The 108,793-nt window shown below is 69.3% G+C and carries 116 protein-coding genes and 4 pseudogenes (2 of these 120 cut by a window edge); 61 read left to right on the top strand and 59 right to left on the bottom strand.

Annotated elements, in window-relative coordinates:
• From BKE41_RS03070 to BKE41_RS30730, 4 genes are all read right to left on the bottom strand, one after another.
• Window positions 1–1,834: the 5' portion of a hypothetical protein gene (locus BKE41_RS03070; RefSeq protein WP_059407734.1), read on the bottom strand. It extends 206 nt beyond the left edge of the window; 1,834 of the gene's 2,040 nt are visible here — the first part of the coding sequence; the start codon lies at window positions 1,832–1,834; the stop codon falls past the left edge of the window.
• Between the two features lie 864 nt (window positions 1,835–2,698).
• Entirely contained in the window at window positions 2,699–4,138 is a 1,440-nt protein-coding gene (locus tag BKE41_RS30735; RefSeq protein ID WP_059407735.1) for a hypothetical protein, read from the bottom strand.
• Between the two features lie 152 nt (window positions 4,139–4,290).
• Window positions 4,291–5,337: a hypothetical protein gene (locus BKE41_RS03060; RefSeq protein ID WP_059407737.1), complete on the bottom strand. Its 1,047-nt coding sequence runs from the start codon at window positions 5,335–5,337 to the stop codon at window positions 4,291–4,293.
• A gap of 1 nt (window position 5,338) precedes the next feature.
• Entirely contained in the window at window positions 5,339–5,713 is a 375-nt protein-coding gene (locus BKE41_RS30730; RefSeq protein ID WP_059407742.1) for a MarR family winged helix-turn-helix transcriptional regulator, read from the bottom strand.
• 113 nt (window positions 5,714–5,826) lie between these two features.
• Here BKE41_RS30730 and BKE41_RS03050 point away from each other — a divergent pair, with 113 nt between their 5' ends.
• Complete coding sequence (locus tag BKE41_RS03050; RefSeq protein ID WP_059407745.1) at window positions 5,827–6,939, top strand: DUF4062 domain-containing protein; 1,113 nt, start codon at window positions 5,827–5,829, stop codon at window positions 6,937–6,939.
• Window positions 6,940–7,020: 81 nt separating this feature from the next.
• Here BKE41_RS03050 and BKE41_RS03045 read toward each other — a convergent pair whose 3' ends face one another.
• Window positions 7,021–7,629, bottom strand: a complete 609-nt coding sequence (locus BKE41_RS03045; protein WP_059407746.1) for a recombinase family protein — start codon at window positions 7,627–7,629, stop codon at window positions 7,021–7,023.
• A 529-nt stretch (window positions 7,630–8,158) separates the two neighbouring features.
• Between BKE41_RS03045 and BKE41_RS03040 the strand changes: the two genes are divergently transcribed.
• On the top strand, window positions 8,159–9,007 hold the full coding sequence (locus BKE41_RS03040) for a hypothetical protein (protein WP_059407748.1): 849 nt from the start codon (window positions 8,159–8,161) through the stop codon (window positions 9,005–9,007).
• Between the two features lie 113 nt (window positions 9,008–9,120).
• On the opposite strand, the gene BKE41_RS03035 is transcribed toward BKE41_RS03040, so the two are convergent.
• Genes BKE41_RS03035 through BKE41_RS03020 form a run of 4 tightly spaced genes read right to left on the bottom strand, consistent with a single transcriptional unit; the run spans window position 9,121 to window position 12,713 of the window.
• On the bottom strand, window positions 9,121–9,735 hold the full coding sequence (locus BKE41_RS03035) for an SAM-dependent methyltransferase (protein ID WP_059407750.1): 615 nt from the start codon (window positions 9,733–9,735) through the stop codon (window positions 9,121–9,123).
• Window positions 9,732–10,874: an acyl-CoA dehydrogenase family protein gene (locus tag BKE41_RS03030; RefSeq protein ID WP_059407752.1), complete on the bottom strand. Its 1,143-nt coding sequence runs from the start codon at window positions 10,872–10,874 to the stop codon at window positions 9,732–9,734. The genes BKE41_RS03035 and BKE41_RS03030 overlap by 4 nt, the downstream gene beginning before the upstream one ends.
• Before the next feature lie 14 nt (window positions 10,875–10,888).
• Window positions 10,889–11,380, bottom strand: a complete 492-nt coding sequence (locus BKE41_RS03025; RefSeq protein WP_070998505.1) for a DNA polymerase ligase N-terminal domain-containing protein — start codon at window positions 11,378–11,380, stop codon at window positions 10,889–10,891.
• A 10-nt stretch (window positions 11,381–11,390) separates the two neighbouring features.
• Window positions 11,391–12,713, bottom strand: coding sequence for a glycosyltransferase (locus BKE41_RS03020; protein ID WP_245295894.1), 1,323 nt, complete (start codon window positions 12,711–12,713; stop codon window positions 11,391–11,393).
• On the opposite strand from BKE41_RS03020, the gene BKE41_RS03015 reads away from it, so the two are divergent.
• The 6 genes from BKE41_RS03015 (at window position 12,708) to BKE41_RS02990 (ending at window position 18,546) form a co-directional block, all read left to right on the top strand.
• The gene (locus BKE41_RS03015; RefSeq protein WP_059407757.1) at window positions 12,708–13,916 is read left to right on the top strand and encodes an MFS transporter; all 1,209 of its coding nucleotides are present in this window, start codon (window positions 12,708–12,710) and stop codon (window positions 13,914–13,916) included. The two genes, BKE41_RS03020 and BKE41_RS03015, sit on opposite strands and share 6 nt — an antisense overlap.
• Window positions 13,917–13,976: 60 nt before the next feature.
• A complete protein-coding gene (locus BKE41_RS03010; protein ID WP_059407760.1) occupies window positions 13,977–15,137 on the top strand; it encodes an MFS transporter in 1,161 nt (386 codons plus the stop codon).
• Window positions 15,138–15,199: 62 nt separating this feature from the next.
• Window positions 15,200–16,114, top strand: coding sequence for a manganese catalase family protein (locus tag BKE41_RS03005; RefSeq protein WP_059407763.1), 915 nt, complete (start codon window positions 15,200–15,202; stop codon window positions 16,112–16,114).
• Window positions 16,115–16,296: 182 nt separating this feature from the next.
• Entirely contained in the window at window positions 16,297–17,301 is a 1,005-nt protein-coding gene (locus BKE41_RS03000) for an HWE histidine kinase domain-containing protein (RefSeq protein WP_059407765.1), read from the top strand.
• A gap of 117 nt (window positions 17,302–17,418) precedes the next feature.
• Complete coding sequence (locus BKE41_RS02995) at window positions 17,419–18,162, top strand: Crp/Fnr family transcriptional regulator (RefSeq protein ID WP_059407767.1); 744 nt, start codon at window positions 17,419–17,421, stop codon at window positions 18,160–18,162.
• A 114-nt stretch (window positions 18,163–18,276) separates the two neighbouring features.
• Window positions 18,277–18,546 (top strand): hypothetical protein, encoded by a 270-nt coding sequence (locus BKE41_RS02990; protein WP_202130604.1) that lies wholly within the window; start codon window positions 18,277–18,279, stop codon window positions 18,544–18,546.
• 66 nt (window positions 18,547–18,612) lie between these two features.
• On the opposite strand, the gene BKE41_RS02985 is transcribed toward BKE41_RS02990, so the two are convergent.
• The 4 genes from BKE41_RS02985 to BKE41_RS02970 form a co-directional block, all read right to left on the bottom strand.
• Window positions 18,613–20,145, bottom strand: coding sequence for a sensor domain-containing diguanylate cyclase (locus BKE41_RS02985; protein ID WP_059407769.1), 1,533 nt, complete (start codon window positions 20,143–20,145; stop codon window positions 18,613–18,615).
• 213 nt (window positions 20,146–20,358) lie between these two features.
• The gene (locus BKE41_RS02980) at window positions 20,359–22,581 is read right to left on the bottom strand and encodes a CHASE3 domain-containing protein (protein ID WP_059407770.1); all 2,223 of its coding nucleotides are present in this window, start codon (window positions 22,579–22,581) and stop codon (window positions 20,359–20,361) included.
• A 235-nt stretch (window positions 22,582–22,816) separates the two neighbouring features.
• Window positions 22,817–24,871, bottom strand: coding sequence for a PAS domain-containing hybrid sensor histidine kinase/response regulator (locus tag BKE41_RS02975; protein WP_059407772.1), 2,055 nt, complete (start codon window positions 24,869–24,871; stop codon window positions 22,817–22,819).
• The gene (locus BKE41_RS02970) at window positions 24,868–26,385 is read right to left on the bottom strand and encodes an ATPase domain-containing protein (RefSeq protein ID WP_059408269.1); all 1,518 of its coding nucleotides are present in this window, start codon (window positions 26,383–26,385) and stop codon (window positions 24,868–24,870) included. Before BKE41_RS02970 ends, BKE41_RS02975 begins: the two co-directional genes overlap by 4 nt.
• Before the next feature lie 218 nt (window positions 26,386–26,603).
• On the opposite strand from BKE41_RS02970, the gene BKE41_RS31530 reads away from it, so the two are divergent.
• The 7 genes from BKE41_RS31530 to BKE41_RS31935 all read left to right on the top strand — a co-directional run bounded on the left by BKE41_RS31530 (window position 26,604) and on the right by BKE41_RS31935 (window position 32,466).
• Window positions 26,604–26,741: a hypothetical protein gene (locus tag BKE41_RS31530; protein WP_185156782.1), complete on the top strand. Its 138-nt coding sequence runs from the start codon at window positions 26,604–26,606 to the stop codon at window positions 26,739–26,741.
• 103 nt (window positions 26,742–26,844) lie between these two features.
• The gene (locus tag BKE41_RS02965; RefSeq protein ID WP_059407774.1) at window positions 26,845–27,357 is read left to right on the top strand and encodes a DUF892 family protein; all 513 of its coding nucleotides are present in this window, start codon (window positions 26,845–26,847) and stop codon (window positions 27,355–27,357) included.
• Window positions 27,358–27,414: 57 nt separating this feature from the next.
• Window positions 27,415–27,765: a DUF3140 domain-containing protein gene (locus tag BKE41_RS02960; protein ID WP_059407776.1), complete on the top strand. Its 351-nt coding sequence runs from the start codon at window positions 27,415–27,417 to the stop codon at window positions 27,763–27,765.
• Between the two features lie 3 nt (window positions 27,766–27,768).
• Entirely contained in the window at window positions 27,769–27,960 is a 192-nt protein-coding gene (locus tag BKE41_RS02955; protein WP_059407778.1) for a hypothetical protein, read from the top strand.
• Between the two features lie 143 nt (window positions 27,961–28,103).
• Window positions 28,104–30,491 carry an EAL domain-containing protein gene (locus tag BKE41_RS02950; protein WP_059407779.1) on the top strand — a complete coding sequence of 796 codons (2,388 nt, stop codon included), beginning with the start codon at window positions 28,104–28,106 and terminating at the stop codon, window positions 30,489–30,491.
• A gap of 952 nt (window positions 30,492–31,443) precedes the next feature.
• Window positions 31,444–32,025, top strand: a complete 582-nt coding sequence (locus BKE41_RS31940) for a PAS domain-containing protein (protein ID WP_245295893.1) — start codon at window positions 31,444–31,446, stop codon at window positions 32,023–32,025.
• Between the two features lie 18 nt (window positions 32,026–32,043).
• Window positions 32,044–32,466, top strand: coding sequence for a sensor histidine kinase (locus BKE41_RS31935; protein WP_244612615.1), 423 nt, complete (start codon window positions 32,044–32,046; stop codon window positions 32,464–32,466).
• Here the strand turns inward: BKE41_RS31935 and BKE41_RS02935 are convergent.
• Window positions 32,463–33,929 (bottom strand): HWE histidine kinase domain-containing protein, encoded by a 1,467-nt coding sequence (locus BKE41_RS02935; protein WP_059407784.1) that lies wholly within the window; start codon window positions 33,927–33,929, stop codon window positions 32,463–32,465. The two genes, BKE41_RS31935 and BKE41_RS02935, sit on opposite strands and share 4 nt — an antisense overlap.
• A gap of 350 nt (window positions 33,930–34,279) precedes the next feature.
• Between BKE41_RS02935 and BKE41_RS31930 the strand changes: the two genes are divergently transcribed.
• The 4 genes from BKE41_RS31930 to BKE41_RS02915 all read left to right on the top strand — a co-directional run bounded on the left by BKE41_RS31930 (window position 34,280) and on the right by BKE41_RS02915 (window position 39,542).
• Window positions 34,280–34,468, top strand: coding sequence for a PAS domain-containing protein (locus BKE41_RS31930; RefSeq protein ID WP_245295892.1), 189 nt, complete (start codon window positions 34,280–34,282; stop codon window positions 34,466–34,468).
• A gap of 51 nt (window positions 34,469–34,519) precedes the next feature.
• Entirely contained in the window at window positions 34,520–35,293 is a 774-nt protein-coding gene (locus BKE41_RS02930) for an HWE histidine kinase domain-containing protein (protein WP_244612613.1), read from the top strand.
• A gap of 404 nt (window positions 35,294–35,697) precedes the next feature.
• A complete protein-coding gene (locus BKE41_RS02925) occupies window positions 35,698–38,556 on the top strand; it encodes a PAS domain-containing protein (protein ID WP_059407786.1) in 2,859 nt (952 codons plus the stop codon).
• Between the two features lie 662 nt (window positions 38,557–39,218).
• Entirely contained in the window at window positions 39,219–39,542 is a 324-nt protein-coding gene (locus BKE41_RS02915; protein ID WP_059407790.1) for a metalloregulator ArsR/SmtB family transcription factor, read from the top strand.
• A gap of 5 nt (window positions 39,543–39,547) precedes the next feature.
• Here BKE41_RS02915 and BKE41_RS02910 read toward each other — a convergent pair whose 3' ends face one another.
• Window positions 39,548–40,864: an ATP-binding protein gene (locus BKE41_RS02910; protein ID WP_059407792.1), complete on the bottom strand. Its 1,317-nt coding sequence runs from the start codon at window positions 40,862–40,864 to the stop codon at window positions 39,548–39,550.
• Window positions 40,861–41,523: a response regulator gene (locus BKE41_RS02905; RefSeq protein WP_059407793.1), complete on the bottom strand. Its 663-nt coding sequence runs from the start codon at window positions 41,521–41,523 to the stop codon at window positions 40,861–40,863. The genes BKE41_RS02910 and BKE41_RS02905 overlap by 4 nt, the downstream gene beginning before the upstream one ends.
• Before the next feature lie 97 nt (window positions 41,524–41,620).
• On the opposite strand from BKE41_RS02905, the gene dsbD reads away from it, so the two are divergent.
• From dsbD to BKE41_RS02860, 9 genes are all read left to right on the top strand, one after another.
• On the top strand, window positions 41,621–43,402 hold the full coding sequence (dsbD, locus tag BKE41_RS02900; protein WP_059407795.1) for a protein-disulfide reductase DsbD: 1,782 nt from the start codon (window positions 41,621–41,623) through the stop codon (window positions 43,400–43,402).
• Window positions 43,403–43,441: 39 nt separating this feature from the next.
• Window positions 43,442–44,071 (top strand): DsbA family protein, encoded by a 630-nt coding sequence (locus BKE41_RS02895; RefSeq protein ID WP_059407797.1) that lies wholly within the window; start codon window positions 43,442–43,444, stop codon window positions 44,069–44,071.
• Complete coding sequence (locus BKE41_RS02890; protein WP_059407799.1) at window positions 44,071–44,877, top strand: L,D-transpeptidase; 807 nt, start codon at window positions 44,071–44,073, stop codon at window positions 44,875–44,877. Before BKE41_RS02895 ends, BKE41_RS02890 begins: the two co-directional genes overlap by 1 nt.
• Window positions 44,861–45,328, top strand: coding sequence for a DsrE family protein (locus BKE41_RS02885; protein ID WP_059407801.1), 468 nt, complete (start codon window positions 44,861–44,863; stop codon window positions 45,326–45,328). The genes BKE41_RS02890 and BKE41_RS02885 overlap by 17 nt, the downstream gene beginning before the upstream one ends.
• A gap of 206 nt (window positions 45,329–45,534) precedes the next feature.
• Window positions 45,535–45,960 carry a YeeE/YedE family protein gene (locus BKE41_RS02880; protein ID WP_059407803.1) on the top strand — a complete coding sequence of 142 codons (426 nt, stop codon included), beginning with the start codon at window positions 45,535–45,537 and terminating at the stop codon, window positions 45,958–45,960.
• 3 nt (window positions 45,961–45,963) lie between these two features.
• Window positions 45,964–46,413, top strand: coding sequence for a DUF6691 family protein (locus tag BKE41_RS02875; RefSeq protein WP_059407805.1), 450 nt, complete (start codon window positions 45,964–45,966; stop codon window positions 46,411–46,413).
• Window positions 46,410–47,219, top strand: a complete 810-nt coding sequence (locus BKE41_RS02870) for a sulfite exporter TauE/SafE family protein (RefSeq protein ID WP_185156781.1) — start codon at window positions 46,410–46,412, stop codon at window positions 47,217–47,219. Before BKE41_RS02875 ends, BKE41_RS02870 begins: the two co-directional genes overlap by 4 nt.
• A 20-nt stretch (window positions 47,220–47,239) precedes the next feature.
• A complete protein-coding gene (locus BKE41_RS02865) occupies window positions 47,240–48,151 on the top strand; it encodes an MBL fold metallo-hydrolase (protein WP_059407807.1) in 912 nt (303 codons plus the stop codon).
• Window positions 48,152–48,162: 11 nt separating this feature from the next.
• Window positions 48,163–48,549 (top strand): rhodanese-like domain-containing protein, encoded by a 387-nt coding sequence (locus BKE41_RS02860; protein ID WP_059407809.1) that lies wholly within the window; start codon window positions 48,163–48,165, stop codon window positions 48,547–48,549.
• A gap of 29 nt (window positions 48,550–48,578) precedes the next feature.
• Here the strand turns inward: BKE41_RS02860 and BKE41_RS02855 are convergent, their stop codons facing one another.
• Entirely contained in the window at window positions 48,579–49,253 is a 675-nt protein-coding gene (locus BKE41_RS02855) for a Crp/Fnr family transcriptional regulator (protein ID WP_059407811.1), read from the bottom strand.
• Between the two features lie 185 nt (window positions 49,254–49,438).
• On the opposite strand from BKE41_RS02855, the gene BKE41_RS02850 reads away from it, so the two are divergent.
• The 4 genes from BKE41_RS02850 (at window position 49,439) to BKE41_RS02835 (ending at window position 51,995) form a co-directional block, all read left to right on the top strand.
• Window positions 49,439–50,239, top strand: a complete 801-nt coding sequence (locus BKE41_RS02850) for a pentapeptide repeat-containing protein (RefSeq protein WP_059407813.1) — start codon at window positions 49,439–49,441, stop codon at window positions 50,237–50,239.
• A 43-nt stretch (window positions 50,240–50,282) separates the two neighbouring features.
• Window positions 50,283–50,672, top strand: coding sequence for a thioredoxin family protein (locus tag BKE41_RS02845; protein WP_059407815.1), 390 nt, complete (start codon window positions 50,283–50,285; stop codon window positions 50,670–50,672).
• Between the two features lie 7 nt (window positions 50,673–50,679).
• Window positions 50,680–51,399, top strand: coding sequence for a cytochrome c biogenesis protein CcdA (locus BKE41_RS02840; protein WP_059407818.1), 720 nt, complete (start codon window positions 50,680–50,682; stop codon window positions 51,397–51,399).
• Between the two features lie 176 nt (window positions 51,400–51,575).
• A complete protein-coding gene (locus BKE41_RS02835; RefSeq protein WP_244507391.1) occupies window positions 51,576–51,995 on the top strand; it encodes a hypothetical protein in 420 nt (139 codons plus the stop codon).
• Window positions 51,996–52,023: 28 nt separating this feature from the next.
• Here BKE41_RS02835 and BKE41_RS02830 read toward each other — a convergent pair whose 3' ends face one another.
• The 10 genes from BKE41_RS02830 to BKE41_RS02785 form a co-directional block, all read right to left on the bottom strand.
• Window positions 52,024–52,485: a DsrE family protein gene (locus tag BKE41_RS02830; RefSeq protein ID WP_059407826.1), complete on the bottom strand. Its 462-nt coding sequence runs from the start codon at window positions 52,483–52,485 to the stop codon at window positions 52,024–52,026.
• A 63-nt stretch (window positions 52,486–52,548) separates the two neighbouring features.
• Window positions 52,549–53,448, bottom strand: coding sequence for an MBL fold metallo-hydrolase (locus BKE41_RS02825; protein WP_244612612.1), 900 nt, complete (start codon window positions 53,446–53,448; stop codon window positions 52,549–52,551).
• Between the two features lie 47 nt (window positions 53,449–53,495).
• Entirely contained in the window at window positions 53,496–54,173 is a 678-nt protein-coding gene (locus BKE41_RS02820; RefSeq protein ID WP_059407830.1) for a cytochrome c, read from the bottom strand.
• Window positions 54,157–55,464, bottom strand: coding sequence for a sulfite dehydrogenase (soxC, locus tag BKE41_RS02815; protein ID WP_059407832.1), 1,308 nt, complete (start codon window positions 55,462–55,464; stop codon window positions 54,157–54,159). The genes BKE41_RS02820 and soxC overlap by 17 nt, the downstream gene beginning before the upstream one ends.
• A gap of 53 nt (window positions 55,465–55,517) precedes the next feature.
• Entirely contained in the window at window positions 55,518–57,197 is a 1,680-nt protein-coding gene (gene soxB, locus BKE41_RS02810) for a thiosulfohydrolase SoxB (RefSeq protein WP_059407833.1), read from the bottom strand.
• A 15-nt stretch (window positions 57,198–57,212) separates the two neighbouring features.
• Entirely contained in the window at window positions 57,213–58,076 is an 864-nt protein-coding gene (gene soxA / locus BKE41_RS02805) for a sulfur oxidation c-type cytochrome SoxA (protein WP_059407835.1), read from the bottom strand.
• Between the two features lie 59 nt (window positions 58,077–58,135).
• Window positions 58,136–58,465, bottom strand: a complete 330-nt coding sequence (gene soxZ / locus BKE41_RS02800; protein ID WP_010682137.1) for a thiosulfate oxidation carrier complex protein SoxZ — start codon at window positions 58,463–58,465, stop codon at window positions 58,136–58,138.
• Window positions 58,466–58,504: 39 nt separating this feature from the next.
• A complete protein-coding gene (gene soxY / locus BKE41_RS02795) occupies window positions 58,505–58,975 on the bottom strand; it encodes a thiosulfate oxidation carrier protein SoxY (protein ID WP_059407837.1) in 471 nt (156 codons plus the stop codon).
• Window positions 58,976–59,002: 27 nt separating this feature from the next.
• The gene (gene soxX, locus BKE41_RS02790) at window positions 59,003–59,479 is read right to left on the bottom strand and encodes a sulfur oxidation c-type cytochrome SoxX (RefSeq protein ID WP_059407839.1); all 477 of its coding nucleotides are present in this window, start codon (window positions 59,477–59,479) and stop codon (window positions 59,003–59,005) included.
• Window positions 59,480–59,646: 167 nt separating this feature from the next.
• On the bottom strand, window positions 59,647–60,222 hold the full coding sequence (locus BKE41_RS02785) for a thioredoxin family protein (RefSeq protein WP_059407841.1): 576 nt from the start codon (window positions 60,220–60,222) through the stop codon (window positions 59,647–59,649).
• Window positions 60,223–60,463: 241 nt separating this feature from the next.
• On the opposite strand from BKE41_RS02785, the gene BKE41_RS02780 reads away from it, so the two are divergent.
• Together BKE41_RS02780 and BKE41_RS02775 are read left to right on the top strand one after the other, a co-directional pair.
• Window positions 60,464–60,805, top strand: a complete 342-nt coding sequence (locus tag BKE41_RS02780; RefSeq protein WP_185156780.1) for a thioredoxin family protein — start codon at window positions 60,464–60,466, stop codon at window positions 60,803–60,805.
• A gap of 33 nt (window positions 60,806–60,838) precedes the next feature.
• The gene (locus BKE41_RS02775) at window positions 60,839–61,195 is read left to right on the top strand and encodes a metalloregulator ArsR/SmtB family transcription factor (protein WP_043379005.1); all 357 of its coding nucleotides are present in this window, start codon (window positions 60,839–60,841) and stop codon (window positions 61,193–61,195) included.
• 12 nt (window positions 61,196–61,207) lie between these two features.
• Here BKE41_RS02775 and BKE41_RS02770 read toward each other — a convergent pair whose 3' ends face one another.
• The 4 genes from BKE41_RS02770 to BKE41_RS02755 all read right to left on the bottom strand — a co-directional run bounded on the left by BKE41_RS02770 (window position 61,208) and on the right by BKE41_RS02755 (window position 64,294).
• Window positions 61,208–62,251, bottom strand: a complete 1,044-nt coding sequence (locus BKE41_RS02770) for a YeeE/YedE family protein (RefSeq protein WP_059407843.1) — start codon at window positions 62,249–62,251, stop codon at window positions 61,208–61,210.
• Between the two features lie 33 nt (window positions 62,252–62,284).
• The gene (locus BKE41_RS02765; protein WP_059407845.1) at window positions 62,285–63,184 is read right to left on the bottom strand and encodes an MBL fold metallo-hydrolase; all 900 of its coding nucleotides are present in this window, start codon (window positions 63,182–63,184) and stop codon (window positions 62,285–62,287) included.
• A 37-nt stretch (window positions 63,185–63,221) separates the two neighbouring features.
• Window positions 63,222–63,434 carry a DUF2892 domain-containing protein gene (locus BKE41_RS02760; RefSeq protein WP_059407847.1) on the bottom strand — a complete coding sequence of 71 codons (213 nt, stop codon included), beginning with the start codon at window positions 63,432–63,434 and terminating at the stop codon, window positions 63,222–63,224.
• 74 nt (window positions 63,435–63,508) lie between these two features.
• Entirely contained in the window at window positions 63,509–64,294 is a 786-nt protein-coding gene (locus BKE41_RS02755; RefSeq protein WP_059407852.1) for a sulfite exporter TauE/SafE family protein, read from the bottom strand.
• 215 nt (window positions 64,295–64,509) lie between these two features.
• Between BKE41_RS02755 and BKE41_RS02750 the strand changes: the two genes are divergently transcribed.
• Window positions 64,510–66,186: a bifunctional protein tyrosine phosphatase family protein/NAD(P)/FAD-dependent oxidoreductase gene (locus BKE41_RS02750; protein WP_059407854.1), complete on the top strand. Its 1,677-nt coding sequence runs from the start codon at window positions 64,510–64,512 to the stop codon at window positions 66,184–66,186.
• 283 nt (window positions 66,187–66,469) lie between these two features.
• On the opposite strand, the pseudogene BKE41_RS02745 reads toward BKE41_RS02750, so the two are convergent.
• Window positions 66,470–66,739 (bottom strand): annotated as a pseudogene (locus BKE41_RS02745) (metalloregulator ArsR/SmtB family transcription factor); the annotation flags it as partial.
• Entirely contained in the window at window positions 66,739–67,302 is a 564-nt protein-coding gene (locus BKE41_RS02740) for a peroxiredoxin (protein WP_244612617.1), read from the bottom strand. The gene BKE41_RS02740 and the pseudogene BKE41_RS02745, both read right to left, overlap by 1 nt.
• A gap of 325 nt (window positions 67,303–67,627) precedes the next feature.
• Here BKE41_RS02740 and BKE41_RS02735 point away from each other — a divergent pair, with 325 nt between their 5' ends.
• The 7 genes from BKE41_RS02735 to BKE41_RS31025 all read left to right on the top strand — a co-directional run bounded on the left by BKE41_RS02735 (window position 67,628) and on the right by BKE41_RS31025 (window position 73,215).
• On the top strand, window positions 67,628–69,052 hold the full coding sequence (locus tag BKE41_RS02735; protein WP_059407860.1) for a cytochrome ubiquinol oxidase subunit I: 1,425 nt from the start codon (window positions 67,628–67,630) through the stop codon (window positions 69,050–69,052).
• Between the two features lie 12 nt (window positions 69,053–69,064).
• Entirely contained in the window at window positions 69,065–70,075 is a 1,011-nt protein-coding gene (gene cydB, locus BKE41_RS02730) for a cytochrome d ubiquinol oxidase subunit II (protein ID WP_059407862.1), read from the top strand.
• A complete protein-coding gene (locus tag BKE41_RS32575) occupies window positions 70,075–70,173 on the top strand; it encodes a DUF2474 family protein (RefSeq protein ID WP_083374277.1) in 99 nt (32 codons plus the stop codon). Before cydB ends, BKE41_RS32575 begins: the two co-directional genes overlap by 1 nt.
• Before the next feature lie 348 nt (window positions 70,174–70,521).
• Complete coding sequence (locus tag BKE41_RS02725; protein ID WP_083374276.1) at window positions 70,522–71,268, top strand: c-type cytochrome; 747 nt, start codon at window positions 70,522–70,524, stop codon at window positions 71,266–71,268.
• Window positions 71,265–72,197, top strand: coding sequence for a c-type cytochrome (locus BKE41_RS02720; RefSeq protein WP_244612611.1), 933 nt, complete (start codon window positions 71,265–71,267; stop codon window positions 72,195–72,197). The genes BKE41_RS02725 and BKE41_RS02720 overlap by 4 nt, the downstream gene beginning before the upstream one ends.
• Window positions 72,198–72,226: 29 nt before the next feature.
• Window positions 72,227–72,994: a transcriptional initiation protein Tat gene (locus BKE41_RS02715; protein WP_059407866.1), complete on the top strand. Its 768-nt coding sequence runs from the start codon at window positions 72,227–72,229 to the stop codon at window positions 72,992–72,994.
• 59 nt (window positions 72,995–73,053) lie between these two features.
• Complete coding sequence (locus BKE41_RS31025) at window positions 73,054–73,215, top strand: hypothetical protein (protein ID WP_159392711.1); 162 nt, start codon at window positions 73,054–73,056, stop codon at window positions 73,213–73,215.
• 39 nt (window positions 73,216–73,254) lie between these two features.
• Here the strand turns inward: BKE41_RS31025 and BKE41_RS02710 are convergent, their stop codons facing one another.
• Window positions 73,255–74,223, bottom strand: coding sequence for a substrate-binding domain-containing protein (locus tag BKE41_RS02710; RefSeq protein ID WP_059407868.1), 969 nt, complete (start codon window positions 74,221–74,223; stop codon window positions 73,255–73,257).
• 1,470 nt (window positions 74,224–75,693) lie between these two features.
• Here BKE41_RS02710 and BKE41_RS02700 point away from each other — a divergent pair.
• Window positions 75,694–76,026: a hypothetical protein gene (locus BKE41_RS02700; protein ID WP_059407872.1), complete on the top strand. Its 333-nt coding sequence runs from the start codon at window positions 75,694–75,696 to the stop codon at window positions 76,024–76,026.
• 67 nt (window positions 76,027–76,093) lie between these two features.
• Here BKE41_RS02700 and BKE41_RS02695 read toward each other — a convergent pair whose 3' ends face one another.
• The 3 genes from BKE41_RS02695 to BKE41_RS02685 form a co-directional block, all read right to left on the bottom strand.
• Entirely contained in the window at window positions 76,094–76,879 is a 786-nt protein-coding gene (locus tag BKE41_RS02695; RefSeq protein ID WP_142582429.1) for a hypothetical protein, read from the bottom strand.
• A gap of 76 nt (window positions 76,880–76,955) precedes the next feature.
• Window positions 76,956–77,450, bottom strand: coding sequence for a hypothetical protein (locus tag BKE41_RS02690; RefSeq protein WP_059407876.1), 495 nt, complete (start codon window positions 77,448–77,450; stop codon window positions 76,956–76,958).
• Between the two features lie 2 nt (window positions 77,451–77,452).
• Window positions 77,453–78,181: a hypothetical protein gene (locus tag BKE41_RS02685; RefSeq protein ID WP_142582428.1), complete on the bottom strand. Its 729-nt coding sequence runs from the start codon at window positions 78,179–78,181 to the stop codon at window positions 77,453–77,455.
• A 220-nt stretch (window positions 78,182–78,401) separates the two neighbouring features.
• On the opposite strand from BKE41_RS02685, the gene BKE41_RS02680 reads away from it, so the two are divergent.
• From BKE41_RS02680 to BKE41_RS02655, 7 genes are all read left to right on the top strand, one after another.
• Window positions 78,402–78,710 carry a helix-turn-helix domain-containing protein gene (locus BKE41_RS02680; protein ID WP_142582427.1) on the top strand — a complete coding sequence of 103 codons (309 nt, stop codon included), beginning with the start codon at window positions 78,402–78,404 and terminating at the stop codon, window positions 78,708–78,710.
• Entirely contained in the window at window positions 78,701–79,021 is a 321-nt protein-coding gene (locus tag BKE41_RS30725; RefSeq protein WP_059407882.1) for a hypothetical protein, read from the top strand. Before BKE41_RS02680 ends, BKE41_RS30725 begins: the two co-directional genes overlap by 10 nt.
• A gap of 77 nt (window positions 79,022–79,098) precedes the next feature.
• Complete coding sequence (locus tag BKE41_RS02670; RefSeq protein ID WP_059407884.1) at window positions 79,099–80,946, top strand: ParB N-terminal domain-containing protein; 1,848 nt, start codon at window positions 79,099–79,101, stop codon at window positions 80,944–80,946.
• 58 nt (window positions 80,947–81,004) lie between these two features.
• On the top strand, window positions 81,005–81,385 hold the full coding sequence (locus BKE41_RS02665) for a hypothetical protein (protein ID WP_059407886.1): 381 nt from the start codon (window positions 81,005–81,007) through the stop codon (window positions 81,383–81,385).
• Window positions 81,385–81,555 (top strand): hypothetical protein, encoded by a 171-nt coding sequence (locus tag BKE41_RS31020; protein ID WP_159392710.1) that lies wholly within the window; start codon window positions 81,385–81,387, stop codon window positions 81,553–81,555. Before BKE41_RS02665 ends, BKE41_RS31020 begins: the two co-directional genes overlap by 1 nt.
• A 315-nt stretch (window positions 81,556–81,870) precedes the next feature.
• Complete coding sequence (locus BKE41_RS02660; protein ID WP_159392709.1) at window positions 81,871–82,179, top strand: hypothetical protein; 309 nt, start codon at window positions 81,871–81,873, stop codon at window positions 82,177–82,179.
• Between the two features lie 41 nt (window positions 82,180–82,220).
• Window positions 82,221–82,463: a hypothetical protein gene (locus BKE41_RS02655; protein ID WP_059407890.1), complete on the top strand. Its 243-nt coding sequence runs from the start codon at window positions 82,221–82,223 to the stop codon at window positions 82,461–82,463.
• A gap of 16 nt (window positions 82,464–82,479) precedes the next feature.
• On the opposite strand, the gene BKE41_RS02650 is transcribed toward BKE41_RS02655, so the two are convergent.
• From BKE41_RS02650 to BKE41_RS02640, 3 genes are all read right to left on the bottom strand, one after another.
• Window positions 82,480–82,974: a hypothetical protein gene (locus BKE41_RS02650; protein WP_059407891.1), complete on the bottom strand. Its 495-nt coding sequence runs from the start codon at window positions 82,972–82,974 to the stop codon at window positions 82,480–82,482.
• Window positions 82,975–83,008: 34 nt separating this feature from the next.
• On the bottom strand, window positions 83,009–83,569 hold the full coding sequence (locus BKE41_RS02645; protein WP_059407893.1) for a metallophosphoesterase family protein: 561 nt from the start codon (window positions 83,567–83,569) through the stop codon (window positions 83,009–83,011).
• Window positions 83,570–83,745: 176 nt separating this feature from the next.
• The gene (locus BKE41_RS02640) at window positions 83,746–85,272 is read right to left on the bottom strand and encodes an integrase family protein (protein ID WP_059407896.1); all 1,527 of its coding nucleotides are present in this window, start codon (window positions 85,270–85,272) and stop codon (window positions 83,746–83,748) included.
• A 570-nt stretch (window positions 85,273–85,842) separates the two neighbouring features.
• Here BKE41_RS02640 and BKE41_RS29980 point away from each other — a divergent pair.
• Window positions 85,843–86,087, top strand: a pseudogene (locus tag BKE41_RS29980) (transposase); the annotation flags it as partial.
• Between the two features lie 110 nt (window positions 86,088–86,197).
• Window positions 86,198–87,340: pseudogene (locus BKE41_RS02630) on the top strand (IS3 family transposase).
• A gap of 215 nt (window positions 87,341–87,555) precedes the next feature.
• Here the strand turns inward: BKE41_RS02630 and BKE41_RS02625 are convergent.
• From BKE41_RS02625 to BKE41_RS02605, 5 genes are all read right to left on the bottom strand, one after another.
• Window positions 87,556–88,374, bottom strand: a complete 819-nt coding sequence (locus BKE41_RS02625) for a universal stress protein (protein ID WP_070998499.1) — start codon at window positions 88,372–88,374, stop codon at window positions 87,556–87,558.
• A 70-nt stretch (window positions 88,375–88,444) separates the two neighbouring features.
• Window positions 88,445–89,326 carry a glucokinase gene (locus BKE41_RS02620; RefSeq protein WP_245295891.1) on the bottom strand — a complete coding sequence of 294 codons (882 nt, stop codon included), beginning with the start codon at window positions 89,324–89,326 and terminating at the stop codon, window positions 88,445–88,447.
• Between the two features lie 104 nt (window positions 89,327–89,430).
• Window positions 89,431–89,805: a cytochrome C552 gene (locus BKE41_RS02615; protein WP_070998497.1), complete on the bottom strand. Its 375-nt coding sequence runs from the start codon at window positions 89,803–89,805 to the stop codon at window positions 89,431–89,433.
• Window positions 89,802–90,173, bottom strand: a complete 372-nt coding sequence (locus BKE41_RS02610; protein WP_070998495.1) for an SPW repeat protein — start codon at window positions 90,171–90,173, stop codon at window positions 89,802–89,804. Before BKE41_RS02610 ends, BKE41_RS02615 begins: the two co-directional genes overlap by 4 nt.
• Before the next feature lie 17 nt (window positions 90,174–90,190).
• Window positions 90,191–90,430 (bottom strand): biotin/lipoyl-containing protein, encoded by a 240-nt coding sequence (locus BKE41_RS02605; protein ID WP_071000624.1) that lies wholly within the window; start codon window positions 90,428–90,430, stop codon window positions 90,191–90,193.
• Window positions 90,431–90,608: 178 nt separating this feature from the next.
• On the opposite strand from BKE41_RS02605, the gene BKE41_RS02600 reads away from it, so the two are divergent.
• The 7 genes from BKE41_RS02600 (at window position 90,609) to BKE41_RS31925 (ending at window position 94,101) form a co-directional block, all read left to right on the top strand.
• Window positions 90,609–91,127, top strand: coding sequence for a potassium channel family protein (locus tag BKE41_RS02600; RefSeq protein ID WP_012317444.1), 519 nt, complete (start codon window positions 90,609–90,611; stop codon window positions 91,125–91,127).
• Window positions 91,128–91,212: 85 nt separating this feature from the next.
• Window positions 91,213–91,428, top strand: coding sequence for a hypothetical protein (locus BKE41_RS02595; RefSeq protein ID WP_012317443.1), 216 nt, complete (start codon window positions 91,213–91,215; stop codon window positions 91,426–91,428).
• Window positions 91,429–91,438: 10 nt separating this feature from the next.
• The gene (locus BKE41_RS02590; RefSeq protein ID WP_012317442.1) at window positions 91,439–91,684 is read left to right on the top strand and encodes a hypothetical protein; all 246 of its coding nucleotides are present in this window, start codon (window positions 91,439–91,441) and stop codon (window positions 91,682–91,684) included.
• Window positions 91,685–91,792: 108 nt separating this feature from the next.
• Window positions 91,793–92,248, top strand: coding sequence for a histidine kinase (locus tag BKE41_RS02585; protein WP_070998494.1), 456 nt, complete (start codon window positions 91,793–91,795; stop codon window positions 92,246–92,248).
• A 48-nt stretch (window positions 92,249–92,296) separates the two neighbouring features.
• Window positions 92,297–92,944 carry a BON domain-containing protein gene (locus BKE41_RS02580; RefSeq protein ID WP_012317440.1) on the top strand — a complete coding sequence of 216 codons (648 nt, stop codon included), beginning with the start codon at window positions 92,297–92,299 and terminating at the stop codon, window positions 92,942–92,944.
• A gap of 72 nt (window positions 92,945–93,016) precedes the next feature.
• Entirely contained in the window at window positions 93,017–93,826 is an 810-nt protein-coding gene (locus BKE41_RS02575; protein WP_012317439.1) for a universal stress protein, read from the top strand.
• A gap of 11 nt (window positions 93,827–93,837) precedes the next feature.
• Window positions 93,838–94,101: a hypothetical protein gene (locus tag BKE41_RS31925; protein ID WP_107645329.1), complete on the top strand. Its 264-nt coding sequence runs from the start codon at window positions 93,838–93,840 to the stop codon at window positions 94,099–94,101.
• Between the two features lie 65 nt (window positions 94,102–94,166).
• On the opposite strand, the gene BKE41_RS02570 is transcribed toward BKE41_RS31925, so the two are convergent.
• From BKE41_RS02570 to BKE41_RS02545, 6 genes and pseudogenes are all read right to left on the bottom strand, one after another.
• Window positions 94,167–95,054 carry a universal stress protein gene (locus tag BKE41_RS02570; protein WP_070998492.1) on the bottom strand — a complete coding sequence of 296 codons (888 nt, stop codon included), beginning with the start codon at window positions 95,052–95,054 and terminating at the stop codon, window positions 94,167–94,169.
• Window positions 95,055–95,066: 12 nt separating this feature from the next.
• Entirely contained in the window at window positions 95,067–95,402 is a 336-nt protein-coding gene (locus tag BKE41_RS02565; RefSeq protein WP_070998490.1) for a cytochrome c, read from the bottom strand.
• Window positions 95,402–96,217: a universal stress protein gene (locus tag BKE41_RS02560; RefSeq protein ID WP_012317436.1), complete on the bottom strand. Its 816-nt coding sequence runs from the start codon at window positions 96,215–96,217 to the stop codon at window positions 95,402–95,404. Before BKE41_RS02560 ends, BKE41_RS02565 begins: the two co-directional genes overlap by 1 nt.
• A gap of 123 nt (window positions 96,218–96,340) precedes the next feature.
• Window positions 96,341–97,323 (bottom strand): annotated as a pseudogene (locus tag BKE41_RS02555) (zinc-dependent alcohol dehydrogenase family protein).
• Window positions 97,324–97,335: 12 nt separating this feature from the next.
• A complete protein-coding gene (locus BKE41_RS02550) occupies window positions 97,336–97,980 on the bottom strand; it encodes a BON domain-containing protein (RefSeq protein WP_070998488.1) in 645 nt (214 codons plus the stop codon).
• A 32-nt stretch (window positions 97,981–98,012) separates the two neighbouring features.
• Window positions 98,013–98,213, bottom strand: coding sequence for a hypothetical protein (locus BKE41_RS02545; RefSeq protein WP_012317433.1), 201 nt, complete (start codon window positions 98,211–98,213; stop codon window positions 98,013–98,015).
• A 127-nt stretch (window positions 98,214–98,340) separates the two neighbouring features.
• Here BKE41_RS02545 and BKE41_RS02540 point away from each other — a divergent pair, with 127 nt between their 5' ends.
• Entirely contained in the window at window positions 98,341–100,896 is a 2,556-nt protein-coding gene (locus tag BKE41_RS02540; protein ID WP_070998486.1) for a phosphoketolase family protein, read from the top strand.
• A 9-nt stretch (window positions 100,897–100,905) separates the two neighbouring features.
• Window positions 100,906–102,021, top strand: a complete 1,116-nt coding sequence (locus tag BKE41_RS02535) for an acetate/propionate family kinase (protein WP_070998484.1) — start codon at window positions 100,906–100,908, stop codon at window positions 102,019–102,021.
• A gap of 73 nt (window positions 102,022–102,094) precedes the next feature.
• On the opposite strand, the gene BKE41_RS02530 is transcribed toward BKE41_RS02535, so the two are convergent.
• The 8 genes from BKE41_RS02530 to BKE41_RS02495 form a co-directional block, all read right to left on the bottom strand.
• The gene (locus tag BKE41_RS02530; RefSeq protein WP_159392708.1) at window positions 102,095–102,778 is read right to left on the bottom strand and encodes a Crp/Fnr family transcriptional regulator; all 684 of its coding nucleotides are present in this window, start codon (window positions 102,776–102,778) and stop codon (window positions 102,095–102,097) included.
• A gap of 445 nt (window positions 102,779–103,223) precedes the next feature.
• Entirely contained in the window at window positions 103,224–103,466 is a 243-nt protein-coding gene (locus BKE41_RS02525) for a hypothetical protein (protein WP_063110801.1), read from the bottom strand.
• Window positions 103,463–103,939 carry a hypothetical protein gene (locus tag BKE41_RS02520; RefSeq protein WP_199825826.1) on the bottom strand — a complete coding sequence of 159 codons (477 nt, stop codon included), beginning with the start codon at window positions 103,937–103,939 and terminating at the stop codon, window positions 103,463–103,465. The genes BKE41_RS02525 and BKE41_RS02520 overlap by 4 nt, the downstream gene beginning before the upstream one ends.
• Window positions 103,940–104,053: 114 nt before the next feature.
• Window positions 104,054–104,368 carry a hypothetical protein gene (locus BKE41_RS02515; RefSeq protein ID WP_063110802.1) on the bottom strand — a complete coding sequence of 105 codons (315 nt, stop codon included), beginning with the start codon at window positions 104,366–104,368 and terminating at the stop codon, window positions 104,054–104,056.
• Window positions 104,369–104,379: 11 nt separating this feature from the next.
• Window positions 104,380–105,030, bottom strand: a complete 651-nt coding sequence (locus BKE41_RS02510) for a BON domain-containing protein (RefSeq protein ID WP_063110803.1) — start codon at window positions 105,028–105,030, stop codon at window positions 104,380–104,382.
• Window positions 105,031–105,094: 64 nt separating this feature from the next.
• Complete coding sequence (locus tag BKE41_RS02505; RefSeq protein ID WP_070998483.1) at window positions 105,095–105,442, bottom strand: DUF1476 domain-containing protein; 348 nt, start codon at window positions 105,440–105,442, stop codon at window positions 105,095–105,097.
• A gap of 95 nt (window positions 105,443–105,537) precedes the next feature.
• On the bottom strand, window positions 105,538–108,135 hold the full coding sequence (mgtA, locus tag BKE41_RS02500) for a magnesium-translocating P-type ATPase (protein ID WP_199825825.1): 2,598 nt from the start codon (window positions 108,133–108,135) through the stop codon (window positions 105,538–105,540).
• Between the two features lie 39 nt (window positions 108,136–108,174).
• On the bottom strand, window positions 108,175–108,793 hold the 3' portion of the coding sequence (locus BKE41_RS02495; protein ID WP_245295889.1) for a S41 family peptidase. Its footprint extends 641 nt past the window's final position; 619 of the gene's 1,260 nt are visible here — the last part of the coding sequence; its start codon lies off the right edge, out of view — the gene reads right to left on this strand; its stop codon occupies window positions 108,175–108,177.

The following is a 108,793-nucleotide window of genomic DNA, read 5'->3' as shown; positions in this document are numbered from 1 at the left end:
CCGCCTGGGCAAGCACCGCATCGGCGGGGTCGACGCAGCCGGGATCCCCGACGAGGTCCCATGCCGCATCCCTGTGCCACTCCCACGTCCCGCTGGCCGTGGTCACGGTGGCGAACCAGTCCGACCAGCGCTGGACCACGACCTCTCCGGGAGCCGGCAGGGGCGCCAGTGAGGCGGGGCGGGCCTCACGCGAGGCAGAGCCCACAATATAGCGTGACGCGAACCCGACAGGCTCGACAGCCTCATCGATCCCGGTGGCGTTAGCCAGGACCTCGGACTGCGTCTCGGCCACGATGGAGGACCGCTCCAGAGCCTCGGCATCCCGGGCGGCCCTCAAGGTCTCGGCATCGATCGCGCCGTCGAGCCCGTAATCGGCGGAGGCGAGGCGCATGGCGAAGAGGACCGCCTCCTTGCCCAGGTCGTGGCAGGCGCAGATCTCGGCGAGGCTCATGCCGGCCGCTCGCTGCCCCATCGCGTACATGCCGATCGCGAGCCGTTGATCGGCCGAATCCGAGGCGCTCTCGATCCCGAGGCGACGTCGGCGTGCCGCTTGCCGCTCAGCCGGCGTCATGGCCTTGCCGCCGCCGGGGAACAGGGCGCGCAGACCGAAACGCTCCGCCTGCTCCACCTGGATGTCAAGAAGGTCGACGATCGTCGCGGCCTTGTGGTTGTACAGGATGGACTGCTCGACACCCTCGAACTCGTCGGTCTCGCCAGCCTCGTGGCGGCGCTGGCGCCGGTCGAGCGTCCCGAGGGCGCTGAGCGCCTCCTTCTCGGTCAGGCCCGCGAGAGGCGCGAGCTCGGCGGCCCAATCCTCACGCCGTCCGCCCCGGACGTGCGCGGTGGCGTTCGCGGTCAGGAACAGCCACAGCTCGCGCCTGCCCTGGGGCGGGCCGCCCATGCCGTCCCGCCACGCGTACAGGTCGCGCAGGATCCCGACCCACCGACCGGCCGGACCGGCATGGCGACGGGGACGCGCAGGAGCCGGATTGTCGTTGGCGGCCGCGGCGGTTTGGGCCTCGGCACGGGCCCTTCGGCGCTCCTCGATCTCGCGCCGGGACACGGGCAGGATGGCGTCGGCCAGGGCGTGGAACGAGTAGCGCGTCGCGTCCGCAAATGCGGCGGGCGCGATGAGCCGGGCCATAGTCCTGCTCTTCACGTTCATGCTCCCGACGAGCCGCACGACGCGGGCGCTGTCGCGGCAGACGCGGTCGAGACCGGCGTCGCGGAACAGGCGCCACATGGGCAGGCGCTTGGCCTCGATCGCATCGAGCTCGGGGTCGGCGTGCCTGCGCCGAACCTTGGGCATGCCGTTCGTGGCGAGGTCCGGCCCATGCAGGGCATCGTAGACTGCGCGCACACGCGCCCACGCGGCAGCCTTCACGCCGTCGCATGCCCACGTCCCCTGCAGGCCGCATCCCGAGGCGACCCAGATCGAGGGCAGCGGGATCCCGGCGGCGACCATCGCCTCGATCAGGAGGTCGCGCACGGCCTCGGGCGCCCATCCATAGAAGGGTTGGCTCTCGTTCTTCTGGTAGTCCCAGTCGAGAACGAGCGAGCCGACCGCCTTGAGGCACTCACCCGTGCGCCGGCGACCCCAGAAGCGGTTGAGGCTGCTGTACCGGTCCTCGGCGCCATGCTGCCTCAGGACGGCATCGGCCGGGTCGAGCGTCTCGCCCTCGAAGCGCTCGCCGTCGTCGTCGGCAACCTTCGTCCCGACCCAGGCGCGCCCGATCGACCCCTTGGGGTGCAGCCATGCGACATGGGCTGCCCGCAGGTGGGCTCGGGTGGCCTGGCAGGGTGTGGTGGAGGTCTGCGCGTCGGGCGTCATCATCTGGGGTCGGATCGAGTTGACGATGGGGCAGCACACCCATCGACGAAGCTACGGTACGCGCGTCGCTGGCCAACTCCAAACCGGGCATCCTGCGGCCGACTACCGAGCCTGCCCGCTCCTAAGAGGCGCACCGTGGCGGGGGGCCGCCCATCCCACGCATGGGCCATCGCGCGCGCGAATCGGACGCCTCGCATGACGGGCGCGCCGTGGCTTGGATCGGGACACGCCTCGCCCGGCACGGTCGCCCCCGTTGTCAGGGGAGACAGGGTCGAGGGCATGCGCGCGTGGAGTAGACGGCCGCCGTCGGCGGAGGGTGCCCCTGCCTCCGCGAGGGTAGCCTGCCCCCGGGGCACCCCCTCCCCCCGGGGGGGGCAGTCGGGTCACAACGTTTCCTGCCGATATGTAAGGAAGATGTCCCGTCAGGTTGTTGCCGAGTTCAAAAACGAACTGGTCTTCACCGCTCACTATTCCTCGGAATAGGATGGTTTCGGACCACTTGGCCGACGGCTACACCGTCAAGTGGGTCAGATCGACGTACGGGCGGAAAATGCTTGCGCGTAGTGATCGTCCGCGGTGACGATCTTGGAATGTCGTCGGCTCGCCCTGGTACACAATCGCTGCGTCGGCCAAATTCGGAGCGTCGATGACTGAGTTCGTCAGCGATCGGATGCGTATGCTTGCAAGGATCCGCCTCTGGTCTCCGAAATTAACGTCCATTTAAGCCCTAGCCTTGGCCTACCAAGAGCTACCACGGCCGATGCCGGTCTGGCAGCTTCGGACGTCGCTCGGTCCCCAGTGGGCTGCGTCGCCACCAAGATCCACCGGCGCCGCCGCCAGCGGGTCGCTGCTGTGCTCGGTCGCGGATCACGATCCCGGTCTGGTCCAGCCTGGCGTGCTCCACGAGATGACCCGAGGCTTCGTTGGCAGAGGCTCGGGGCGAGGAGGCACGGGGTTCGGCTTGCGGGGGCTCAGTGGCGCGATACCCATCAGCGTCTCCACCTTCTCCAAGGTGAACGACACCTCCGTAAAGCCAAGGCGCTCGACGGCCTTTTGTGCCTCAAGGAGGAGCTTCGGGGCATCCGGGTCGCCGGCTAGGTGCGCCTCCCGAGCCAGGAAGACGCGAGCATGGGCGCTCGGCATGGGCATGTGTGCTTTTCGGAAACCTTCCGCGGCCTCCAGGTAGAGCTGACGGCCCTTGGCCAGGTCCCCGGACCGGAAAGCCACCATTCCGTTGTTCGCCCCGGTCAGGTGCCTGAAGGCAGGGGACGCTTTTTTGGCGTCGATCTGGCGCAGGAGCTTGCTGGCCTCGGCCAGACGGTTCTGGGACGCCATGACGAAGGCACGGACGTTCAGCAGGATTGGCGAATCCGAGTTGCGTTGAAGGCCTCGGGCCGACAGCTCCTCCGCCTTCGGGAAATCCTCCGTGAAAGCGGCCGTGCTCGCGCCGAACTCGTAGGGCCGGAGCGAGAAGGGATCGACACGGGACCAAGCCTCGCAGGCGCACGGGACGTCGTCGAAGCGGGCCCTTCGATAGAGATGGAAGGCCTGGGCCTCGTGAGCCTCCGACACCGTGTCCAGTCGCTCGTGCGGGACGAGATCGACGCCGAGGTGCCGGGTCGCCCACTCACCCTGCGCCAGCGAGCTGCCGGTCGGGTCGACCATGCTCGTGCGGAACATGCGCCTGGATCGCTTCACTCCACCGCCGAGGAGGTCGGCCGTACCGATCGCGCCCGCGAGCTCGGTGATCTGGTGGGGGAACATTCCCCCGTCATCGACGAAGCGGACGCCTTGCTTGAAGAAGGTCGGATCCCGGTCGGCAAGCTCGGCCAAGGCGATCTCCGCGGCGAGCAGCCACGGGTCCCCCCGGGTCGCGGCACTCCTTCGCACGATGTCGTGCGCGCGCTCTGGGTCCCCCATGTGCAGGAACAGCCGCGACGCCGAACGCAGCACGTGCCGGTTGTCGGGTGAGAGCTGAAGGGCGACACGCATCGATCGCTCCGCCCGCTTGTCCCGCCCGGCAACCGTCTGGTGAAGTGCCAGCTCGACCCATGCCAGCGCGTCGTGCGGGTGCAGCCTCGTCAGGTCCCGCCACGCGGTGGCGTCGGTCGGCCGCGCATGCACCAGCTTGTCGGGCACCTCCTCGCCGTTGCGGCGGAGGAGTTCCGCCGCCTGGGCCCTGACGAGCGGCGCGGCGGTGCTGGCGGGGGCAATCAGCCGGCGCGCTGCGTTGAGGGCCTCTCCCTCCCGGCATTCGACGATCGCTATCTCGACGAGCTCGGATGCGGAGACGATGCTGGGAAACATTCGCCAACGTTCGAGACGTTGCACCATTTCGGGCGAGAGGTGGGGCGCCGGCTTCGGGGTCCCCCTTAGCCCGAGCTCGCGCGCGCGCAAGGTGAGCGCAAGGCTCCTCCACCGTGGGACGAGACGACGTTGCGTCGCGAGGGATTCCGGCGTCATGCGGCCCTCCCGGTACGCATGAGGATGCTGAGCCGCTTCGCAGCCAAGTCCATCCTCGAAACGTACCGTTCGAGCGAGAACTGGGTGGACTGGCCGAGGTGGTCGGGATGCCCCCGGCGCTGGAGGTCCGGGTCGCAGAACTCGCGCACCAGGCCGAGCACGTCGGCGCGGACGCGCTCGTCGATGAGCGGGCTCACATCCGCCAGGACTGCGGAAAAGGCGTTCCGCACGTATGGCAGGACCTGCTCGTAGGTCCCGCCCCAGGCGCGGGGATGATGCTGCGGATCCAGCTTCGAAAGGAGGAGGGGCGTGATGTTGACCCCGGAGAACAGGAAGGCGGCGAGGTTTCCCAGCATGTAGAGATCGCAACCGATCCGGCGGTTGGTGAACTCGGGGTGCACGAAGCCGAACAGCTGCTCGGGCGGGGCATACCCGCGGTCGCCGGCGATCTTGAAGTCGTCGTGGGCGGCCGGCTGGCCCTTCCGCGAGGACCGCCCGAAATCGGCGACCTTGAAGGAGGGGCCCGGATAGGCGAGCACGTTCGACGGCTTGCCGTCCTGATGGGCGATCATCTCCTTGTGGACCTGCCAGAGGCCGAGCGTGATGTCCTTGAGCGCATGCATGCACCACAGGGCGTCGCACGCGGTGCTGGTGTCCATCTGCACCCGGACGTCGCCCTCGGCCATCTCGAAGATGAGGTAGAAGACGCGTCCCTCCATGGGGCCCATGCCGGGCACCTGGACGTCGCCGTGGTCGAGGGCGATCACGACCTTCGAAAGCCTGCGCCCGCGGCAATGATCGAGGATGGCGCGCTCGTGGTTGTAGCAGGCGATGAGCTTCTGGATCTCGTTCGCCATGTCGACGTCCGGCTGAAGGGCCGGCGAGAAGTCGAACGCCTTCAGGAATCCGACGGCGGCGCCCTTCTCCGCGATGTAGCTCTGCGAGAACATCCCGCCGGTCGCGGCGGGACCGCGCTGGAGGTGCCTCGTCACCTTCCACCCGTTCTTCAGTTCGAGGCCGAGGAGCTTGTCGGCTGCCGACATGTCAGTGTCCCTTCGAGTGGCGGGTTGAAGGCCCGGGGCCCGTCATCCTGGTGACGAGATCCCGGCCGGCGGGTGTCAGCGTGAGCGCTCTCTTGCGCGGATCGGTCAGGGAGACGCCCTGGTCGATCAGCGGCTCCTTGGGGCCGGCGCCGGATGCAGACTGGTAGCGCCCAAGCAGCACGGCGACGAAGCGGCTGGCCGATTGCTGCGGAACGCCCATCCGCTCCGCCAGGTCGTTCACCGACAGGTTCGGCTCCGCCGCGATCGTCAGTAGCGCCAGGAGCTGCGGCAGCGACAGCTCGTCACCCGCGGCGGCGATGGCATCGCGCAGGTCCCTCAGTCGCTGCGTATCGTCGGCTTCAAACGGCGTGCCCACACCAACCTCTTGTTCTTACCCATTTTTGGGTGCATATCACCAAAACGAGTACGAACACAAGCGCGATGTCCATGATCCCGTGGCGTCGGGCGTCACGCAGAGGCGGTCACCCTATGAAGATCTTTGTCAGCTCACTCATCTCCGGCCTGGAGCCGATCCGCGACGCGGCCCGCTCCGCGATCGGCGATCTCGGCCACGGGGTCATTATGGCAGAGGATTTCGGCGCACGTCCGGCATCGCCGCAGGTCGCCTGCCTCGAAGGAATCCGCCACGCCGGCCTCGTCGTGCTGATCCTCGGCAAGTCCTACGGGGCGAAGCAGGAGTCCGGCCTCTCGGCCACGCATGAGGAATACAGGGAGGCGCGCCAGACCAGACCCGTGATCGCCTTTGTCCAAGAAGGCGTCGATCGGGACGATGACGAGGCCGCCTTCGTGGCAGAGGTTCAGGGTTGGAGCGGCGGTTTGTTCCGCGGCGGGTTCAGCGGGCCCGACGACCTGCGGGGCAAAATCGTCCGGGCCGTGCACCAGTACGAGATGTCCAAAGCCGCCGGGCCGGTCGACGAAGGAGCAATGCTCGATCGCGCGATTGGCATGTTGCCTAAGGATAGCCGAAGCCACTCGACCGGCCAGAAACGCCTGTCCATCTCGGTCGTCATGGGCCCGGAGCAGTCGATCCTGCGGCCGAGCCAGATCGAGGATCGCGACCTGGCGGAGCAGCTGCTGCAGTGGAGCCTCTTCGGCAGGACCCAGATCCTCGACCGAGGCAAGGGCATCGGGGATGTCGTCGAGGGCGGTGCGCTCGTGATCCGTCAGGAGCGCGATGCCGCCGTGACGATGATGCCGCAGGGGCACATGCTGTTGACGCTGCCGCTCCCGCGCTCGGACGATATGATGGGGGCGGTCATCGAGGAGGATGTCACCGACCTGGTGACGCGGATCCTCCGTTACGCGGTGGCGGTCCTGGACCGGATCGATCCGACCCAGCGTCTCACGCACGTCGTCCTGGCGGCCTCGATCGCCGACGCCCAGTACATGATCTGGCGCACCCGCAGCGAGGCGAACGCGAACAGAGGCTCCGTCAGCCACGGTTTCGGCCACAAGGAGCCGGGTCCGGTGACCCTGTCGCCGGCCCTGCGTACCCGGGCCGCCATCAAGCATGACGAGCGCGACCTAGTTGAGGATCTCGTGACGTTGCTCCGCCGGGAATACCGGACGAACACCAACTGACGTCGGCGTGTGGGGCCGCAGGGTCCCTTCCCTGGGCCCGCAGTGACATCCGGTGCGCGCTATGAGCGGAGCCGCCGGAGGCTACGGGGCCGTCGATCGGATCCCGGATCGCGGGATCCCATCCGATTGCCGTGCGAGGGTTCGGTAGACGGTGGGCCGCGAGACGGAGAACAGCTCGGCGAGGTCGGCGATCGCGTATTCTCCCGTGTCGTTCATCCGGCGCAGCTCTCGCTGCTGCTTCTCGGTGAGCTTGGGCTTCTTGCCCCTGAGTTTTCCCCGGGATCTGGCGATCGCCATCCCCTCGCGGGTGGGCAGGCGGATCAGGTCGCTCTCGAACTCGGCGAAGGTGGCCAGGATGTTGAAGAACATCTTCCCCAACGGATCGGCCGGATCGTAGACGCTCGCCCCCAAGGCCAGCTTGATCCCTCGCCCGGCGAGCGCGTCGGCGATGGCACGGGCGTCCGGAACCGAGCGGGCCAGCCGGTCGAGCTTGGGGACCACGAGGGTGTCGCCTGTCCGGGTGGCGGCCAGCGCCTGCGCCAGGCCCGGGCGATCCCTGTTCGTGCCGGTCAGCCCGTGGTCGGTGTAGACCCGTTCCGGTGCGACCCCGAGCCCTTCGAGGGCGGCGCGCTGGGCCGCCAGATCCTGCCGGTCGGTCGAGCATCGGGCATAGCCGATCAGAATCGTCATGGCGAGAAGTGTACGATTGGCCCCCCGCCACTGAAAGGATCAGCGTACGGGTCTTGTGAGACGGTCACCCGCTCGGGAGGCCCGTATCACCGGCGGCGGATCCCAGGCGTCTGTTGGACGATCCCGTTACGGACAGGCGTTCTGACCGGTAGTGGCCGTAAGCGGAATGGCTGCTTCAGAGGAGGTTTTCTGGGAAAGCAGACGGCCTCCTGAAACCCCGTCGCAGTCGTTCACGACCGACGCGGTAGCCCTTGAAAGCGGAGGTGACAGGGCTCTTGAGGCCACATGCTCGTGGTCGTTTGCGGAATTCCTGGCACAGGCAAGACGACCCCGGGGATGGCCCTCACGGTCTGGCGTCTCGCCGCCTCTGGAGGACAAGAGAGCGGCGCTCTTCAATCGCTGTGGCAGGTTTGAATGGTTAGGGTTCTCTGGGCGGGTGTCCGTTGGCCGATGCAGGCATAGGTCATCCATGGCCGGCGGGCGCGAGGCCAGCTACGTCGGCGTTCCGCCCGGACGCTAGGTGCCGATCATGTTCGACATGACGAAAGTGGTCGCTAACGCCCTGGGCGAACACCTCGCGCTCACGTACCAGCGCACCTTCGGCAGCCGAGAGCCGCGGTACGCCGAGATCATCGAGGCCTCCGCGCGGCTCATGATCGAGCGCATCGTCGGCAGCGACGCCCTCTACCACGACGGCGACCACACGACCCTCGTCACCCTCGTCGCCCAGGACATCCTGCGCGGCCGCTTCCTCCAGCGGGGCGTCACGCCCGAGGACTGGCTGCACATGATCGTGGCCGCCCTCTACCATGACATCGGATACGTGCGCGGCGTCTGCTCGGGCGACCGGGCGGACGCCTTCGTCATCGACGCCCAGGGCACGACCGTGAGCCTGCCGCGCGGCGCCTCGGACGCGGCGCTGGCGCCCCACCACATCGAGCGCTCGAAGCTGGTGGTGAAGGAACGCTTCGGCACGCACGACCTCGTCGATGCGGGACGGGTGATACGCGCCATCGAGCTGACCCGCTTCCCGGTCCCGCAGGACGACGAGCACCGAGAGACCGGCACGGAGGCAGGCCTGATGCGGGCCGCCGACCTGATCGGGCAGTTGGGCGACCCGCTCTACCCGCGCAAGCTGAACGCGCTCTTCCACGAGTTCGCCGAGGTCGGGCTCGACCGCCAACTGGGTTACGACAGCCCGGCCGACCTGGCTGAGCGCTACCCGGTCTTTTTCTGGGCGAAGGTCGAGCCGGTAATCGGCGATGCGACCCGCTTCCTGGACCTGACGGTCGAGGGGCGTGGATGGATGGCCAACCTCTACGCCCACGTGTTCGCGATGGAGCACGACCGCCGTCGAATGGGTCCGCATCCCGGCTGAAAGCAAGGAGGCCTGCCGTAGACTGCAATGCGCGCTTGTCTGGCAGCGGTCAGACCACACTCCGTCGCGGCGCGAACGTGTAACAAATACCGGGTAACGCTATGCGGCGCCCACTACCCCGACGGTCCATCTCCCTCAGGTTTCGTGCCGTGGACTAGCACGTCGAGCCGGTACTCGTCCGTCCTGTTCTGCCCGAAGACGCGCAGGAAGGCCCGTGTCTCTTCGATGAAGCGATCCGCCGCCTCGTCGCCAGTCAGCGGATAGTGGGTCTCCCCGGTCCAGTGAACCAGCACCACGTCCCCGCCCGGCCGGAGGCAGCCATGGACGCGCTTGGCCAAGCGCGCCACGTCGCCTGCGTCGAGGTAGTACACGACCTCCGAAAGCAGGATCAGGTCGAACGCGCCCTCCGGCCATTGGCCGGGCACCTGCGTGAGCTCGAATCGTACGTGCGACAGGTCCCTGCACCGTTCGCGGGCCCGCGCCAGAGCGCGTTCGGCCAGGTCAAGGCTGACGAGGGCATCGCAGCGTCGGGCGAGGGCCTCGGTCAGCACGCCGATGGAGCAGCCGACCTCCAGGGCAGAGGAGTAACGGTCCCGCGGCAGGGCATCGAGGGTCGCCGCGTACTTGGCTCGCTCGTAGTCGCTGGTCTCGAACTGCCAAGGATCCGGATCTGCGGCGTAGCGTTCGTCGAAGTAGCTCGACGGCAGGGAATGGGCGTGCCGGCTCATCGCGTTGACCTCAATTCGAACAGGTCGCCGGCGATGCCCCCGGCCCCGAGGATCTCGGCCGCCGCGGTGGCGAGCGCCCGGTCCGGTGCGGGCTGGCGCAGGTAGGTGGCGAGGTCGCGGGACAGCCGCTCCAGGGGATGCTCGCGCATGAAGCCCTGAAGGCCGACCGACCGCTGGGCGAGCTGCAGCACGTCGAGGCCGGCCTTCTCCACCGCCAGTCTCGCGAGGTTGACGAAGGCGACGATGCGGTCAGGCGCGAATTCGTCCTCGGCGACAAGACAGGCGGCACGCTCGACCCATCCCCGTGCGCCCTCCAGTGCGATGGCGCCTTCGCCGAGGCGGGCGAGCTGGTGCGGGTCGCCGCCGCGGCCGGTCGCGGCGAGATGCCCACGCCACGCGTCGAACACCGCCTCGATGCCGCCGAGCTGCACCGCCGCGAACCGCCACGCGCCGCCCGAGAAGACCGGCTGGCGATGGTAGTCGTCCCAACCGCCCAGGATCTCCTCCTCGGTGACGACTATATCCTCGAAGTCCACGGTGCCGGTCGCGGAGGCGCGCATGCCGTGCGCGCGCCAGCCAGTGAGGTCGGCGCGGCTGCCGGGCTCCAGCGGCACGACCAGCATCAAAGGCGAGGCGCCCGGCTCGTGCTTGACCGTCACCAGGGCGCGGGTGACGAAGCCGGCGCCCGACGCGAAGGTCTTCACGCCGCGGAGCCGGCGATCGTCCCCGAGCTTCAGGCAGTCGCCGGGCGGGTCGGTGTTCCAGACCCCGAACAGATGTCCGTCCCGCACATCCGCGAACAGGCGCGCGCGCTGCGTGGGCGTACCATACCGGGCGACGAGCTGGAGCGCGTTGACGTGCCCCTCGTAGATTCGGCCGAGCGCGAGGCTGCCGTACCCCACGAGCCGCAGCACCGTCGCGAACTCGGCCATGTCCGGTTCCTCGCCTAGGCCGAGGCCACCTTCATCGGAGGGAATGGGCGCGGTGAGCAGGCCGAGGCGAGCGAGGTCGGCGACGTCCTCAGCCGGGAAGCCGTCGTCGCGGTCCTGCCCGTCCGCGCGTGCCGCGGCCGCCGTCGCCACCTGCCTAGCGGCCGCGACCGCGTCGTAGGCCAGGTTAATCGGGATCCTCAGGTCCATCCGCCTTCCTCCCGTCAGGCCGCCGCGGCGGCGATCTCCTCGACCGTGCGTCCGGTCACGACCGAACGCGGTCGCTCCACCAGAATGTCCGGGTCGTCAGGTCCGCGGGCGGCCGCGTCGCGCGACTTGACCAGCAGCCAGGAAACATGCCGCTCGCGGGGCCGAGGTTTCATCCGCGTGAGACGCCAGCGGCCGGTCAACTTCTCGCCGTGCAGCGCGAAGGCGAGGGATCCGGACGCGAGTGCCGTCTCGGGATCGCCGTCCGGTGCCCAGGTGCCTTGGTCCCACAGCAGCACGACGCCGGCACCATAGTTGCCCGGCGCGATCACCCCCTCGTAATCGGCGTAGTCCAGGCCATGGTCCTCGACCTGGACGGCCAGGCGGCGCTCGCCCGCGACGAGGCTCGGGCCGCGCGTGACCGCCCAGCTCTTCAGGACGCCGCCGAGCTCCAGCCGGAAGTCGTAGTGCAGCCGGCGGGCGGCGTGCTTCTGCACGCGGTAGATCAAGGCACCGCCCTCAGGCATCGCCGGTCCGCTCGAAGGACGTCACGCCCAGGTCGCCCGCGGCGGTCCTTGCCCCCGTTGATCGGACCGAATGGCCGAGGCGTCGAGCGCCGCGCAGCAGGCAGGAGACCGCGTTCGCGAGGCGCGTGTGCCTCGCGAGTTCCCGCGGGCGAAGCGGGCGATAACCGAGCCGAGGGCTCGCGGCCTCGACCGCGGCGAGGATGGCGCCGAGCGTGGGCAAGCCGGCGATGATCCGCGCATCTTCGGCGCGGATGCCGAGCCACGGCGCCCAGAACGGGGTGCGGGCCAGCCGCCCGGTCGCTTGGAGCCGCCGGAGCCGTCGACGCCAGGCATACCGGAACACGGCCCGGGGCAGCGGCTCCAGGCGCGGGTCGCAGGGGCTCTCCGGCACCTCGCAGCGGAGCTTCATCGTGTCCGCCGCGCCGCCGGGCGCCCGGCCGTCGAGGCGGCCCGAGGTGACGACGAGGATGTCCGGGTCGTGACGCACCCGCGCGTCGCTCGACAGGAGCGAAGACACGAAGGCCTTGTCCTCGCCGACCGCCAGCGGCGGCATGCCCCCGACCTGTCGGTAGGTTTCGAGCCGGACCGCGAGCGTCGCCCCGGAGGTGGTCCAGTGCCGCGGCCAGGGATCGTGCGGCAGCGGGTCGATGAGGGCCTCGATCTCGATCAGCCGCGTCTCGTAGCCGCCTTCGAGGCGACCTCGCGCGTGCAGGGCGGCGGGCAGGCGCGCCGCGTCGGCCTCGTCGAGGGCGATCCGGCCGGCCACCGCATCGACCCCAGCCGCGACCGCGGCGAGGTTGCGGGCGACCCAGTCAGTCGGCACCCGGCTGTCCGCGTCCGTGGTGAGGATCAGGCCGTCGAAGGGCTCGCCCTCGTCCAACCAGTCGGCCGCTGCCTCCATCGCCTCACGCCGGGCCCATCCGGCGTTCGCTTCCGCATACTCGCGCTCGATCATACGGACGGGAATGCGCAGCGAAGGCAGCAGGCCTGCGACCACGTGTGCCGTCTCGTCGGTGCAGTTGTTGAGGAACAGCACCACGCCCAGCGCGCTTGCCCCGATGCCTCGCTGGGCGGCCAGCGCCTCCAGGCACGCGGCGATCCGCTCGGCCTCGTTCCGGACCGGGATGGCGACCACGCACCTGAGCGCGGGCGTCGGGTCCTGGCTCCCGAAAGCGTTCCCAGTCTCCATGTCACGACGGTCTCCGGCGGCCGCGTCAGGCTTGCTGGCGACCCGCAAAGCTAACCTGGGACAGGCGACTCCTTTCCTGGGGTTCAGTGCGACCAATACGACCGCGGTCCAGGGCAGCAGATGCAACCAGTCACGAGCCTTCTCGCCCTCAACTTCGCCCTGGCCGGTGCGCGCGAAGGCTTCGGGCCCTTCCTGGGCGTTTACCTGCAGCAGCGCGGCTTCGACCCGGCCGCGACCGGCTTCGCCATGGGCCTTGCCGGGCTCGCCGGCCTATTGGCGACGACGCCGGTCGGCGCGCTGATCGACCGTACGACGTACAAGCGTGCCGCCCTGGCCATGGCGGTGCTGGGCATCGCCGCGGGGGCGGTCGCCCTGGTCGCGACGGACAGCCTCTGGCTCATCGGTCTGTCGCAGTTGGTCATCGGTGTCGCCGACACCAGCATCGCGCCCTTGGTCGCGGCCGTGACGCTTGGCATCGTCGGGCAACAAGCCTACGGTCATCAGGTCTCCCGCAACGAGGCGTTCAACCACGCCGGCAACGCCGCCAACGCCGCCCTCTCCGGCGTGCTCGGCTACGCGCTCGGGCTCGGCTACGTGTCCATCGCCATCGTGGTCATGGCGGTCGCCTCGTGCGGCGTCCTGCTCGGCATCGACAAGGGCTGCATCGACCACGGCACGGCGCGCGGCGGCGAACAGGACGAGCGCTCGACGCTGCGCGTCCTGTTCGGGACTAAGCCGCTCCTGCTCCTGGCGGCCGCCGTGTTCGCCTACCAGACCGCGAACGGCGCCATGCTGCCGTTCCTCGCGCAGGCGCGCACAGCCTCGGGCGCCGACCCGAGCCTGACCACCGGCGTGATGACCGTCGTGTCCCAGGCCACGATGGTCGGCGCGGCGCTGCTGGCCGCGCGGGCTGCGCAGGGGCGTGGGCACGCCGGCGTGCTCTCCCTCGCCCTCGGGCTGGTCGTGGTCCGCGGCCTGCTAGCCGCGTTCGCGACATCCTGGTGGCTGGTCATCCCAGTCCAGGTCCTCGAAGGCCTGGCGATGGGGCTGGGCGGCGTCGCCATCCCGGCGCTCGTGGCCGAGATCATGGACGGCACCGGCCACGCCAATGCCGGGCTCGGCGGCGTCATGACCGCCTACGGCGCGGGCGCGACGGTAAGCCCGTTGCTGGCCGGCGTCGTCGCCCAATACCTCGGCTTCGCGGCATCGTTCGTCGTCCTGGCCGCCGTCGCCGCCGCCGGCTTGGCGGTGTGGATGGTCGGTCGCCGCGCGCTGGGCATGCACGGTCCGGCAGGTCAGACTGGCCGGGCGTCCGCCGAGCCGGCGTGACGGCTGGGATCTGGCGGCATGGATGCGCGGACCGGAGCGACGAGGTCGTGGGCGCGCGTTATGACGGGCTCCTTCCCGGCCTTCGTGCTGCTGCAGGGCTCGCTCTACGCTGCCTACGGCACCGAGTCCCCGTTCCTGCCGAGCTTCCTCGGCGAGCGCGGCCTGACCTCCGGTGAGATCGGCGTCGCGCTCGCGGCGGGTACGCTGATGCGCCTCGCCGCGGGCCCAGTGGCCGGGTACCTCGCCGACCGCTACGACGCCATGCGGGCCGTGCTCGGCGTCGCGGCCGCCGCCTCAGGGCTGATCGCCTTCGCCTACCTCGTCGGGTACGGCTTCTGGCCGCTGTTGGGAGTGAGCGTGCTGCACGCCAGCGCCATCGCCGCCCTGGCGCCGCTCGCCGACGCGCTCGCGCTCGGCGCCGCGGAGCGGGAGGGCACCTTCTCGTACGGCTGGGTCCGGGGCGCGGGCTCGGCGGCCTTCGTGCTCGGGACCCTGGTCTCGGGCCTGCTCGTCGCCCGGGCCGGCTTGGCGAGCATCATCGTGTCAAGCGGCCTCCTGTTCCTCGTCATGGCCGTCGCGACGGCTCGCGTCCCACCCGCCCCGGCGCGGGTCGGGCTGCCGAGCCTCGGCCTCGGCGGCCTCGGCGAGCTCTTGGCCCTCAAGCCGTTCCGGCGGATGCTCGTGGTGGCGGCGCTCGTGATCGGCAGCCACGCCCTGAACGACGGCTTCGCGGTGATCCGCTGGCGCGAGGCCGGGATCGGCCCGAGCGCGATCAGCCTGCTCTGGTCCGAGGCGGTCACGTCCGAGGTCCTCGTCTTCGTGCTTGCCGGCCCCTGGCTGCTGGCGCGCCTTGGGACGGCCCGGGTCGCGATGCTGGCCGCCGGCCTCGGCGTGGTGCGCTGGGCGGCCATGGCCTCGACGGCCGCGGTGCCGGTGCTCGCGGCCATCCAGCCGCTGCACGGGTTCACCTTCGCGCTTCTGCACCTCGCCGCCATGCAACTTATCGCCAGGGTCGTGCCGGAGCGCCTCTCGGCCAGCGCGCAGACGCTCTACGGCACGTTGGGCCTGGGCGTAGCCTCGGCGGTCCTAACCGCGGCGGGCGGCCTCCTCTACGGCGCGTTCGGCGCCGGAGCGTTCTGGGGCATGGCCGCGCTGTGCGCGCTGGCGCTGCCGCTCGCGGCGGGATTGGATGGCGCGATCCCTGGGCACCCGGAGGCCTGACGAACGCGATCCGGGCGCTAGCTGTCCGGGTGCGCATCCCTGCGCGGCCGGAGACCCGTGCCATGTTCATGAAGATCGACAAGCTCCTGACGGAGTTGCCGGAGCCCAAGAAGCCCGAGCCGAACGCCGCCGCCGCCCTGCAGGAGCTGCTCGGCGGCAAGTACGGCGAGATGTCGACGCTCGGAAACTACATGTTCCAGAGCTTCAACTTTCGCAACAAGGAGAAGCTGCGCCCCTTCTACAGCCTGGTGTCGAGCATCTTCGCCGAGGAGATCGGTCACGTCGAGCTCGTCTCGACCGGCATCGCGATGCTGAACAACGGTCCGGGCAACCCCAAGAAGGACGTCGACATCTCCAAGGCGCCGTTCGCCGAGATGCAGGACATCCGGCTCGCCGGCAGCTTCCTATCGAACGGCGGCGGCGCCATGCCGATGAACTCGAACGCCGCGTCCTGGAACATGGACATGGTCACGACCACCGGGAACCTGATCATCGACCTATTGCACAACTTCCACCTGGAATGCGGCGCGCGCATCCACAAGCTGCGGGTCTACGAAACCATGACCGAACCGACCGGTCGCGAGGTCTGCGGCTACCTGCTGGTGCGCGGCTCGCTGCACGCCCACGCCTACGCCCTGGCGCTGAAGAAGCTCACCGGCGTGGCCATCGAGCAGATGCTGCCGACCCCCAACATCGACCTTTCGCGCATCCCCGAGTGTCAGAAGTACCTCGATGAGGGCAAGCACCGGCGCCTCTACACCTTCAGTGAGTCGGACTACAAGGAAGCGGCCGGCGTCTGGTCGAACGACGAGGTGGCGCTACCCGGCGACCCGCCCGGCAACCTCGAAGTCGTTGACGGCGCGCCCGAGGGCGGCAAGATCCCGGAGCTCGACGGCAACTACGGGGCGTTCGCGCCGGACTACGCGCCGGAGGAGATCTTCGAGATCGCCAGCAAGCTCTACAAGAAGGGCCGCTGAGGTCATCCCGCTCGGTGCCGGCGTGAACCTGGTCGGCACCCGGCCGAAGTTTTCCCCGTGACACAAACGCCGCGAGGGCACCTTAGGGCGCCATCCACGGTTGTGCCTCCGTTGAGGTTCCCGGAGGCACAGCCGTCCTGGACGCAGGTTCGCCGTGCCAACACGGCGTCCAGGGGGGTCGGGTGTCGCGTCGAGATGAAAACGGACCGGACCAAGTCGACCTGCGGCTTCTCAAGGCTGCGGTCGAGGCGGCCGGCGAGGCCATCCTCATCACCTCTGCCGACCTCGACGAGCCTGGCCCGAGCATCCTCTATGCCAATCCCGCCTTCACCCGCCTCAGCGGATACGCCACGCACGAGGTTACCGGACGCAGTCCGCGCTTCCTGCAGGGGTCGGGGACCGACCGCGCCACGCTCGACCGGACGCGCGCCGCGCTGTCGGCCGGAGAAGCCTTCCAGGGCGAAACGCTCAATTACCGCAAGGATGGATCAGCATACTGGGTCGAGTGGCTGATCACGCCGGTCAAGAACGCCGACGGCCACATCACCCACTGGGTCTCGGCCCAGCGCGACGTCACCGAGCGCCGCGCCTACGAGGACCGGCAGGCGCTGATGGTGCGTGAGCTCCACCATCGGGTGAAGAACACGCTGGCCACGGTCCAGGCCGTCCTGAACGCGACCGTGCGCTCGTCACTCACGATGCCGGAGTTCACCCGCGCCTTCACCGGTCGGATTGTCTCGCTCGCAAGGACGCACGCGCTGATCACCGAGGACCAGGGGCAGGTTGCATCGTTCGAAGGGCTGCTCCGGGCCGAGCTCGACCCCTACAACGAGAACGGCCGCATAATGCTGCGTGGACCGCGGGTGCGGCTCCCCTCCGAACTAGCCGTGCCGGTCAGCATGGCCTTGCACGAGCTAACCACGAACGCGCTTCGCCACGGGGCGCTGGCGCACCCGGACGGCCGGGTCTCGGTGACGTGGACCGTCGAGGAAGGCGAGACGCGGCCGTGTCTGTCCTGGACCTGGGACGAGCACGACGGTCCTCCTCCCACGCTGCCAACCCGCGAGGGATTCGGCTCGCGCCTCCTCAACAAGATCTTGGTCGCGCAGACGGCGGCTCAGGTCGATGTGGCTTTCGATGCCGATGGCTTGCGGGTCAACGTCCGCGTCCCGCTCGAACACGTCTAGCGGTCCTGCGCGAACTCGACTGTGATGGGCGTTCGACGAAAAACGATTTGTTCTCCATCGCTGCTAATCCATGCTAATTTTCGACCACGACGGGTTTTCGTCGGTGGAGCGACTCCGATGTTTACCGCGTCCGAGCACCCGCTGTCGCCACTGCTGAAAAAGCTCGGAAGCCTCACCCGCCTCTCCGACCGAGACGAGCAAGCCATCCTGCACCTGCCGGCGTCGCCGCGGGTGTTCGCGGCAGGCCAGGACCTTGTGGGCGAGGGTGACCGACCCACCCGATGCTGGCTGATCGTCGAGGGCTGGGTGCAGCGCTACAAGGTACTTGACGAAGGCAAGCGCCAGATCTCCGCGTTCCACGTGGCCGGCGACATGCCGGACCTTCAGGGCCTGCACCTCTCGGTCATGGACCACAACTTGGGCGCGCTCACCAGGGTCACGGCCCTCTCCGTGCCGCACGAGGCGCTGCGCGAGCTCCTGCTGCGCATCCCCGAACTCAACGCCCCGTTCTGGCGCGACACCCTGGTGGACGCCGCCATCTTCCGCGAGTGGGTGGCCAACGTCGGGCGCCGACCGGCCTATCAGCGGCTCGCGCACCTGTTCTGCGAGCTGTACTTGAAACAGGTCGCGGTCGGCTTGGCCCGGGACGGCCGCTGCCCGATGCCGGTCACGCAAGTCGACCTCGCCGATGCGACCGGCCTGACCAGCGTCCACGTGAACCGCACGTTGCGCGAGCTTAGGCGCGATGGGTTGATCGAGCTCAGGGGCAAGCGGCTGGAGATCCCGGACTGGCCGCGGCTCGTGGCGGCGGCCAGCTTCAATCCCGCCTACCTGCATCTCGCCAGCCGCCCGACGGCCTGAATCACGGACGCAATCCAAGTTGTTGTGTCGTCTGGTGAGGCGGGGCAGCATTGGGCATCGCTCACCGGATGACCGGGCGTGGGCGGCTGAGAGACGCGCCGTGCTCCCGCCTGGATGAGCGCGGAGCGTTCGGTGCCTCGATACTATTTCGATACCTGCGACGGCGATGACGCGATTTCGGACGACGAAGGCATCGACTTGCCGGACGCGGAGTCCGCACGCCGCGCCGCGATAGGCGTCCTCCCCGACATGGCGCGCGACAAGCTCCCGGACGGTGACCGGCGCATCTTCGCGGTCAGCGTGCGCGACGCGGACGGATCGGTCGTCTACTCCGCCACGCTCGCCCTGACCGGCGAATGGCAGGTCCAGAGCGCGGGTTCGTAGGCCGGATCGGCCGGAACGCCGGATGGGCGCAACCATCCACCGCACGGATGCGAGCTTGGCGGACGCTCACGCCTCGACGACGCGGAGCGCTCGTCCGTTCGCCTGCTCACGAAGCCTGGCCGGCGCGCATCGCGTCCGGTTCCGCCCGTTCGCCTTGGCCTCGTACAGCGCCGCGTCGGCCCGGCCGTAGAGGTCGTGCACTTGGTGGATGCCCGAGGCCAAGCCGATGCTGACCGTCACGGTACCCGGCTCGATGCCGGCCGAGCCGACCGCCAGCCCGGACACCTGGGCGTGCACCTCATCGGCGACCCGCAGGGCGCCGGCCTCGTCGGTGCCGGGTAGGATCAGCGCGAACTCCTCGCCGCCGACCCGGCAGGCGAGATCACCGGGTCGGTGCACGCTCGCGGACAGGCAGGCGGCGAGACCCTTGAGCACCTCGTCGCCGACCGCGTGGCCGTAGCGGTCGTTGAAACGCTTGAAGTGGTCGGCATCGACGACGAGCAGCGACAACGGATTGCCGGTGCGACGTGCGTCCGCGCCGGCATCTGCCAGGGCAGCCTCGAACCGGCGCCGGTTCGCCAACCCGGTCAGGGGATCGGTCCGAGAGAGCCGGGCCATCTCGGCATGCATCTCCGCGCGTCGCCGGAGCTCCCGCCCGAACAACAGCGACAGGGCGACAGTCAGGCCGCATAGGACCAGCACGACCGTGGCGATGACGAGCGCCTTCGCCCGCCATTCCGCCTCGATCTCGCGCGTCGACCGGGCGACGTTGAGGACGAGCGGCAGGTCGCCGACCTCGGTGAAGGCGTAGTGCCGCTCGATGCCGTCGCGGACCGACGTGCCGACGAACGTGCCGCCGCGCTCCCGCACGAACCGCTCGAAGTTCGGGGTGCCGGCGAGGTTCGTGCCGATGTCCGCGTCGGCGTAGGGATGGCGCACGATGCGCGTGCCGTCGCGCAGGTAGAGATTGATCGCGCCGTCGCGCCCGAGGCCGATTTGGTCGAAGAGGCGTGCGAAGTAGGACAGCTTCAGGCTGCCCAGAACCACCCCGCCGAACGAGCCGTCCGGCTTGTCGATGCGGCGGCTCAGCACGACAATGGGCGCGCCGAGCAGGCGCGAAACGACCGGCTTGCTGATGAGGAGCCCGAGATGGGCATGGGCTTTGTGAGCCTGGAAGTAGTCGCGGTCGGCGTTGTTGACCTTCCGGGCCGGCAGCGAGGAGGCGTCGAGGATGCTATCGCCGTTCTCGTCGAGAACCAGCATGACGCCGAGGTCCTTGGCGCTGGCGGCGCGGTCGAACAGGATCATCTGGCGCGCCCGCGGGCTCGCCGCCGCGGTCTCAGGGGCGCGCAGGTTATCGACCACCGCTTGCAGGGACAGGTCGATGATCTCGACGTTGCGGGCGATGTCGCGCTCGATCACCTGGAGCAGGTTCTGGGATGTCTGCTCGGCATTCCGCCAAGCGTCACGGCGCAGATCGAGCAGCATCAGGCCGGACACGACCAGCATGCCAGCGGGCGCAAGCACGCCGAGCACCCCCAACACAACCCAGGTGCGGCCAGACCGGAGGACATGCGACAGGCTGCGCAGCAGGATCATCAGCCCGCTCCCTCCATTAGTTCTATCCTTGAGGGACTTCTACCGCTTTCAAACCTTAGGAATGGCTCCCGGACGCGTCGTCACTGGGCATTGAACATGGTCGTGGCTAACGCCCGGTTGAGAGCATGGCCTAAGATCCGATGGGCTGGGCGTAGGCGCACCCGAGGCGAGGCCGATGTCACCCGGGAACCCTGTCGGTCTCCGGGTGAGGTCTCAAGAGTCCCGCTTCGGTCGAAGGGCGACGATGTTTCCCGTCTCGACAGAGTGATTGGCCCCAATCACCTCGGCGACCTTGAGGGCGAGCTGCTCGCGCTTGAACGGCTTGCCGATCAGGTGAACGCCATCGTCGAGCCGGCCGTGATGGACGATGGAATTCTCGGTGTAGCCGGACATGAAGAGCACCCTCACCTCCGGCCGGACCGCCTGGACGCGTTCCGACAATTCACGGCCCCTGACCTTCCCGGGCAGCACCACGTCGGTCAGCAGCAGGTCGACGGCCGCGGCGTTCGCCCCGAAGACGCGCAGGGCCTCCTCGCCGTCGGCAGCGTCCAGCACGCGGTAGCCGAGGTCGGCGAGGATCGCACAGGCGATCTCGCGCACCGCCGCCTCGTCCTCGACCACCAGGATGGTGGCCGAGCCGCGAGGAAGCTCGACCGGCGCCGCAGTCCGTCCACCGACCGCGGCGAGCTGGCCGATTGCCCGGGGCAGGTAGATCTTCACCGTCGTGCCATGACCAGGCTCCGAGTAGATCTTCACATGGCCGCCGGACTGCTTGACGAAGCCGAACACCATCGCGAGGCCGAGCCCGGTGCCCTTGCCGTCGGGCTTGGTCGTGAAGAACGGCTCGAATACCCGGGCGGCGACCTCCGGCGTCATGCCGTGGCCGGTGTCGGACACCGCCACCATGGCGTAGTCGCCCGGAACCACCTCGGCGTGGTGGCGGGCGTATTCGCGGTCCAGAACCTTGTTGCCGAGCTCGATGGTGAGGCGTCCGCCGCCCGGCATGGCGTCGCGTGCGTTCAGCGCAAGGTTGAGCACCGCGCTCTCAAGCTGCGCCGGATCGGCCATGGCCGGCCACAGCCCGGCGCTCTCGACGTAACGCACCTCGATGTGCTCGCCGAGCGTCCGCCGGAGCAGCGGCACGAGGTCCGGCATCGTCGCGGCGAGATCGATGGCGGCCGGTGCCAGGGGCTGCTTGCGCGCGAAGGCGAGAAGCTGGCCCGTGAGCGTCGCGCCGCGCTGGGCGGCCCATGCGGCGCGCTCGATGCGGGTCTGCAGCTTGGCGTCGCCGTCGAGCTTCGCCCGGACGAACTCCAGGTTCCCGAGGATGACCTGCAGGAGGTTGTTGAAGTCGTGCGCGATGCCGCCGGTGAGTTGCCCGATGGCCTGCATCTTCTGCGCCTCGCGCAGCACCCCCTCGGCCTGGGCGCGTTTGGTCATGTCGGAGATGGTCAGGACGAACCCACCATCCGGCATCGGCGTGCGGCGCAGCTCCAGGTGATGGCCGTCGGCGCGGGAGCGCTCGTACACGACCGCCTCGCGCGGGCCGGTGCCGCCATGGCTGACCTGGTCCCAGGTCTCCAGCACCGGCCGCCCTGTCTCCGCCGTGTGCTCGGCGAGGGCGGCGTACGACGTGCCCGGCCGGATCATGGCCCTGCGCAGGTCGAGCAGCACCTGGAAGCATTCGTTCCAGTTCGTCAGTGCCCGGTCCGGACCGAACACCGCGACGCCCTGGCTGAGGCTGTCCAGTGTCGTGCTCAAGCGCAATGCCAGGGTGCGCTGCTCGGCCTCGGTCCGGTAGGACCGCGACCAGGCCTGGTTGAGGAGGCGGGCCGCCCAGAGCAGCGCCAGGACGGCGAGGAGCGAGCCACCCAGGGTCGTCCAGCGCACCCAGGCGGCGCGGGCGTCGTTCTCGCCCAGGCGTCGGGCGAGCAGCGCCTCCTCATCGGCCAGCATGGCCGCGAGCGAGGTCTCGGCCTCCTTCATGTAACCGCGGCCGACGTCCGTGTTGACTAGGCGCCCGGCGGCCTCGACGCCGACGTCGCGGCGCAGCTGCACCGTTTGCGCGAGCTCCTCCAGCTTGTGCTGGATCACCGGGGCAAGGGCGCGCAGGCGCTCCTGCTGGGCGGGGTTGTCGGCGGTGAGCTTCTGGAGCTCGCCCTGGAGCACCCCGAGGCGGTCACGGGCGGAGTCGTAAGGGGCGAGGTAGTCGTCCTTGCCGGTGATGACGTAGCCGCGCTGCCCGGTCTCGGCATCACGCAACGCGATTGCGAGATCCTTCATCGTTCCCAGAACGCGGTAGCTGTGCTGAGACCATTCCCGGGCCTCGCGCGAGGCGTTGAGGCGCTCCCAGGTCACAATCCCGACCAGGGCGAGGATGGCGAGCAGCACCCCGAAGACGAGGAGGTTCGCGCGCGCGACGATGCGCTTCGACATGGATCTGGGTCCGCCGCCCGCGCCGTAGCCCGGGGTGGGCCGCGCCGCCGCGGAGCTTGCTCGAACGCCAAGGACTTGGAGTCGCGTGCGCGCTTGCAGGTACTGTCTAGCACGATGGCCGACGATTGCGTGCGTTTTGCGGAAGCGTCGCCGTTGCGACCGGACTAGATCCTCGTCTCCCCCGTTCCCGCCGGGATGACGTTTCGCAACTATGGGACCAGGGAGTCCAGGGGCCTCAGGCGCTCTCGCCACCTAGCACGAGCCGCAACGACCGGGCGAGCTCGTCGCGGCGGTAGGGCTTGTTCAGCACCGGTAATACGCCGCGCCCGATCACCTGCCCCTCGTCGAGGTTCGCCACGTAGCCCGAAGTGAGCAGGACCTTGATGCCGGGCCGCAGGCTCTGCGCCTCGACGGCCAGTTGCGAGCCGTTCATGCCCCCCGGCATCACCACGTCGGAGAACAGGATGTCGATGCGCTCAACGCCCCGGAGATGCTCCAGGGCCTCGGCGGCGTTGCGGGCGACGATGACCCGGTAGCGCAGCTCCTCCAGGCTTTCCACAGCCATGCCGAGCACCTGCTCGTCGTCCTCAACAAGCAAAACCGTCTCGCCCTCGCCGGCGCGGCGCAGGGGGATCGAACTCGCCGCACCGACAGCGGCCTCCTCGTCAGCCGGGTCGGTCGAGCGCGGGAAGTACAGGCTGACCGTCGTGCCCTGGCCGACCTCCGACTCGATCTGCGCGAACCCCCCAGCGCTGCGGGTGAAGCCGTAGACCTGGCTCAAGCCGAGCCCGGTCCCCCTGCCGACCTCCTTCGTGGTGAAGAACGGCTCGAACACCCGCTGGAGCTTATCCGGCGGGATTCCGGTGCCGGTATCCGACACAGAGATGACGACGTAGGCCCCGGGCGCCACCCCCCTATCGGCGACTGCGGCGGTCCCGAGGTGGACGTTGCGGCTCGTCACGGCGATGCGCGCATGGCGATCCTGGCCTTCCATCGCGTCCCGTGCGTTCACGACGAGGTTCAGCACCGCTGCCTCGAACTGCGCCGGGTCGATCCGGATCGGGTCGAGCGCAGGGTCGAGATCGAAGGTGAGCTCCACCGTCCCCGTCGCCGCCCGCTCGGCCAAGGGCCGGAAGTCCAGGAGCAGGCGGTTCGGGTTGAGCGTCTGCGGCCGCAGCATCTGCCGGCGGGAGAAGGCGAGGAGCTGCTGGGTCAGTTGCTCGCCGCGCCGGGCCGCGCCCATCGCCGCCTCGGCCAGGCGCTTGACGCGGTCGAGCTGCTCGGGCCGGCGCAGGATCATGTCGAGGCCGCCGACGATGACGGTGAGCAGGTTGTTGAAGTCGTGCGCCACGCCGCCGGTCAACTGTCCGATGGCTTCCATCTTCTGGGCTTGGCGCAGAGCCTCCTCGGTGATGCGCTGGTCGGTGCGGTCCATCAGGATGCCGGCGATGCGCAGCGCCGCACCGGCTTCGTCGCGCTTGACCTGCCCGCGCATGGCAACCCAGCGGACGGTCCCATCCGCGCGCCGGACGCGGCATTCCAGGTCGAGCCTGCCCGTCTCGGCGACCGCGGCGAAGGCCGCCTCGACGGCATCGCGGTCCTCGTCGACGACGTGGGCGAGGAAGCTGTCCCGGTCCCAGCCGGGTGCGCCCGCTTCGTAGCCGAAGATGGCGTCGAAGCGGGGCGAGCGGCGGGACGTGCCCGTGACGTAGTCCACGTCCCAGGACGCCATGCCGGCGGCATCGAGGGCGAAGGCCAGCGTCTCTCGCGCGGTTTCCACTTCCTGCGTCCGCTCGACGACGCGCCGCTCCAAGTCCTCATTGGCGTCCCGGAGCTGCTCCTGCGCGCGCTCGCGCTCCAGCAGGTGCTCGCGAGCCTGGTACTGGCGACGCCGGGCCCTCAGGGCCGAGGCCGCCGCGCTGGCCAGCGTCTCGGCGTTCACCGGGCGCTCCAGCAGGATCACGTTGCCGAGCCTTCCGAGCAGGTTCGCCGCGCGCTCGGGCCGGCGACCCACCTGGCGGGTGGCGAGGACGATGAAGGGGAAGTCCGACCAGGGCGGCTGCGCGTCGAGCCAGGCGAACAGGTCGTCCGGCCGTCCGTCGGCGAGCGCCTCCTCCGTGACCAGCGCGGCACCCGCGCCGGCCTGGAGGCAGGCGAGCCAACCCACCATGTCCGGGCAGGCCTCGGCGCGCGTGCCCGCCCGGTCCAGCACCTGCCCCACGACCTGGGCGTCGCGCCCGCGGGGCGACAGGATCAGGACGCGTTCCTCGTCCGCGACGGGGACGCTCACGCCTTGCCGCCTTCGGACGCGCCTGACAGCATCGCGACCCGCCCGTGATAGGCCGGCAAGCCCGTGAGCACGCCCTCGAAGTCGTCGAGCGCCTCGCCGACCTGCAACCCACCCTGGGACAGTTTCAGCTCGCGGATGGTGCGCTCGTGCGCGTTCACCCGGCTCTTCACCACTGATAGGGCGGTGCGGACCTGGCCCTTCGCCTCGAAGAACCGGAACAGCAGGATGCAGTCGCTGAGATAGCTCAGGTCGACGTCGCTGCGCACGTCGCCGACGATGCCGTGCTGGCCCAGTACCAGGAGCGTGGTGACGCCTTGCTGGTTCAGGTAACTCAGGAGCTCGTGCATCTGCAGGATGAGGTACTCCTCGCCCGGCATGGCATGCAGGTAGGCGTTCAGGCTGTCGACTCCCACGAAGGTCGAGCCACGCTCCTCCACCGCAGCCCGGACCTTCGAGGCGAACTCCCCTGGAGAGAGCTCGGCGGGATCGACCTGCGTGACGGTCAGCCGCCCGGCCGCGATGTGCGGGGCCAGATCCATACCGAGCGTCGCGGCCCGGACCAGCATGGTCGCGAGCCCCTCGTCGAACAGGTAGTAGGTCGCCGTCTCGCCGCGCTCCAGGGCCGCCAGCATGCAACGGATCGCGGTCGTCGTCTTGCCGACGCCGGAGGGTCCGAGCAGCAGCGTGTTGGTGCCCGGCACGAGCCCTCCGCCCAGCAGCAGGTCGAGCTCGGCCGAACCGGTCGACGTGCCCCGGGGATCGAAGCTGGCGTGGTGCTCGGCCGCGATCAGGCGCGGGAACGCCTGGATGCCGCCGGTCTCCAGCACGAAGTCGTGGTAACCGCCGCGGAACTTGATGCCGCGCATCTTGACGATGCGGAGCCGCCGCCGCTCGGCGCCGTACTCGCGCGGTGCCTGGTCCAGCGACACCACCCCGTGAGCGATGCTGTGGAGTTGCACGTCCCCCGTCTCGGAGGTCTTGTCGTCGAGCATCAGCACGGTGCAGGCGCGCTTGGCGAAGAAGCGCTTGAGGGCCAGGATCTGGCGCCTGTACCGCAGCGGGTTCTGGGCCAGCAGGCGGAGTTCCGAGAGGCTGTCGAACACGACCCGGTCGGGCTTCGTCCGGTCGACCAGCGCGATGACCTCCTTCACCGTCTCCCCCAGTTCGATATCGGAGGGGTGCAGGATCGACTGCTCGCTGTCGGGGTCCAGGCCCATCTCGTCGACCAGCTCGAACACCTCGATGCCGTCGAGCGTCCAACCATGGGTCGCCGCGGAGGCGCGGAGCTCGTCCGCGGTCTCCGACAGGGTGATGTAAAGGGTGCGTTCGCCCCGGGCAACGCCCTCACGCAGGAACTGCAGCGCGAGCGTCGTCTTGCCCGTCCCCGGCGTGCCCTCCAGCAGGTAGAGCCGGCTCGGCGTCAGACCGCCGCCGAGGACGTCGTCGAGGCCCGGCACGCCGGTCGAGATCCTGATCTCTCCACCAGGCGGCGGGCTGGTCGATGTGTCGCTCATCATGTCGGTCGGGCTCCGTGGCGACGGGCGGATCCCGGCGGGCTGACACCGTAGCGCTCGGCCAAGCCCTTGTCAGCGCTCGCTGCGCCGCATGGTGGGGATCCCCTGGAACGTAACGCGTGGCGGGTTGCGTCACCCGTTACGCGGCCCGCGCGAAGTCGTCCTTCGGAACGGGGCAGACACTCCGGGCATTGGGAACCATCCCGGAGGAGGCGACGATGACCGAGAAGAAGGGCCGCGGCAGCGACACGGCCAAGAAGGCGAACGCGAAGGCGAGCCACGAGGGCAAGTCGAACCCGCGCACATCCTCGTCGGCCCAGGCCGAGCTCGGCAAGAAGGGCGGCAAGTCGAAGTAGGCCACCTCGCCAGAGGGCCCATCCGCCGCAGGCCGCCCTAGGAACGGCGGTACCCATCCCACGTTGGCCGGCGAACCCGACACCAACGAGGAGCTACGACGGCATGGCCAACATGGACATCGGTACGATCTACGCAGGCGCGCTTCGCAATACGCGCGCCCTGGAGAAGCAGGGCCTGGAGCAGATGGAGCGCCAGCTTTCCGGCCTGGAACGCTACCCCGACTACGCCGCCGTCCTGCGCCGCCATGTCGAGACCACGAAGGGGCAGATCGACCGCCTCGACAAGGCGCTGGCAGCCGTCGGCGAGAGCGCCTCGACCCTCAAGGAGACGGTGACCAGCGTTGCCGGCTCCATCGGTGCCGCGGTGCACGCCACCGCCCAGGACGAGACCCTGAAGAACCTCTACGCGGGCTACGCCTACCAGTATGACCAGGTCGCGGCCTACCGCTCGCTCGCCGTCATCGCCGAACGCGCCGGCAAGTCCGACCAGGCTTCAGCATTCCGGGCATCCGCCGAGGAGGAGGTCAAGGCGGCGGAGGAGATCGCCGCCCTGATCGAGCGGGTGACCCAGACCTACCTCGACCTGACACTCGGCGGCTCCAAGGCCGATAGCTGACCTCGACCCTAAGGCGGCCCCGAGCGGGGTCGCCCAACACCCGAGCGGAGGCGAAAAATGGCCGGGACGGACGACCACGAGACGACCTACAAGGCGTTCAAGGAGGTCGTGAACATGACGGCTGCGGCCCTGGAGAAGCACCTCAAGAGCAAGGACAGCCAGTCGGTCGGGCAGAGGAAGGACGGCGGCGAGGCGACGGGCCATGTGGAGGGGCGGCGCATCGTCGAGATGCTTCACAAGAACAAGTCCGAGTTGTCGGAAGACGATTACGGGCACATGCGCAAGGTCGTCGGCTACGTGCACCGCCACCTCAAGCAGGGCGGCCCGAAGGACAAGGACGCGGTGAAGGACTCGCCCTGGCGGCTGTCGCTGATGAACTGGGGCCACGACCCGCTGAAGGAAGCCTGAGGCATGGACGACCCGACGCCGGTGGCCGTCACCGTCGAGGCCTGCGGCGAGAGCCACGGTCAGTATCGTTGGCACCTGACCGACGCGGACGGCGTGTCCATCCGCGTCTCCCCGGAAGCTTATGCTTCCGCCGAGGATGCCTCCGACGCCGGGCGAACGGCCCTGGAAGCGTTCGGGTCGGTTGCCCAGGCTTGAACGACAGGAACGAAGTTGCGACGGCGCGCCGCAGCAAAGCTTCAGGGCCTTGCGTGTGGATCCATATACCGGTCGCGCGCCATTAAATCGATCTACACCGACATGGCCCAACATGGGGATTCGAACGTCCCCGGGGCCGCCTCATGCTCACCGTCGTCGGATGCCTTGTCGAGGCCCATGATTTCCGCCTCGTCGCGCTCGCGGCGGCCATCTGCGCGCTCTCGGCCCTGACAACGGTTTGCCTAATCAGCCACGCGAGCCGGGCGAGGGCTTGGGCGCAGGCCGGCTGGCTCGCCGTGGCGGCAACCGCCGGCGGCTCCGGCATCTGGGCGACCCATTTCATCGCCATGCTGGCCTTCGCACCGGGCGTGCCGAGCGGCTACGACGTCGCGCTCACCGGCATTTCCCTCGTCATCGCCGTCGCGCTGGCTGGGTCCGGGCTCTCGCTCGCGGTGCTGGTGGGAGGGCGCACGGCCGCCTGGGCCGGGGGCGCCATCCTCGGCTTCGGCATCGCCGCGATGCACTACACCGGCATGGCCGCCTACGACGTCGCCGGGCACAAGACCTGGGACCCGGCCACCGTCGCCGTCTCGCTCGCGCTCGGCGGCATCCTGGGCGGCGCGGCGCTGGTGGCACAGGTAGGGGCCCGCGGCCTCGTCCGGCAATTGCCGGCGGCCCTGCTGCTGCTGCTGGCCATCTGCAGCCATCACTTCACCGCCATGGGCGCCGTCACCATAACGCCCGACCCGACGCTCGCCGTTTCCGAGGCGGCGGTCCCGAACGCATGGCTTGCCGTCGCGGTCGCGCTCGCGAGCTTCGCCATCCTGCTCCTGGCGGCCGCCGCCCTGACCCTCGACGTGCGCGACCGAGGTCACGCGCAAGTGGAGGCCGACCGCCTGCGCAGCCTCGCCAACGCAGCGGTCGAAGGGCTCGTCGTCTGCACCGGCGACACCATCGTCAGCGCGAACCGGGCCTTCGCTAAGCTCGTCGGCCTGCCGCAGGCCGCGCTCGCGGGCACGGCGCTGTCGGCGCACCTGCCCGGCGACACCGCCCGCCTCGCCCTGGCGAGCCATCCGGAGCGGCCGGTCGAGGCCGAGCTCCGGCTGGCCGACGGTGCCCTGGTGCCGGTCGAGATCATCATGCAATCGGTCGAGTATGGCGGGCGCCCGCACTTCGCCGTCGCCGTGCGCGACCTGCGGGCCCGCCGCCAGGCCGAGAGCCAGATCCAGTTCCTTGCCCACCACGACGCGCTCACGGGGCTGGCCAACCGCGCCAGCTTCGCCAAGCGCATCGACCAGGAGCTGCGCGCCGCGGACGCGAGCGGGCGCAAGCTCGCGGTGCTGTGCCTCGACCTCGACCGCTTCAAGGAGGTCAACGACTTGTTCGGCCACGCCGCCGGCGACGCCATGCTGGAGAGCGTCGCCCGCATCGTCTCAGCCGAGCTCGACGACACGCAGATGATGGCCCGCCTCGGCGGCGACGAGTTCGCCGTCCTGATGCCGTGCGCGGGGCCATCCGAGGCCGGCCGCCTCGCCGAGCGCATCCTGGAGGCGCTTCGCGCCGGCAGGACGGACGGTGGCGGGCCACAGATCGCGACCAGCATCGGCATCGCCCTCTATCCGGACGATGCACAGGAGCGGGCCGCTCTCCTGAGCTACGCCGACACCGCTCTCTACCGCGCCAAGTCGGAAGGGCGTGGCACCTACCGCTTCTTCGAGGCGAAGATGGGCGTCGAGGTGCGCGAGCGCCGCCTGCTGGAGCATGACCTGCGCCACGCCGTGGCTCGCGGGGAGATGCAGCTCGTCTACCAGCCCCAGACCGACGTCGGCACGGGCGAGGTCATCGGCTTCGAGGCGCTGCTGCGCTGGAAGCACCCCGAGCGCGGCTATGTCTCGCCAGCGGTGTTCATCCCCATCGCCGAGGAGAGCGACGCCATCCTGCAGATCGGCGAGTGGGTTCTGCGCGAGGCCTGCCGCGAGGCCGCGACCTGGCCGCAACCGCTCGCCGTCGCGGTCAACGTCTCGGCGGTGCAGATCCACAGCCCCCACCTCGTCGGCCTGGTACACGAGGTGTTGCTCAAGACCGGGCTTGCGCCATACCGGCTTGAGGTCGAAGTGACCGAGACGGCGCTGATCAGCGACCCGAACCGGGCGCTGCTGACCCTTCGGCAGTTGAAGGCGCTGGGCCTCCGCATCGCCATGGACGATTTCGGCACGGGCTACTCGTCCCTTTCGAACCTGCGCTCGTTCCCGTTCGACAAGATCAAGATCGACGGCTCGTTCGTGCGCTCGGTCGACAGCAACGAGCAGACGGCGGCCATCGTGCGCTCGGTCCTTGGCCTGGGCCGCGGCCTCGGGCTTCCGGTCCTAGCCGAGGGCGTCGAGACGGAGGCGGAGCTCGGCTTCCTTGTGGCCGAGCGATGCCACGAGGCACAGGGCTACCTGATGGGACGGCCGTCGCCCATCGGCGAGTTCGCCCAATACACGCATGGCACGATTCCGCTCATCGCCGACGCCCGAAAACGCGCCTGAGCATACCGGCGAGGGGCAAGCGTCAACCTCGCTCGCGTAAGGAGAGGGATCTCAGGGTCGGTTCGGGCAGCAGGCGGGCCTGGGGAAGCGGAAACACGACATCCCCCACGATCCCCCACGCGCGCCCCGCACCTGAGGAACGCCGCGTCGGACCCGGCCAGGGCCATGCCCTGCGGCAGCGCCGCGTCGGCGTCGGCCGGCATGACCCTGTCGCAGGCGGCGCCCGGCGCGAGCCGGCTCAGGATGTCGAGGTAGATCTCACCGGAGGAGCGGCCGACGCTCCCGGGCACGAGGGATCGAATCCTCGAACGGGATGGGTTCACGGGCGCAAGGTTCCCTCGGTGTCCGCATGGCAGGCCGATCCATCACCGCAGGTCGTCGGTCCCCACGGCAGAGCGGGCGGCCGCGATGACGCCCAACGTCTCGCGCCAGGCGCCGGACCTCCTGGCCTCGACCTCGAAGGACTGGGACCTCCGGAACGGCGCGACCTGCAAGTCCAATATGGCCGACGACGGTCGGAAGGCCGTCATTTCGTCCAACTGCCGTATGTAGGGGCGGCCCACCTCAATCCTCTCCAGGCGACCCCGTTCACCCGGTTCGTCTCGATGCCCTCCGCCATGGGACGTGCCAACATCAACCTCGGTCGCGCCCGGATGTTTTGCCCCGGGCGAGCGGCGTCATGCTCGGGATGGCTACGGCTTCAGGACTGGCCTTCCGCCACGCCGAGCCCTCCCGTCACCACGCCCCGGACGCATTCAGTACGCAAGCGGACCGCCGGTCATCCTGGCCCTGCGGGACGAAGGAGCGCATCCCCGGCCGCCACCTGCCGTTGCAACCGGGTCTCTGGTCGGCGGTTCTGCAAACGTGTGCCTGGACGCGGCTTCGCGCGAGGTTTTTCGAGCCGGTTCACGACGGCTGATCCTGGAGGGGCGGGGTGGCCGTGCGAGACGGGTTGAAGCTGGGTACGGTCGACCTCAGGCTGCTGCAGGCGGCCGTCGAGGCGACCGGGGAAGCCATCTTGATCACCTCGGGCGACCTCGACGAGCCAGGCCCGCGCATCGAGTACGCCAACCCGGCCTTCACCCGCATGACCGGCTATGCGGCCGACGAGGTCGTGGGGCGCTCACCCCGCTTCCTACAGGGTCCCGGCACCGACCGGTCCGTCCTGGACGGACTGCGCGCCTCGCTTGAGGCCGGCGAGACGGCCCAGGGCGAGGCGCTTAACTACCGCAAGGACGGATCGGCCTACATGGTCGAGTGGCTGATCACGCCGGTGTGCGACGCCGGCGGTCAAGTCACGAACTGGGTCTCGGCGCAGCGCGACGTCACCGGGCGGCGCGCCGGCGAGGACCGCCAGGCGCTGCTGGTGCGCGAGCTCCACCACCGGGTGAAGAACACGCTGGCGACGGTGCAGGCGGTGCTGAACGCGACGATGCGCTCCTCGCTCTCGGCCACCGAGTTCACCCGCGCCCTGTCGGGCCGGATCTCCTCCCTGGCCCGGACGCACGCGCTGATCACCGAGAATCTCGACTAGGCCGCCTCGTTCGAGGGGTTGCTGAGGGCCGAACTCGACCCCTACGACGAGCGCGGGCGCCTGACCCTGGACGGGCCGAGGGTCGTCCTGCCGTCCGAACTCGCCGTGCCCGTGGGCATGGCCCTGCACGAGTTGACCACCAACGCCCTGCGGCACGGGTCGCTCGCGGACCCGAACGGCAGGCTTCAGGTGACCTGGCGCATCGAGGACCGGGGCTCCGGCCGAGGCTTGCGCTGGGACTGGGCCGAGCACGACGGCCCACCGGCCATGCATCCCACCCGCGAGGGCTTCGGCCACCGCCTCCTCAACAAGATCCTGGCCGCGCAGACGGGCGCCGAGGTCGACGTCGCCTTTGCCCCGGACGGGTTGCAGGTCTCCGTCCGCATGCCGTTGCCCGCACTGGCGGAAGGAGGATCAGGGACGGATGACCAAGGCACCTAGGACACCCGCTCGGGCAATGGCGCCTCAAACGTGAACACGACGCCGCCCGGTCGGTACTCGATCCTGGCCCGGCCTCCGAGTTCCATCGCGAGCGCCCGCTCGATCATGCGCGAACCGAAGCCGTTCCGCGCCGGCTTCGCGACGGGTGGGCCTCCGAGCTCCTCCCAACGCAGCCACAGGTGGGCCAGATGCCGCCCTTCGTCGAGGCCCCAATCCAGGACCACGCGGCCCGCGTCGTTCGATAGCGCACCGTACTTCACGGCGTTCGTCGCCAACTCGTGCAGCGCCAGCACGAAAGCGAGGCTGGCGCGCGGCGACAGCCACACCTGCGGGCCGGCGACGGTGAAGCGCCTGGCCGACCCGCTCCGGAACGGCTGCAGGGCGCGCTCGACGATTTCGCCGAGGGTCGCCCCTTCCCAGCTCTCGCGGGTCAGCGCGTCATGGGCCGCCGCCAGGGATGCCAGGCGCGCGTCGAGCGTCTTGCGCGCCTCGTCCAGGCTTGCCGCGTTACGCAGCGTCTGGTGGGCGATGGATTGCATCGTCGCCATCGAGTTCTTGACCCGGTGGGTGAGCTCGCCCGCCAGCAACTGGCGCTGCTCCTCGACGCGCCTGCGCTCCGTGACGTCGATGGACACTCCGGCCATGCTCACCGGGCTGCCGTTCGCGTCGTAGAACGTCTGCCCGCGGACGTGCACCCAGCGCTCCTCGCCCGACGGCGTGCGCACCCGATACTCGATGTCGTAATCCCCGTGCCCGGCGATGGACTCCCGCACCGCCTCCTCCATCCGCTCCCGGTCGTCGGGTACGACGGCGGCCAGCAGGTCATCGTAGCCGAACGGATCGGCGACGTTCCGGCCGAAGTTCTCCTTGCAGATGTCGGAGGCCTCAAGCCGCCGGTCGGCGAGGTCGAGGGTCCAAGAGCCGATCCGCCCGGCCTTGAGGGCGAACCGCATCCGCTCCTCGGTGCGGGCGAGCTCGACCTTGCGGCGCGCCACCTCCCGCCCGCGGACCGCAAGGTCGTCCTGGAGACGCACCAGCTTGTCCCGCTCCAGCGTGACGTCAAATTGCGAGGCGAAGAAGTGGGTCAGCACGCCGGCTCGGTCGAACACCGGCGAGACCAGCAGCCGGTTCCAGAAGACCTCGCCGGACTTCTTGTGGTTGAGCAGTTCGAGCTCGATGGGCTCGCGCCGCTCGATAGCGTCCCGTATGCGGGCGACGTCGTACCGGTTGGTCTCCGGACCTTGGAGGAACCGGCAGTTCCGGCCGAGGATCTCCTCGTTCGCGTAGCCGGTGAGTTTCGTGAAGGCGGCGTTGGCGAACACGATGGGGTTGTCGGGCCGGTTCGGGTCCGTGACGATCATCGGCATCCGCGTCGCGCGTACCGCAGCGGCGAACGGATCGGAGCTAGCGTCCGAGCGCGTCAGTTCGGCCGTGATGCAGTCGTGTTCCCGGAAGTCGGTCAAGACATCGTCGCCTGACGTGGCGCCACCTCGGGCCCGCCGTTCGGCGTGACCGTAGCACAGGCGAGCCCTGGGGCGGAGAGCCCCGACGTGATCGCGCACGTCATGCACAAGGCTGGCTTCGCCCGGCCGCAAACGGGCGCTTGCTGGCCTTCCGACCCTGCGCGCCCCGGCACCGGCCTCGGGGACGGCCGGGCCAGGGAGGCGGACCTGCCCTTCGGCTCGCCATGGACGGTCCCCGTCCGTCAGGCGCCGGAAACCTGGACGGCCACGGTTGGTTGTAAGTCATGCCCGGGTTGGGGCCGGCTTGGCACCCAGGACGCGCCTGGCGCCGAGGTTCGGGAGCGGTGGACGTGCGAGATCGGAACGCGACGCAACGGGTTCCGACGGATGCCGGTCTCCTGCTCGCCGCGGTCGAGGCCAGCGGGGAAGCCGTCCTCATCACCTCCGCCGAGCTCGAAGAACCCGGTCCGCGCATCGAGTACGTGAACCCGGCCTTCACCCGCATGACCGGCTACAAGGCGGAAGAGGTCCTGGGCTAGAACCCCCGCCTCCTCCAAGGCTCGGGGACGGGCCGCGCCGTCCTCGACCGGATGCGCGCGGCGCTTGCGGCCGGCGAGCCGTTCCAGGGCGAGGCCGTAAACTACCGCAAGGACGGCTCGACCTACACGGTCGAATGGCTGATGACGCCCGTGCGCGACCCCGACGGGCGGATCGCCCACTGGGTCTCGGCGCAGCGCGACGTCACCGAACGGCACGCGGCGGAGGAAAACCAGGGCCTGCTCGTCCGCGAACTCCATCACCGCGTCAGGAACACCCTCGCGACCGTCCAGGCGGTGCTCAACGCGAGCCTGCGCTCGTCGATGGGGCTGGCGGACTTCCGGCAGGTGTTCGCCGGCCGCATCGCCTCATTGGCCAAGACCCACACCCTGATCACCGACGCGCGGACGCAGACCGTGTCGTTCGAGGGACTGCTCCGGACGGAGCTTGAGGCTTACCTGGAGCCGGGCCGCTCGCGCGTGTCGCTGCAGGGCCCCCCGGTTCCGCTCGCGTCCGAACTGGCGGTCCCGGTCGGGATGGCGCTGCACGAGTTGACCATCAACGCCATCCGGCACGGCGCGCTTGCCGACCCGGACGGTCGCCTGGAGGTGACCTGGACGATCGACGAGAGCCCCGCCGGACCGGTCCTGCGCTGGACCTGGGACGAGCATGACGGGCCGCCCGTGGCGCTGCCGAGCCGGGAGGGGTTCGGCATGGAATTGCTCGACGGGTTGCTGACGTACCGTCTCAAGGCGAAGGTCGACGTCGCCTTCGACCCGGACGGCCTCAGGGTGAGCGCCGCCGTCCCGCTGCCGCGCGTGCGGTGAGGGAAGCGCGGCGGCCGTCGGAACGTCGCCAGGCGCAAGTGGCGGACTTCGGCATCCTGGCCCACCCCACACCGGTCTCCCCTCGCCTCAGCCGCTCCCTCCCTATCGACCATGAGGACGCTCCCATGCCTGCGTCCGGGCACCACGGGCGACGGTGTCGCGGAGAACAACACGCGAGGGCCACCTGTGCTAGGTGTGTGGCATGCCCGCCCGACGCGACCGCCCCACTGCCTTGACCGCCCCCGTCGCCGCCCGCAACGGCAGCCCATCGGCCAAGCGGATGCACACCCGCACGGGCGAGCCGACGCGCACGGCCGTGCGAACGTTCCGCCTTCGTGCGGAGGCACCCGGGCAGCCCGGCTCGACGGTTCGGCCGTCACGACGCCGGGACCGAGCCTGAACCGATGACCACGAGGGCTTCGCTGTTCGCGGCAGGCGGCTCCATGGGCGCGCTGATGGGCGGCCACGACTGGGCGACCACCTCGCTCGGGCCGCCGCGGCACTGGCCGCAATCGCTCGTGACCCTGATGCGTGTCATGCTCAACTCGCGCCAGCCGATGTTCATCGCCTGGGGGTCCGACCGCACGCTGGTCTACAACGACTCCTACGCGCCCATGCTGGGCGCACGGCATCCCGCGGCCCTGGGCCGCCCGTTCTTCGAGACCTGGCCGGAGGTCCGCGACGAAGTCGGCGCGCTGATGGACCGCGTGTTCGCGGGCGAGCCCGTGCACATGGACGACCTGCAACTCACGCTGCACCGGAACGGTTACCCGGAGGAGGCCCACTTCTCCTTCTCCTACACGCCGGTGCCTGGGGACGATGGCCGGACCGTCGGCCTGTTCTGCGCCTGCACGGAGACGACCCGGCAGGTCCTGACCGAGCGCGAGGCCGCGTCCGAGCGGCAGCGGCAGCAGGCGTTGCTCCAGCAGATGCCCGGGTTCGTCGCCGTCCTGGGCGGCCGGAAGCATGTCTTCGAGTACGTCAACGACGCCTACATCGCCGTCGCAGGCCAGCGGGACTACATCGGTCGACCAGTCCAGGATGTGTTCCCGGAGTTGCGCGACCAAGGCTTCTTCGAGCTGCTCGACCGGGTCTATGCGACCGGCGAGGCCTTCGCGGCTCGGACCGTCCCGATCCGCTTCGTCGAGGATGACGACCGGTACCTCGACTTCCTATACCAGCCCATCCGCGATGAAGCGGGGACGGTCACCGGCATCTTCGTGGGCGGTTACGAGGTCACCGAGGAGGTGCGCTCGCGGGCCGCACTCGCCGAGAGCGAAAGCCGTTACCGCACCCTGTTCGAGACCATCGACGTCGGGTTCTGCATCATCGCGATGAAGTTCGACGAGACGAACCGGGCCGTCGACTATCGCATCACCGAGGCCAATCCGGCCTTCGAGCGGCAGACCGGCGCGAACGTGACCGGGCGCTGGGTCAGCGAGTTCGCACCGAACCTTGAGCCCCAATGGCTGGAGACATACGGACGCGTCGCGCTGACCGGCCAGCCCGCGCACCTTGAGAGCTGGGCCGAGGTGTTCGGGCGTTGGTTCGACGTGCGCGCGCTGCGCGTGGGCGACCCCGCGGCCCACCGGGTCGCCGTCTTCTTCACCGACATCTCCGAACGCAAGCGCATGGAGGAGGCGCTGCGCGTCCTGAACGCCAGGCTTGAGCAACAGGTCTCCGAGCGCACGGCTGAGCGCGACCTCCTCGCCACCATCGTCGAGCGCACCGACGTGATGGTGATGGCGGCGGACCTCGACTACACCATCCTGGCCATCAACAAGGCCAACGCGGACGAGTTCGAGCGCATCTACGGCGTCCGGCCCAGGGTCGGCGACAACATGCTCGACCTGCTCGCCGACCAGCCAGAGCACCAGGCCCAGGTCCGTGCCGGTTGGGGCCGTGGCCTGGCCGGGGAGGAGGTCACGATCATCGAGGATTACGGCGATCCCGACCGTGTCCGTCCGTACTACGAGATCAGCTTCCGGACCCTGCGCAACGAACGGGGCGAGCGCATCGGCTGCTACCAGTTCGTGACGGACGTCACAGAGAGGTTGCGCGACCAGGCCGAGCTCGCGCAGGCGCAGGAGGCGCTGCGCCAGTCCCAGAAGCTGGAGGCGGTCGGGCAGTTGACCGGGGGCGTGGCGCACGACTTCAACAACCTGCTGACCATCATCCGTTCCTCGGTGGACTTCCTTCGAAGGCCCGACCTACCGGAGGAACGCAAGGGCCGCTACCTCGACGCGGTCTCCGAAACCGTCGAACGGGCCGCCAAGCTGACCGGCCAGCTCCTGGCCTTCGCGCGGCGGCAGGCGCTCAAGCCCGAGGTGTTCGACGTGGGCCAGCGGGTGCGCGGCATCGCCGACATGCTCGATACGGTCACCGGCGCCAGGGTTCGCGTCCTCACCGAGGTGCCGGACGAGCCCTGCTTCATCAGGGCCGACCTGAGCCAGTTCGAGACCGCGTTGGTGAACATGGCCGTCAATGCCAGGGACGCCATGGACGGTGAGGGTACGCTGACCCTGCGCCTCGTGCGCGGCGCGGCCCTGCCCGCCATCCGCGGTCACGCCGGCTCGGACCAAGCGTTCGCGGCCGTATCGCTGACCGATACGGGCCTGGGAATCCCACCGGAGCGGCTCGGTCAGATCTTCGAGCCGTTCTTCACGACCAAGGAGGTCGGCAAGGGCACTGGCCTCGGTCTGTCCCAGGTGTTCGGCTTCGCCAAGCAGTCCGGCGGCGACGTCGACGTGCGCAGCACGGTCGGAGAAGGCGCGACGTTCACGCTCTACCTTCCGGAGGTCACGCCGGAGGAGCGGCCGGCGAATGCCTCGCGCCCGGACGACGGAATGGCTCCCCTCGGCGCTGGGCAGTGCGTCCTGGTGGTGGAGGACAACGTCGGGGTCGGCCAGTTCGCCACCCAGATCCTGGAGGACCTTGGCTACAGCACGACCTGGGCGGCCAACGCCGAGGAGGCGCTGGATCGGCTCGGGCGGACCGGCAACGGGTTCGACCTGGTGTTCTCGGACGTGGTCATGCCCGGCATGGGCGGCATGGCCCTTGCCAAGGAGCTGCAGCGTCGGCTGCCCGGCCTGCCGGTGGTGCTGGCCTCGGGCTACAGCCACGTGCTCGCCCAGGAGGGCACGCACGGGTTCGAGCTATTGCACAAGCCGTACTCGGCCGAGCAGTTGGGCCGCATCCTGCACCAGGTCCTCGGGCTCCGGTCCGGGCATCGAACGCGCGTGACCGAGCAACGAACGTCCTGACGCCGCGTTCTGCGCTCATCCCCCGACGGCGGCATCATGGGACCGCGGATCGGTGGAGGGCGGGAAACGGTTGGAACGGTGGCCGGCGAGACGGTGCAGTTCAGCGCGACGCAGCGGGAGGCCGGCGACGGCGCGCCCGGGGCGACGGCGGCCTTCCCGTACGACCGGATGACCATGGAGCGGTTCCGCGCCGCGTTCCTTTCTCAGGATCCACACTGGGACTCCAGAGCCCACGGGACGCCGCGTCGCGTCGTAACCTGCCCTTATGCAAATGGGCCGCCGCAGCAGTGACGGTGAATGTCCGTTATTGGGGAGCGGGCGAGGCCGCCTGAATGACTGGGGTGGGCGCCAAGCCGAATGTCCGGTTCTGCGCGCGATCGAGATCCGGCAGGACTCAGTCTGGCCGAAAGCGGAATGGTTGCTTCCAAGTGGGGGCGCTTAAAAAGCGGACGGCCTTCTCTCGACCCAGCTAAACCGAAAGGTACCGGTCTGCTTCGGTGATGATGGGCGCCTTCCGCGCGGGTGGTGCACTTCATTGGAACGAGAGTTCCTGGCCCGAACCGGTGACCTTGCCGGTATGTACCGTTATGGCCAGACGGACTAGACACGCTATATTAGGAGTCTCTAAATAATCTCGAATGTCTGATTCAGGAGCACCGCGAATGGACGCCGTCACGCCGAACGACCTGATGCGGCTCCAGGACAAGGCCAGCGACGCGGCGCGCCTGCTTCGGCTCCTCGCCAACGAGAAGCGCCTGCTCATTCTTTGCCTGCTTGTCGCCCGCGGCGAGATGGACGTGACGAGCCTCGCCGAGGCGGTCGAGCTCAGTCAGTCGGCGCTCTCGCAGCATCTCGCCAAGCTGCGCGAAGACGGGCTGGTCGCGTACCGCCGCGAGAGCCAGACGCTCCACTACCGGCTCGAGGACCCCCGCGCCGCCCGGGTGCTGGCGACGCTCAAGGACATCTTCTGCCCGGAACTCGGCTGACCGCATCAGGCGCGAAGGATCTCCACCTCAAGCCCCGGGCGATCCGGCCGGTTGCGCAGCCGCAGGCTCAGACCGCTCCTGCGGGACGCCATCTCGGCGATGGCGAGCCCAAGCCCGCTCCCGGTGGCGCTCTTGTGGCGGCCGCGGAAGAAGCGCGTCGTGACGTGCGGCAGTTCCTCGGCGGGGATCCCCGGCCCCTCGTCGCGCACGAGCATGCCCTCCCCATCGGGACGGGCCAGCCATTCCACCGTGCCAGCGTCCATGTGGTGCACGGCGTTCTCGTGCAGGTTGCGGACCGCCAGGCGCAGGCTCTCGGCATCGGCCCGCAGGGTGTAGCCGCGCAGCCCTGGGTCGATCAGGGTTCGGACCCCCGCGGGCATCCGCATGCCATCCACGGTCTCGGCGACCAGCGCCCCTACGTCGACCTCCGCCAGGGTCGGCGACTCCCCGGCGGCGTCGAGCCGGGCCGCGTCGAGCAGTTGCCGGACGAGGCGGGTGGTACGGTCCACGGCCGCCAGGATCTGGCGCAGCGCCGCCTTGGCAACGTCCGGGTCGGTGGTGGCCATGGCGACCTGGGCCTGGGTCTTCAGCCCGGCCAATGGCGTGCGCAGCTCGTGCGCCGCGAAGGCCGTCACCTCTCGTTCGTGCCGGCGCGCAGCCTCGACCTTGAGGAACAGCCCGTTGAGGGCGTCGGCCAACGGCCGGACCTCGGCGGGGGTCCGCCCGGCGTCGATGGCGCTCATGTCGTCGGCGTCACGGCCCGCGAGGTCCCGGGCCATCAAGCGCAAGGGGCGCAGGCCCCGCCCGAGGCTCGCCCAGATCAGCATGCCGAGGAACGGGACGACGAGGAGCGCAGGGGTGACGAGGCCCATGATGAGATCGGTCACGAGGCGCTCACGCAGGCCCAGGCGGTCTCCGACCATGACCCGCACGCCCTTCTCGGCGTCCTCGACCGTGAAGACCCGCCACGTCTCGCCGTCGACCTCGCGCTCGGAGAAGCCGGCCGGCGCGTCGGTCAGGCGCCGCTCCGGGGCTCCGCTCGACCGCGCCACCATGCGCCCGTCGAGCGACCAGATCTGGCAGGACAGCTGCCGCTCGTAGGCCGTCGGCCCCGGGAAGGTGGATGGTGTTCCGTCGGAAGTCGTGCCGCCGACCGCGCCCACCAGGGAGCCGACCATACGCGCGGCCTCCTGCAGTCGGGTGTCGAGGACCTGCTCCACCTCGCGCTTGGAGCCGAGGTAGATCCAGGCGACCGCACTGAGCCAGATCAGCCCGGTCGCGAGGAGCAGGATCGCGAAGAGCCTGACGCGCAGGGATGTCATGCCGACGCCCTCATCCGGTAGCCGAGGCCGCGCACCGTCTCGATGGCATGCTTGCCGATCTTGGCGCGCAGGTTGTGCACGTGGACCTCGACGGCATTGCTCTCGACCTCCTCCTGCCAGCCGTAGAGGCGTTCCTCCAACTCGGCCTTGGAGCGGAGCACGTCCGGGCGTTCCATCAGCGCCGCCAGCACCATGACCTCGCGCCGGGACAGGCCGACCGGCACGCCGTCGACCGTCACGGCGAGGCTGCCGGGATCGAGCCGGATGCCCCCGTGCTCCAGGACGGCGGCGGCCCGCCCCGAGGCCCGGCGGACGACGGCGCGGATGCGGGCCGAGAGTTCGTCGAGGTCGAAGGGCTTGCCGAGATAGTCGTCGGCGCCGCCGTCGAGCCCGGCGATCCGGTCGGCCACCGCGTCGCGAGCGGTGAGCAGGACGACGGGCGTGCGGTCCTTCCGGCCGCGCAGGCCGCGCAGCACGTCGAGGCCGGAGCCATCGGGCAGCATCAGGTCGAGCACGATGGCAGAGAACGCGCTCGTGGCCAGCGCCGCCTCGGCGTCAACGCAGGTCCCGACGCAATCGACCGTCGCCCCGCCGAGGCCGAGCCCCGCCCTGAGCCCGTCCGAGAGGATGGGATCGTCCTCGACGACGAGGATGCGCATGCGTGTCTCCCCTGACCGTCCCGCATCCTCCGGGCCCGGCTTAAGCCTGGCTTAAGCTGCGTTTCCGACCTGCGGCGGGCCGATCCGGACCCCGCCCATGCCGAACGTATTAGCCCACCTCTTCCTCGCCGCCCTTGTCTGGGCGGGCGCATCGCCCTGGTTGCCGGTATGGTCGCAGGACCTCGCCGGGCGGCAGTCGCCCTTCACTCTCGTCGCGACACGGGACGCGCACCTCTCGCTCCACCTCCGCTGGACCATCGCGCCCGGCACCTATCTCTATCGCGACAGGATCCGCGCCGAGGCCGGTGCCGGCGCGGAGCTTCCCGTCACCACGCCGACCGCCGAGACAAAGGACGACCTGAACTTCGGGCCGACGGAGGTCTACCACGACTCCGTGGAGGCCATCGTGCCCGGCGCGGCGCTGGCCAGCCTGCGGGAGATCCGGGTCATCTACCAGGGCTGCGCCGAGCGGGGCATCTGCTACCCGCCGGTCACGAAGCGGCTGGACCTGGCCTCCCTGGCGAACGCCGGCGCATCACCGGCCGGCGGAGCCGCCCCCGCCGCCGAGCCGGCAGACGCGACGGTCGCCGCCGCCTCCCGCCAGGACGTCTTCCCCGCCGGGCCGGCCGCCCTCCTCGTCGGCAACCTCGTCGGCGTCCTGGCGGGCATGTTCGGGCTCGGCCTCCTGCTGGCGTTCACCCCCTGCGTGCTGCCGATGGTGCCGATTCTGTCGGGCATGATCGTCCGCTCGGGCCAGGGCCTCACGCCGGGGCGGGGCCTGGCGCTGTCCGGAAGCTACGTCCTCGCCATGGCGGCGGCCTATGCCAGCTTCGGCGTCGCGGCGGCGTGGCTCGGCCGCAACCTGCAGGTCGCCCTCCAGACCCCTCTCGCCCTCGGCCTGATGGCCACCGCCTTCGTCGCGCTGGCACTGTCGATGTTCGGCCTGTTCGACCTGCAGGCGCCGCGCTGGTGGCGGGACCGCTTCGGCGCCCCGGCGGCGGAAGGTGGGTCGGTCGCCGGGGCCGCGTTCCTCGGCTTCAGCTCGGCCCTCGTCGTCGGTCCCTGCGTGACGCCACCCCTTGCTGCCGCCCTGCTCTACGTCGCCCAAACGGGGGATGTCCTGCGCGGGGCGCTGGCCCTCTTCGCCCTCGGCCTCGGGATGGGTGCGCCGCTGGTGCTCGTCGGCGCGTTCGGCGCCGGCATCCTGCCCCGGTCCGGCCCCTGGCTGGTGCGGGCGAAGCAAGCATTCGGCCTCGTGTTCCTGGCTCTTGCGGCCTCGCTCGTGACACGCTTGCTGCCGGACGTGTTGTCCCTCCTGATTTGGGCGGCGCTCGCCATCGGCACCGGCATGGCGCTCGCGGTGCTGACCACGAACGGTCGCCCGTCACCCGCCGGTCGCGCGGCGGGCTTGGTCGCCGTCGCCTATGGCGGCCTCCTCCTCCTCGGGGCTGCCACGGGCGCGGACGACCCGCTGCGGCCGCTTGCCGGCCTCGCCCCGTCGCATCCGGGCCACATCGCCGAGGCGCGGACGGTCTCCACGCTCACCGCCTTCGAGGCGGCCCTCCTGGCGGCCCGAGCTGAGGGCAAGCCGGTGCTTGTCGAGTTCGCCGCCGACTGGTGCACCGTCTGCAAGACGAACGAGCGGACGGTCCTGGCGGACGCCGGCATCCGGGAGAGGCTCAAGGCCGTCTCGGTCATCCGGGCCGACGTCACCCGTGACGACGACGCCACCCGCGCCCTGATGCGTCGCTTCGAGGTGGTCGGTCCGCCGACCCTCATCCTGATGCGTCCCGACGGCGGCGAGGTCCGGGAGGCCCGCACCGAGGGCGAACTCACGGTCGAGGACCTGAAGCGCCGCCTCGCCCTCGTCGGAGCCTGAACTGCCTCTTCCGAGCCACCCATACCCACGGAGACCGTCATGCACCGCCGGACCCTGCTCGCCCTAATCCCCGCCATCGCCCTCGCGCCCGCCCTGCTATCGCCGCACACGGAAGAGGCCTTCGCCCAGGGCATCGACCAGAACGCCATCCTCAATGACCCGGAGGCGCCGGTCTCGGGCAACCCGAAGGGCGACCTGACCATCGTCGCCTTCCTCGATTACAACTGCCCCTTCTGCAAGAAGGCTGAGCCCGACCTTCTCCGGCTGGTGAAGTCGGACGGGCGCATCCGCCTCGTCCACAAGGATTGGCCGATTCTCGGCGACGCCTCCGTCTACGGCGCCCAGCTCGCCCTCGCGGCGCGGTACCAGGGCCGCTACGACGACGTGCATCGCGCGCTGATGGGCATCCCCGGCCGTAAGATCCCGAAGGAGCGGATGCTGGAGGCGGTCTCCGCCTCGGGCGTCGACATGGCCCGCCTGGAGGCGGATCGGACGTCCCACCAGGGCGAGATCGCCGCCCTGCTCCAGCGCAACCTCGACCAGGCGGACGCCCTCGGCCTGCAGGGGACGCCGGTCTTCCTGATCGGCCCGCTCAAGGTCGCGGCCGCCCTCGACTACGACGGCTTCAAGCAGGCGGTGGCCCAGGCACGCGCCAAGGGCCGCTCGTGATGCGGCGGGTGATGCGCCTAACGGCGCTCCTCGCGCTCGCCGCGGGGGTCGGAGCCTGCTCGGCCTCGATGGGCGCCCCCGGCCCGGTCGCCGGGGCGGGGGCGCGCCTTCCGGCCGATGCCGTTCGTCGCTACGCGGCCATCACCGACGAGCCGTTCCCGGTCGATGCGGTCGAGCCACGCGACCTGAAGGCCCGCAACGTCCGCCAGGTTGTCGACTATCCGACCAAGCAGCCACCGGGCACGCTCGTGGTCGACCCCTACCGGCGCTTCCTCTACCTCGTCATGGAGGGCGGCAAGGCCATGCGCTACGGGGTCGGCGTGGGCAAGGCCGGCTTCGAGTTCACCGGGGAGGCGACTGTCGCCCGCAAGGCGTCCTGGCCGCGCTGGACGCCGACCCCCGACATGCTCAGGCGTGACCCGGAGCGGAACGGGCGCTGGGCCGGCGGGATGCCAGGTGGCGCACGCAATCCCCTCGGGGCCCGCGCGCTCTACCTGTTCAAGGACGGCAAGGATACGCTCTACCGCATCCACGGCACCACCGAGCCCTGGAGCATCGGCGAGGCGGTGTCCTCGGGGTGCATCCGCATGCTCAACCAGGACGTCATCGACCTGCACCGCCGCGTACCTACGGGCACGAAGGTCGTCGTGCTTGGGTCGCACGGCACCGCCCAGGCCGCGCGGCCGGCCGCGCCGGAGACGACCGGCAGCCTCGACCGTGCGCGCCTCGACGACCTATCCCGCGGCGCCTCGGAGGCGCCCGAACCCCTGACGGACGACGGAGTGGCGGATGACGACGGTCTTTAGGAGCCTGGCGCTGGCGGTCGTCCTCGCGACGATGGGCATCGGAACGGTTCGTGCCGGCTCGGAGGCGCCGGCCGGCTACTACGCCGACCAGAAGGTGGTCTACCACAATGGCGGAAGCGGTCCGGACGAAGCAGCCTACTTCAAGCGCCTGCTCGCCAACCTGCGCAACCACGTCGAGGCCGTGGGCAAGGCGCATGTCGAGATCCGCGTGGTGAGCCTCGGTTACGGCGTCGGCCTCTTCCAGTCGGCCGCGAACGACAAAGAACTCGCCGGCCGCATCGACGCCCTCAAGGGGATGGGTGTGCGGTTCCTGGTCTGCGCCAACACCCTGCGCGAGCGGAAGATAGACCGCACCACCCTGTACGGCGTCGGCGAGGACGACCTCGTGCCGAGCGGCGTCGCCGAACTGGCGCGCCTGCAGGCCATGGGGTTCGCATACATCCACCCCTGAGGCCTTACACCGCTTCGGCAATCGACCGCGAAGACCTGATCGTGTGCCGCCGCACCTGACTCTAGGGCGCTTGTCCGCCGGACCATCTTTCCGCTTGTCATTACATTAGAAGATGCTAATTGAGTGTCATCTAATGTTTTGCGTGGGGCAGTAGTCCCCGCGGCCGGACCGGGCGCTTCCCGGACCGCACTTTGGGACAGATTGAGATGGAAGGCTTCACCCCCGTCAGCGCAATTCTCGGCGGAGCGATGATCGGCGGGTCCGCCTCGCTGCTGCTCATCCTCAACGGACGCATCGCCGGCATCAGCGGCATCCTCGGCGGCATCCTGGCCCCGCCCTCGGGTGAGACCGCTTGGCGGGCGGCCTTCGTGGCAGGCCTCGTCCTCGCACCACTCGCCTATGCCGGCCTGGGGGGCAGCCTTCCGCCGGTGACGGTCGAGGCGTCATTCCCGCTGCTGATCCTCGCGGGCCTGCTGGTCGGGTTCGGCGCGCGCCTCGGCTCAGGCTGCACCAGCGGCCACGGAGTCTGCGGCATCGGCCGCGGCTCGCCCCGCTCGCTGGCCGCGACCGGCATCTTCATGACCGTCGCCGTCCTGACCGTCCTCGTCATGCGCCATCTCGTCGGAGCCTGAGCCATGGCCAAGACCGCCTCCGCCTTCGCCGTCGGCCTCCTGTTCGGCCTCGGCCTCCTCGTCTCGGGCATGGCCGACCCGGCCAAGGTCCTCGCCTTCCTCGACGTGACCGGACGCTGGGACCCGAGCCTCGCCCTCGTCATGGCGGGCGCCGTCGCAATCTCGGCCGCCGGCTACCGCTTGGCGAGGCGGCGCGGACGGCCTTTGCTCGCGCCCAGGCTCGACGTCCCGACCCGGCGCGACCTCGACGGACGCCTGTTCGCCGGGGCCGCGATCTTCGGCCTCGGATGGGGCTTGGCCGGCCTCTGCCCCGGGCCCGCCCTCACCATCCTGACGGTGGCCCCGGCCGAGGCCGTGACCTTCGTGGCGGCGATGGTCGCCGGCATGCTGCTGTTCCGCCTGGTGCCGGCGGCGCGCCTGAAGCCGACCGCCGCGCTGGGAGCCGACGCATGATGCCCGGCCCCCTCACATCCGGCCTCGCCGCCGGCTCGGGCGGGGTCGTGGGCGTGATCCTCGGCCTCGTCGGCGGGGGCGGCTCGATCCTCGCGGTCCCACTGCTGACCTACGTGGTCGGCGTGTCCTCGCCCCACGTCGCCATCGGGACCAGCGCCCTGGCGGTCTCGGTCAGCGCGGCGGGCAACCTGGTCCCGCAATGGCGAGCCGGGAACGTGAAGTGGCGTTGCGCGGCGGCGTTCTCGCTCGCCGGGGTCCTTGGCGCGCTCGTCGGCTCGGCGGCCGCCAAGGCGGTCGACGGGAAGAGCCTGCTCGCCCTGTTCGGGGTCGTCATGCTCGTGGTCGGGGGCCTGATGCTGCGCAAGCGACGCGGCGAGGGCGACCCGGACGTGCGCCTGACCAAGGCCAGCGCGCCGGTGCTCCTGCCTTGGCTCCTCGGCATCGGCCTCGCGGTCGGCCTGTTCTCCGGCTTCTTCGGCATCGGCGGGGGATTCCTGATCGTGCCGGGCCTGATGCTGGCGACGGCGATGCCGCTGCCCATGGCCATCGGCACCTCGCTGGTCGCGGTCAGCGCCTTCGGGGCGGCGACCGCAGCGAGCTACGCCGCCTCCGGCCTGATCGACTGGCCGCTCGCCGGGCTGTTCATCCTGGGGGGCGTGCTCGGGGGCCTCGTCGGATCGAGGCTCGGCCAGCGCCTCGCCGGGCGCAAGCGCGCCCTGACCGTCACCTTCGCCGGCCTCGTCATCCTGGTCGGCCTGTACGTCGTCGCCCGCGGGGCCCTGCCGCTCCTCGGCCTGAGCGCCTGATCCCGGACAGGAGGAGATCCATGTCGAACCAGACCGCCGGAGCCCTGCGCGGGCATCCCATCGTGACCGGCTTCCACGACGAGCCGACCGGGAGCATCCAGTACGTCGTCGCGGACCCCGCGACGAAGCGCTGCGCGATCATCGACCCGGTCCTCGACTTCGACCCGAAGTCCGGCGCGACCGCGACCCGCTCCGCCGATGCCCTGCTCGCCCATATCGAGCGGGAGGGCTACGAGTTGGAGTGGATCCTCGACACGCACCCGCACGCCGACCACTTCTCGGCGGCAGGTTACCTCCACGACCGGACGGGCGTCCCGACCGCCATCGGCGAGAAGGTCATCGACGTGCAGCGGCTCTGGAAGGGGCTGTACAACCTGCCGGACACGTTCCGGACGGACGGTTCGCAGTGGTCCCGGCTCTTCGCCGACGGCGAGCGCTTCCGGATCGGCGACCTCGAAGTCGAGGTGATGTTCACGCCGGGCCACACCCTGGCCTCCATCGCCTATCGGATCGGCGACGCCGCCTTCATCCACGACACCCTGTTCATGCCCGACAGCGGCTCGGCGCGGGCCGACTTCCCCGGCGGCAACGCGCACGCGCTGTGGCGCAGCATCCGGCGCATCATGGCCCTGCCGGACGACACGCGGCTGTTCACCGGGCACGACTACCGCCCGGGCGGCCGGGCGGCGGCCTGGGAGAGCACGGTCGCCCGGCAGCGGAGCGAGAACCCGCACCTCGTCGAGACACCGACCGAGGAGGCGTTCGTGGCGATGCGCGAGGCCCGGGACCGCGAACTGCCGATGCCGAAGCTCATCCTGCACTCCCTGCAGGTGAACATCCGCGGCGGGCGCCTGCCCGAGCCCGAGGCGAACGGCCGCCGCTACCTGAAGATCCCGCTCGACTCCCTCGACGGTGCGGCGTGGGGCGATTGACGGAGGTGACCATGACCACGATCAGCGCGAAGGACCTGGTGGCGCAGGCCAACCGGGAGGTGGAGACCCTGTCGGCCGCGGAGGCGCTGGCGCGCCTGGGCCAGCCGGGCTCGGTGCTCGTCGACGTGCGCGAGGGCGAGGAGTTGGCCAAGACCGGCAGGATCGCCGGCGCCGTCCACGTGCCCCGCGGCTTCCTGGAGTTCCAGGCCGACCCCGCGAGCCCGACCCACCGGGCCGAGCTCGGCGAAGGCAAGTGCCTGGTGCTCTACTGCGGCTCCGGCAACCGTTCGGCCCTGGCAGCCAAGACCCTGAACGACATGGGCCTCGGACCGGTCGCCCATGTCGCGGGCGGCTTCCCCGCGATGGCGAAGGCCGGCGGCACCGTCGAGCCAGCCTGATCGGGACTGGCAAGCCGACAGGCCGCAGGTCACTTGCGACCGGCGGCCTCCAAGTTTGGGCGGTCGACGATCTCGACCGCGCCGCGCCGGACCTCGATCAGGCCGGCCTCGGCCCATTGCCCCAGGATGCGGCTCACGACCTCGCGCACGCTGCCGATGTCATCCGCGAGCTTCTGATGGGTTACCGAGGCCACCCCACGCGGGTCCGCCTCGGCCAGAAGCCGTTGCGCGAGGCGCTGCTTGAGCGGGGCAAACGCGACCTCGTCGATCAGCGTGAATAGGCCGGACATCAACCGCGTATAGTCATCCATGACGAAGCTGCGGAACGCGGCGCTCTCGCCCATCAGGTGTTGGAACGTGCTCACCGGCAGAGCCGCCAGTTCGGTCCGCTCCTCGGCGATGCTTTGCGCCGGAAAGTTGCCGCCGGAGAGGAGGCACTGTGTGGTCAGGGCGCAGGTGCCGCCCGGCCCGACTTTGTAGATCAGCACCTCGCGCCCGCCTTCAGACATCCGGAAGATGCGCGTACGGCCCTCCAGACACATCAGGTAGTTGGCGCACTCGCCATCGAGTTCGTAGGCGATGGCGCCCGCGTCCAGTACCGGAAAATGCACAGTTCCCCGGGCGATCTGGAGGTGCGCTGGGCTGAGCGCCTGCAGGAGCGGAAACCGGTCGATCCATCGCTCGACCTTCTGGGCATCCGTCATGGCGGCGTAGTCCCCCCGGCCATGACGACGGGCTGATCGTCCGGCTCGCGTTGCGTTTTTCTCCCGCCGCGCCGGACTTGTGTGACCTGGGTCACCGACCGGGTGCAGCGGCCCGGCATAGCATCGCATCACAAAGAACACGATAAGGGCATCCGCCATGCGCGGCGCCCACCGGGAGTGAACCGATGCACCGCCTCGCCCTGAGCTTCATGCTCGCCGTACTCGCCGCCGGCCCCGCCGCGGCCGAACAGGACCTCCTGCTCGGGGCCGACATGTCCTCGCCCGCCATGATCAAGGCCGAGATGAGCCGCGCCGACGTCGAGGCGCTGATCAAGGCCGCGGACGGCAAGCCGGTCGACCTGCACGACAAGTCCCTGTCTGGCCTCGACCTCTCCGGGCTGTACCTCCGGGGCGCAAACCTGCGGACCGCCCGCCTGAACAAGGTCAATTTGCGCGGCGCCGACCTCAGCGGCGCGAACCTCGAACAGGCATGGCTGCTGAAGGCCGACCTGTCCGGCGCCAAGCTCGTGGACACGAAAATGTTCGGCATCACCGCCCGCGACGCCAACCTCAGCGGCGCGGACCTCAGCCGGTCCATGCCCATTGGCGACTTCAAGGGCGCCAACATGAGCGGCGCCACGCTGGTCGACCTCAGGGGGGGCGCCGACATCAAGAACCAGTCCATGGGCCTGATGCGGGCCGTGTTCGTGTCGGTGAACCTCTCCGGCGCCAACCTGAAGGGTGCCAACCTCGGCCGGTCGCGGCTCGAATACGCCAACTTGAAGGATGCCAACCTCACCGACGTGGTGTTGATGGGCTCGGACCTGTCCGGGGCCAACCTGACCGGCGCGACGGTCACAGGAGCAGACTTTAAGAACGTCGACGTCAGCGGTGCCCGGCTGATCGACCTCAAGGGTCAGTCCGAGGCCAAGGACTGGGCCGAGCGCGTGAACGTAGACCGCGCCGTCACCCAGGCAACCAATTGAGCCGCCCGTAAGCCTCGACCCATCACAAGGACCCAGACAGCCCATGACCACCCGTCGCTTCCTGCTCGGCGCCCTGGCCGCCGCTCCCCTGCTGTTCGGTACCGCTGCGAATGCCGCCGAGGCCGTCTTCACCCCTGAAGCCTTTGAGGCGGCCCAGAAGGCGGGCAAGCCGATCCTCGTCCATGTCACCGCGCCCTGGTGCACCGTCTGCGCGTCGCAGAAGCCGATCCTCGCTAAGCTGGAAGCCCAACCCCGGTTCAAGGACCTGCAGGTGTTCGACGTCGATTTCGACAGCCGCAAAGACGTGCTGAAGCGGTTCGGTGTGACGACGCAGAGCACCCTGATCACCTTCAAGGGTGAGAAGGAGACGGGGCGCTCGGTCGGCGACACCCAGCCGGAGTGGATCGAGGGCGCTGTCGAGAAGGCTTTGTAGGTCGGCCATGGCCACGACGTTCGGCCTCGCGTTCCTCGCCGGCATCCTCTCGGTGATGTCGCCCTGCGTGTTGCCCTTGCTGCCGCTGGTCCTGGGCGCGGCGGCATCGGAACACAGGCTCGGCCCCGCTGCCCTGGCCGCCGGCCTCGCGGTGTCCTTCGTGGCCATCGGGCTGTTCGTAGCGACCGTAGGGTTCGCCCTCGGCCTCGACGCCGATGTCTTCCGCACCGTGGCGGCCATCATGCTGGTCCTGATCGGGCTCGTCCTGATGGTTCCGGCCGCCCAGACCCGGCTTGCTGTGGCCGCCGGCCCGGTGAGCAACTGGACCGAGAGCCGGTTCGGTGGCTTCTCGACCACCGGGCTTCTGGGACAGTTCGGCGTCGGGCTGCTGCTCGGCGCGGTCTGGAGCCCCTGCGTCGGGCCGACCCTCGGGGCCGCGTCCCTCCTCGCCTCGCAGGGGCGAGACCTGGGTTCGGTGGCAACGACGATGCTTCTGTTCGGCCTCGGCGCCGCCCTGCCACTCCTGCTCCTCGGCACGCTGTCCCGCGAGGTGCTGATACGCTGGCGCGACCGGATGATGGGGCTCGGCAAAGGGCTGAAGGTCGCCCTGGGCGCCATCCTCGTGGCCACCGGCCTGATGATCGCCACGGGCTACGACAAGGCCGCGGAGACCGTCCTGGTCAACGCTTCGCCGGCTTGGCTCACCAACCTGACGACCCGCCTGTGACCTCGATAGCGTCTGCCTCCAAAGCCCGCCCCATGCGACCCTACCGTCTTCGAACCTGCCTGCTCTACGCTGCCATCCTTCTCGGGATTGCAGGTCCGGCGCAGGCTTGGGAATTGGTCGGCACGAAGCAGCTTGAGCTACGCACTCGCGACGGTACGTCCATTCCAATCGGCACCGTGACGTTCACCCCAGGGCCGGACGCCACGCGGTTCGTCGTCACCCTCGACCGGACGAAGTTCAAGGACTTCTTCCTGTCGATGCGCGAGTTCAAATGCGTCGAGGGGCCCGAGGTCCAGTGCCACGTTCCCTATCCCTACGCGAACCCGGGAACGGTCCGGCCGGGCGATTATGCGTGGCTGGAGCACGCCCTGCTCTTCCTCTACAAGGCGCCGGCCGACTACGGAGCCAAGTTGAGCAACGGCCTCTACTACGCTCTTCAGAAAACGGAGGACGGGCTGGTTGGAAGGCCGATGGCGGTGGATCTCAACGACATCGCGGCCCCGCCTCAGGATCCCTCCGTGCCCCCGTTCGATCAGGCTGCCCGTGCGGACATTGTTCCAGGCGCCCGCTGGATCGAGGCGCTCGTCATCCGCTGAGACGAGTTCGTCGCCCCACCGGACCCAGTTAAACGCGCAGGTAGCTCCATCCTGCTTCCTGAAGGGTCACGAGACGGACCGCCCCCGCCGGAACGATGCCGACGTGGGGCAGCAATTCCAGCGAATGCCCCTCGGCCTTCTCCATGGCCTTGACGGTGTTGCCGCAGGCCGAGAGGACGATCCCCGGCACGCTCTCGCTGATGGAATGGATCCTCGCCGTGACGGGCGATGTGTCGGCCCGCAGCATGTGCAGGCCTGGGCCATAGGCGACGATCTCGACTTCCAGTTCCTCGGCCTGCTCGCTGTATTCGCGCGCGAGGTTGACCGCATTGTTGAGGGCGAGATCGAACACGCCGCCCTCGCGGGAACTGACCTGCATCGCGACCCGGTGGGTCTTCGGGCCGGTTGCCGGAGCCGCCGTGGCCCTGCTCGCTCCGAGCCCAGCCAGCAGTGCGGCCAATCCGGACACGCCCCTGCGCGACAGCATCATCTCGTCCCCTCCGTTGTCGAACGATCCTGATCCGAGACGCGCGCTCCTCTTGGAGCCGTCTCGTCAGGTCTGCAAGAATCGATAGCTGTCGCCGGCACGCTCGACATGTCCGACGCCCGAGCCCGGGAGATGAAAGCCAACGAGCGTCATCCGCTCGTTCGCCAACCGGTCCAGCAGGGTCAGGCGGGTGCAGGAAGCGAGGTCGCGGTCGAGATCGCTTCCGAACGCCCAGGCGGGACGCCGGAACGACAGAACTGCATGGCTCAGGGCATCTCCGCCGATCAGTACCTGATCCCGTCCCGCTTCGACGAGTACGGAGGCGTGGCCGGGTGTATGCCCCGGCGTCGCGACGTAAGTGAGGCCGGGGGCGATGCTCTCGCCGGGCCTGCGGCGCTCCACCTTCGCCTCAAGGCGGCGCAGGGTCCGTCGCGAGCCCACGGAGAGACCCTTCAGCCAGTCGGGCACCAGGGTCTCGACGTCGTCGCGGGTCCAAAAATCCCATTCCGCCGCCGGCACCACGTAGCGGGCATTGGGAAACCGTTCGCTGTCGTCGAAATCGTCGATCGCGCCCCAGAGATGATCGGGATGGGCGTGCGTGAACACGACCTGGGTGATCGCCTCGCGCGAAATGTTCCGGCTCTCCAATGTCTCTCCGAGCTTGCCCGCCGTCGGCTGGAAGGAGTTGCCCGAGCCGGCATCGATCAGGATGATCTCAGAGCCGATCCGCACGAGGCTCGCGTTCGTCGGGATCGGCGCGGCCTCCGCGCGCTGGCCCTCGGCCCTGAAGACGGCCTGCATCTCGTCGCGCGGCGTATCGGGCAGCATGAAGGCGAGGGAGGAGGACAGCGTGCCGTCGCTCGCCGTCTCCACGGAGGCGCCGCCGACCGTCAACGCCGCCGCCGGGTTGGCGGACGCGCGGCCGGTCGGCCACGCGCCCGCGAGACCCGCCGCGAGCCCCGCCATGAAGAGACGCCTGTCGCAGCGCGATCCGGGGACGGCGGCGCCAGTCGTCATTGGACTGGCGGCGCCTTCTTCGCGGAGTCGGGGGCCTTGTCGGGCGTCACGTCGAGGATGCGCGCATGGCTCGTAATCGTCGCCTCTTTGGGCAGGCAGTTCGTCATGCAGGGCTTGGCCGTCCAGAACTCCTTCTCCGCCGTCTGGCGGTCGTCCATGAAGAAGTTCTTCTCGTTCGGCAGGCGGATGCTGGCGAGGTTCTTCTCGTTCACCTCGAAATCCTGATCCTTCAGGATGTCGTTGAGATAGAGGAGATAGGCCGTGACCGAGTAGGTCTCATCCGGCGTCAGGGTCTGGGCCGCGCCGAACGGCATCGCCCGGTGCACGAAGTCGAAGACCGTCGAGACATAGGGCCAGTAGGACCCGATGGTCTTGACCGGGTTTTCCGACTTCAAGGTCCCGGATCCGCCCGCGAGTTCCGGCCACCGGCCCGCGCCTTCGCCGAACTCGCCGTGGCAGCTGGCGCAGCGCTCCTGGAAGATGGTCTCGCCCAGCGCCGCCGTGCCCTTGCCGACCGGAAGCCCCTGGCCGTCCGGCCGCACGTCGATGTCCCAGCCCTTGATTTCCTCGGGCGTTGCCGCGCGGCCGATGTTTAGGCGCTCGGCCGCCACCGGCGTCGCGGCCAGGAGGGCGGCTGCGAGCGCGGCCGGAATGAGGTTACGCGACCTCGACATTCTCGATCTCCCCGCTGGGCAGCACGTGCCAGGTCTGAATGCCGTTGTTGTGGTAGATCGAGTTCAGGCCGCGATGCTGGCGCAAAGCCGCCTTGGTCGGCTGCACATAGCCGGTCTCGTCCCTGGCGCGGGACTGGAGCAGCAGCGGCTCACCGTTCCAGTCGAACTCGTAATAAAAGCGCGTCAGCGCCTTATCGAGGACCGGACCGTCGAGGCGGGCGGCGCGCCAGTTGCGGCCGCCATCGAGGGAGACGTCCACGCCCTTGATCGCCCCGCGTCCCGACCAAGCGAGGCCCGAGAGCACGGTGAAGCCCTTGCCGTGGATCGGCGCCTGCGGGCTTGGATTGGTGATCACGGACTTCGCGTCCATGGCCCAGGTGAAGCGCCGCGCCTGTCCGTCCGGCATGAGGGCCGTGTACTTCGAGGTCTCCTCGCGGGTGTGCCAGGGCTCGTCGCCGACCTTGATCCGGCGCAGCCACTTCACCCACATATTGCCCTGCCAGCCGGGCAGGACGAGGCGCAGCGGGTAGCCGTGCTCGGGATAGAGCGCCTCGCCGTTCATGGCGTAGGCGACGATGGCGTCGTCGAGCGCCTTCTCGATCGGCACCGAGCGGGTCATCGCCGCGGCGTCCGCCCCCTCCGGCAGCAGCCACTTGGCGTTCGTCTTGAGACCCGCCTCTTCGAGGAGGCGCTTGAGCGGCACGCCCGTGTACATGACGCAGTGGATCATGCCGTGGGTGAACTGGCAGCCGTTGAGCTGCGCGCCCTTCCACTCCATGCCGGAATTGGCCGCGCATTCGAGGAAGGCGATCCGGTTGACGCGGGGGAAGCGCTTGATGTCCTCCAGCGTCAGCATCAGCGGCTTCTCAACGAGGCCGTGGATCATCAACCGGTGCTCGGCCGGGTCGATCTCGGCGATGCCGCCATGGTGGCGCTCGAAGCCGAGACCGTTGGGGGTGATGATCCCCTCAAGCTGGTGCAGCGGCGTGAAGCTCACCGAGCTCTGGCGAGAGGCGGTCAGCCATTCAACGTCGCGGCGGATCACGTCCGCCTCGAACTTCGAGGGGCGGCCATAGGGCCGGCTCACGACACCGTCACCGAGGGATTGCGACCATTCCGGCACGTTCGGCGGCAGGTTCTTGGCCTCCGGCGCGGCGGCGGCCGCACGGCCCGCGAAAGCGCCGGTTCCCACCCCGGCGCCGACCGCTCCGCCCAAGGCGAGGCCGGTGCGCAGGAAGGATCGGCGGGAGGTCGGCCCGGACGGATCGGGGCGCGGCTTCGGTTCAGACATCGGTCTCTCCGAACTGTTTCAAGTATGGCAATGTGTGAATATCTTGAAGACGACTAGGCGCCACGGACGGTGACCTGCGCGGGCGTCGGGTTCACCGTCTTCTTGGCCTTGATGTGCGAGGCGACGACGTCCCAGATCGGCGGACCCTCGGTCCCCTCGTTGACGCTCGCCCAGCCCGCCACGGTGTAGCTGCTGCCGGCCTCGATGGGTTTGCCGGTGCGCAGCAGGGTCAGGTCGGAGATGCGGCTTCCGGCCGGGCGGGCGACATCGATGGCGTAGGACACGCCCCCCACCCGCACCATGTCGCCCCCCTGCTGGTAGTAGGGATCGGCGTTGAACAGGTTGTCGGCCACGTCCTCCAGCACCTCCTTCAGCCGGGCGCCGGTCATGGGCATCCGGTAGGCCGCCGGGTAGGTGATGGCGGTGGCGTTGTAGACGTCCTCGTGGGTGATCGCTTGCCCGGGCAGGAGGGTCGTGCCCCAGCGGAAGCCGGGCGAGAGGGCGATGTCGGCCTCGCGCTCGGACAGGAGCGCGTCGCAGATCAGGTCGTCGAGGGTGCCGTTGAAGTTGCCGCGCCGGTAGAGCAGGGCCTCGGTCCGCCCAAGTTCCTGGCTCAGCATCGCCTCGTGGGGCGCGCGGATCGCCTGGATCTTGGCCGCCATCGCCTTCTGCGGGGCGATGACATCGGAGAAGATCGGGATGAGCTTCGAGCGGTAGCCCTTCACGGCGCCGTCCCGCACGTCGAGGTCGACGCGGGTGAGGAACTTGCCGTGGCTGCCCGAGGCGATGAGCAGGGTGTTGCCGACCTTTACCGCCTGCGGCAGCGCATCGTGCGTGTGACCGGTCAGGACGACGTCGATTCCCTTCACCCGCGAGGCGAGCTTGCGGTCGACGTCGAACCCGTTGTGAGAGAGCAGCACGACGAGGTCGGCGCCCTCTTTCCGGGCGTTGTCGACGCTCGCCTGCACATCCTCCTCGCGGATGCCGAAGGACCAGTTCGGGATCATCCAGCGCGGGTTGGCGATGGGCGTGTAGGGGAAGGCCTGCCCGATCACCGCGACCTTCGCGCCGCCGCGCTCGAACATCTTCGTGGACTCGAAGGCTGGCTCGTTCCACTCCGCGTCGCGGACGTTCTGGCCGAGGAACGGGCAGCCGAGCCCGTCCACGATCTCCTTCACCCGCTCGGTGCCGAGGGTGAACTCCCAGTGGCCGGTCATGGCGTCGGGCTTCAGCAGCGCCATGCAGTCGACCATGTCCTGGCCCTTGCTCACCATCGAGGTGTAGCTGTTCTGCCAAGTGTCGCCGCCGTCGAGGAACAGCACCTTGTCGCCGCGCTCGGCGCGGATCGCGTCGAGCACCGTGGCGATCCGGTCGAGGCCGCCCATCCGGCCGTAGCTGCGGGCGAGCGCGACGTAGTCCTCCGGCGTCAGCGCATAGGCCAGCGGCGAGCCGCCGGGGATGCCGTAGAGGTCGAGGTAGGCGCGTCCGGTGACGTGGGGGACCTGACCGCGCGCCTCGCCCACCCCGAGATTGGTCGAGGGCTCGCGGAACAGCACGGGCCGCAACTGCGCGTGGATGTCGGTCAGGTGGACCAGGGTGACGTTGCCCATCGGCTCGAAGGCCAGGAGGTCGTACTGGGTCAGGCGCTGCTGGGCGAAGGCGCGGATCCAGCCCGTCGGCACCAGGGCCGCGGTGGCGGCGGCGATCTGCAGGAAGTCGCGGCGTGAGGTCATGGGACGATCCGACCCTCAGTTGCGCACGGCGGGCGTCTCGACCGGAAGGCCGAGGCCGCGCCACGCGACGTAGGTCTCCAGGGCGAGGAACTCGTCGGAGAGCGGCTTGAACGGCGTGGCCCGGACGTCCTGCATGCAGCCCTCCATGCGCTCGTGCAGCGGCACCAGCCGCTGGTCACGTAGGCGGTAGACGGGGAAGCCGTTGCTCTGCCCCTGGCTGAGGAAATCGGCCCGGAGATACTTGCCGTGGTTCTTTTCGTGGCAGCTCGCGCAGGCGAGATCGAGCTGGCCGTTCCGCTGGTAGTACAGCGATTTGCCGCGCTCGAACCAGGGCGTCATCGGCCCGTCCACCTTCACGGCGACCGGCATCCCCCGGGACTGGTTGCGGATGTAGGTGGTCATGGCCGTGAGTTCGGGCGAGCCGAAGACGAAAGGCTCGGCCTTCAGGGCGCCGCTGCGGCAGATGTTGATCCGCTGCTCCAGATTGATTGGCTTCCCGAGCTTCTCGTTCCACTTCGGATAGGCAGCCGCGACGCCCTTCATCGAGGTCGAGGCCTCGTTGTGGCAGCTCGCGCAGGACTTGCCGGCCGTGCCATCGACCTTCGACCAGAGTTCCTCGCCCTGCTCGACGGCGAGGAAGCCCGGATTGTTGAAGTCGTCGGCCTGCATCTCCTGCGTTTCCTTGGAACGGAAATACAGGCCCGAGACGACTTCCTCGAACGGAGAATTCGGGTTCTGGGGCTTCATGCCGTGCGCCTGCCACGCCGGGCGCTCGGACGGCTCCTTCGCGGCGGGCGCCGACGGCATGTCCTGCGCGTGCGGCGCGACGGCCAACGCGACGAGCGCGAGCGCTGTAAAGGCGAGAGTTGGGCGGACCATGGTGAGGGCTCCGGCGCGGCGGGGGGAGGCGCTCCGGGGCGAACGGCCCCGGGCGCGCGTCAGGCGACCTTGATCTGCTCGGTGGCCTGGATCTTCGACCCGTCGTCATCGACCCAGGTAAAAGTCAGCGCTCCGGATTCTTCGGGCTTGATCTTGAACTGGAAGTAGGGATTGGCGGAGACTGCGCTCTCGATATCGGCGCTGAAGATCGTCTTGCCGTTCAGGTCACAGGTGAACTTGTTCAGGATCTTGCGCGGGATCGTCTTCCCGTCCTTGTCCTTGCGCTGGCCGGACTCCATCGTGTGGGAGACGAGCGTCTTCACCTCGATGATGCCGCCCTTGGCGACCTCCTTCTTGTCCAGTTTGATCCGCGGCTTCACGTCGGCCATGTGGTCCTCCCGTCCTCGTTCGATGCTGTCGCGTATGGGTTAGCCGCCGCAGCCGCCGATGGTGACCTTCACCTGGCGGACGTCGCTGAACACCGAGCCGTCGTTCATGCGGGCGACCGCGATGACGTTCTGGGTCTCTGCGAGACGGATCCGGGTGTTCGCCTCCGCGACGCTCGACGGCGTGAAGTGGAAGCTGATGACGCCGGGGTTCGGATTGCCCTCGGCGACGATCATCACCTCCTCGACGTAGCTTTCCGCCGTCATCGGCCCGTCGACGCTCACCGTCATCGGCACCGTGTTGCCGTTCTCGGCGATCTCGGGGAGTTCGAGCTTGACCCTGCCCTTCACCGGCTCCTTGCCGCGGGTGAAGGCCTTGATGGCCTCATCGGTCGCGGGCTTCGCCGCCAGGGCCGGGCCGGCGCGGAAAGCGAAGGCGGTGGCCACCATGGCGCCGGTGCCGAAGGCCAGGGCTTGGCGGCGGCTCATTGCGGGGATCTTGGCAGAGGTCATGGCAAGCGGCTCCTTCAGCCCGCGAGATCACTTCAAGGTCGTGAGGTAGGCGACGACGTCCTCGACCTGCTGCGCGGTCAGGATCGGCTTGCCCTGGAATTCGGCGCGCACGCGGTTGAGGCCGTCGATCCGGTAGAAGGCCGGCATCACGGTCGCCTCGGTGAAGACGTGCTTCGGGTTGACGACGATCATCCGCAGGTGGGCCGCGTCCCACCGGCCCGCGACGCCATCGAGGGAGGGCCCGACCTCGCCGTGGAAAGATTCGCCCTTGAGCGACGAGACCTGATGGCAGCCGAGGCAATTGCCCTGGCGCCGGTTCACGACGACCTTCGCGCCGGCCGCCGCATCCCCCGGCTTGTCGGTGAGCGGCTCGGGGATTGAGTCGCTGCCATCGATGGCGACGATCTTGAACGGGGCGAGCCCGGTGGAAGCCGTCTCGGCTCCGGCGGCGGTCGCGAGGACGCAAAGTCCCGCGAGCGCAAAGGCTGTGATCGGCCTGCGCATCTGGCGTTTCCTCGGTGCGCCGTCTTTGCGGCGAGTGCGGTCGTCTCGAACCGCTCGCTCTGCCGGCGGGCAAACCCATCGACATATGCGAATTATTGCAAGTTTGACGTGGATCGCTCTCAAGTCAAGCTGGAATTGCGAGGCCGCTGACTATCGCGGCGGGACTGTCAGCCCCGCTGCGCCGCCTCCGGCGAGCGGAGGTAATCCTGCAGGGTCGTCCGCTCGTCGGCACGCTCGGCCACGAAGGCGAAAGTCCGGCGGAACTCCTCCGGCGGCACGTAGCCCCGCACTCGCAGGACCTCGCGCTGCTGGGGCGTCTTGCCCGCGAGTGCCGTCTCCTCCACCGGAAAGAACTGAATGGTCGGCGTGGACCGGATGCCGTACTTCTCCGCGAAAGCCTTCTCGGGAAGGATCTGACCGTCGAAATCGGTGACCTCCCGCGAACCGATGAAATTCAGTTGCAGGATCTCGAAACGCTCGCGGATGAAGGCGCTCGTCGCCGGATCTGCGAAGTTCACGAGGTGGATCTGTTTGCAGAAGGGACAGCCCTTCAGCTCCCACAGGATGGCGAGGCGCTTGCCGTGCTCCCGCGCGGACTTCAGATCGTCGGGGAGATCGAGGAAGCTTTCGAGGAACCAGGGCTCCCGGTAGAGGCCGTCATCGCCCTGGATCGCTTGGGCCATGGCCCTGGAGGGCAGGCCGAGCGCGAGGGCACCCGCCAGGAACCGGCGCCGGGTCGACATGGCGTCCCCTCCAAATATTCTAGTTTCTGCATGTGTAGAGCGATTGTCCTGCCCCTGGCAATCTAGTCCTCCTGACATCCGGCTGCCATTGAAGCCGCGCGGACGACGGCGGCTCCGCGCCGAGGGCGATCACGATCCCGGCGGCTGCGCCGATGCCCCTCGAACACATTCGTCTTTTGCTATATAAGGATCAGTGGTCCTGGGCTTGGGAAGACCGATGCGGGGAACGAGGCGAGCCGTCATGGCGGGGGCGTGGGGGTTCGCCCTATGGCCCGGCATCGTTGAGGCCGCCGAGCTGATCAAGTTCGAGCGGCGCGGCTGCCCGTGGTGCAAGGCCTGGGACAAGGAGATCGGGCCGATCTACCCGAAGACGGATATCGGGAAGCGGGCGCCGTTGCGCCGTGTCGATCTCGACGCAGGCCTCCCTCCCGGACTCACGCTCAAGCGCCCGATCCGCTACACACCGACATTCGTCCTCGTCGAAGACGGGTCCGAGCTCGACCGGATCGAGGGCTATCCGGGTGAGGATTTCTTCTGGGGACGGGCCGAGCGGTTGCTCGAACGGCTCCCCGGATCCCCGTAACGGGCTTCGGGCGGCGAGGAAAAGGGTGGGATGATGCCGTTGCAACAGGCGCAACCGGTGACGAGCGTCGAGGCCCCGGGCAGCCTCGACCTGGATCTGTTGCTGGCCAATGCCCGCGATGCCAGCGAACTGCTCAAAGCCCTCGGGCACGAGGCGCGCCTCGTCATCCTCTGTCTGCTGGTCGAGGGCGAGCGCTCGGTCTCGGAACTGGAGCAATTGCTGAATCTGCGGCAACCGGCCGTGTCCCAGCAACTGGCTCGGTTACGGGCCGACGATCTCGTCGAGGCCCGCCGTGACGGCAAGAACATCTATTATGCGCTGGCCCGGCCCGAGGTTCGCGAGATCATCGCCGCCCTGCACCGCGCATTCTGCAACGGACGGACACCGTAACCGGCGAAACCCTCAAGTGTGCCGGTCCACGAGGTAGTAGAGCCCCGCGCGAGCCCCGACGAGGATCGCGCCGAGGGCGAGAATCGAGCCGACCGACAGCGTCGAAAGCCCGCTCAATCCCTGGCCGATGGTGCAGCCCAGCGCCGTGACGCCGCCGGTGCCCATCAGGAAGGCGCCGAGCAGGTGGCGCTTCACCTCGCGGGCATCATCGGGCGCCTCCCAGTGAAATTCACCCGCAGCGCGCGCCGCCGCGAAGGACCCGAGCACGACGCCGAGGACCGAGGCCACGCCGAAATCGATCCGCGTGCCGCTCGCGAGCATGGCATAGAGGAGGGTATCGCCGACCGGCCGTGCGAAGCTGAAGGAGCCGACCGCCCGGGTTTCGAACTCGTCGAAACCCGCGCTCCCGTTCGTCCACCACCCGGCGACGATGACGAGCCCGATGGCGATGGCGCCGATGAGGAGCCGCTGAGTCCGACGGAAGTCTTTGCCCGTCAGCGCCACGAGGCAGAAGCCGATGCCTGCAATGACGCTGAAGGCCACGCGGCCGGTCTGATCCAGCTTCAACAAGGCCCCGAGCCGCTGGCTACCGAGATCGAGGCTGAGCGGTGCGGTGAGCGTCACGCGCAGAAAGGCTGTCACGCCGCTGATCGCCATGTAGGCCGAGAGGCCGAGCACGAGGAGGACGAGGAGGGCGCGCAGATCTCCCCCGCCGAGCCGCAGCAACGCGCCGAAGCTGCAGGTGCCGACGAGCGCCATGCCGAAGCCGAACATCGTTCCGCCGAGGATCATCGCGCCCCATTCGAAGCGCGGCCCCGCATAGATCGACCGGGCGAGGTCGAGACCGAATTCGGATTCCAAAAGCTGCGTGCCCACCACGGCGATGCCGGTGGCCAGCAACCATGCCCGGGCGCGGCGCGTGTCGCGCGCATAGACGGCATCTTCGATGGCGCCCAACGTGCAGAACCGCCCCCGGCGCGCGACCATCCCGAGCACGGCACCCAGCACGAGGCCGAGGGCCGCCCGGAGGAGATGCGCAGGCAGGAGGTCCATCATCGGCTCAGGTACGCCCAATACCGATGAGCCCTGTCAAACGCCCAATTCCGCTCCGCCTTTCAGTTTGACCGGAATGGTCAGGTAACGAACGCCGTTCGCCTCGGCCGGGGGGAACTTGCCGGCGCGGATATTGACCTGGATCGACGGCAGCAGAAGGCGCGGCGCAGCCAGCGTCGCGTCCCGGGCGGTGCGCATGGCGGTGAACTCCTCCTCGCTCACGCCCTCCTTCACATGAACGTTGCGCTCGCGCTGCTCGCCGACCGTGGTCTCCCAGGCGTACACGTCGCGGCCCGGCGCCTTGTAGTCGTGGCAGAGGTGAAGCACCGTCGCCGGAGGCAGGGCCAGCAACTTGCGGATCGAGCGATAGAGGGTGCGCACGTCGCCGCCGGGGAAGTCGGCCCGCGCGGTACCGAAATCGGGCATGAACAGCGTATCGCCGACGAAGACGTGGCCGCCGATGCGGTAGCAGATGTCAGCCGGCGTATGGCCTGGCGTGTACAGCACCTCGACGGCGAGATTGCCGATGGCAAACGTCTCGCCGTCCACGAAGAGGTGGTCGAAATCGCTGCCGTCGGTCTTTAGGTCGGTGGCGTTGAAGACCGGGCGGAAGATCTTCTGGACCTCCTTGATGTGCTCGCCGATGCCGATCTTCGTGCCGGTCTTGGCCTTCACGTAGGGCGAGCCGGAGAGGTGGTCGGCGTGCGCGTGGGTTTCCAGCGTCCAGACCACCGTGTAGCCCGCCTCGTCGGCGGCCGTCAGCATCGCCTCAACGGAGCGAGTGTCGACGCTGCCGCCGTTGTGATCGTAGTCGAGCACCGGATCGATGAAGGCCGCCTGCTTCGTCTCGGGATCGGCCACGATGTAGCTCACCGTGTTGGTGGGCTCGTCGAAGAAGGCTTGGATGACGGGTTCGGGGCCACGGGCTTCGGTCATTGCTTGTCTCCTGTCGGTCGTCCTTGGACGGGTGGGGTCACGCGCCGGGAAGCCGGCGTCGGCAGGTGTTGATCCCTAGGATCGTGTAGGCTGGGCAGAACCCGACGAGGGCGGTCAACGCCATCACGGCGCCGATGCCGACGGCGGCAAGGGCCCAGACTCCGGCGAGCATCGTGTAGCCCAGGCCTGCGATCAGAAGGCCGACGACGAGGCGCAGGATGCGATCGATGCTACCGACATTGGGGGTCATGGCGGTTTTCCTGAAAGGTGCCGTCCGGTGGTCATCGAAGCGGGTGCGGCACCGGGCGCCCGCCTCGGCGACGGTCAAGGCGTCGCGGCGAAAGCGCCGGCGTTGCGGTAGAGCATGTAGCCGGCGACACCGAAGATGACGGTGGCGAATACCGTGTCGAGCGCGCCCTTGTAGCCAGAGAGCCGGTTGGCCAGCCGCATACCCAAGAAACCGCCGACGAGGCCGCCGGCGATGAATTCCCCGGCGACGGCCCAATCGACCATTCCGGACAGGGCGTAATTCGTTGCTGTGGCGAGGCCGAAGGCACCAACGGCGAGCAGCGAGGTGCCGACCGCAGTGATCAGCGGCATGCCGGTGGCGAAGACGAGGCCCGGCACGATCAGGAACCCGCCGCCGATCCCGAAGAAGCCCGACAGGACCCCGACCGCGAAGGCGACGGCCACGACCTTCCAACTCGGTACCGGACCGCATCCGACAGGCTCCGAGGTTCCACTCTGAACCTTGCGACCCCGCAGCATGTGGATGCCCACGACGACCATCAGCATCGCGAAGAGGAAGAGCAGGCGCTGGCCGTCGACCGCCTTGCCGAACGTCGAGCCGACGAGGGCGCCAAGGATGCCGACTCCGGCGAACACGACGGCGCAGCGCCAACGCACGTTGCCGGACCTGGCGTGCCCGACGAGGGTCAGGAACGCGTTGGCCGCGACCGCCAGAGCGCCGGTTCCAATGGCGAGGTGCGGCTGGGCCATGCCGACCACGTACAGCAGAAGCGGCGTCGCCAGGATCGAGCCGCCGCCGCCGATGAGTCCGAGCGTGAAGCCGACCCCTGAGCCGGACAAGATGGCGGGAAGCGCATTCATCGGCGGTGACCTCCGCGTCCAGGGGCCTTGTCGACGACCGGTCGAGCCGGTCGGCGGCCGGCAAGCCCCGATCCCGACTGTCATTCATTTAATAAAAAAACAAAATGAAAGGATCGTCGCTTTCGTCACTGGTGGACCTTCTTGCGGTGGAGGTCAACGTATGATTTATAGAAATCGCAACTCATAATATAAATCTATCAGATGAGGATCTAGCCATGGACGTCAAACGCCTCTCCCCGGACCTGTCGGTGACGGGTCAGCTCGCTCCCTCCGATCTCGCGGCGGCGGCCGAGTCGGGCTTCCGGGCGGTGATCTGCAACCGCCCCGATGGCGAGGGCGGCGACCAGCCGGGCTTCTCGGAGTTGGAGGCCGCCGCGCGTGCGGCCGGCCTGGAGGCGCGGTACCTACCCGTCACGTCGGGCAAGGTGACGGATGGGGATGTGATGGCCTTCCGCGGCGAGCTCGCGGCCCTGCCGAAGCCGGTGCTCGCCTTCTGCCGCACCGGAACCCGCTCCGCGACGCTGTGGGCGCTCGGCGAGGCGGCAGCTGCGCGGCCGCTTCCGGACATCCTGGCTGCCACCAAGGCGGCCGGATACGAACTGAGCGGCGTCGTCCGGCGCATCGCGGCAGGCGGCCGGGTTCCTACTGAGCACGCCGACCAGTTCCACAGTGTGGTCGTCGTCGGCGGCGGGGCCGGCGGCATCGCCGTCGCGGCGAGCCTGAAGGCGCGCAAACCCGACCTCGACATCGCCGTCATCGATCCGGCGGACGTGCACTATTACCAGCCGGGCTGGACGATGGTCGGCGGCGGAGTGTTCGAGCCCGCCGCCACGGCCAGGACCATGGCTTCCCTGATCCCGAACGGCGTGCGCTGGATCAAGGCGGCGGTTGCGGCCTTCGAGCCCGAGCGCAAGGCGGTAATCTTGGAAGGGTGCCGGGTGGTGCGCTACGACCGCCTCGTGGTCGCGCCCGGCCTCAAGCTGAACTGGGCCGGCATCGAGGGGCTCGCCGAAACCCTCGGGCGGAACGGGGTCACCTCGAACTACCGCTACGACCTCGCCCCCTACACCTGGGACCTCGTGCGGAACCTGCGGGCGGGCCGCGCCGTCTTCACGCAGCCGCCGATGCCGATCAAGTGCGCCGGCGCCCCGCAGAAGGCGATGTACCTTTCCGCCGACCACTGGCTGCGGCAGGGGCGGCTCGGGGACATCGCGGTCGAGCTCTACAATGCCGGTCCAGTCCTGTTCGGCGTGAAGGAATACGTCCCGGCCCTGATGAATTACGTGAAGCGCTACGACGCGAACCTGAATTTCAATCACACCCTGACCCGGATCGACGGTCCGGCTCGGCGCGCGTGGTTCTCGCGCAAGACGGAGGAGGGCGGCAGCGAGACGGTTGAGACCGGCTTCGACATGATCCACGTCGTCCCGCCGCAGCAGGCGCCCGACTTCGTCCGCGTCTCGCCCCTGGCCGATGCCGCCGGCTGGGTCGATGTGGACCCCGGGAGCCTGCGACACCGTCGCTTCCCCGAGGTCTACGCGCTCGGCGACGCCTGCAACGCGCCCAACGCCAAGACCGCCGCCGCCGCGCGCAAGCAGGCGCCCGTGGTGGCCCACAACCTCCTCGTCGAGATGGGCCACCTGCGCGGGGCCGAGGTCGCCTACGACGGCTACGGCTCGTGTCCGCTCACGGTCGAGCGAGGTAAGATCCTGCTCGCGGAGTTCGGCTACGGCGGCAAGCTCATGCCGAGCTTCCCCGCATGGCTGATCGACGGGACGAAGCCGAGCCACCTCGCATGGCTCCTGAAGGAGCGGATGCTGCCTCCAATCTACTGGAAGGCCATGCTCAAGGGACGCGAATGGATGGCTAAGCCGGAGAAGGCAGCCGCCTGAAGCTAAGCGGCGCCGGCTTTGTCCCGGCGCCGCTCGCTGTGCGTCGACGATGCGGGCTCAATCGCATGCCCTCAGCCGACAGCTAGGGTTCCGGACCGTGAGGCACGTGTTCGGAGCGGCGCGCCAGCGCCAGCGAGCGGCGCTAGGAACGGAGCGACAGCGTCCGTCAAGGTTCTCCGACCTGACCGAACATCGCCGCTTGGCCGAGCGCCCGCGCTCGCGCATCCGGGCTGCGCGCAGGCAAGCTTCTCCGCGGTCGACCCGCGATCAGGATGTCGTCGAACGCGTCGAGGAGGGCCTGCATGCGGGCGTCGCTCAGGCTGTAGAACACCACCTTGTGCTCGCGCCGCGTGGCCACGACCTCAGCGTTGCGCAGCTCCCCGAGCTGCTGCGACAGCGTTGGTTGGCGGATGCCGAGCTGCTGCTCGATCTCAGAGACGGATCGCTCTCCCTCCGCCAGGAGATACAGGATGCGCAGCCGGTTCGGGTTGGCGGCGACCTTGAGCAGGTCGGCGATCAGGATCGCCGTCGCCTCGTCCGTGCCGGAGGCCATCACAGGCTTCCCAAGCGGTAGTACCAGTCCTGCCCCGCAGCGCCTGGCTGGGCGATCTCGTCGCTCGTCAGAGGCGGGTTCACAAGCACCTGGTCGCCGGGTTGCCATCCCTCCGGCGTCGAGACGTCCGATGCGTCGCAGGCTTGGAGCGCCTGCACCAGCCGAAGGATCTCGGCGATGCTGCGGCCCACCGTCAGCGGGTAGGCGACCAGCGCCCGCACGATGCCTTCAGGATCGATGACGAACGTGGTCCGGACGGTGGCGCTCGACGTCGAGCCAGCCGGCAGCATGCCGTAGGCCCGGGCGATGCCCATGGCGGGATCTTCGACGATAGGGAATGGCACCCGCACGCCGAAACGCTGCTCGATGCTGTGCTTCCAGGCCAAGTGGGAGGAAAGGCTGTCGACGGACAGGGCGAGCAGGTCGCAGTCGGTGTCCCGAAAGGCCTCGTAGGCCTGGGCGAACGCGACGAACTCGCTGGTGCAGACGGGGGTGAAGTCGGCCGGGTGGGAGAAGAACACCAGCCAGCGTCCGCGATACGAGGCGAGCGTCCGCGGGCCCATCGTCGTCCGCGCGCGAAAGTTCGGCGCGACGTCGCCGATGATCGGCGGGCAGGCGGGCGGCGGCACGGGCGGATCGGTGTCGGTTTCGATACTCATGGAACAACTCTCGACGTTTCAACAGTGTGGTCAGCACCGTGGACCTCGCTACGATGCCGGTCAATATGCAAATTCATATCGAGTAGGTCTTCGCATCATAAACTTGTATTGACACGCCCGAGCTGTGGCATATGAAGGCGGGGCGACATTCCGGCGGCATGCTTGGTTCGGTACGGTCCATGGCGGGCCTCCCGGATGTCCCCATTCCCGCCAAAGGCAGCGCCCACGGATGCTGGCCAACCATCTCCCGAGCGCGCTCGACCTCGCCCGCAGTCAGTTCGCCTTCACGGTCGTCTGGCACTTCCTGTTCCCGGCTTTCACCATCGGGCTGGCGAGCTATCTCGCGGTGCTGGAAGCCTTCTGGCTCGCCACCGACAAGCCAGTCTATCTCGACACCTACCGCTACTGGCTGAAGGTCTTCGCCGTAGCCTTCGCCATGGGCGTCGTGTCGGGGCTGGTGATGAGCTACCAGTTCGGCACCAACTGGTCGGTCTTCTCGGACAAGACCGCTCCCGTGCTCGGGCCGCTGCTCGGCTATGAGGTGCTGACCGCCTTCTTCCTGGAGGCGGGCTTCCTCGGGGTGATGCTGTTCGGGATGGAGCGGGTGGGCCCCCGCCTGCACTTCCTGGCGACCTGCCTCGTCGCGGGCGGCACGCTGCTCTCGGCCTTCTGGATATTGTCCGCCAATTCCTGGATGCAGACGCCCGCGGGCTACTCGCTCGATGCCGACGGCCGGTTCGTGCCGGAGAGCTGGACGGCGGTGATCTTCAACCCGTCCTTCCCCTACCGCTTCGCCCACACCGTGACGGCGGCCTATCTGACGACGGCGATGATCGTCGGCGCGGTCGGCGCGTGGCACCTGCTGCGCGACCGGACCAATCCCCGCGCCCGGCTGATGTTCTCCATGGCGATGTGGATGGCGGCGATCGTCGCCCCGGTGCAACTGGTGCTCGGCGACCTGCACGGCGGGAACAGCTACCACCACCAGCCCGCCAAGGTCGCGGCGATGGAGGGCCACTTCGACAGCGTGACCCGCGCGCCCTCGATTCTGTTCGGCTGGCCGGACGCGCAGGCCGCCGAGACCAAATACGAGATCGGCATCCCGGGCCTCGCCAGCCTCTATCTCGCGCATGATCTGAACGCGAAGGTCACGGGCCTGAAGGACCTGCCGCGCGACACGTGGCCGACCAACCTGCCGCTGGTGTTCTGGGCCTTCCGGGTGATGGTCGGGCTCGGCATGCTGATGATCGGCCTCGGCCTGTGGTCGCTGTTTCTGCGGTACAAGGGCCGCCTGTTCGAGACGCCCTGGCTGCACCGCTTCGCCGTGGCGATGGGCCCCTCGGGGCTGATCGCGGTGACGGCGGGCTGGGTGGTGACGGAAACCGGCCGCCAGCCCTTCACGGTCTACGGCCTGCTGCGCACCGCCGACAGCGTCTCACCCATCGCCGCCCCCGCCGTGGCGGCCTCCCTCGCGGCCTTCGCGCTGGTCTACTTCGCGGTGTTCGGGGCGGGCATCTGGTACCTGTTCCACCTGTTCAACCAGACCCCGCGACCGCACGAATCCGGCCCGCCCGTCGGCCAGCCGGTCCGCACGGCGGGCATTACTCCGGCGCCGGCACTCGCCGGTGACGCGCACCTGCAACCGGCCGAGTGAGGGGAGGCTGTCATGGACCTCGATCTAACCCTCATCTGGGCGATCCTCATCGCCACCGCCGTGTTTCTCTACGTGGCGATGGACGGGTTCGATCTCGGGCTCGGCATCCTGTTCCCGGCGGTGCGCGGCAAGGCCGAGCGGGACGTGATGGTGAACTCGGTCGCCCCCGTCTGGGACGGCAACGAGACTTGGCTCGTGCTGGGCGGCGGCGGGTTGTTTGCGGTGTTTCCGCTGGCCTACGCCACGATCCTGCCCGCCCTGTACATGCCACTGATCCTGATGCTGCTGGCGCTGGTGTTCCGGGGCGTCGCCTTCGAGATGCGCTTCCGCATGGCGACGCCGCGCGGGCAGCTGTGGTGGGACCGTGCCTTCTCCTGGGGCAGCTTCGTCGCCGCCTTCTGCCAGGGGATCGCGCTCGGCGCCTTCGTCCAGGGCATCAGGATCGAGGGCCGGGCCTATGCGGGCGGCTGGTGGGACTGGCTGACGCCGTTCTCTGTGCTGACCGGCTTCGCGCTCGTCGTAGGCTACGGCCTGCTCGGGGCCTGCTGGCTGATTTGGAAGACCAGCGGCGAATTGCAGATCCGGGCGTATAACCTCGCCAAGCCCTTGGCGGTGGCGACGCTGGTCCTCATCGCCGTGGTCTCGGCGACGACGCTGGCGATCAGCGCGCCCTTTCGCGCCCGCTGGCTCGGCCTGCCCGGCCTGTTCGTCGGCGCGCCGGTGCCGATCCTGGTCGGGCTCCTGGCGTGGCGCTTCGCCCAGGCCCTAGGGCGGCGGGAGGAGGTCACGCCCTTCCTCTGCGCGCTCGGTTTCTTCCTGCTGTCCTATGTCGGGCTCGGCATCAGCATGTGGCCGTACATCGTGCCGCCGAGCGTCACGATCTGGCAGGCGGCGACGCATCCGAAATCGCAGGGCTTCCTGCTCTACGGCGCGGCGGTGCTGGTGCCCCTGGTCCTGGCCTACACAGCCTACGTGTACTGGCTGTTCCGCGGCAAGGTCACGGCGGAAGCGGGGTACCACTGATGCGCAGGTTCGGCTGGTTCGTGCTGATCTGGGCGATGAGCGTGGCGAGCCTCACGGCTGTCGCCCTGCCGCTGCGGTGGCTACTCAAGGGGGTGTGAAGGGTGTCGGTCTGCCCATTGCAACCGTGATCCTGCACGCCACCCCTTCAGGATGCTTCGGTCCTTGGTAAGTCCCCTTGCGAGGTCGGGCCGAGACCTACCTTTGCCATAGCGAAGCCGGAGCCACTGCCGGTTCGGCGGCTGTCGCGCTCCCGGAAAAGGTCGAGCGGACGTTGGCGCGTTCGACCAGAGGAATGTTCGTGCCGACGTTCTCGACAGTGCATCCTCCAGCCCGGGATGCCAGCGCGCCGCCGCGATGACGGATATTTGTGCTGAGTGCCTTTCCATTGTTCGGCGGGGGGCAGCCCCCCTTAAGCCTGGCTTAAGCAGGACGGCAAGGATGGCGGAATGCATGCACCGTCGGTCAAAGTTTCTCACCTTGCCTTTTCTGCGCTCGTCGCTGTGCTTCCGATGAGTCGCAGGTTGGCTCTGGCGGCGAGCAGGAGTGTCCGCATCGCGTTCGGCGGACTGTTGATGTGTGCTTCTGTCTGCCCAGCACGAGCCATGGACGGTGGTGAAATCGCCCGTAACGGAACACAGGCCGGCGTGCCGGCCTGTGCCTCGTGCCACGGGGATTCCGGGGGCGGAAATGCCGAGGGCGGCTTTCCCCGTCTTTCAGGCCTCGCGGAGGACTACCTCGCACACGAGCTCGACAGCTTCGCCGACGGCAGCCGGGACCATGAGATCATGGGTCCGATTGCCCAAGGCCTAGCACCGGAGGAGCGGCGGGCGTTGGCCGTCTTTTATGCCGGGCTCCGCGCCCCGCCGCCCGACGGGACACCCCAGCCGGACGACACGGCATACGACCGCGGCCGAATGCTGGCGCAGACTGGTGAGTGGACGAAGGCATTGCCCGCTTGCGCACAATGCCACGGCCCAGCTGGGCAGGGCGTCGGCGCCGCCTTCCCGCCGCTGGCCGGCCAGCCGGCCGCCTATCTCGCGGCGCAGCTCTCCGCCTGGAAAGCCGGGACACGCCACAACGATCCCCTCGGGCTGATGAAGGGGATCGCCGACCGGCTGAGCGATGACGACGCCACCGCCGTCGCTGCCTACTACGCCGCTCTTCCTGTCACGGCGATTGGAGGCGGCCGATGAACCTTATGACGCGCTTCACCGGACGGTCCGCAGCCCGCCTCGCGCTGGCAACGGCGATGGGGGGCCTCGCGGTCCTGACGCCCCTCGGTTCCGTAGGGGCCGAGACAACCGCGCCGCCCTTCGTGCCTCAGCCCGATTCCGCCATCTCCGACGACGACTTCGGCCAAGTCATTCGCCTGGGCGAGCGCATCTTTCGCGATACGGGCGCCGAGGCGCGGGCCTTCGTCGGCAACGATCTGCGCTGCACGAACTGTCACCTCGACCGGGGCCGCCTCGGCCATTCCGCTCCCCTCTGGGCGGCCTATCTCGTCTACCCGGCCTACCGGGCGAAGAACCGTCACGTGAATACCTTCGCGGAGCGGCTTCAGGGATGCTTCCGCTACAGCATGAACGGCAAGGCGCCCCCGCTGGGCGATCCCGTCCTGGTCGCGCTGGAGACCTATGCCGCCTTCCTCGCCCACGGGGCTCCCGTAGGCATGAAGCTTCCCGGGCAGGGGTACCCGAAGCTCGCCAAGCCCAAAGGCCTCGATCTGGCCCATGGGCGAGAAGTCTACGCCGCGAAATGCGCCCTCTGTCACGGTGGCGACGGTGCCGGGCAGGCGAGCCCGGACGGGACGATCGTGTTCCCGCCACTGTGGGGAGCCCGCTCCTACAATTGGGGCGCGGGGATGAGTTCGGTCGTCAACGCGGCAGGCTTCATCAAGGCCAATATGCCGCTGAGCCAGGGCAACAGCCTCACCGATGCCGAAGCCTGGGACGTCGCCGCCTATATCGACAGTCGCGAGCGACCGCAGGACCCACGCTTCACCGGCGATCTCGCGGCGACCCGCAAGGCCCATCACGACAGCCCTTACGATTTCTACGGTCAGGCCGTGGACGGCGTGACGCTCGGTGAGGGGGCACCTCCTGCCGGGACCGTGCCGCACTGAACAGCAACTGGCCCCCTGGGAGCACGATCATGACCCTCGAACGCCGCAGCCTGCTTGCCCTGGGCGCCGGCCTCGCCGCAGGCTTGGCGGACGCGCGCCCGGCCGGGGCGACCACCGCCGCCGACCTACCCGAGGGCAGCCGAAATCTGCGGGACCTCACAGACCGTCTGGCGAGGGCCCCGCGCCGGCGGGATTTTAAGATCGTGCCGATGATCCTCGACCGACCAGATTTCTGGGACCACGAGGCCCTGTCAGAGGTGATCGCCTACAAGGGAGGCCCCCGCCAGGTCTGGGACAACACCGACATCGGCGGGCCGTGGCTGAACCTCATGCGCAACGCCCTGAACAATCAGGTCTGGTCATTCAAGCATCCCGATTTTCTGGCCGCCTCGGCGACCCACGGATCGGCGAATGTCGCCCTCTACGACCAGGCGATGTGGGACAAGTACCAACTCACCAAGCTCGCGGGCGAGGCGTTCAAGACCAACACGCTGATCGTGCGGAAGAAAGCGGCTCAGGCGGGGGCCGCGAACTACCAGGACCCGGCGGGGATGTTCTCGCCGGAGAACAACACGATCCCGGCGCTGATGGCCCGGGGCGTCGTATTCCTCTCGTGTCACAACGCAATCTGGGAACAGGCGGGGACGCTCATCCGGCGCGATCTGAACCCGGACAAGCTCTCGCACGATGCGCTGGCGGAGCTGACGAACCATCTCATTCCGGGCGTCGTCCTGACCCCCGGCGCCGTCGGCACGCTGCCCGAGTTGCAGCAGGCCGGCTTTCATTACGCGAAGTGAGGCCGACAGTGCAGGGTCTGAGTGTCGGATGTCTCGTCGGAATCCTTGTCCTCAGCGCGGTGACGGCGGTCGAGGCCGCCGGCCGGACGAAACGATCGGCGGAGGCGGCCTATCTGGAGGAGGCCTTCGCCCACGATCTCTGCACCCGCGACGACCGCGCCTTGCGCAAGCTCAACCGCGCCCTGTCCCGCAGCCCGAAGGCCTCGCCGGTCCGCCGATGAGGCGAAGCGGCCCGGCGTCACGACGATAGTCCGCAGTCCTCACGGCCGGTATTGGCCAAAACCATAACGGGAGAAGACCGCTCGCGCGTCGTCGCCCATGAGGAAATCCAGCCAGAGCTTCGCCTCGGCCGGATGCGCGGCGTCCTTCACGACCGCTCCGGCATAGATGCCGGTGGCGTTCTGCTCGTCCGGGATGTCGATGCGCTCGGTCGGTAATCCAACCTGCTCTTCGAACAAGGTTTCCGAACGCCACGTGACCCCGGCCTGTGCGCGTCCCTGCATTAGCCAGACCGGCGTCTGGCGATGATGCATCCGCGTCAGAAGCGTCGTCCCGTCGGCGACCTTTGTCTCGTAGACGGCCTTCACCAAATCATCGTCCCCCGCCTTGGCCAGGGAGGCCTTGATCTGGCGAGCGACACCTTCGAATTCGGGATTGGGCATGGCGAGGGTCAGCCCCGGCCGCGCAAGATCGGCCAAGCCCTTGATGCCCGCCGGGTTGCCCTTGGGCACCATGATCGCAAGCTGATTTGTCGCGTAGATCGTCGGGGGGCCGAGAAGATCGCCCGCCTCAATGAGCCGATTTACCGCCATGAGGCCCGAGAAGTACGCATCGGGCTTGGCCGTCCAAGTCATGTTGCCGACGGTAATGCGCCCGCCGGCCTTCATTTGGCGGACGAGCAGACCCGGCGGAATCGTCTCGTAGTAGATCCGGCCCTTGAGCTCAGGGTGCTTCGCCTCGAAGGCCGCCACCAGCGGCGCCATCGCGAAGAAGTAATTGCCGCCCACGTAGAGCACGAGGCGCGCGTTGGTCAGGTCGCCATGGAAGTCGGCGAGGTTGTCGGCCTCCTTAACCGTGAATTCCAACCCCTTGTCGACTGCAGGGTTGTTGGCCCCAGCTTGCCATGGGGGAAGCCGGCCTACGTGGGAATCGATCGCGTGGCTCGGGGAGGCTTGAACTACAAGTAAACAGCAACCCAAAGCAAGGCTGAGAAACCTGATTTGAGGCATCGAAATCGCCTTCCTTTTACGCCGGACGGAGACGTCGCCGTTGGACCCTGTAGCTTAAGTCAAGCTTAAGGATAAGTTGTGGAGCTCAAACCAGCTCTGATCCGGCTTGCCAAGCTTGGAGCTTGCACCGGGCCACAATGGCGTCCCCTGATACGAAGACGTCAAATCCCCTGGCGACGTGGCTGCGGGTGAGATCCGCGGAATGATGAGGCTATCATCCAGGACAGTGAAAGCGGCATTGTGAATGGTAGCTGGGTATCCCGTAGAGCTACAAACGAAATTGCTGGATGGTCCGCTTTGAAGAAGGTGCCGGAGCGTTCTGAACGGCCGTGTTGGGCGCTAGGCGGAATGGCCGCTTTTGGCAGCCGGCTTGCGATAGGAATCCGCGGCAACCAGTTGATGGCCAGCTACGACGCCCCCGGGGCCAGGCCGACGCCGCCCGAGCCAAGGACGGCCTTGCCGCGCAGGTCGCGGCGGCCCACGCCGGCCCCCTCCAGGCATTCCTCGACCGGCTCATGCCGGCTGTCCCCTCAGCCAAGCCGTGCCGCCTCACCCGAGCGACCGGCTTCCCCGAGGGCATGCGGGACAGCCACGCGCGCACGCAGCTTCGGGCCGGTGACATCGCCGGTTGGGGGTGGGACCGCCTCTGCGCCGCCGCGGCCTCGCTGGACCACGAAGTCGTCGTGACCCTCCGGCCGCGAGTTCGCGCCGAAGCGTAGTCCGACGTGCGCCCACCGTCGGGCGCTGTGCGCCCCCTGTGCGCCCTTCAAAATTAACAAATGTTCAGGTTTGGCGGACATTTCACGTTTCGGGGGCATCCTGGCGTGACATGTCTTGGACGTATGCATCGCCCCGGGGCATCCTCCAGCATCGAGGAGCCACCCCATGCGCATGAAGATCTCCACCCTGTCCGAGGCCCAGCGCGTCGCACACGAGCGAGACCTCGGCCGGCGCCGGAAGGCCGGTGAGCGGGAGCGCTTGCGCGACATGGGGCGGCCCGACGCGGCGACGCTGGACAGGGCCCTCGGGGACGCCGTCCGGTCGATCCTATCCCGGGGCGGGGACGCCTTGACGCGCCCGGTCACTCCAGCGGCGCTGCTTAGGCTCACGCAGGAGCATCTCCTCTTACGGTCCGTGCGGGCGGAGGAGGCTGGCCGGGAGCCGGTCCGCTACCGCTCCGAGGCCGTCCTCGCAGCGATCCAGGACCGCCTGCTGACCCCGCCACGGGGCGCACCAGGACCTGCAAAGGCCGCCTAGGATCCCTCGAAATCCGCGTTACCAAGATCGCGACAGCCGATTCCGTGGAATGGAGTAACGGTAGGACAGCCCCTCGGCCCCAAAACCGCTCGCTGGACACGTCCCGGTTAACCGGAGGCCAGGGATACCGCTCGAAAGGCGGGCCGGCCCTCTGGACGAGGGAGTCCGCCCAGGCCCATCTTGAGGGTACACACCGCCGCCAAGGAGGCCCCCATGAACGCGATCGCCGCCGAGGTCATGATGGACTGCGGGGGGAGGCTCGCCTCGATCGGCAGCGCGATCCACCTCGGCGTGCAGCTCGCTGCGGCTGAGCGGAGGGCCCGGCGGGACGAGGCAGTCGATTCGGTGACCCGGCTGGCCTACAGGCTGCAGGACGCCCGCGCCGACCAGCGCGAGGCCGAGGTCCGCGCGGTGGCTGCCGAGGCCCGCATCGAGGTCGTGGAGCGGGCCCTCGCCCGGGCCGTTGCAGAAGCGGCCGCGCTGCGTGAGGCTCTGAGCGTGGAGCGGGAGTTCTCGGCCGGCCTGCGCGACATCATCGGCGCCTGAGGACGCCCGCTGAGATGCGAGGGGCCGCCGGGATCGCCGGCGGCCCTTTCCGTTCTTGTCGCAGACCTCAGCCGAAGGCGGGACGCGCCCCCCCACGGCGGCGGTCATAGGCCTCGTCGTCGTCCTCGGTCGGCAGAACCGCCGGGCGGGGGCCGCGCGTCGCCATGGCCGCCACCTCCGCCCGGTCGTTGGCCGCGGCCCTGCGGATCTGGGCCAGCATCGCCCGCATGTCGTCCCGGGCCGGGGCAGCCACGGGCGCGGCTGGAGCCGGCGGAATCCCGGGGATCGGGGTGCGGCCCTGGACGTGGGCGGCGACGACCCACGTGGTCAACTCACCGAGGTGACGCAGCTGGTTCGGCGAGAGGCCACCCAGCCACTGGACCAAGTGCGGCGGCAGGTCGGCATCGTGGAGCGGGATCATCCGGACGTCGCCGGCTGCCCGGGCCCCGGCGGAGGCCTGTACGGCGTTGCCGAGCATGGCGGCGGCATGGAGCTCGGCTCGGGCGGCGGGAGGCACCTGGGTCAACGTCTGCGCCGCCATGCTGTCGTCCCGGCCGACGGCAGCGTCCGCGACGTCCCGGGGTCCGACGGGCCGGCGGGGCAGTAGCGCGCCGAGCGTCGCACCGAAGGCGCCGGCTGCGTAGTCCAGCACCTGCGCCGGACCGGACAGCCCCCGGCCGGCGACGTGGGCGACGTGGCTGGCGCCGTCCCTCACGCCTCGGCCGACCATGCGGACGTCGGCCGCGATCGCGGCACCGGCCTCTTTCACGCCGCCGAAGATGGCGCGCAGCGCGGCCATGATCATCGCGGCGATGGCCCGGGCGATCCGGGCGAACCTGTCAGAAACGGACATCTCAACCTCCATCACGGCCTGTGCCGCGAACGGAGCCTCCCCCCGCGGCATGAAAGTTACCAGGACAAGTCACGCCTCAGCGCCGCGGACCGCCGTACCCGCGCGCGTTAACCTCCGTCATGATGGCCTCGACGTGCTGCTCCCATGCCCGGCCCGGGCCACCCTTGCCGGACCGGCCTTCCCGACCGTCGGATCCCTCCGTGAGCGAGGAGAGCCGGAGCGGTACGACGTATCCGAGGTCGTGGCATTGGCCAGCTGTGCCGGCGAGGACGTGGTCCTGGATTTGCCAGTCGGCCGTCCGGATGATGCGGCGCAGCTGGCTGTCGTCCATCTTCGCGAGCCACGCCCGGACCTCGGGCGGCAGCGGGGGCGGCGGCCCGAGTGCCAGCTCGTACTGGTCTCGCTGGATCGTGCGCACGTGCCGGCGAATTAGGTAGCCCAACGGGGCGGCCGTCGACCTGAGCGGCTGCCGTGGGGGCGCAGCCGGTGGGGGCGGCTCAGGCACGGCTGCCGGCGCCATCAGGCCGTACCAGCGAAGGATAGCGACGAAGATCTTTCGCAGCGTGGTCATTGTCACTCTCCGAAAAGGCAGGCGCGCAGCGCCGGGGGGAGCTGCCTCCGGTGCGCGTAGACGAGCGCCCGGGCATGCGCGGCCTCGACGACGTCGAGCGAATCAGTGCTGGCGAGGCGGTGCCCCTCTGCCAACGCCACGGCGCTCCAGCCCACCCCATTCCGCTCCCGGGCCTGGTCCCCATCCAGCCCTGACAGGTGCCGGCACGCCACGAGCAGGTCGGCCCGGACGTCAGGATCCCTGACGGCGGCGACGTCCTCCGGCGCGGCAGGCTGGGCGAGCCGGCGATCCACCGCCGCGACGACGTCCCGGGCCTCGGCGAGGAGCGCGTGAGCGAGGCGAACCTGCCCGGGCGTGAGCCGCCGGGCCCCGGCCAGCCCCCAAGCCAGGGGACCCTTCGATCTGAATGCCCACGCGTGCCTGGCGAGCTCGTCTGCGAGGGCGTCTTGAACGGCGGAGAGGGCGTCCTCCTCCACGCCGCGGTTCGCCTGCGCGACGCGGGCGTGGTGGGCTAGGTCCTGCCGAACGTCCTGCTCCCACCTGGAGATCCTCTTTGCGAGGTCGGGCACCCCCGCGGCGGATGCGAGGTCCCACACGACGACGCGGTCCTCGATGCGCAGGCCGGCCTTGGCGGTGGCGTTGGGGAACCGGCGCAGGAGGTGATCGGACAGCTCGGTGCGCCCAGCGATCCAGCGCCCGTGGCCCGCCCGGCGCCACGAGAGGTCAAGCAACTCGGGCGTTTCCGCAAGAGTTGACGCGGTCTTCGCGCCAAGGATCGGGCAATCTATCCTTTGAAGCATCGGCGTCCCCGATCTTTTGCAAATGATACCGAGCGGCAGTTCGCTTCTCGAACCGAAAAAAACTGCGCGTACCCTCATTTTCGCTCTTGCGCGCAAATTCGCAAGTGGCTTAATAAGAGGAATATCAATAAATTTATCAGGGATGACTTGAATGAATGCCGCACCCTTCTCAGGTGCAGGGAGCCTCGTGCCCGTCGTGAGCTACGAGCACATCGTCGCCTTGCTGCGCGCTGGCGTGGCCGAGGCCGGGAGCCAGCGCGCGTTTGCGCAGGCCTGCGGGATCCACGAGGGAGACCTGGGCCAATGGCTCAAGCTCCGCCGGCTCCCGAGCGAGCGCGCGATGCATTTCGTCGGCGTCGAGCGGCACCTCGTCCTCGTCGGGGATCCGATGCGGACGCTCTGGACGCCTGCCTCCCCCGCCCGCCCGGTCCCCGCTCCGGAGGCCGCGCCTTGCAGCTGACCGCTCGCCAGATCCGCGCCCGCATCGCTGCGGCCGCTCAGGAAGCCGGGACCTCCAAAGCCTTGGCCACCGCCGCCGGCATGAGCGAGAGCCGCGTCTCGAAGAGCCTGCGGTCCGGGGCCCACGTCCCGGATTCGCTCCTCGCCGCCGCGGGCATGTGGCGGGACGACCAGGGCGACGTCCGCCTTGTCGGCGACCCCGGCCCGGCGCGGGTGCAGATCCTCGTCGTGCAGGCGACCGGCGTTGCCGGCGTGACGGCCGCGATCGCCCTCGCGTCGGCCGCCCTCGGCCGAGAGGAGCCGCCTAGCTGACCGGCTCCCCCGCCGACGCGCCCGGCGACAAGGGCGCCCCACCCCGCTACCCGCCCCGAAACTGATGGTGCTGCATCATGTTCAAGACGCTCCCCCTCCACATCCTCATGCACGGCCACGACACCTCGGCGCCCGAGGGCGTCGTCAACGTGCGCCTCGCCGGCCGCGAGGATGGCATCGACCAGCTCGCCGCCTCGATCCACGCCCTTGGCCTGCTCCTGCCGCTCACGGTCGTCCCCGGCGCCGGCCAGGCCCACTACGTCGTCGACGGCAACCGCCGTCTCGCGGCCCTCCGGACGCTCGCCTGCGACGGCCGAATCCGCACGGACGCGCCGGTGGCCGTCATCGAGTGCGACGCCGAGACTGCCCGCGAGCGCGGGCTCAGCGCGAACATCACCCAGTCCCGCATGCACCAGGCCGACGAGTACCGGGCATTCCACGCCCTCCAGCAGGAGGGAATGGATGAAGCGACCATCTCGGCCCGCTTCGGCATCGACGCCGTCCGTGTCCGGAGGATGTTGGCCCTGGGCAAGCTCGCCGACGAAGTGCTGGATGCCTGGCGTGCCGGCGACTTCGGCCGGGACCCTGTCGACACCGTGAGGGCTTTCACGCTCGCGTCGTCGCTCGACGAGCAGCGCGCAGTCCTGGAGAGGCTGCGCGGCGCCGGCCGGCTCTACGCTCACTGCGTGCGGACAGAGCTCGGCGTGGGGGACCATGACCTGAGCCGCAACCTCGGCTTCGTCGGCCGGGACGCCTACGTCGCGGCGGGCGGCGGGATCGTCGAAGACCTGTTCGGCGAGAACCACCGGGTCCAAGATCCTGCGCTGCTGAAGCGGCTGGTCGACGAGAAGATCGCGGCCGAGGTCACGTGGCTCGTCGCCGACGGGTGGTCTTGGGCGGCCAGTGACGAGCACCTGCCGGACAACTGCCGCTGGTCCTGGCAGGTCATCCGCGCCGAGCCTCGCGCGGCCACCGACGCAGAGACCGCCCGCCTTGAGGAGCTCCAGGCGATCATCGACGCCGACGGCGACCCCGTCGGCGTCGCCGCGGCCGAGCAGGAGGCCGAGGACATCGAGACGGACATGAAGCAGGACGGCTACACGCCGGAGCAGAAGGCTCGCTCAGGCGTGATCCTCCGGATCGGCCGGGACGGCAAGATCGACATGACCTTTGGCGTCGTCCGCCCGGCAACGGCTGCCGTCGCGAAGGCTTTCGCCAAGATCGAGGGCGGGGACGCCGCCAAGGCTCTGCAGCAGGCGCAGGCCGAGCAGCCCGAATCCGTGGCGATCTCGGCGGCTCTGACGCTCCGGCTGTCGCAGCAGCGCACGCTCGCGATGCGCGACGCGATGCTGGCCTCGCCGCAGGTCGCCCTCGCCGCGCTGCTCGCCACGGCGATCTCCCAGGACTCCTACAGCTCTCCGGTCCGCATCACCCTCAACGGCTACAACGAGGCGCCCGGCGGCCAAGCCTCCGACGCTGAGAAGTATGAGGCGGCCTTCCAGAGGCTGGCGGACCTGCCGCTCGATGCGCTGCTGACGGTCGCCGCCGGCGTGGCCGGGAAGGCGCTCGACCTGCAGATCCACTCGGTCGGCGCCGTCCCGTCCAGCGCCAAGGGGGCCAAGGCCCTGGAGGCCCGCCTCGACGCCACGCGGATGGCGGAGGCGACTCGGGAGCGCTGGGACGCGGCCAACTTCTTCAAGTCGGCGCCCAAGGCCGTGGCGCTGCGCGCCGTCGCGGAGGCCCTGGGGCAGCCCGAGGCGGACCGGATCGCCGGATCGACGAAGCTCGAGATTGCCGCGGTCGCGCTGGCCCGGGTCGTCCCGACCGGCTGGCTGCCGCCCGAGATCCGGCCCGTCGGCTACGCGGTGGCCCCGGCGGCCGAGGCGGCCCCCGCGCCGAAGCCGGCTCGCAAGAAGGCCGCCTGACCCCCGCCGGAGCGGCCGCCCGGTCGCCCCGGATCCCCCGTCACAGGAGATCGCCCCCATGATCGAGCCCGCCTCCGACACCGCCATCCCCGCCCTGATGCAGGGCCTCATCAACATCGACGATCCCCAGGCCCTGGTGAACGCCCATGCTGCCGCCGTCGCCGCCGGGCAGGGTCCCCTCGCCGAGCAGGTCGCCCGATTCGCCGCCCACCTCGGGCAGGAACTCCGGGCGACGACCGCCAGGGTCGACCACGACGTCCGGCACACACACGAGAGCTCACACGAGGAGCTTTGGGCCGAGAGCGACGCGGCCGTGGACAAGCTCCGGATCCTGGAGGGAGTGCCCGCCCTCAAGGCCGCCATCGACATGCTGCCCGAGGATGACGTGGCGGAGATCTGGGGGATGTACGGGCCCTACGACGACGGGGAGGACGAGTGATGCCCCGCTACGTCGAGGACCTTGATCGCAATCGAGACGACGACGACGGACAGGTGCGCGAGTTCCTCTGCCCCTGGTGCAACGAGGCCCTCGATCTAGGCGAGGGCGTCTTCCTGGAACGGCACCCCGAGCGGTTGTTCGTCTGCATCGACTGCGCCTGCAGCAGCTGAGCACCGCCGGAGGCCCACGCCTCCGGCCCCTCCACCGGCCGCCTCAATCCGGGGCGACCCGTCGAGGGGCCTACCCACCGCCCGACCTCGCGGGCAGATCTCGGAGCACGCCGACATGGCCATTCAGATCACGCATGACGGTATCAACCTCATCGTCCAGACCCCGCACGCGAACCTCAACTTTAACCGCCGGATCAAGGACATGGGCGGCCGGTGGGAAGCCAGCGCATGGCGGGTCGACGCTCGCAACGAGGCCATCGTCCGAGCCGCCCTGAAGAGGTCTTACGGGTGGGATGGCACGGGGAGCCGGACACCGTGTCCATGCAGTGCGACATCGACAAGGACAGCTGGCGGTCGCCGGTCGAGGTAGCGGGCCGCCTCATCGCCCGCGCCTTCGATCGCGACTCCGGAGCCAAGCTGGGCGACGGCATCGTGCTCCTGTCCGGGAACGTCACGTCCGGAGGATCCCGGGCGAACTGGAAGACGATCGTCAGCGCAACCGTCGTGATCCACGACACCCCCCGGAAGGTCTACGAGAAGGCGCTCGTCATGGGCTACACCGGCGTCACCGACGTCCGGCTGTTCGTGCCCGACGTCGAGGAGCTGGCCGAGGGCGTGGACTGACCCATTCACCTACACGCAACCTCGACGACGTAGGATGGCCCATGACCACCAGGATCATCATCGACGAGTTCGACCGCCAGCTCCGTAAGGCGCGCATCCATGGCGTGCCCGAGCGTCGCGATCTGCGCCGGCGCCGGGCCCGGCTGATGGTGCAGGTCTCTGCGTCCACAATGCCCGAAATCCCTCGCCTAGCCGAGGACGTGCAGCGGGCCGTGGCGGGGCCGCACTACACCCTGGGCGAGATCTTCCAGCTCGCGCTCATCCGCCTGCCCGCCCGAGTCTGACGGGCCGCCCCGGGCCCTAGCGGAGCTCTTGCGCCTGGGGCGTCAGGGAGTGGAGCGCGTCGATGTCCGGGGCGGCCCGGACCTCTCGGCAGGCGTAGATGTCGTCGGCGAGCTGCTCGAATCCGTTCTTCTCGGAGCCGCCCCACACAGCCGATGCGGTGTGCCGCGTGAGCGCGACGACGGAGAAGCACCTGTTGATTGCCCCGTGCATCTTGTCGTCGGACAGCCGGATCTCGATGTCGTCCGGCCAGGCAAAGAAATTGAGGACGAAGGCCGAGACCTCCGTCTCCTCGGGCAGCCGGGCCTCCCAGGCATCGCAGGTGGACGCCAGGACGACCAGCGTTTTCTTGTCAAACGGGGGGAGCTTGACGTGCTTCCAGAGCGGCCGGTCGTAAAATTTCTCCCCAGCCGGGATCCGGCGGGCGACGAACTTCATCGGCGGCCGTCCGTCGGGATCGGCCTCGTGGAACCGGTGGCTGATGGGTCGGGCGGTGCGGGTGCGCCAGGGCATGCCCCATCGTGGCAGCCTGACCTTACCGCCTCATCTACGCCGCTTCGGCAAGGGCGGCGGCCGCCTTTGCCCCCGCCTTCCGGGCGGCCGTCTCCGCCAGGGCCTCCCGGATTTCGCTGAGCTGGACGGGGGCCCAGGCCCAGCAATCGACCCCGACGTCCAGGCTCGCCGACGTACCGGGCAGGCTGCCGTGCGAGTGCCCGTAGAGGTGCAGGTCGCCTCGGTGCATGCCGTACCACACGCGCTGCGCGTAGTGCCCCAGGACCATTGAGACGCCGTCGACCGTGACGAGAGCCCGCTCCTGCTGGCTTGCCCAAGACAGTGCCTTCTCCCGCGCGTTGTCGTGGTTGCCCCACACCAGGTGCTTCTTGCCGGCGAGGCGCGAGAAGATGTCCCGGCACCTCTCGGCTGACGCGCCGTAGGCGAAGTCGCCGAGATGCCAGACTTGGTCGCCCGGGCGGACGCGGCCGTTCCAGCGCGCCACGAGGACCTCGTCGTGCTCCTCGATCGACTTGAAGGGGCGGGGCCGGGCCATCCTCGATCCGAGGATACCGACGTGGCCGAAATAGGTATCGGACGTGAACCAGACCGTCATGGCGGCCTCCGGGCATAGGGGAACGCGTGCCGGCCGGGGCGTCCCGGCGGCGGTGGCTGGCCTCAGGCCAAGGGGCGTTTGCCTATGCGGAGGAGCGTGTTCATGGCGGCAAACTCGGGCATCTGGACCGGCCGGGCAAGGGGGGGGCGACCGGCAGGATAGGGGTTATCCCTGGGCTACGCGGCGGTGGCGAGCTCCTCGGGTATGTCCTCCTCCCCCGCCTCGGGCTTGCTCCGCTTGCCCTTGCCGGCGAGCTCGCGCTCCCGGCGCCGACGGGCTAACTCGGCGCCGAGCTCGATGGCCGGGGGGAGCGCCGAGGCGGCGGCCGCGGCCTGCTCATCCGCCCACGCGCACCAACGCGCCATGAGGGGCTGCTTGATGTCGAGACGATCGTCATCGGTGTAATGGCGCTCCAGGACGTCGTCGCTCCTGTAGCCCTCATTGTGGTCAAGGATCATCTTGACCGTGTCGCGCGGGATCCTGAGCGTCGCCTGACAGACCGTCGACAGCCCGCGGCGGAGGTCGTGCGGTGAGGCGGCGATGCCCATGTCGAGGATCCTGTGATTGATCGCCGCATCGGAAAGGTGGCCACCGAAAGCGGCGCCGATCCGGGCCGCCCGGACCTGCGGGAATAGGAAAGCGCTCCCGGCGGCCGTGGCCCGAGCCATCTGCTGCTGCACGAGATCCCACAGGGCCGGGGGCAGCGGCAGGGCGTGCCTATGCTTGTCCCCGCGCTTGGCCGCGGTCTTCCGGTGCGCAGGTCCCATCGACCAAACGCCCCAGCCGGGCACTTCCTCCCACGGGACGAAATCCTTGACCAGGGCCTCGACGACGGGACGCCGCCGCTGCCCGGTCAGGACGAGAAGCTGAAGGGCCGAGGCGACCGTCGGATTGAGGACGCCGGTCCGGGCCACCGCCAGGATGCGCCCGATCTCGCCGGGCTTGGCCGTATACCCGCCCGGGACCTTACCGTTCGCCCGCAGCTTGTCGCCCGGCGTCCGCTCGGGCGCCCGCAGGGTGGGGATACCGGCCTCGACGCCGGAGCGCTTTCGGTGCTCATGCCGCGCCAGGTAGCTCCACATTGGTCTCAGGACGGACGCCAAGTGCTCGGCGTGTCGCTCTCGGCCGCTGGCATGCACCGCGTGGACGACCGTCGCGAGGTCCTCGATCGTGATGCGCCGGACCCGCCGTCCGGCAAAGGTCGCGAGCTCGGGCGAGTGGAGCAGCTTCCGGTAGTCCGTGTACGTGGCCGACCGCCTGGTGCGCGCGACCTCCGCCAGGAACGCCGCAAGGGCCTCCTCCCAGGTCCACTCGCCGGCTCGCTGGATCTGGTCCTCCCAAGCCTCGACGAGGGCGGGGTCCCGAGGCGCCGGGTTCGGCTCCTTCGGGGGGAGCTTGTGCATCTGCCGGAGCCGGCCCTCCAGCCAGCGGTCGTCCGGGACCCCGAGCCGGTCGACGAGCCGGCGCCTGGCCTCCGTGGCGATCGCGCGCGCATCGGCGAGCCGGAGCATGTCGGTCGAGCCGAGAGTCAGCCTGTGCGTCCGATGTCCGGATTCGAACTTGAATGCGTACTTCACCCCACGGGGCCCGACGCGCATCAGCAGCCCGGGGCAGCCGGCGTCGATCAGGTCGTACGCCCGGCCCTTGGGGACGGCGTCGGCGATCCCCTGCTTGACCAGGGCCTCGGTGAGTTTGACGGGCATGCGAGCGGCTCGGGCGGATCTCGGGCGGACGTTCTCGGGCGGATCGCCGCCCGGGCTCATCCCCTCCGCTACCAAGCTTCCCTTGCCAGATCCTTGATCGAATACGATAAATACCTGGGCTTCGTCGTTTTCCCGTGCATGTCGATGCGCCCGGATGGAGCCCAAAACCGCCCGTCACGAGGAATCATAATCCTTGTGTCGGGGGTTCAAATCCCTCCCTCGCTACCAAAAAAATCAGTATGTTAGGTCCAGAGATCCAAGCGACTTTATAGCGCTTCGGCCTCTGGGTCGCAGTTGGAACTCCGACCCTGAAGGTCGCAGCTCCTTCTGACAGCGACCGAGCTGCAGAAATCCGTTCCTTCGCCAGTCCTTGCCGGTAGCTTGCTGAGCTGGCGGCTATCGCTCCTCTGGCGCTTGTGGCGAAGCAATGAACGGCGGCCGCCAGCGGACGCCGACACAGCATCGGCGCGACCCGGTGGCCCTCTATCGGTCGGAGCAACGCCCGGTCTGGACTTGCCCCGAGAAAGTGGAGACCTCTCTTCTTGAAGGAGGTGGGTTCCGCAGGCAGACCTGAAGCAGACCTTTACCCCCGAGTTTCGTGCTGAGGCGGTGCGATTGGTGCAGACGAGTGGGCGGTCGCGCCGCGAGGTCGCCGCCGATCTCGGCGCCGGGCTCTCGACGCTGCGCAACTGGATTGACGGTCGACGTGAGCGGGAGATGGACCATCCGCCGGCCGATCGGCGGAGGACATAGCCGCCGAGCTCGCGCGCCTGCGGCGCGAGAACGAGGTGCTACGCCAGGAGCGGGAGATCCTGAGTGATCCGCCCCCAGTGAAGTGGTCCGCCCTGAGGTATGGCCTTGGGGCCAGGACGAGGACGGACAGACGGGAACGAAGCGGCACAAGCCGGAGGATGTCGTCGCCAAGCTGCGGCAGGTGGATGTGCTGGTCTCCCAGGGCCAGAGCGTCGGGGACGCGATCCGCACGATCGGCGTGACGGAGGCTACGTACTATCGCTGGCGCAAGGAGTACGGCGGCCTGAAGAGCGACCAGGTCCGGCGCATGAAGGACCTGGAGACCGAGAACCACCGGCTCCGGAAGGCGATCGCAGATCTCACGCTCGACAAGCTGATCCTGCAGGAGGCTGCCCGGGGAAACTGACCAGCCCCGCGCGCCGACGCGCCTGCATCGAGCATGTGATGGACGTCCTGAACGTCTCCGAGCGCCGCGCGTGCCGTACGCTCGGTCAGCATCGTTCGACGCAGCGCAAGGTGCCGCGGGGCAGAGACGATGAGGCGGCGTTGACCGCCGATCTCGTAGAACTGGCGCGCCGGTACGGGCGCTACGGCCACCGGAAGATCGGCGCGCTGCTGAAGGCAGCTGGCTGGTTGGTCCACGACAAGCGGGTCGAGCGGATCTGGCGGCGCGATGGGCTGAAGGTGCCCGGCCGCCAGCCGAAGAAGGGCCGGCTGAGGGACGGGGATGGTTCCTGCATCCGGCTCAAACCGGAGCGGCGCGACCACATCTGGGCCTACGGTTTCGTCGAGGCGCGCACCCATGACGGGCGCAAGTTCCGGATGCTCAACGTCGTCGACGAGTTCACCCGCGAATGTCTGGCGATCCGCGTTGCGCGCAAGCTGAAGGGAGCTGACGTGATCGACGTGCTCTCGGACCTGTTCATCCTGCGCGGCGTGCCCGAGCACGTTCGTTCAGACAACGGGCCCGAGTTCATCGCCAAGTCGGTGCAGTCCTGGATTGCGGCTATTGACGCGAAGGCCGCCTACATCGCGCCAGGCTCACCGTGGTGAGAACGGCTTTGTCGAAAGCTTCAACGCGCGATTGCGGGATGAACTCCTGAACGGCGAGATTTTCTACACCCTGAAGCAGGTGCAGATCATCATCGAAAGCTGGCGTCGGCACTACAACACGATCCGCCCGCACGGTGCGCTTGGCTACAAGCCACCAGCGCCGGAAGTGTTCGTGCCAGCCATGACCGCTTGGCCGACTGCGCTCGCCCAACCGGCTCCGTCGGCCAAGCTAGTCGTAGAGCAGAGGCCGACCCTGCACTAATCTTGAGCTCGGACCACCTCGTGGGGGCAGGTCATTCCGGGATGCCTAGGGGCTCGTTCATCGGCGGCATGTCGTCCTGTCCTGGCATGGGCACCCCGACCGGCTCGGGTGAGGGGTCTTGACCCTGGTCCGGGGGGACGCGTGGGCGAAGGTGGCGAGAAACCCAGTTCGCCTCGATCCAGATTGCCCGGGCTGGCCATCGAAACGCCCTCCGGTCAGTGGGACAGCAGGCAGCAGACGGACGCCTGCGCCAGCAGGTCCCGCGTGACCCCGCCGAAGAACCACTCGCGCATGCGGCTGTAGCCGTAGGCGCCTGCCACGATCAGGTCGGCGTCGAAGTCGCGCGTCGCTTTCCGGACGTCGTCGGCGACGGTCCAACCCGAGGGCTTGGCCAGATGCGCGGTCGCGTTTACGTCGTGCCGCGCCAAGTAGCGGGCCACGTCCTCGACCTCGGCCTGGTCGTCGCCGTCCGAGACTTGGAACACCTGCACCGCCTCCGCACGCCTGATCATGGGCAGGGCGTCAGACACGGCCCGGCGCGTTTGCGGGGTGTTCTTCCAGCCCACGAGCACGCGCCTAGCCTCCAGGTGCTCGACGTCGGACGGGACCACCAGGATGGGCTTTCCCAACCGCATCAGGACGTCGCCGGCGTCGACGGACATGCCGATCGTCACCCCCTCGTCATCCGCATAGCGCCCGACCACGACGAGGTCCGCCGCCCGCGACTGGCCTTCGAGGAACGAAGCCGGTGACCCGAGGTCCGCGCGCCACTCGACGCGGTCGTTCAGGGCGGAGGCATGGCGAAAAGCCTGCTCGACGCCCGCGAGCCGATCCAAGACTGCCTGCCGGATCTCCTCGATGACCATGCCCATGGGCACGGCGGTCTCGCCATAGCCCCGGGGATAGTCCGGCATGCAGGCGGCGGCGCCGACGAGACCCGCGCCGAGACGATGCGCCAGTTCCGCGGCGAGACGCACCCGCGCCGGCGCGTGACGCCCGTCATCTGCCGCGACCATGATGCTGGCATAAGACATGATGATCCCCTCGAATTGAGTCGCCTGCCGTCACCGTGCGGGTGCCTGGACTGACCGACCTTGACCTGGCTCAAGCCCGCCAGTCATGAGCCGGGAACAGGAAGCGGTCCTCGTCGGCTAAGAGCGCCGCGAGACCGTCGATGGCCGGCTCCGGATGTAGGATTACGGCGCGCGGGACCGCCCGCATGGCCTCGCGGAACGGAGCCTTGTCCTCGAAGGCATGACCGAACGTTTCGCCCCGCAGGACGTCGACGATTCGTGGCGCGATCCCGCCGGCGAGGAAGACGCCGCCCGTGGCCGAGAACATCAGCGCCATGTCGCCCGCGAACCTGCCGAGGAGGCGGGCGAACTGATGGACCGCTTCCCTGGCGACCGGGTCCGACCTCGCATCTTCGAGGACCTCGGGCGGCGCGCTCCAGCCGACGGCAGCTCCGCGCGTAGCCGCGAGGGTTCGCACGAGCCTGACGAGACCCGGACCCGACAGCACGGTCTCGGCCGTGAGCCTACCCTTGGCCGCCATCAGGGCCGACCAGGGCAGCTTGTCGTCGGGCTCGCAGGGGCCGAACCCGACGTGCCCGGCCTCGGTCGTCTGAATCAGGAGGCGGTCGCCCGCCGGAATCAGGACGGCCGCGCCCAGGCCCGTGCCCGGCCCCAGGACGAGCCGTGGTCCAACCCCTTCGACAGCCGTCCCGATCCGCGCCAAGTCGGCCGGGGCGAGGACGGTGATGGCGGCGAGCGGCACGTAGTCATTGACCAGCCGCACCGCTTCCAAGCCGAACGCCTCGCCGATCCCGCCAGAGTCGAACCGCCACGGCGCGTTGGTCAGGCGCGTGATGCCGAGGGTCATCCGCCCCGCGACGGCGAGGAAGGCCGAGCGAGGCCGGACCGTGTCCTGTCGGTTGGCATAGGCCCGAATGGCGTCGACCCGGCCGGGGAAGCTGGCCGTCGGCACCTACCGGATCGGGCCTGGACGTCCTCCCGGCTCCGGAAGGACGGAGAAGCGAGCGTAGGTGCCGCCAATATCGGCCAGCAGCACGGGATGCGGCAGCGTCACCCTCAATCCTCCGAGGTGATGCCTGGAGGCGTCGCTGCCGTTCGGGCCTTGAGGCTGAGGATGTAGTCGATGACCGCGTCCATCTCGTCCCGGTCGAGCCTCAGGCTCGGCATCCGCTGGTGATGGCTCTGCAGGAACACCGCGAGCGCCGGACCGGTCGTCGACGGCATATTGGCGACCCGCAGAAAGGCCGGGCCGGCGAACGCGCCGGGCTGCGAGGTGCGGCCGATGACATGGCACTCGCTGCAGTGCTGCGCGGCGATGGCCCACCCACGGACGCGATGGTCTTCCTCGGGACCGGCGGCCGGAGCGCCGGCGCAAGCCGCCAGGGAGGCGGCCAAAACGGCCGCGTGGCTGGCGGCCGACTGAAACGTCATGGCCGCCTCGCGATCCGGAGCAGTGCAACGGCGGTCGCGATGGCCACGCCACCGAGCGCGACGTGTGACCAGGTCGCGCCGTCGTTCGCAGCGAACCCGAGCGCCCAGGGTGCGACGAGCGTCCAGGCCCCGACGATCAGCACCGCCCTTTCGAGCACCGCCCGGAAGCGGATCTGGTTGGCGCCGTAGAGCGTGACGATGAGCAAGCCCGGCAGGAGCGCGGACCCGGCCGCGCGGGCATGATCGGTGAAGACCAGCACCCACGCCGCCAGCAACAGCGCGACGCCGGCGGCGTGCTGGATGCCGCCGATCAGAATCTCCTGCGTCCGCCAGGTCGATGACGGCGTGGCCGCGTTCGGTTGAGACATGGTTCGCCTCCCTGATGTCAGGCGTGGACCTCGGCGATGATGCAGCCGGGGTCGACGAGCTCGTTGACGGGTGCCAAGACCGTGAGGTGGCCGCCGGTCGGCGCGGCGATGTCGTGCAAGGCCTCGCCGATACGCACGGCCGCCACGGCCTCTCCGGCCCGCACACGCGCCCCGTCCGCCACGAGCCACCGCTCCAAAATGCCCTCGGGCAGCATCCCCGTCGACCAGAGCTCCTCGGCAACATGCACGTCGGCCATGATCATCTCCCGAATCCCGACGCCCGGTTGGCGGCGCTTCGATGAGGAAATGCCGTTCCGTGGAGGACGGCGTTGATCTCGGTCAAAGGCGCCTCGACGCCTGCCCACTAGCGCTACGCCAAGCACGCGCTCGCTCTATCGGGCAGGCTCGGGCCGCCACGCTCACCCGGGGCCGCGCATGCTCCTCGCCATGACAGCCAGCGTCGTCCTCGTCACGACCACAATCCTGATTCTCTACGAGACGTTGCGGCTGACCTCGGAGCACCTGTCCGAGCTGCCGGTCCCGCCCCGCGCCCGGATCCTCGCCGTGGTGCTGATGACCTTCGTCGGGCACACCGTCGCGGTTTGGATCTACGCTGGCGCCTACTGGCTACTCGTCCTCCGCCTCGGCGTTGGCGCCTTTGCAGGCACTCCGGTAACGTCCTTCGAGGACTGCCTGTACTTCTCGGTGGTGGCCTACACCTCGCTCGGCTTCGGCGACCACTTCCCGACATCCCATACCCGGCTGCTCGCTGGCGTCGAGGCGCTCAATGGCCTGCTCCTGATCGGCTGGTCGGCCTCGTTCACCTACCTGGCAATGGAGCGGTACTGGCCACTGCACGGCAAGGCGCACGCGCATCGAACCGCGCGGACCAGCCACGACAACGGGGCCGATCCGGGTCGGGAACGCTTCTTCCCGCCGGCACCGGGTGTCTGATTGCGCATCGAGCCTTGCGCTGGATCAAGGCCGCCGCTCCCGCGGGCGCCCAGCGTCTCCGCAACATCGCAATCGGAGGCGCGCCATGCACAAGTACCTGGTCACCTTCCACAAGGTCGTGCCGGACGACAGCGGCCACGAGCACCCCGCCATCCAGCGGCAGACCGTCGTCTCCGCCCACTCGGAGGCTGCCGCAGCCTGCGCGGCCCAGGCGTTGTTCTGCCAGACGGCGGGTATCGTCGACTGGCGCATGCGGGCCGACACCTGCGAGGTGGCCGAGCTCGACGGGCAGGCGGCGTGAGGAGGCGGGAATGAGCCACGGACTCACCGAACCCGTGCACTGGGAAGGGCGGCAATGGGCCGTCACCGGCTACGGCATCGAGGCGCTCGACGGCATGTACCACATCCCGTTCTCCGAGATCCCGGACTCCGAGGCCGGACGGCCGGAATGGTTAGACGGCCTATGGCGGCGCTACGGGACGGCCCGCAACGACCTTGACGCGGCCCTGAGGGTCGCGCGCTCGATCAGGCACGACGCGGCGGAATCGGCGTCCTGAGCGCACCGGCCCGCTCGCGGCGCCCCGGCGTCCTTTGATCCAGCGCAAGGCGAGCCGGCCCGGCGGATCCATCCTCCTCCCATCGCGATCAGGAATGAGGATCGGGCGATGCGGGCGAACGCAGGTGAAAGGCGGCCGGTCGTGCTTGTCGCCGAGCCGCAGGCGCTACCGGGCATGTGGCTGGAGGACGCCCTCGCGAACGCCGGCTGTGCGGTGAGTGGCCCCTACGGAACCGGCGGCGAGGCCATCGGAAGCCTCGACGCGAAGCGTCCGGACTTCGCCGTGGTAAGCGTCGACCTGACTGAGGGGCCGTGCTTCCCGCTCGCCTGCGACCTTCGCCGGAGGGGCATCCCCTTCGCCCTGATTGCCGGGAACGCCCGGGTCCCGAAGGCCTTCGCGGACGTGCCGCTGCTCGGCCGACTGTTCGATGCCCGGGACATGGTCTCCGCCGTGACCGCCGGCTGCGCCATCTCAGGTTGCCCCCGGGCCTGCCCGATGCTGGGTCGTATCGCGGCCGGGGAAGAGCTTGCGCTGGATCAATGTCCGACCGCCTGCCGGGCATAGCCTCGGGCTCGGCCAGGCGCGACCTGGACCTCATCGAGGAGACTTACGATGGGCGACAAGCTGATCCGCCAGAACGTCATCGACGAGCTCGACTTCGACCCCAGCATCGATGCCGCCCACATCGGCGTCGCCGTGGAGAAGGGCATCGTCACGCTAAGCGGCCACGTCGCCAGCTTCGCGGCGCGCGTCGCCGCCGAGAAGGCGGCCCAGAAGGTCCGCGGCGTCCGCGGCGTCGTCGAGGAGATCAAGGTGCGTTTCGGCGGCGAAACCCCGCCGCGCGACGAGGACCTCGCGCAGCGCGCGGTGCAGATGCTCGATTGGTCCGCGACCGTGCCGAAGGATGCCGTGCAGGTGAAGGTCCAGACCGGCTGGGTGACGCTCTCCGGCAAGGTCGACTGGCAGTACCAGAAGGAGGAAGCCTATCGGGCTATCCGGCGCCTCGCTGGCGTGACCGGCATCATCAACACCATCGAGGTGGCGCCGAAGGCGAGCGCGCCCGACGTACGCGCGAAGATCCTGGCGGCGCTCAAGCGCAACGCAGAACTTGAGGCCGACGCGATCAAGGTGACGGTCAAGGACGCGAAGGTCGTCCTGCAGGGCAAGGTCAACGCCTGGCACGAGCGCCGCCTCGCCGAGACTGCCGCGTGGTCGGCGCCGGGCGTGCGCGCCGTCGAGGACCACCTCACGCTTGGCTGAAACCATCGGGATGGGCGAGGCCGCAAGGCCCGCCCGCAGCCATTCCATCGCCTGCCGATCCGGAGACGTTCCATGACCTACGCGAGCATCATGGTCGCCGTGGACCTGTCGGAAGGGGCGCGAAGCCGCGTACGCTTGGCCGCGCTTCTCGCCGACGATTTCCACGCCCGCCTGACCGGCGTCGCGGCGGAGATGCCGGATTACAGTTGGGCTCCGGCCGGTCCGACGCCGGGGGGGGCGTTCGGCATCCCCTCGATCCAGGAGGCTGTCCTGAACGACCTCCGGGTGGCCCACGAGGCCTTCGAGGAAGCCGCCGGCGGACGCAGCCGCGTCGAGTGGCGCTCCGACCTCGATTCCCCGCTGGCGTTCCTGGTCGTCCAGGCGGCGGCCGCCGACCTCGTGGTGGTCGGCCGAGGGACGGACCCCGGGCCCGCGCTGTTAGCGGTCGATCCGGCCGACGCGGTCATGCATCTTGGGCGCCCGGTATTGGTGGTGCCGCCGGGCGTCGACCATCTCGACGCCAAGCGCGTCGTGGTCGGCTGGAAGAACACCCGCGAGGCGCGCCGCGCGGTGCTGGACGCGCTACCGTTCCTGAAGCGGGCGTCCGAGGTGCTCGTCGTCTCCGTCGACGATGGCGCCGGCTCCGAGGGTCAGGACACCCTCCGTCTCCTCCAGGCGCACGGCGTCTCAGCCATCCGCGTCAGACACGATGCCCTGGGTGCCTCGACCTCCGAGGCACTCGTCGAAGCGGCCACCGAGCACGGGGCCGACCTGATCGTCGCGGGCGCCTACGGTCACGGGCGCCTCCGCGAGTGGGCGTTCGGCGGCGTCACTCGGGAGTTGCTGTCCTATGCCCCTCTCTGCTGCCTGATGAGCCATTGATGCCCGGCATCATGCGCAGCACCACGTCATGTGCAGCCCTCCTGATTCTCGCCGCGGTCGTGGTAAGCGCGTCGCCAACGCAGGCGCGACCGAGGGCCGACTCGCCTGATGCGAAAGGCACGTTCGTCGAGCCTGCAAACGCGCCCCATCGGCATTGCGGAGGGTCCTGCCTGAGAAGCGGGGCCCTGCAGTGGTTCTGCAAGCCCCACCAGACTTGCAGCCTGGATTGCGGCACGGCGCCTCCTCGCATGCACTGCCACGACCCGAGGCGTTGAGAGCGGGGCCGCCAAGGTCTCGCGACGGGACGACCCCAGCAAGGCCGTCCCGCAAGCGCGATACGTCAGTGGGCCATGAGTACCGGGATGCGCGCGTGCTCGACCACATGCCGGGTGACGCCACCGAGCAGGAACTCGCGCACGCGGCTGTGGGTGTAGGCACCCATCGCCAGCATGGAGGCGTTCCGGCGCCCGGCCTCGTCCAGGATGGCCGCGCCGACCGAGATCCCATCCCCGACCGGCAGGGTGACGGCCTCGGCCACGATCCCGTGCCAGCGCAGGTAGGCGCACAGGTCCGCGGCCCGCGTCTCCTCGAAGCATTCCGTCCGCGCATGCACGACCGTGACGCGGACGGCCTCGTGCAGCAGCGTGATGGATTGCCCGATCAGGCGTGCCGCTTCGAGACTGCCGTTCCAGGCGATCACGACGTGGTCGAGGAGGTCGTACGGGACTCCCTCGCCAACCATCAGCGTCGGTCGTCCGACCGAGAACAGGGCCGTGTCGAGCGCCCGCCCGGTGAACGAGCGCGCCGGATCGGGTCGGTCGACGATGATCAAGTCGTTCACTCGCCCGGCCAGCGTCAGGAGCGGCTCGACCTCGCCCGACAGCTCCGTCCAGGTCGCGAAGGTGGCATCCAGGCGCGCGGCCTTGTCGACCAGCGGCACGCCCTCGCGTCCGCACCAGGCTTCCAGCGCCGCTTTGCCTTCGGCCGCGGCCTCGCGCACGCCCCGCTCGATGGCCTCGATGGTCGCGCAGTCCATCGACATGACGCTGGCCAGACTGGCTATGCCGACCATGCCGGCCATGCTGGCCATGACATAACCCGGGTCCGGCGCCATGAAGGCGACTCCGATGTGCGCGTGCAGGCGCCGCCCGAGGCGCAGGGCCGCGTCCAGGCGGCGGGTGGCGTCGATGCCTGGGGCTGTGGGGACGAGAAGACAGCGGAGGTACATCGAGGCTCTCCCTCAGCGTTCGAGCGACTTCATGTAGGCGATCAGGTCCTGCGCCTGTTCAGGGTCGAACCGGAACTCGGGCATGCTCGGATGACCGGTGCGGATGCCTTCCGTGAGCGCCTCGCCGAGATCCTCGACGGGGTAGCGCTTGTGCAGCTCGCGGAAGGGTGGCGCGGCGGGCAGCGGGCTCGTCCCGACACGCCCGACGGCGTGGCAGCGGGCACAGTTGGTCCTGGCGAGGGACTCGCCCTGCTTGACCTGCCGGTCCCAGGCCTGGGCGGAGCCGGTGCCGATAAGGATGGTCAGCAGCACCAGAGCGCCCGCGTAGATGGTGGTCGCCGAGCGCATCAGTGGCTCATCAGGCAGCAGACGGGGGTCGATTGCAGGACGTCGCGAGTGGCGCCGCCGAAGACCCACTCGCGCAGCCGGCTATGCCCGTAGGCTCCCATGACGATGAGGTCCGCGTCCTCCCGCCGGGCGAACCGAAGGATCTCGTCCGCGGGGCCGATCTCCGGCTTGCGCAGTAGGTGGGTCGTGGCCTTGATTCCGTGCCCGGACAGGTACTCGGCCGCGCCCTCGGCGCCCACGTGCTGCGCGTCCGGTCCCACGGCCACCACGCAAACCTGCTCGGGCTGTCTCAAGAACGGTAAAGCGTCGTGCAGGGCTCGACGGGCCTCGGGCGTATCCTTCCAAGCCACCACGACCCGCTGGACCGCGAGGTGCTCGATGCCCGGCGGGACCACCAGCACCGGACGCCCCACCTCCATGAGCAGCCCCCCGGTGGAGGCCGCCATCGGACCGGGATCACCGTCCGCAGGTCCCTGTCGGCCGACGACCACGAGGTCGGCGGTGCGCGCCTGCGCACCGAGGAAAGCCAACGGATCGGTCGGTGCGGAGCGCCAGCTCGTCCTAGGCGCCTGCCCGGCCTCGCGCTCGAAAAGGGCCTTGGCCTCCGCGAGCTGCTCGTCGGTCAGGCGCTCCTCAAGGGCCCAGACACGCTCGACCTCCAGCATGTCGCCGACCGGCATGGGTCCGAGGACCGGACGTGCGGCGACGCCGGTCAGCTTGGACCCGAACCGTTGGGCGAGGCCGGCCGCCAATTGGACTCGGTCCGCCGCCGCGGGCCCGAGGTCGACCGAGACCATGATGTTGGAGATCTTCATGACCACCTCCCTTGGCCGGGCTGCCGGCGCGATGGAGGTACTCTGGCCCCGGTTCGCGGGGACGACCTTGATCCATCGCAAGGGCACTCGATGGGCAGTCCAAATGCAGCGGACGAGACCGGTTCAGGGCACGAGAACGGCGGCGCCCTGGAGGGCGCCGGACCGGTGGGCGGCTATCGCCGCGTTGGCCTGGACGAGCGGGAACATGCGGGTGCGGGTGACGATGCCGGCCCGCGGCACGACTTCGAAGAAGCCGCGCGCATCCGCGCGGGTGAGGTTTGCCACCGAGCGCACCGAACGCTCCTCCCAGAGCAGTTCGTAGGGGAAGCGCGGGATGTCGCTCATGTGGATGCCGCCACAGACCACGCATCCACCCTTGCGCAACTCCGCGAGCGCGGTCGGCACCAGCCGGACGTCGGGTGCGAAGATCAAGGCCGCGTCCAGCGGCTCGGGCGGCGCCCCGTCCGATCCGCCGGCCCATTCAGCCCCAAGGGAGCGGGCGAAATCCTGGGCTTTCCTGTCGCCGGGCCGGGTGAGCGCGAACACGCGGCGGCCCTGCCAGCGGCAGACCTGGGCGACGATGTGCGCGGCTGCCCCGAAGCCGTACAGGCCCACAGTGTCGGCGTCCCCCGCCATTCGCAGCGTGCGCCAGCCGATCAGCCCTGCGCAGAGGGGCGGCGCGCTCGCGACCGGGTCCAGGCTCATGTCGAGCGGGACGGTGAAGGCCGCCTCGGCCAGGAGATGGGTCGCGAACCCGCCGTCGCGCGTGCAGCCGGTGAAGCCGGGGGCATCGCACAGGTTCTCCCGCTCGGTCTGACAGTAGCCGCAGTGGCCGCAGGCGTGCCCGAGCCAGGGCATCCCGACGCGCCGACCCGGTGCCGGATCGGTCACGCACTCGCCGACGGCCTCGACGATGCCGACGACCTCGTGGCCGGGCACGATGGGGTAGACGGCCTGCGGAAGCTCGCCGTCGATGACGTGGAGGTCGGTCCGGCAGACCGCGCAGGCCTCCACCCGAATGCGGACCTCGCCGGGGCCGGGGATTGGGTCGGGCCTCTCTTCCGGTACGAGAGGACCGCCGTCTCACGCAGGACCATCGCCAGCATCGGCACCCCCGGTTATGCGAGCGTCAGGCGGTCCTCGACGGCGCGGACGCCGGGCGCCGACCACGCGGCACGCTCGGCGAGCTTGCGCTCGCTCCAGACGTCGACGCAGCCGTCCAAGATCACCCTGTCCCCGTCCACGTGGACGCGGATCGTGTCCGGGTCCCGGGCGCTGCGCCTCAGGGCGGCGAGGATCCTGTCCTTGACCTCGGTGGGTTGGACCGGCGGCTTCACCGTGATGAGGTTGACGATGTCGGTGACCCCGGCAAGCCGCCGCAGCGCCTCATCGACCGCCGCCTTCTGGTGGTAGTACGGCACGCATCCTTCGAGCGTGACGCAGCCCTTCTCGATCTTGAGCGAGACCGACCGCTCCGGGATCTGCACATCCCACTCCAGAACCCGGGCGCAGCGTTCGGCCAGGGCCTCGTCGCCGACGCGCGGATTTTCTGGATACCGGACCTCGATCCGCTCGATCACGGCCCGGACGCCGCGCACCCGGAGCGTGACGCGCTCGGCGATGCCCTTCTCGGCGTAGTTCCGGACGTGGCCGGTCAGCGTCACGACGCCGTCGTCGACCGCGACGCCGATCTGCGCCGCGTCGACCATGGGGGCGTATTCCAACTCGTCGAGCACGTGCCGGCGTACGGTGATGTCGTCCATCGCGGGTCTCCTCGGTTCGCCGGGGTTTTTGATCAGAGAGCCAGCCAAAGCAGCGCCGGCGTCGCCACCGAGGCCGCGATGGCGAGCGCCAGCGCCTGCAGGCTGCCGATGGACCGGTAGCGCGCCGCGTCCGTGACGACCCGGGGTTCGGCGTCGTTCGTCGGGGCCAGCATGACCGGCACCCGCGCGCGGCGTACCGTCGTGATGAAGGTGGTTCGAAGTACCAGGGCCATCGTTCGCTCCCGTCCTGCTGACGGAAGTCATCCTGCCGGCCTGCCGGAGAGCCGCCTTGATCCAACTCAACGCGGCCGGCCTCGGCTGCCTGCACGGTCGTCCGGGATCCGCAACCGGGAGGCCGACATGGACGCGAGGCGCGAGCCGACGAAGACCCGCCAGGAACGCCGCGATGGCGGCCGTGCGGACGACGGTCACGACCTAACCTTCGTGCCGGGGCCACTCGGACCCGACAGCCTGCAGCGGATCCACGCCTACTGGCGGGCCGCGAACTACCTGTCGGTCGGCCAGATCTACCTCATGGCCAACCCGCTCTTGCGAGAGCCGCTGAAGCCCGAGCACGTCAAACCAAGGCTCCTCGGCCACTGGGGAACGACGCCGGGCCTCAACTTCATCTACGCGCACTTGAACCGGATCATACGGCAGCGCGCCCTCAACATGATCGCGGTCTGGGGACCGGGTCACGGCGCGCCGGGGCTCGTCGCCAACGCCTACCTGGAAGGCACCTACAGCGAGATCTACCCCGACGTTGCGCGGGACGCGGAAGGGATGGAGCGTCTGTTCAGGCAGTTCTCGTTTCCCGGGGGCATCCCGAGTCACGCCTCGCCGGAGCTGCCCGGCTCCATCCACGAGGGCGGCGAGCTCGGCTATTCCCTAGCCCATGCGTTCGGCGCAGCCCTGGACAACCCCGGCCTGATTGTCGCCTGCGTGGTCGGCGACGGCGAGGCGGAGACGGGGCCACTCGCCGCGTCCTGGCACTCCAACAAGTTCCTGAATCCGACCACCGACGGAGCCGTACTGCCGATCCTGCACCTCAACGGCTACAAGATCGCCAACCCGACGCTCCTCGCCCGGATGCCCGCGGACGAGCTTCGCAGCCTCCTCGTCGGGTACGGCTACGAGCCGACCTTCGTCGAGGGCGACGAACCGGCCGCCATGCACCAGGCCATGGCGGCGGCCCTCGACGCGGTCCTCGACGAGATCGCAGCCATCCGGCACTCCGCGCGCTGCGGCAAGGTCTGGCTACCGCGCTGTCCGATGATTGTGCTGCGCAGCCCCAAAGGTTGGACGGGACCGAAGGCCGTCGATGGCAAGCCGGTCGAGGGAACCTGGCGCTCGCATCAGGTTCCCGTCGCGGCTACGCGGGAGAACCCGGAGCACCGCGCGATCCTGGAAGACTGGATGCGCTCCTACCGGCCGGAGGAGCTGTTCGCGGAGGACGGCTCGCTCGTACCGGAACTCGCCGTCTTGGCACCGAAGGGGCCGCGGCGCATCTCGGCCAACCCGCACGCCAACGCGCACAAGAGCGCGTCCTTGCGGCTGCCGGACCTGCAAGACTGCGCCGTCCCCGTGCCGGGACCCGGCCGCTCCCGAGCCGAGGCCACCCGCACGCTCGGCGGCTACCTGCGGGAGGTCCTGTCCCTGAACAAGGACGCCCGCAACTTCCGGATCATGGGTCCCGATGAGACCGTCTCAAACCGGCTGGACGCGGTGTTCGACGTGACGGGCCGCGCCTGGCAGGAGGCGATGTTGCCGGGCGACGATCACCTTCTGCGCGACGGCCGGGTCATGGAGGTGCTGAGCGAGCACCTCTGCGAGGGGTGGCTCGAAGGCTACGTGCTCACCGGACGCCACGGCCTGTTCGCGACCTACGAGGCCTTCGCGCACGTCGTCGATTCGATGGTGAATCAGCACGCCAAGTGGCTGAAGTCCTCGCGCGACCTGCCCTGGCGCCGGCCGGTGCCGTCCCTGAACATCCTGCTCTCGTCCCACGTCTGGCGGCAGGACCACAACGGCTTCAGCCACCAGGACCCGGGCTTTATCGACTTCGTGGCGAACAAGCGCGGTGACACGGCGCGGATCTACCTGCCGCCGGACGCCAATACCCTTCTGTGCGTCACGGACCACTGCCTCCGGACCTATGACCGCATCAACGTCGTCGTGGCCGGCAAGCAAACCGCCCTCCAGTGGCTGACCCTCAACGAGGCCGTCACACACTGTGCGGCCGGCGTCGGCATCTGGGAATGGGCCTCGAACGAGGGCGAGACGGAGCCCGACTTGGTGATGGCCTGCGCCGGGGACGTGCCGACGCAGGAGACCCTCGCCGCGGTGGACTGGCTCCGTCGACACGTTCCTGAACTGCGCATCCGGGTGGTGAACGTCGTCGACCTGATGACGCTGCCGGCGCCCGAGACGCATCCGCACGGCCTCGACGACCCGACCTTCGACAGCCTGTTCACCCGGGACCGTCCGGTGGTGTTCGCGTATCATGGCTATCCGTGGCTCATCCACCGACTGACCTACAAGCGGACGAACCACGGCAACTTCCACGTCCACGGCTTCATCGAGGAGGGCACGACGACGACGCCCTTCGACATGTGCGTGCTGAACCGGCTCGACCGGTTCCACCTCGCGCAGGCCGCGCTGCGCGCCGCGCCGCGGCTGGGCGCCCGGGGTGAGCACGCCGAGGAGGCGCTCCGGGACGCGCTGGCCGCGCACCGCGCATATGTCCGTCAGACCGGCGACGACCTGCCTGAGGTGCGGGATTGGACCTGGCCGGAACGGCACGCCCCCGGGGATCACGACCGCCGGACCGAGGGCGACATCATGCAGTGCGGCCCGACCGACACGGCCAAGCCTGGGCAGGCGGGGACGGTGGACGGGTGGGCGGTCGTAAATTGAGGTCGGGCGATGATCCTCGTCCTCAACGCCGGCTCCTCCAGCCTGCGCTGCGCCCTGTTCCAGCGGAGCGCGGACGGGCCGGCCTGGCGAGCGCACGTCGCCGGGATCGGGCATGAACCAAAACTCTCGATCAACAGCGTCGCCGTCGCGGGCGAGCGTCCCCCGGCGGCCGACCATGCCGCCGCAGCCCGCTGGCTGTTCGCGCGACTTCCCGCGGCGCCGACCGCGGCGGGGCACCGCGTCGTCCACGGCGGCCTGCATTACGCGGCGCCGGTGCGGCTCGACGCGGAGATCCTATCGGCGCTTGAGGGGCTTATTCCGCTCGCGCCCGCGCACCAGCCGCAGGCGCTCGCCTGCATCCGCGCGTTCGGGGAGGTCTGGCCGGATCTGCCGCAGGTCGCCTGCTTCGACACTGCCTTCCATCGCACACAGGACCGGTTGGCCCAACTCTACCCGCTGCCGCGCGCCCTCATCGACGACGGCCTCGTGCGCTTCGGCTTCCACGGCCTGTCCTACGCCCATCTCACCCGGGCTTACCCGAAAGGGCGGATTCTGGCCGCCCATCTCGGGCACGGGGCGAGCCTGTGCGCGATCCGGGACGGGCGAAGCGTCGCCACGACCATGGGCTTCACCACGCTCGACGGGCTGATGATGGGCACCCGCAGCGGGGCGGTCGACCCGGGCCTCGTTCTGTACCTGATCCGGGAGCGTGGCCTGTCGGCCGACGCGGTGGCCGATCTCCTGAACGCGCGGTCGGGCCTCCTCGGCGTCTCCGGCATCAGCGACGACGTGCAGGTTTTGGAGGCGAGCGACGCCTCTGCCGCGCGTGAGGCCCTGGATCTGTTCACCTACCGGATCGTGCGCGAGGCGGGCTCCCTGATCGCCGCCCTTGGCGGGGTCGACACCCTCGTGTTCACCGGCGGGATCGGCGAGCACGCCGCGCAGATTCGCGCCGACGTCTGCCGGGGGCTTGCTTTCGCAGGCGTCGCGCTCGACGAAGTGGCCAACGCCGGCGGCAGCCCGAAGATCGAGGCGTCCGGCTCGGCGGTCGCGGTGCGCATCGCGCCCGCGAACGAGGAGCGCGAGATCGCCCTGTCGGTGACCGATGCGCTGGGGCCGTCGTGAGCGCGCCTATCGCCAAAGCATCGCCGGCGCCTTCCGACCTGTTCGGTCAGGGCGTCGCGCGCTCCGGCTTGAGTTAGGCGGGGTCGAACTCGGCGACCTCCGTCAACCCATCCCAGTCTTCGATGGTGATCCACCGGCCTCGCCACGACATGAGGTTGGCCGAGGTAAGCCTTTTCACGATACGGTTTGCATGGACCGACGTCAGGCCAAGGGCGCTGCCGAGTTCCGTCTGCGTCAACGGCATGGGAAATCGGGACGCCTCGGCCAAGCCGGCGGCTGCCGCCCGCGTGAAGAGTTCGCAGACCAGGTGCGCCATCCCCTCGTACGCTTGGCGATGGCCGGCGTTCAGGAGCCAGCGACGGGCCGTGGCCAACTCGACGACCGTTTCGATCTGCACCATGCGGCCGATGCGCGGATGCCGCTCCATGAGGCGTTTGAAGGCATCATGCGGGATGACGCCGATGCGACAGGGGGTGAGCGAGGCGACCACATGATCCATCCGCCGCCGAAAAAGGCTCTGCAGGTCCAGGAAGTCGCCGGGAATTTGCAGGCTCAGAATCTGCGGCCTGAAGGTTTCGAGGGGGATGTACTTGCAAGTCCAACCATCCAGAAGACGCCGGCATTGAGCCATCACGTCGTCCTCGCGTAACATCTCCCGGTCGGCCTCAAATGTTGCAACCCGGGATACGGACGCGGCGAGGGCGTCGATCTCCGGGGCCGAGACACCGCACCGGTCCAGCCTGCGCCTGAGGGTCAAGGTCCAATCCACATCTGACCCGCGTGCATCTTCGCTTGCGGTCTTAGCCTTGCTCGATTTCGGGTCTCGCAAGAGTGCCGGGGGGCGCGTCGAGCTGGGTGCGATTGCGCGGCATCACCTCTGTCCGGCGCCGCCGCTCGGCTCGGCCTCGAACGCGTATCCCATCGGTGTCGGACATGTGCGCCCCCCGGTTCCACAGGACGGATGGCAGGTTGGCGGCGCGATGCCCTCGCGCCTTGCGATGAATCAAACAATCATGGTCGGGAGCACCATCCGCCTCGGCGGATCCGATGCCGGTTGGACATCCGTCGGGGCAGGCCGAAGCAGGCCATCGTGGTGCGGACGGCTTTCCCGCGTCTCCACACTACGCCGAACGCCACCGCGGGCTGGCTTGACGGTCAGGATCGATTGCATGGCTTGACCGGTTCCAACCCAATATCGGCAGTCACTGACGCTCACTGTCCTCCACCTCGCCGATACGATCCGCGTTTCCGACATCACCGACGAGAAGACGGTTCCCGGTATCTGCAGGCTGTATCCATCGGTACAGGAGTCGGTCGACTTCGCTCGCCCAGGCCAGCGGGAGGTCGAGCCAGAACGTGTGCCAGAGCGTCAGCAAGGCATTCTCGGCGAGGTCGAACTCCGAGGACGGAGGGCGCGCCGGAAGGTCCGACGACCCGCGCGTCATGACTTGATCCTTGCCTCGACGCGGCTGACGTGAGCGACCCGGAAAGTGCGCTCGGTTCCGTCGCCGGCATCGCGGATCGAGACGTACTCGCCCTCGACGAGGGCATGGGTACCGAGGCGATAGCCGGGCTCGTCGTCCTCGTCGGTGCGATCGTCATAGTCGATCAGCCAGGTCGCGCCGCCCTCGCCGCCGGCGCGGTGCACGAGCCGGCCATGCCGGTCGCGCTCTCCGATCCAAAATCGGCGAGCGCGGCAATGGTCCCGGGTTTCCCGCCATAGCGCCGCGTCGAGGCGGCCGTCCGGTCCGAGCGGTGCCACGATCTCGTAGCCCCGTCCGCCGCTGCCGTCGGGATGCTCCGGGCAGCGCGCCAGAGTCAGGGTCACGCGCTGCAGCGTGGCGGGCGCGCTCGGTTTGCCCGTACGCGGTCCCACCCCCGGGGCGATGGTGTCCGCTCCATGCGTTCCTTGAGCCATTGCGAGCCTCCTCGTTTCAGGACGATGTGCGTCTCGAGAAACCGGACGCAGAGCACCTGTCAGGCGGATCCTCGATGTGGCACCACCGCCGTGGCGCAAACGGAGGGTCCGGCGTCAGCGCAGGCAACCGGCACAGATGCCCCGCGTGACCGCATCGTCGCGCTCCTGTTCGCGCGTCCGCCGCTGGATGTCGCTGCCCGGCCCGAGGTCGAGCTTGTCCGGCCTCGGCACCGTCTCGCCGCTCTTGGTCACGTATTCGGAGCGGCTCGATGCAATCCGGTTCGATCCCGAGCCGTCGGCGTCTTGTCCCAGCACCGGCGGCGGAACACACAAGCCAAGGAGGATCCCCGCAACGCCGAGCGGGAGGGATAGCCGCTCAGCCTTCGTCTCCATCGTGGCGCCGCCGCGAAAGCATGTGCCGTGGAACATGGTAGCTCTCCTCAACTCAGGGCGACGATGCGGTCCTCGACGGCACGCACGCCCGGGACCGACCAGGCAGCCCGTTCGGCGGCGTCCCGCTCCGCCCAGGCCGACACGGCGCCCTCCAACGTGACCTTGTCGCCGGCGACGGTGACCTTAATCCCGTCGGCCTCGAACATGACGCTGCGCCTGAACGCCTCCAGGATCTTGTCCTTGACCGCCGTCGGCGGAACCCGCGGCCTGACCTCGACGAGGTTCGTCACCCCGTGCACGCCCGACAGCTTCCGGACCGCCGCTTCGGCGCCCGCCACTTGGTACTGCCAGTCCACCGTGCCGGTCAGCGTGACCCAGCCGCCGGCGACCTTAACCTGGATGGCTTGCTTCGGGAGGTGCACCGACCAGTCGATGATGGCCAGGGCGCGGGCGGCGATCTGGTCGTCGGCGACCTTCTTGTCGTCGGCGTAGCGGACCTCGATTTCCTGGGCGATGGCGCGCACGCCCCGAACGCGGCGAACGGCGCGCTCGGCCTCGACCTTCTCGGCGTAGCTGCCGACGTGGCCGGTCAGGGTCACGACGCCTTCCGAGACGGCGACGCCGATGGCGCCTGCGTCGAGGCTGGGGTCGAAGTCTAGCTCGTCGAGCACGTCGCGGCGCAGATCCTTGTCGGTCATGGCATCCTTCCTCATGGCATGTGTCCAATCGGTGCGGGGTGGCTGCCGGGTAATCCTGCGCGGCCTAGACGAAGGTGCCTTGATCCAGCGCAACCCCGACGCGCCGCTCGGCCTGCGCCAGCGCGGCGCACCGGGTCATCTCCGTGCGCAGGCGATCTACCGTCGCCTCGATGCCGGCGGCCTTCAGGTCGGATTGAAGCCTCGCGATCAGCGTCTCGTCGCTGGTCACGACCGCGCCCTCGGCGAAGGACATGACGTAACCCTCGGCCGCCGTGCCGGTCAGGCGCATCCGCTCACAGGCCCAGGTCGCCAGGAGCCGATTGCGCCGGTTACGGGCATGGAAGCGCGCCTCCTCCTCCTGGACGAAGCGGCGCTCGGCGGCCCGCTCGCGCTCGTCGAACGTCGTGGTCATTGAAGCCTCCAACCCGGTGCGGCGCCGGACCGTACCGGCGGCCGATCAGCTATTGTTCGACCGGTCACGGCGGACAGCCTTGAGGCAGATCAAGCTCACGGACGTGGGCCCTGAATGCGTCGCCGCGGACGGACGACCCATGGCTTCACGGCCTCGACCGCCGCTAGATACGCGAGGGTGATCAGCCCGATGGCGAACAGGATCGGCAGGTCTGGGATCTGGAAGCCAAACCAGCTTCCCAGCGGCGAGAAGGCAAGAGCCAGCGCGGCCGCGAGTGCGGCGAGCGATGAACCGGCCAGCGCCGCGCTCGGACGGTCCTCCCAGGGACGCCCGCTCGTCCGTATGACGAAGATCACCAGGATCTGCGTCGCCATCGACTCCAGGAACCAGGCCGTGCGGAACTCCTCGGCCGAGGCGCTGAAGACGAGGAGCAGCACACCGAAGGTCAGGAGGTCAAACAGCGACGACAATGGACCCATCACCGCAGCGAAACGGAGTACGGTCGCCATGTCCCAAACTTGGGGTCGGGCAGTCGCGGACGGGGGCACACGGTCGAACGGGATGCCGACCTCCGAGAGGTCGTAGAGCAGGTTGTTGAGCAGGATTTGCGTCGGCAGCATCGGCAGGAATGGCAGCGCCACCGAGGCGACCGCCATGGAAAGCATGTTGCCGAAGTTCGAGCTCGCCCCCATGCGGACGTACTTCAGGATGTTGGCGAAGGTCCGCCGTCCCTCCTCGACGCCGTCGGCGACGACCTCCAGGTCGGAGGCGAGCAGGATCATGTCGGCGGCGGCCTGGGCCACACCGGTCGCGCCGTCGACCGAGAGGCCGATGTCGGCCTGCGCGAGACCCGGCGCGTCGTTGATGCCGTCGCCCAGGAAGCCGACGACGGCGCCCTTGGCCTGGAGCGCGCGCACGACGCGCGCCTTCTGGTCGGGCGTCAGCCGCCCGAAGGCGTCCATCTTCCGGACCCGCACCGCGAGGGCCGCGTCGCTGAGCGCCGCGACCTCGGGGCCGGACAGGACCGTGCCGGCATGCAGCCCGACGAGGCCTGCAAGCCGGCGCACGACCACAGGATCGTCGCCGGACAGGATCTTCAGGCGCACGCCCGCCCGCGCGAGCCGCGCGATGGCGGCCGCCGCCGTGGGTTTCGGCGGATCGGCGAAGGCACAGAATCCTTCGAAGACCAGGTCGACCTCGTCCGCGGCCCCGGGCGGTGTCAAAGGCCCGGACCAAATCCGCGAGGCGACGGCGATGCTGCGCAGTCCGTCTTCTGCCAGCGTCCGGACCTGCCCGAGGGCCTCGCCGCGCGCAGCAGGGTCCATCGCTTCCGTCCGCTCGACGGCACGGCGCGCGGTGCACAGCGCGAGGACGGCTTCCGGGGCGCCCTTGAGGATCAGCAGCGTCCCTTCCGGTCCCTGTGCGAGGACCGACCCGGTGCGGCGCCCGTAGTCGAACGCCCTCCGGCCGGAGAGGACCCACCCCTGCCCGGCGTTCGGATGAGCGTTGGCCAAGGCGGCGTCGAGCGAACCACGGTCGCCGCCGAGGTCGGCGGCGACGGCCGCTAGCTGCGCCGGCCGCGCATTCTCCCGGCCCGCCGGGTCGAGGCTGCGCGCCAATGCGATCTCGGCGGAGGTCAACGTCCCGGTCTTGTCGGTGCAGAGCACGGTCATCGCGCCGAGGTCGTGGATGGCGGCCAGGCGTTTCACGATGACCTTGCGCGCCGCCATGCGCAGCGCGCCCCGGGAGAGCGTCACGGTGGTGACCATCGGCAGGAGCTCCGGGGTCAGGCCGACGGCGAGGGCCACGGCGAACAGGAGCGAATCGAGCACCGGCCGGCCGAGGACGACACGGAATGCCAGGACGGCGAGCACCAAGCCGATGGTGAGCCGCGCGACGACGAGCCCGAACGCGTGCAGGTCGTGCTGGAAGGGCGAAGATGCCTGAGCCTCGGCCAGCATTGAGGCTGCCGCGCCGAACATCGTGGACCGACCGGTCGCGACGACGAGGGCGGTCGCCTCGCCCGTCTGGGCGACGGCGCCGCGGAAGAGGGCGTTCGAGGCCTCAGCCGGCTCGGAGGCCGTCACCGGTCCGGGGCGCTTCTCGACCGGGTAGGGCTCACCGGTCAGCGCGGCTTCGGCAGCCGTGAACGCATCGCTCTCGATGATGACGGCGTCTGCCGGAACGATGTCGCCGGCTCGAACGCGCAGGAGGTCGCCCGGGACCACCTGTTCCACCGGGACGGTGACGAAGCGGCCGTCGCGCCGTACTTCGGCTTTCAGCGCCACCGCGTGGCGCAGAGCCTCCGCGGCCCTCGTCGCATGACCCTCCTGCACGGTGTCGAGACCGACGGACAACCCCAGGATGGCGACGATGATCGCGCCTCCGACGACGTCGCCGGTCGCCACCGACACGAGCCCGGCCGCGAGCAGGATCAAGGCGAGCGGTTCGAGCAGGCGGCACAGCACCGCTCGCAGAGCGCCACCGGCCTGCGCACCGGCGTCGCTGTTCGCCCCGTAGCGTTCGAGCCGGCGCGCCGCGTCGGCGGAGCCGAGCCCGTCGAGCCCGCACCTGAGCTCGGCGCAGAGCGCCTCGGATCCGCGCGTCCAGAAGGTCGCGGCGGACACGGAGGGCGGCTGGTCCGGCAGCGAGGAGATGTCCCGGGCGAGGACCGGAATCGCTGTCATTTCCATGGGTGCAGGTCCATCGCCTTCCGCTCGTGGCGGACGACATCATCGGCGGGCGATGGGGTCGTTGCGCTGGATCAAGCCGCCGCCCTGGCCGGCGGCCCGTAGGTACTTCAGGCCGGCGGTCAGCTGCCGGTCCGGCGACGGGTCGATAAAGCCATCCTCCACGATGCCATCCTGCATTGACCCGCCGCTCCCGTACGGCCTCTCCGACGGCCTTCCGTTATTCTCCGCCGCGGTTGCGTCCTCCGGCACTACGCCGTCGGGCTCGATGCCGTTGCCTTCCACGCGGCGGCCTGCGGGCGTGACGACCCAGGCCGTGGTCAGCCGCAGACCGCGCCCGTCCCGGTGCGCGTAGGTGGTCTGAACGGCGCCCTTGCCGTAGGTGCGCGTGCCGATGACGGTCGCGCGTCGGTGGTCCTGCAGCGCACCGGCGACGATCTCGGCCGCGGAGGCCGTGCCGCCGTCCACGAGCAGGACGAGCGGAAGTCCATCGATCAAGTCACCTCCGGTCCCGTCCAACGCGAACCGCTCGACCTTGTCGGGACCGCGTCCGACCAGGCGCACGATCTCACCGTGCCCAAGGAAGGCTCCGGCCACCGCGACGGCCTGCACAACAAGGCCGCCTGGGTTGCCGCGAAGGTCCAACACGAAGCCGCGGAGC

Origin of the sequence: Methylobacterium sp. C1 (genome assembly GCF_001854385.1) — a bacterium.
Classification (GTDB): Bacteria; Pseudomonadota; Alphaproteobacteria; order Rhizobiales; family Beijerinckiaceae; genus Methylobacterium; species Methylobacterium radiotolerans.
The sequence above is the reverse complement of the archived record's forward strand: the minus strand, read 5'-3'. Positions and strand labels throughout refer to the sequence as shown.

What these genes read in the sequence shown, in the direction of transcription:
- BKE41_RS30735 (WP_059407735.1), bottom strand. Translation starts at nt 4,138, where the DNA reads ATGTTTCCCAGCATCGTCTCCGCATCCGAGCTCGTCGAGATAGCGATC.
- BKE41_RS03060 (WP_059407737.1), bottom strand. Translation starts at nt 5,337, where the DNA reads ATGTCGGCAGCCGACAAGCTCCTCGGCCTCGAACTGAAGAACGGGTGG.
- BKE41_RS03050 (WP_059407745.1), top strand. Translation starts at nt 5,827, where the DNA reads ATGAAGATCTTTGTCAGCTCACTCATCTCCGGCCTGGAGCCGATCCGC.
- BKE41_RS03045 (WP_059407746.1), bottom strand. Translation starts at nt 7,629, where the DNA reads ATGACGATTCTGATCGGCTATGCCCGATGCTCGACCGACCGGCAGGAT.
- BKE41_RS03040 (WP_059407748.1), top strand. Translation starts at nt 8,159, where the DNA reads ATGTTCGACATGACGAAAGTGGTCGCTAACGCCCTGGGCGAACACCTC.
- BKE41_RS03035 (WP_059407750.1), bottom strand. Translation starts at nt 9,735, where the DNA reads ATGAGCCGGCACGCCCATTCCCTGCCGTCGAGCTACTTCGACGAACGC.
- BKE41_RS03030 (WP_059407752.1), bottom strand. Translation starts at nt 10,874, where the DNA reads ATGGACCTGAGGATCCCGATTAACCTGGCCTACGACGCGGTCGCGGCC.
- BKE41_RS03015 (WP_059407757.1), top strand. Translation starts at nt 12,708, where the DNA reads ATGCAACCAGTCACGAGCCTTCTCGCCCTCAACTTCGCCCTGGCCGGT.
- BKE41_RS03010 (WP_059407760.1), top strand. Translation starts at nt 13,977, where the DNA reads ATGACGGGCTCCTTCCCGGCCTTCGTGCTGCTGCAGGGCTCGCTCTAC.
- BKE41_RS03005 (WP_059407763.1), top strand. Translation starts at nt 15,200, where the DNA reads ATGTTCATGAAGATCGACAAGCTCCTGACGGAGTTGCCGGAGCCCAAG.
- BKE41_RS02995 (WP_059407767.1), top strand. Translation starts at nt 17,419, where the DNA reads ATGTTTACCGCGTCCGAGCACCCGCTGTCGCCACTGCTGAAAAAGCTC.
- BKE41_RS02990 (WP_202130604.1), top strand. Translation starts at nt 18,277, where the DNA reads ATGAGCGCGGAGCGTTCGGTGCCTCGATACTATTTCGATACCTGCGAC.
- BKE41_RS02985 (WP_059407769.1), bottom strand. Translation starts at nt 20,145, where the DNA reads ATGATCCTGCTGCGCAGCCTGTCGCATGTCCTCCGGTCTGGCCGCACC.
- BKE41_RS02980 (WP_059407770.1), bottom strand. Translation starts at nt 22,581, where the DNA reads ATGTCGAAGCGCATCGTCGCGCGCGCGAACCTCCTCGTCTTCGGGGTG.
- BKE41_RS02970 (WP_059408269.1), bottom strand. Translation starts at nt 26,385, where the DNA reads ATGAGCGACACATCGACCAGCCCGCCGCCTGGTGGAGAGATCAGGATC.
- BKE41_RS31530 (WP_185156782.1), top strand. Translation starts at nt 26,604, where the DNA reads ATGACCGAGAAGAAGGGCCGCGGCAGCGACACGGCCAAGAAGGCGAAC.
- BKE41_RS02965 (WP_059407774.1), top strand. Translation starts at nt 26,845, where the DNA reads ATGGCCAACATGGACATCGGTACGATCTACGCAGGCGCGCTTCGCAAT.
- BKE41_RS02960 (WP_059407776.1), top strand. Translation starts at nt 27,415, where the DNA reads ATGGCCGGGACGGACGACCACGAGACGACCTACAAGGCGTTCAAGGAG.
- BKE41_RS02955 (WP_059407778.1), top strand. Translation starts at nt 27,769, where the DNA reads ATGGACGACCCGACGCCGGTGGCCGTCACCGTCGAGGCCTGCGGCGAG.
- BKE41_RS02950 (WP_059407779.1), top strand. Translation starts at nt 28,104, where the DNA reads ATGCTCACCGTCGTCGGATGCCTTGTCGAGGCCCATGATTTCCGCCTC.
- BKE41_RS02930 (WP_244612613.1), top strand. Translation starts at nt 34,520, where the DNA reads ATGCGCGCGGCGCTTGCGGCCGGCGAGCCGTTCCAGGGCGAGGCCGTA.
- BKE41_RS02925 (WP_059407786.1), top strand. Translation starts at nt 35,698, where the DNA reads ATGACCACGAGGGCTTCGCTGTTCGCGGCAGGCGGCTCCATGGGCGCG.
- BKE41_RS02915 (WP_059407790.1), top strand. Translation starts at nt 39,219, where the DNA reads ATGGACGCCGTCACGCCGAACGACCTGATGCGGCTCCAGGACAAGGCC.
- BKE41_RS02910 (WP_059407792.1), bottom strand. Translation starts at nt 40,864, where the DNA reads ATGACATCCCTGCGCGTCAGGCTCTTCGCGATCCTGCTCCTCGCGACC.
- BKE41_RS02905 (WP_059407793.1), bottom strand. Translation starts at nt 41,523, where the DNA reads ATGCGCATCCTCGTCGTCGAGGACGATCCCATCCTCTCGGACGGGCTC.
- dsbD (WP_059407795.1), top strand. Translation starts at nt 41,621, where the DNA reads ATGCCGAACGTATTAGCCCACCTCTTCCTCGCCGCCCTTGTCTGGGCG.
- BKE41_RS02895 (WP_059407797.1), top strand. Translation starts at nt 43,442, where the DNA reads ATGCACCGCCGGACCCTGCTCGCCCTAATCCCCGCCATCGCCCTCGCG.
- BKE41_RS02890 (WP_059407799.1), top strand. Translation starts at nt 44,071, where the DNA reads ATGCGGCGGGTGATGCGCCTAACGGCGCTCCTCGCGCTCGCCGCGGGG.
- BKE41_RS02885 (WP_059407801.1), top strand. Translation starts at nt 44,861, where the DNA reads ATGACGACGGTCTTTAGGAGCCTGGCGCTGGCGGTCGTCCTCGCGACG.
- BKE41_RS02880 (WP_059407803.1), top strand. Translation starts at nt 45,535, where the DNA reads ATGGAAGGCTTCACCCCCGTCAGCGCAATTCTCGGCGGAGCGATGATC.
- BKE41_RS02875 (WP_059407805.1), top strand. Translation starts at nt 45,964, where the DNA reads ATGGCCAAGACCGCCTCCGCCTTCGCCGTCGGCCTCCTGTTCGGCCTC.
- BKE41_RS02870 (WP_185156781.1), top strand. Translation starts at nt 46,410, where the DNA reads ATGATGCCCGGCCCCCTCACATCCGGCCTCGCCGCCGGCTCGGGCGGG.
- BKE41_RS02865 (WP_059407807.1), top strand. Translation starts at nt 47,240, where the DNA reads ATGTCGAACCAGACCGCCGGAGCCCTGCGCGGGCATCCCATCGTGACC.
- BKE41_RS02860 (WP_059407809.1), top strand. Translation starts at nt 48,163, where the DNA reads ATGACCACGATCAGCGCGAAGGACCTGGTGGCGCAGGCCAACCGGGAG.
- BKE41_RS02855 (WP_059407811.1), bottom strand. Translation starts at nt 49,253, where the DNA reads ATGACGGATGCCCAGAAGGTCGAGCGATGGATCGACCGGTTTCCGCTC.
- BKE41_RS02850 (WP_059407813.1), top strand. Translation starts at nt 49,439, where the DNA reads ATGCACCGCCTCGCCCTGAGCTTCATGCTCGCCGTACTCGCCGCCGGC.
- BKE41_RS02845 (WP_059407815.1), top strand. Translation starts at nt 50,283, where the DNA reads ATGACCACCCGTCGCTTCCTGCTCGGCGCCCTGGCCGCCGCTCCCCTG.
- BKE41_RS02840 (WP_059407818.1), top strand. Translation starts at nt 50,680, where the DNA reads ATGGCCACGACGTTCGGCCTCGCGTTCCTCGCCGGCATCCTCTCGGTG.
- BKE41_RS02830 (WP_059407826.1), bottom strand. Translation starts at nt 52,485, where the DNA reads ATGATGCTGTCGCGCAGGGGCGTGTCCGGATTGGCCGCACTGCTGGCT.
- BKE41_RS02825 (WP_244612612.1), bottom strand. Translation starts at nt 53,448, where the DNA reads ATGGCGGGGCTCGCGGCGGGTCTCGCGGGCGCGTGGCCGACCGGCCGC.
- BKE41_RS02820 (WP_059407830.1), bottom strand. Translation starts at nt 54,173, where the DNA reads ATGTCGAGGTCGCGTAACCTCATTCCGGCCGCGCTCGCAGCCGCCCTC.
- soxC (WP_059407832.1), bottom strand. Translation starts at nt 55,464, where the DNA reads ATGTCTGAACCGAAGCCGCGCCCCGATCCGTCCGGGCCGACCTCCCGC.
- soxB (WP_059407833.1), bottom strand. Translation starts at nt 57,197, where the DNA reads ATGACCTCACGCCGCGACTTCCTGCAGATCGCCGCCGCCACCGCGGCC.
- soxA (WP_059407835.1), bottom strand. Translation starts at nt 58,076, where the DNA reads ATGGTCCGCCCAACTCTCGCCTTTACAGCGCTCGCGCTCGTCGCGTTG.
- soxZ (WP_010682137.1), bottom strand. Translation starts at nt 58,465, where the DNA reads ATGGCCGACGTGAAGCCGCGGATCAAACTGGACAAGAAGGAGGTCGCC.
- soxY (WP_059407837.1), bottom strand. Translation starts at nt 58,975, where the DNA reads ATGACCTCTGCCAAGATCCCCGCAATGAGCCGCCGCCAAGCCCTGGCC.
- soxX (WP_059407839.1), bottom strand. Translation starts at nt 59,479, where the DNA reads ATGCGCAGGCCGATCACAGCCTTTGCGCTCGCGGGACTTTGCGTCCTC.
- BKE41_RS02785 (WP_059407841.1), bottom strand. Translation starts at nt 60,222, where the DNA reads ATGTCGACCCGGCGCCGGTTCCTGGCGGGTGCCCTCGCGCTCGGCCTG.
- BKE41_RS02780 (WP_185156780.1), top strand. Translation starts at nt 60,464, where the DNA reads ATGGCGGGGGCGTGGGGGTTCGCCCTATGGCCCGGCATCGTTGAGGCC.
- BKE41_RS02775 (WP_043379005.1), top strand. Translation starts at nt 60,839, where the DNA reads ATGCCGTTGCAACAGGCGCAACCGGTGACGAGCGTCGAGGCCCCGGGC.
- BKE41_RS02770 (WP_059407843.1), bottom strand. Translation starts at nt 62,251, where the DNA reads ATGATGGACCTCCTGCCTGCGCATCTCCTCCGGGCGGCCCTCGGCCTC.
- BKE41_RS02765 (WP_059407845.1), bottom strand. Translation starts at nt 63,184, where the DNA reads ATGACCGAAGCCCGTGGCCCCGAACCCGTCATCCAAGCCTTCTTCGAC.
- BKE41_RS02760 (WP_059407847.1), bottom strand. Translation starts at nt 63,434, where the DNA reads ATGACCCCCAATGTCGGTAGCATCGATCGCATCCTGCGCCTCGTCGTC.
- BKE41_RS02755 (WP_059407852.1), bottom strand. Translation starts at nt 64,294, where the DNA reads ATGAATGCGCTTCCCGCCATCTTGTCCGGCTCAGGGGTCGGCTTCACG.
- BKE41_RS02750 (WP_059407854.1), top strand. Translation starts at nt 64,510, where the DNA reads ATGGACGTCAAACGCCTCTCCCCGGACCTGTCGGTGACGGGTCAGCTC.
- BKE41_RS02740 (WP_244612617.1), bottom strand. Translation starts at nt 67,302, where the DNA reads ATGGGCCCGCGGACGCTCGCCTCGTATCGCGGACGCTGGCTGGTGTTC.
- BKE41_RS02735 (WP_059407860.1), top strand. Translation starts at nt 67,628, where the DNA reads ATGCTGGCCAACCATCTCCCGAGCGCGCTCGACCTCGCCCGCAGTCAG.
- cydB (WP_059407862.1), top strand. Translation starts at nt 69,065, where the DNA reads ATGGACCTCGATCTAACCCTCATCTGGGCGATCCTCATCGCCACCGCC.
- BKE41_RS32575 (WP_083374277.1), top strand. Translation starts at nt 70,075, where the DNA reads ATGCGCAGGTTCGGCTGGTTCGTGCTGATCTGGGCGATGAGCGTGGCG.
- BKE41_RS02725 (WP_083374276.1), top strand. Translation starts at nt 70,522, where the DNA reads ATGCATGCACCGTCGGTCAAAGTTTCTCACCTTGCCTTTTCTGCGCTC.
- BKE41_RS02720 (WP_244612611.1), top strand. Translation starts at nt 71,265, where the DNA reads ATGAACCTTATGACGCGCTTCACCGGACGGTCCGCAGCCCGCCTCGCG.
- BKE41_RS02715 (WP_059407866.1), top strand. Translation starts at nt 72,227, where the DNA reads ATGACCCTCGAACGCCGCAGCCTGCTTGCCCTGGGCGCCGGCCTCGCC.
- BKE41_RS02710 (WP_059407868.1), bottom strand. Translation starts at nt 74,223, where the DNA reads ATGCCTCAAATCAGGTTTCTCAGCCTTGCTTTGGGTTGCTGTTTACTT.
- BKE41_RS02700 (WP_059407872.1), top strand. Translation starts at nt 75,694, where the DNA reads ATGAACGCGATCGCCGCCGAGGTCATGATGGACTGCGGGGGGAGGCTC.
- BKE41_RS02695 (WP_142582429.1), bottom strand. Translation starts at nt 76,879, where the DNA reads ATGTCCGTTTCTGACAGGTTCGCCCGGATCGCCCGGGCCATCGCCGCG.
- BKE41_RS02690 (WP_059407876.1), bottom strand. Translation starts at nt 77,450, where the DNA reads ATGACCACGCTGCGAAAGATCTTCGTCGCTATCCTTCGCTGGTACGGC.
- BKE41_RS02680 (WP_142582427.1), top strand. Translation starts at nt 78,402, where the DNA reads ATGAATGCCGCACCCTTCTCAGGTGCAGGGAGCCTCGTGCCCGTCGTG.
- BKE41_RS02670 (WP_059407884.1), top strand. Translation starts at nt 79,099, where the DNA reads ATGTTCAAGACGCTCCCCCTCCACATCCTCATGCACGGCCACGACACC.
- BKE41_RS02665 (WP_059407886.1), top strand. Translation starts at nt 81,005, where the DNA reads ATGATCGAGCCCGCCTCCGACACCGCCATCCCCGCCCTGATGCAGGGC.
- BKE41_RS31020 (WP_159392710.1), top strand. Translation starts at nt 81,385, where the DNA reads ATGCCCCGCTACGTCGAGGACCTTGATCGCAATCGAGACGACGACGAC.
- BKE41_RS02655 (WP_059407890.1), top strand. Translation starts at nt 82,221, where the DNA reads ATGACCACCAGGATCATCATCGACGAGTTCGACCGCCAGCTCCGTAAG.
- BKE41_RS02650 (WP_059407891.1), bottom strand. Translation starts at nt 82,974, where the DNA reads ATGCCCTGGCGCACCCGCACCGCCCGACCCATCAGCCACCGGTTCCAC.
- BKE41_RS02645 (WP_059407893.1), bottom strand. Translation starts at nt 83,569, where the DNA reads ATGACGGTCTGGTTCACGTCCGATACCTATTTCGGCCACGTCGGTATC.
- BKE41_RS02640 (WP_059407896.1), bottom strand. Translation starts at nt 85,272, where the DNA reads ATGCCCGTCAAACTCACCGAGGCCCTGGTCAAGCAGGGGATCGCCGAC.
- BKE41_RS02625 (WP_070998499.1), bottom strand. Translation starts at nt 88,374, where the DNA reads ATGTCTTATGCCAGCATCATGGTCGCGGCAGATGACGGGCGTCACGCG.
- BKE41_RS02615 (WP_070998497.1), bottom strand. Translation starts at nt 89,805, where the DNA reads ATGACGTTTCAGTCGGCCGCCAGCCACGCGGCCGTTTTGGCCGCCTCC.
- BKE41_RS02610 (WP_070998495.1), bottom strand. Translation starts at nt 90,173, where the DNA reads ATGTCTCAACCGAACGCGGCCACGCCGTCATCGACCTGGCGGACGCAG.
- BKE41_RS02605 (WP_071000624.1), bottom strand. Translation starts at nt 90,430, where the DNA reads ATGGCCGACGTGCATGTTGCCGAGGAGCTCTGGTCGACGGGGATGCTG.
- BKE41_RS02600 (WP_012317444.1), top strand. Translation starts at nt 90,609, where the DNA reads ATGCTCCTCGCCATGACAGCCAGCGTCGTCCTCGTCACGACCACAATC.
- BKE41_RS02595 (WP_012317443.1), top strand. Translation starts at nt 91,213, where the DNA reads ATGCACAAGTACCTGGTCACCTTCCACAAGGTCGTGCCGGACGACAGC.
- BKE41_RS02590 (WP_012317442.1), top strand. Translation starts at nt 91,439, where the DNA reads ATGAGCCACGGACTCACCGAACCCGTGCACTGGGAAGGGCGGCAATGG.
- BKE41_RS02585 (WP_070998494.1), top strand. Translation starts at nt 91,793, where the DNA reads ATGCGGGCGAACGCAGGTGAAAGGCGGCCGGTCGTGCTTGTCGCCGAG.
- BKE41_RS02580 (WP_012317440.1), top strand. Translation starts at nt 92,297, where the DNA reads ATGGGCGACAAGCTGATCCGCCAGAACGTCATCGACGAGCTCGACTTC.
- BKE41_RS02575 (WP_012317439.1), top strand. Translation starts at nt 93,017, where the DNA reads ATGACCTACGCGAGCATCATGGTCGCCGTGGACCTGTCGGAAGGGGCG.
- BKE41_RS31925 (WP_107645329.1), top strand. Translation starts at nt 93,838, where the DNA reads ATGCGCAGCACCACGTCATGTGCAGCCCTCCTGATTCTCGCCGCGGTC.
- BKE41_RS02570 (WP_070998492.1), bottom strand. Translation starts at nt 95,054, where the DNA reads ATGTACCTCCGCTGTCTTCTCGTCCCCACAGCCCCAGGCATCGACGCC.
- BKE41_RS02565 (WP_070998490.1), bottom strand. Translation starts at nt 95,402, where the DNA reads ATGCGCTCGGCGACCACCATCTACGCGGGCGCTCTGGTGCTGCTGACC.
- BKE41_RS02560 (WP_012317436.1), bottom strand. Translation starts at nt 96,217, where the DNA reads ATGAAGATCTCCAACATCATGGTCTCGGTCGACCTCGGGCCCGCGGCG.
- BKE41_RS02550 (WP_070998488.1), bottom strand. Translation starts at nt 97,980, where the DNA reads ATGGACGACATCACCGTACGCCGGCACGTGCTCGACGAGTTGGAATAC.
- BKE41_RS02545 (WP_012317433.1), bottom strand. Translation starts at nt 98,213, where the DNA reads ATGGCCCTGGTACTTCGAACCACCTTCATCACGACGGTACGCCGCGCG.
- BKE41_RS02540 (WP_070998486.1), top strand. Translation starts at nt 98,341, where the DNA reads ATGGACGCGAGGCGCGAGCCGACGAAGACCCGCCAGGAACGCCGCGAT.
- BKE41_RS02535 (WP_070998484.1), top strand. Translation starts at nt 100,906, where the DNA reads ATGATCCTCGTCCTCAACGCCGGCTCCTCCAGCCTGCGCTGCGCCCTG.
- BKE41_RS02525 (WP_063110801.1), bottom strand. Translation starts at nt 103,466, where the DNA reads ATGACGCGCGGGTCGTCGGACCTTCCGGCGCGCCCTCCGTCCTCGGAG.
- BKE41_RS02520 (WP_199825826.1), bottom strand. Translation starts at nt 103,939, where the DNA reads ATGGCTCAAGGAACGCATGGAGCGGACACCATCGCCCCGGGGGTGGGA.
- BKE41_RS02515 (WP_063110802.1), bottom strand. Translation starts at nt 104,368, where the DNA reads ATGTTCCACGGCACATGCTTTCGCGGCGGCGCCACGATGGAGACGAAG.
- BKE41_RS02510 (WP_063110803.1), bottom strand. Translation starts at nt 105,030, where the DNA reads ATGACCGACAAGGATCTGCGCCGCGACGTGCTCGACGAGCTAGACTTC.
- BKE41_RS02505 (WP_070998483.1), bottom strand. Translation starts at nt 105,442, where the DNA reads ATGACCACGACGTTCGACGAGCGCGAGCGGGCCGCCGAGCGCCGCTTC.
- mgtA (WP_199825825.1), bottom strand. Translation starts at nt 108,135, where the DNA reads ATGGAAATGACAGCGATTCCGGTCCTCGCCCGGGACATCTCCTCGCTG.